Raw genomic sequence first — 112,270 nt, forward strand, 5'->3', positions numbered from 1 at the left:
TGAACACCCGAGACCGCAGGAGCTCGTCACCCGGGGGCTCGTGCCGGTCGAACGCCACCAGGACACTGTCGACGTTCGGCACCGGCCAGAAGACCTGACGGCTGACCAACCCGGCGGTGCTCCACGACCCGTACCAGGCGGCCTTGACGCTCGGCGAACCGTAGACCTTGCTGCCGGGGCCTGCGGCCAGCCGGTACCCGACCTCGGCCTGCACCATGACGAGCGACCGCTCGATCGACGGGAAGGTCGCGAGCAGGTGCAGCAGCACGGGCACGGAGATGTTGTACGGCAGGTTCGCGACGAGGTGCGTCGGCTCGACGTCGAGGTCCGTGGCGGCGACGGTCATGGCGTCCTGCTGCACGACCGTCAGCCTGGCATCCGGCTGCATCGACGACACCGTCGACGGGAGCTTGGCGGCCAGGCGCTTGTCGATCTCGACCGCGGTGACGGGCGCGCCGGTCTCGGTGAGCCCGAGCGTCAACGACCCGAGCCCCGGGCCGATCTCGAGCACCCGTGCCGACGGGGTCACACCGGCGACGGACACGATGCGCCGCACGGTGTTGGCGTCGTGCACGAAGTTCTGCCCGAGCTTCTTCGTCGGGGTGACGTCGAGTTCGGCCGCGAGCTCCCGGATCTCCGCCGGGCCGAGCAGTGCGCCCACGACTACTCGTCCACCGTCACGGGCTCGGCGTCCCACGCGCCGTAGACGAGCTCGGTGTTCGAGGCGATCTGGGCCGCGAGCATCGAGGCGTCCGTGCCGAGCGTCTCCGCCATCGACCGCAGGGTGAGCGGGATGAGGTACGGCGCGTTCGGGCGGCCACGGAACGGGGTGGGCGTCAGGAACGGTGCGTCGGTCTCGATCATGATCAGGTGCCGCGGGGCGACGACCAGGGCTTCACGCAGCAGTGCGGCGTTCTTGAACGTCACGGTGCCGGCGAACGACATGTACCAGCCGCGCTCGGCGCAGAGCCGGGCGAGGTCCGGGCCGCCGGAGAAGCAGTGGAAGACGGTGCGTTCCGGGGCACCCACGCGGTCGAGGACCTCGACCACGGCGTCGTGCGCGTCGCGGTCGTGGATCGTCAGCGCGAGGTCGTGCTCCTTCGCGATGCGGATGTGCTCCTCGAACGAACGGACCTGGGCGTCGCGGCCGTCCTCGCCGGTGCGGAAGAAGTCGAGGCCGGTCTCACCGATCGCCCGGACCCGCGGCAGCGCGGCGAGCCGTTCGATGCGGGCGAGGTGCTCGTCGAGCAGCCCCTGTTCCTGCAGCACGGGCGCTTCGTTCGGGTGCAGCGCGACGGCCGCCAGGACCCGGGGCTCCCGGGCGGCGATCGACGCGGACCACTCCGAGGTGGCGAGGTCGGTGCCGACCTGCACGACACCGCGCACGCCGACGCTCGAGGCACGGTCGAGGTGCTCGCGGTACTCGAGCGGACCGTCACCCCCGTCGCCGACACCGTCGGCGATCTCCATGTGGGTGTGGTTGTCGTACACCGGCACGACGAGCGCCTGCGGCAGCGGCGGGTACGTCAGGTCGCGCTTCGAGCCCCCGGACGCCCCGTCACCACGGGACCGGACGTGCGACTCGGCGTCGGTCACGCGGAGACCTGCTCGATCCGGGGGAACAGCCCGCTCTCGAGCGGCACCACGTGCGACGCACCCTGCCACTCGTACGCGCGGTCGACCCGCTGCTCGGCGACGGACCCGCCGGCGCCGATCGAGGCCCAGAGCTTCTCGGTCGCCTTCGGCATGACCGGGGACAGCAGGACGGTGACGGTGCCGAGGCCACGGAGCGCGGTGGTCAGGACCGTGCCGAGGCGCTCGCGGTTGGCGTCGTCCTTCGCCAGGGCCCAGGGCGCCTGCTCGGTGATGTACCCGTTCAGGGCGTCGACGAGCTCCCACACGCTCGCGATCGCCTCGTGCGGGGCGAAGGCGGCGATGGCGGCGTCGGCACGCTCGGTGACCGACACGGCCAGGGCGTCGATCGCCTGGTCGGACTCCGTCAGTTCGCCGCGAGCGGGGACCTCGCCGTCGCAGTACTTCTGCAGCATGGCGACCAGGCGGGACGCCAGGTTGCCGTAGCCGTTCGCGAGCTCGGCCTGGTAGCGCGCCGAGATGTCTTCCCAGCTGAAGTTGCCGTCCTGCCCGAAGGTGATGGCGCGCAGGAAGTAGTAGCGGAACGCGTCGGACCCGAACGTGTCGGTGATCTCGGACGGCGCGATGCCGGTCAGCTTCGACTTGGACATCTTCTCGCCGCCGACGAGCAGCCAGCCGTGGCCGAAGACGCGCTCCGGCACCGGCAGCCCGGCGGCCATGAGCATCGCGGGCCAGATGACGGCGTGGAAGCGGGCGATGTCCTTGCCGACGATGTGCACGCTCGGCCAGAGGCGCTTGAAGGCCTCGTCGTCGTCGGTGCCGTAGCCGAGCGCCGTGACGTAGTTGAGCAGGGCGTCGAACCACACGTAGAGCACATGGTCGCTGTCCCAGGGGATCTTGATGCCCCAGTCGAAGCTGGAGCGCGAGATCGACAGGTCGCGGAGCCCCTGCTTGACGAACGAGATGATCTCGTTGCGGACGCTCTCGGGCTGGATGAACAGCGGGTTCGACTCGTACAGGTCGAGCAGGCGCTGCTCGAAGTCGGACATCCGGAAGAAGTAGTTGCGCTCGGCCAGCACCTCGACCGGGATCGAGTGGATCGCGCAGACCTGCTGGCCCTCGTACGCACCGGTCCCGGCGACCAGGTCGCTCGGCTGCTTGTACTCCTCGCAGCCCACGCAGTAGAAGCCCTCGAACTCACCGGCGTAGATGAAACCGTCGTCGTACAGCTTCTGCAGGAACGCCGTCACGCCGCGCTCGTGCCGTTCGTCGGTGGTGCGGATGAAGTCGTCGTTCGCGACGTCGACCGTGTCGAGCAGTGGCTTCCAGGCGTCGTTGACCAGCCGGTCGGCCCATTCCTTGGGCGAGACGTCGTTCGCCGAGGCGGTGCGCAGGATCTTCTGCCCGTGCTCGTCGGTGCCGGTGAGCAGCCAGGTGTCGTCACCGCGCTGCCGGTGCCAGCGCGCGAGGAAGTCCGCGGCGACCTCGGTGTAGGCGTGCCCGATGTGGGGCACGTCGTTCACGTAGAAGATCGGCGTGGTGATGCTGAACGAGGACCCGGCGGACATGCGGACCATCCTACGGGCGCACCGAACCCTGATGACGCGTCCGGCGGTGGACTGTGGAGAACCGGGTCCGGGAGGCCCGTGACGGGCCCGCCCCGCGCCTCCAGACCGGCGGACGCGAACGTGACGAGCCCCGCTCAGCGTGCCGCGAGCGCCCCTTCGTAGAGGTCCCGCTTCGACAGCCCGGTCGCGTCCGCGACCGCCGCGGCGGCCTCCTTCATGCGCATGCCGGCGGCCACCCGCTCGAGCACCAGGCGCACGCCGTCGTCGAGCGTGGCTTCTTCGGTGGCCTCCGCGGCGCCGGCGACGACGATGCAGATCTCACCCCGGACGCCCTCGGACGCCCACTCGACGAGTTCGTCCAGCGGCCCACGGCGGACCTCTTCGTACAGCTTCGTGAGCTCACGGCAGACCGCGGCGCGTCGGTCGCCCCCGAACCCGACGGCCATGTCCGCCAGGGTCTCGGCCAGCCGGTGCGGCGACTCGAAGAACACCATGGTCCGCTGCTCCCCCGCCAGGGACTGGAACGCCCGACGGCGCTCCCCGGCCTTGCGGGTCGGGAACCCCTCGAACGTGAAGCGGTCGGTGGGCAGCCCGGAAACGGCGAGCGCCATGAGCACGGCCGACGGCCCGGGCAGGGCGGTGACGGTGACCCCGGCGGCCGCGGCGGCCTCGACGAGGGGGAAGCCGGGGTCGCTGATCGCGGGCATGCCGGCGTCGGTCAGGACCACGACGTCCTCGTCGCGGGCGAGCTCGACGACCTCGGACGCCTTCGCCCGCTCGTTGTGCTCGTGCAGGGCGATGAGCCGCGGACGGTTCTCGATGCCCAGGGCGCGCATCAGGTGGATGGCGGTCCTGGTGTCCTCCGCCGCGACGACCGTGGCGTTGGAGAGGGTCTCGACGAGACGGCGCGAGGCGTCCCCGAGGTTGCCGATGGGCGTTGCTGCGAGGACGATCACGCACCCATTGTCCCCGCACCGCGACCCCGGCACGGCCCCAGGGCGGCCGCGCCGTCGCGAGCAGCCCCGTCGCAGCGGGGACATGTGGTCGATCCGTAGGATGCTCAGCGATGACCAGCGAGCTGACCGACGACCGCACGGCCGTGCCCGACGGGCCGGTCGGCTCGCGCCTGGACGACTGGTGGGGGCGGGTGCTCTCCACGTCGCAGCGCGTCGCCGTGTGGCGGTGGACGGGTCCGCTCGCGGTGACGCTCCTCGCCGCCGTGCTGCGCCTGGTGAACCTCGGCAACCCGCACTCGCTCGTGTTCGACGAGACGTACTACGTCAAGGACGGCTGGTCGATCGTGCACCTCGGGTACGAGGGCACCTGGCCCGCGAACCCGAGCGGGGACGGCGCCCCGACGACCGACGACCGGTTCGTGCGCGGTGAGACGGACATCTTCACGAGCGCCGCGGAGTTCATCGCGCACCCGCCGCTCGGCAAGTACCTCATCGGCCTCGGGATGCTGCTGTTCGGGGCGGACAACTCGTTCGGCTGGCGCTTCACGGTGGCCGTGCTCGGCATCGCGACGGTGTTCCTCACCGCCGTGATCGCCCGGTCGCTGTTCCGTTCGACGATGATCGGCACGCTCGCCGGCTTCCTGCTCGCGATCGACGGGCAGGCGATCGTGATGTCGCGGGTGACGCTCCTCGACGGCATCCTGACCTTCTTCGTCATCCTCGGGTTCGGGGCGCTGCTGCTCGACCGCCGGCGGAGCCAACGACGGCTCGACGAGTGGGTCGCCGCCCGCGCCGCCGCGGGCCGGACCACCCTGTGGGGGCCGGTGTTCTGGTGGCGCCCGTGGTTGTTCGCGATGGGCCTGGCCCTCGGGTTGGCAGCGGCGACGAAGTGGTCGGGGGTGTACTTCCTGGCGTTCTTCGCCGTGTACTCCGTGCTGAGCGACATGATGATGCGCCGCCGCGCCGGGGTCGAGTTCTGGTCGTCGAGCGCGCTGCTGCAGCAGGCACCGGTGTCGTTCCTGCTGACCGTGCCGATCGCCGCGGTGACCTACGTGGCGTCCTGGACCGGCTGGTTCGTGTCGAAGGACGGCTGGGACCGCAACTGGCTGTCCTCGGGCGGCGACCGCTGGACCGGGCTGCTCGCCTGGGTGCCGGACAGCCTGCAGAACTGGTGGCACTACCAGTCGGAGATCTACGCCTTCAACATCGGGCTGCACACCCCGCACTCGTACCAGGCGAACCCGCTGCTCTGGCTCGTGATGCAGCGCCCCACGTCGATGTTCTACGTCGGCACGGACGCCGGACAGGACGGCTGCTGGGCGAACCGCTGCGGCGAGGCGATCACCGGCATCGCGAACCCGTTCATCTGGTACGCCTCGGTCATCGCCACGGTGGCGCTGCTCGTGCTCTGGATCCTGCGCCGGAAGTGGGAGTACGGCTTCGTCCTGCTCGGCGTCGCGGCGGGGTACCTGCCCTGGCTGATGTACGTCGACCGGACGGTGTTCCAGTTCTACACGATCGCCTTCGAGCCCTACATGGTGATGGCGCTGGCCGCCGCGATCGGGTTGGTGATCGGCAGGCGGAGCGACGAACGGTCACGCCGGTCACGGGCGATCCTGTGGGTCGGCGTGTACCTGGGCGTCGTCGTGCTCGCCTCGGTCTACTGGTACCCGATGTGGACGGCGATGCAGGTGCCGTGGGACTTCGTCCGGTCGCACTACTGGATGCCCAGCTGGTTGTAGCCGGTCTGGCAGGTCCGGGCGCGCCCGTCGCGCTGGGCGCTCTGGTGGCGACCACCGCCGGACTGGAGGCCCGTGGCGGCGCCGCCACGGGCCTCCAGACCGCAGTGGTCAGGACTGCGCGTGCAGCGCGCGCTCGATCGATTCGCGGTCCAGCGGGTCGCCGAGCATCGGCGCGGTGTCGTCCGTGCCCGGCAGGACGCCCTGGATCAGGAGTTCCGCGTAGCGGCGCCAGGCGTCCGGGTCGTGCTCGCGGGTGGCGTCGGCGACCGCACCGACCATCGCGGTGAGCATCGGCAGGTCCCGGTAGTCGAAGCCGGGGCGGACGACGCCGGCGGTCTCGGCACGGCCGATGATCGCGGCGACCTGGCGTTCGAGCCGGTCGCGCTCCTGCACGATGGACGGACGGGCCTTGCCGGCACGGACGATGGCGTCGGCGAGGGCACGGTCGCGTGCACGGAACGCGAAGACGCCCATCAGGTACACCCGGAGCGCCTCGCGCGGGTCGGACACGTCCGCGGCGCGCGCTGCGGCGTCGTTCATGGCCTCGAACTTCGTGGCGAGCAGCGCCTCGATCAGGGAGTCCTTGTCGGCGAACCGTCGGTAGACGGTGCCGACCCCGACGCCGGCCTCGTGCGCGATGTCGTTCAACGTGACGGAGAGCCCGCGCTCCGCGAAGCACTTGCGTGCCGTCTGCAGGATCAGCTCGCGGTTGCGCGCTGCGTCGGCGCGCAGCGGTCGCTCGAGGTCGGACGCGGACTCGGTGGTGCTCACGATCCGACGGTAGTTGCACTTTCTGGGAACAAGTGGATGCCCTCCTTCCGTTTCGGTCTACACTGGCCACAAACGGATGCCTCGCATCCGGTTTCGTCACCACCACATCTCGGGAGTGCCCGACGGCGCGCACCTCCACCCCACCCTCCAACCTTCTCGAAGGAGGCTGCCGTGACGGCAGAACACACCGTGCCGACCCCCACCGGGACAGCACCCATGACTCCGGGCACCACCCCCGCCAAGAGCAACCACCGCTGGATCGCCCTGGCGGTCATCGCCCTCGCACAGCTGATGGTCGTGCTCGACGCGACCATCGTGAACATCGCCCTGCCCTCGGCCCAGGCCGACCTGGACTTCGGCACCGACCAGCGGCAGTGGATCGTCACCGCGTACTCGCTGGCCTTCGGTTCGCTGCTGCTGCTCGGCGGTCGTCTCGGCGACCTGTTCGGGCGCAAGAACACCTTCATCATCGGGCTGGTCGGCTTCGCCGTCGCCTCGGTGCTCGGTGGCCTGGCCGACTCGTTCGGCCTGCTCGTCGCGGCCCGCGCGCTGCAGGGTGTCTTCGGCGCACTGCTCGCCCCGTCCGCACTCGGCATGCTGACCACCACGTTCCGCGACCCCAAGGAACGCGGTCGCGCGTTCGGCATCTTCGGGTCCATCGCCGGCTCGGGTGCGGCCATCGGCCTGCTGCTCGGCGGCGTGCTGACCGAGTACGCCTCGTGGCGCTGGTGCCTCTACGTCAACGTCGTCTTCGCCGTGCTCGGCGTGATCGGCGCACTCGTCTTCATGGAGAAGCCGCCGAAGGTCGAGCGTCCGCGCATCGACGTCCTCGGGGTCATCACCATCACGCTCGGGCTGGTCGGCGTTGTCTACGGCTTCTCGAACGCCGAGACGAACGGCTGGGACTCCCCCGTCACGATCGCCATGCTCGCCGGCGGTGTCGTGCTGATCGCCGCGTTCGTGTTCATCGAGACCCGCGTCGCCCACCCGCTGCTGCCCCTGCGCGTCGTGCTCGACCGTGACCGCGGCGGCTCGTTCATCGCGATCGGCCTCGTCGCGATCGGCATGTTCGGCATCTTCCTGTTCCTCACCTACTACCTGGAGCAGACCCTCGGCTTCAGCTCGCTGCAGACCGGTCTCGCGTTCCTGCCGATGCCGCTGTCGATCATGATCTCGGCGACGCAGATCGGTGGCCGCCTGCTGCCGCGCGTCGGGCCGAAGGTGCTCATCTTCGCCGGTGGCCTGGTCGCCGCGACCGGGCTCCTGCTGCTGCTCCGCACCGACCTGGACAGCTCCTACGCGGGCACCGTCCTGCCGGCGCTGATCGTCATCGGTCTCGGCATGGGCACGATCTTCTCGTCCGCGATGAACACCGCGACGACCGGGGTCGCCCGGGCCGACGCCGGTGTCGCCTCGGCGACGGTCAACACCATGCAGCAGATCGGTGGCTCGATCGGCACGGCGCTGCTGTCGACGATCTTCGCGGACGTCGTGTCGAACAGCCTGTCCGGGCTGACCGCCGCGCCGACCAAGCTGCAGCAGGCCCAGGCCACGCTCGACGGGTACCACGTGGCGTTCGGCATCTCGGCCGGCGTGCTCGTGCTCGTCGCCCTGGCCGGCGGACTGCTCATCAACCGGCAGTCGGTGCGGGTCGAGCGGCTCGCACGAGCCGGGTCCGCCACGACCGGGAGCATCCCCGCCGCAGCGCACTGACGCTGGCGGTTCGCTCCGCGTCTTCGGCCCGTTCCGGTTCTGCCGGGGCGGGCCGTCGTGCGTGGGGGGGGGGGGGGGGGGGGGGCGTGGCCGCGGCGGCGTGGGGGGGCGACACCCGTTCCACGACGATCCACCTGTCGAACGACGCGTGCATCGTCGATGGATGCGCACGCACTCGGTGCGCGCGCATGTTCCGACAGACCACTCGTCGAACGACTGGTGCATCGTCGATCACTGCCGACGCATGCACCTACCCCCACCGCCGGTTGCGCCGTGTGTCCACGTCCCTGGCCCACGTCAGGGGTGCGGATTATGGTGTGCGACATGGCCCCCGTCCTGACCTCACCACTCGTGTCGACGCAGTGGCTCGCAGACCACCTCGGTGCTGACGAGCTCGTCGTGCTCGACGCCTCGGTGCACACGGTCGGCGCCGGGTTCGACACCACCTGGCTCCCCGGGCGGGACGCCCACGAGCAGCGCGGCCACGTGCCCGGCGCCCGCTTCGCCGACCTGATCGACGACTTCTCCGCCGCCGACGCCGACGTCCCGTTCACCCGCCCCGGCGCCGAGCGCTTCGAGGTCGCCGCGGCACAGCTCGGCGTGACGAACACCTCGACCGTGGTGGTCTACGACGACAGCGTCGGCGAGTGGTCGGCACGCCTGTGGTGGATCTTCCGTTCGTTCGGCTTCGACTCGGTCGCGGTGCTCGACGGCGGCTTCACGAAGTGGCGCGACGAGGGCCGCCCGGTCCGCGTGGGCGCACTCCGCACGCCCGCGACGCCGTCCGACCCCGATGCCGGTGCGTTCCTGGCCGGGGAAGAACGTGCGCTCTGGGCCGACCACGATCGGGTCACCCGTGCGGTCTCCGGCGAAGAGCCGGCATCCCTGGTGTTCGCCGCGCCCTGGGCGGCCCTCGGTGACGACCACCCGCCGATCGTGGCGGGCAGCACCCCGATCACGGCGGACACCCTGGTGGACCCCGAGACGAACGCGTACCTGCGCGGCGCCGAGCTCGAGCGGGCCTTCGCCGCGGTGATCGGTGCCGACGAGATCGTCACGTACTGCGGGGTGGGCAGCGCCGCGTGCGTCGACGCCCTCGCCCTGACGGTGCTCGGACACGACCGGGTGAAGGTCTACGACGGTTCGCTGGCCGACTGGTGGCGGCACGAGCAGCTCGCCTCCTGACGGAACCGATCGCGGAGCGACGGCCGCGCCCGGCCGACGGCCGAGGACTGACGGCCGCGAGCCGACGGCCACACCGCACTACCGTTGCACCATGAGCACCAGACGCGCGGTCATCCTCGGCGGCACCGGCGGCATCGGCTCGGCCGTCGCACGGGAGCTCCTCGACGCCTCGGGCCGCGGCGGCGACGACTGGCAGGTGGACGTCCTCGCACGCCGAGGCGGCCCCGCAGCGGATGCCCTGACCGCAGCCGGCGCCGCGTTCACGCCCGGTGACCGCCGCGACCGGTCCGTCCTGCGCGAACTCCTGCGCCCCGGAGCCGACCTGCTCGTCGACACCGTCGGCCTGACCCGCGACGACGCTCAGCAGCTCCTGCCGTTCCTCGACGACGTCGGCTCGACCGTCTTCGTGTCGTCCAGGTCGGTGTACGCCGACGAGCAGGGACGGCACGCGAACTCGCTCGACAAGCCGGTGTTCGGCGGCGCGGTCACCGAGATCCAGCCGACCGTCACCGCCGGCGACGGGGACCCGACGAGTCGTGACGGCTACGGCGCCGCGAAGGTGGCCGCCGAGCAGGTTCTGCTCGACCACGGTGCTCCGGTCACGGTGCTCCGCCCGTCCAAGGTGTACGGCGTCGGCATCGGCCGCCCGCGGGAGTGGTTCGTCGTCCGCCGTGTGCTCGACGGCCGGGAGCGCATCCTGCTCGCCGACCACGGCCGCGGCGTCGACCACACGACGGCGGCGAGCGGCATCGGTTCGCTCGTCCGACTCGTCGCGGACGCGCCGGACCGCCGGATCCTCAACGTCGCGGATGCCTCGGCCCCGACCGCGCTCGAGATCGTGCGGACGATCGGCGGACACCTCGACCACCGGTTCGACGAGGTCCTGCTCGACGAGGACGTGCCCGCGTTCGTGGGTGGCACGCCGTGGTCGTCACGACCGCCGTTCGTCCTCGACACCACTGCGGCACGCGCCCTCGGGTGGGAACCGCCGCAGTTCGCGACCGCCGTCGCCCCGGAACTGGCATGGCTGGTCGAGACCGCCCACGCGACGCCCGCCGACGGCGACGTCCCGTGGGCCGACGACCCGTTCTGGGAGCACATGTTCGACTACGGCCCCGAGGACGCCGCACTCGCGCTCCTCTCCCTCAACCTGGGCTGACACGGTGCTCCGGTGTGAGGTCCTGTTCATCGGCGGACGTTCCGGCGTGGGCAAGTCCACGGCAGCCGAGGCACTGCACGACATGCTCGTCGCGGCGGACGTCCGGCACGCGGTGATCGAGGGCGACCTGCTCGACCTCGCGCACCCGGCACCGCACGTCGAACACCCCGAGGCGCGCCTGGCCGAGCGGAACCTGGCCACGATCTGGGCCGGCTACCGGGCGATCGGGCACCACCGGCTCGTCTACACCAACACCGTGTCCGTGCTCGAGCACGAGCGCCTCGCAGCGGCGATGGGCGACGATCCGCTGGTGCACGTCGTCCTGCTCCGCGCATCCGACGACACGACCGCCGACCGGCTCGCACGACGCGCGGGTGGTGCGGTCCCGCAGGCGCAGCTCGCGCACAGCACGCGGACGGCCGGGAGGCTCGACTCGGCCACCGCGGACACGGTCACCCGGGTGGACACGGACGGCCAGAGCCCCGCCCAGGTGGCCGCACGGCTCGCGTCGATCACGGGGTGGCTCGAGCGCTGATCTCCCTGCACGGCCTGTGCAGAGTGGGCGTTCCGTCCACAGTTGTCCCCGGGCGGTGGTCCGCCCAGTCGGGGGCGGGCACGCTGGAGCCATGAACGACAACCGCCTCGGCACCTCGGTCAGCCCGTACCTGCGTCTGCACGCCGACAACCCGGTGGACTGGCGCGAGTGGGGTCCCGAGGCGTTCGCCGAAGCGCGCGAGCGCGGGGTCCCGGTGTTGGTGTCCGTCGGGTACGCCACGTGCCACTGGTGCCACGTCATGGCGCGTGAGAGCTTCGCCGACCCGGAGATCGGCGAGCTGCTCCGGCGGGACTTCGTGTCGGTGAAGGTCGACCGCGAAGAACGGCCGGACGTCGACGCGAGCCTGATGGCCTCGGCGAGTGCGTTCACGCAGCAGCTCGGCTGGCCGCTGACGACGTTCCTGACGCCCGACGGCCACGTCTTCTTCGCGGGGACGTACTTCCCGCCCACTCCCGTCGGGCAGGTCCCGGCGTTCCGGCAGATCCTGGCCGCGGTGCTCGACGCCTGGACCGAGCGTCGGCACGAGGTCGACGCGAACGCGTCGGCCATCGCGACGGCGATCCGGCAGGGTGCCATGGCGGACGCGACCGCTCGCTCGGGCGAGGGCGGTGCCGGAGCCGACCCGGGCCTCCCGTCCGTCGATGCCATCCGGGCCGTCACGGACCAGCTGTCCCAGGCAGAGGACACCACCTACGGCGGTTTCGGCGGCGCGCCGAAGTTCCCGAGCACACCGTTGCTCGAGTTCCTCGCCGGCGCGGCGGCCGACGGCGACGCCGAGGCCGACGGGCTGCTCGACCGGTCGTTGCACGCGATCCGCGCGTCCGAGCTGACCGATGCCGACGGGGGCGTCTTCCGGTACGCAACCAAGCGCGACTGGAGCGTGCCGCACTACGAACGGATGCTCTACGACAACGCGGGGCTGCTCGCGGTCGCGGGTGCCGAGCAGGCCCGCGGCATCGCCGACTTCCTCCGGGACACCCTGCGCCGTGCCGACGGGGCGTTCGTCGCCGCGCAGGACAGCGAGTCGACCATCGACGGCCGTCGGGTCGAGGGCGAGTGGTACCGCCGGCCGGTCGCCGAGCGCGCCCAGCTCGACCCGCCACCGCTGGACGACCAGGTGCTCACGGGCTGGAACGGCCTGGCGATCCGGGGGCTCGCGATCGCCGGCGCACGGCACGGCGACCCGGAACTCGTCGCGCTATCGCGGGGCGCGGCCGACGCGGTCCTCGCCGCCCACGTGCGGGACGGCCACGTGACGGTGCGGTCCAGCACACCGCGCGGGGCGTCCTCTGCTCCGGCCACCGTGGAGGACGTCGGACTGCTCGCCGAAGGGCTGCTCGAACTGGCCCTGGTGACGGGCGAGGTCTCCTACGCGACCGTCGCACGTTCGCTCGTCGACGACGGCCTGGCCGAGCGCTTCGACGTCGACCCGGTGCTGGCCGCGGCGGGGACGGCCACGGGCGAACAGCCGCAGACGGCGATGCGGTCCGGCACCGTGGCGCTGGCGTCGGCTGCCGCGACGCTCGGGGCGCTGACGGGCGACGAGGCACTGCGGGTCGCCGCGGCACGACTCATCGCCGACCGCGCCCGCACCGGGACCGAGCGACCCCTCGGTCACGCGGATGCCCTCGGTGTCGCCCTCGCCCTGCAACGGCCGTCGCGCGAGATCGTCGTCGTCACGAGCGGCACCGACGACCCGATGCGTGCCGTGGCACACCGCGGACGGCGCCCCGGTACGGTCGTCGCCACCACCACGCCTGAGCAGGCACGCGACTGGGCCGAGGCGGGGTTCTCGTTGTTCGAGGGACGCGACGTGCTCGACCCTGCCGCCTACGTCTGCCACGACCGGGTGTGCGAACTGCCGTCCCGGTCGGCGGACGCCCTGGCCCAGCAGATCGCCTGACGCGCCTCCCGCCCGTCGCGCCTGTATCCTGGAATGCTCATGTCTTCTCCGCTGCCCGTCATCACGTACCCGCCCGAACTGCCGGTCTCGCAGCGGCGGGACGACATCGCGGCTGCCATCCGTGACAACCAGGTGGTCATCGTCGCCGGGGCCACCGGCTCGGGCAAGACGACGCAGCTGCCGAAGATCTGCCTCGAGCTCGGTCGTGAGCACATCGGGCACACCCAGCCCCGCCGGATCGCGGCGCGGACCATCGCCGAGCGTGTGGCGGAAGAACTGGGCGGCGGGGAGCTCGGCGGGCTCGTCGGCTACCAGGTCCGGTTCACCGACAAGGTGAGCTCCGAGACCCGCGTGAAGCTGATGACCGACGGCATCCTGCTGAACGAGATCCACTTCGACCGCGACCTGAAGCGGTACGACACGATCATCATCGACGAGGCGCACGAGCGGTCCCTGACGATCGACTTCCTGCTGGGCTACCTGAAGCGGCTGCTCCCCCGTCGCCCCGACCTGAAGCTCATCATCACGAGTGCGACGATCGACCCGGAGTCGTTCTCGAAGCACTTCGACGACGCCCCCATCATCGAGGTGTCCGGCCGCACCTACCCGGTCGAGATCCGGTACCGCCCCCTCGTCGCCGAAGACCAGGACGACGACGCCGACGACGAGTCGGACTCCCGCACCGGTGACAGCGGCAACGCAGCCGACGACCGCGACACCCTGCAGGGCATCACCGACGCCCTCGACGAGCTGGCACAGGAGGACCCGGGCGACGTGCTCGTGTTCCTGTCCGGCGAGAACGAGATCCGCGACGCGCAGGACGCGATCGAGGGCAAGCGCTACCCGGGCACCGAGGTCCTGCCGTTGTACGGCCGCCTGTCCGCCGCCGACCAGCACCGGGTCTTCGAGCGCCGGCACACCCCGGGCATCCGCCGTCGTGTCGTCCTCGCCACGAACGTCGCCGAGACCTCACTGACCGTGCCCGGCATCAAGTACGTGATCGACACGGGGACGGCACGCATCTCGCGGTACTCGCCGCGGGCCAAGGTGCAGCGCCTGCCGATCGAGGCGATCTCCCAGGCCAGCGCCAGTCAGCGCTCCGGTCGAGCGGGCCGCACGAGTGCCGGCATCGCGATCCGGCTCTACTCCGAAGACGACTTCGGCCGGCGCCCCGAGTACACCGACCCCGAGATCCTCCGCACGAACCTCGCCGCGGTGATCCTGCAGATGATCTCGCTCGGCTTCGGGGACATCGAGTCGTTCCCGTTCCTGCAACCGCCGGACAGCCGGGGCGTGAAGGACGGCCTCGACCTGCTCCGCGAGCTCCGCGCCGTCGACAAGGACGGCCGCATCACCAAGTCCGGGCGACAGCTGACCCGGCTGCCGATCGACCCCCGGCTCGGTCGGATGGTGCTCGAGGCCGGGCGGCAGGGCGTCGGGCGCGAGGTCATCGCCATCGTCAGCGCCCTGAGCATCCAGGACCCCCGCGAGCGCCCGCTCGAGAAGCGCGCGCACGCCGACCAGCTGCACGCCCGCTTCGCCGACCCGACGAGCGACTTCCTGACCCTGCTGAACCTCTGGAACCACATCGAGGAGCAGCAGGAGGAACTCTCGTCGAGCGCGTTCCGCCGGCTGTGCAAGGCCGAGTTCCTGAACTACCTGCGCATCCGCGAGTGGCAGGACCTGTACCGGCAGCTCTCCCGTGCCGCGAAGCAGGTCGACGTCCGAGTCGGGCAGGCCCGCTCCGACGACGGCGACGCCGTGCACCGCGCGCTGCTCTCCGGACTCCTCAGCCAGATCGGGCTGCGCGACCGCGAGAAGCGCGACTACCTGGGCTCGCGGAACACCCGGTTCGTGGTGTTCCCGGGCAGCGTGCTCGCGAAGAAGCAACCGGACGCCGTGATGGCCGCCGAGCTCGTCGAGACGAGCCGGTTGTTCGCCCGGACCGTCGGCCGGATCGACCCCGCCTGGGTGGAGCCGCTCGCCGGTGACCTGCTCAAGCGCACCTACGGCGAACCGCACTGGGAGAAGAAGCAGGGGGCGGTCGTCGCCTACGAGCGCGTGACCCTGTTCGGCGTCCCGATCGTGCAGCGCCGCCGCGTGCAGTACTCGCGGATCGACCCGGAACACTCCCGCGAGCTCTTCATCCGGCACGCCCTGGTCGAGGGTGAGTGGGAATCGCAGCAGGCCTTCGACCGCGCCAACCGGAAGCTCCGCAAGGAACTCGAGCAGCTCGAGGAACGCACCCGCCGCCGGGACATCCTGCTCGACGACGAGAACGTCTACGAGTTCTACGACGCCCGCATCCCGGCCGACGTCGCCACGACCCGCGACTTCGAGGGGTGGTGGCGGAACACCCGCCGTGAGCAGCCGGACCTGCTCACGATGCGCCGGTCGGACCTGCTGGACGAATCAGCGGCCGAGGCCGCCGAAGACGACGTCGAGTACCCGACCCAGTGGCGGAGCGGCGACCAGCGGCTCGCCATCCAGTATCGCTTCGAGCCAGGTGCACAGGACGACGGCGTCAGCGTGCAGGTCCCCCTCGCGCTCCTACCCCGGATGCGTGAAGAGGGCTTCGACTGGCAGGTGCGCGGCCTCCGCAAGGAACTCGTCACCGCGCTCATCAAGTCGCTGCCGAAGCAGATCCGCAAGAACGTCGTGCCCGCTGCCGACTGGGCCGAGAAGATCGTCGCCGAGCTGCCCGACGACGCCCCGACCGAGCCGACCGAGTCGTTCCGCGCCACCCTCGCCAAGGCGATCCAGCGCATGACCTACGTCCCGGTCTCCGAGTCCGACTTCGACCTGTCCCGCGTCCCCGCGCACCTGCTGCCGACGTGGGCCGTGGTCGACGAACGTGGTCGCCGGGTCGAGACCGGCAAGGACCTGTCGGCCCTGCAGACCAAACTGAAGGACCGGACCCAGCAGAGCGTCGCCTCCGCCACGGCGAAGGGCGCGGGACGGACAGGAGGCGCGGTTCGCGTCGCGTCCGCCGGTGCCGGTCGTCCGCTGGAACAGTCCGGACTCACCGCCTGGCCCGACCAGGACCTCCCGCAGACCCTCGACACCAAGCAGGCCGGCGGCGTCATCCGCGCGTACCCGTCCCTGGTCGAGGAAGGCACGGGTCCGAAGGCGACCGTCGGCGTGCAGTTGCTCGCCACTCCGTCGGACCGCGTCGTCCGGATGCCTGCCGGGGTCCGCCGTCTGGTGATGCACGCGGTGCCGTCGCCCGTGTCGTACATCCAGTCGCACCTGACCGCGCAGGAGAAGCTCGCGCTCGCCGCCAGCCCCTACCCGTCGACCGCCGCGCTGTTCGACGACGTCCTGGCCGCCGTGGTCGACGCCGGCATCCGTCGGGCCCACCCGGACGGCCTCGTCTTCACGAAGGCCGAGTTCGAGTCGGTCCGCGATGCGGTGTCGGCCACCGTCGTCGACACGATGTTCACCGCCGTGTCCGAGGTCGCGGCGGTCCTGGCAGCGCAGCGCTCCGCCGAACGGGCACTCAAGCAGGCGAACTCGATGTCGCTGCTCGCCGCCCTCAGCGACATGCGGCAGCAGATGGAGCGCCTGGTGTTCCCCGGGTTCGTCGCCGTCGCGGGGCTCGACCGGCTGCGCCGCATCCGTGTCTACCTGCAGGGGATCGAGGCGCGCGTGCAGAAGCTGCTGCAGAACCCCGGACGCGACGCGACCTGGATGCGCGAGGTCACCGTGGCGACCGACCGCTACACCGATGCCGGCGGTGTCTTCCCGCCCGCGGTCGGCGCGCACCCGGAGCTCGTGCACGCTCGGTGGATGCTCGAGGAGTTCCGGCTCAGCCTGTTCGCGCAGGAACTCGGGACCGCCGAGACCGTCTCGTTGCAGCGGATCACGAAGGCCCTGACCGCCGCACGCTGATGGGTCTACCGTGTCGGCCATGATCGGCACGCTCGTCGTCGTCGTCCTGGACTGCCCGGACACCCGCGCCCTCGCTCGCTTCTACGCCGAGCTGCTCGGCGGGGAGATCGTCGGCTTCGACGAGGACTGGGCGGAGCTCGCCCTCCCGTTCACCGACCACCGTCCGATCCTGGCGTTCCAGCAGGTCGACGACTACCGGGCGCCGGACTGGCCGGGGCAGACGGTCCCGCAGCAGAGCCACCTCGACGTGAAGGTCGACGACCTGGACGACGGCGAGGCCGCGGTGCTCGCGATCGGTGCGACGGCCACGGGGTCGGGCACGGAGACGTTCCGCGTCTACCTCGACCCCGCGGGGCACCCGTTCTGCCTCATCCGGCCGTCGGACTGACCGGTTCGGTCGCCAGGCCCTCGACCACGGTGACGTTCGGCAGTGCGGTGAGTGCTGCGCCGGGCAGGAACAGCTTCGCGGCGCGGCGCCCGGCGCCGATGACGACCTCGGGGGCGTCGAGGACGCGCGCGTCGATGTAGAGCGGCCACGACGACGGCAGCCCGATCGGGGTGATGCCGCCGTACTCCATGCCGGTCAGCTCGACCGCTTCGTCCATCGGGGCGAAGCTCGCCTTGCGGACGTCGAGCAGCTGCTTCACGACCCGGTTGACGTCGAGCTTGGTCGATGCCAGGACGACGCAGGCGGCGTAGCGGACCTCGTCGCCGCGCTTCCCCGCGACGACGATGCAGTTGGCGCCGCCGGCCAGCGGGTAGCCGTACGCCTCCGAGAACGCGGCGGTGTCAGCGAGGTCGGCGTCGATCGGGGCCCCCTCGATCTTCATGACGACCTCGGTCGGCAACGCGACGAGGGCTTCGGCGACGGGGATCGCGAGGAATCCGGTGGCGACCAGGGCGGGAACACGTTCGAGCGTCGGCATGGCTCCACCGTAGGGAAGCGATCCCGCACGAGGGTGGAGCCATGACCGAACTCCGGGCGATCGACGTCGACCAGTGGCCCCGCCGGGAGCACTTCGAGCACTACCGGCACCGGGTGCCGTGCGCGTACGAGGTGACCGTCGAGCTCGACGTCACCGCCTTCGTCGAGCGTGTCCGAGCGACCGGCCGTCGGACCTACGCGTCGCAGCTCTGGGCCATCGCGACCGTGGTGAACCGGCACGACGAGTTCCGGATGCAGCTGCTGGACGACGGCTCCCTCGCCGTGTGGGACCGTGTCCACCCGATGTTCACCGTGTTCCACCGGGACACCGAGACGTTCTCCGCCCTCGTCGTGCCGTACGACGACGACTTCGGCACCTTCCACGACGCTGCGCTGTCGACGATGACGGAGTACCGCGACGACACACGGATGTTCCCGCAGGACGACCGGCCCAGCAACGTGTTCGACGTCTCGACCCTGCCGGGAGCATCGTTCACCGGCTTCTCGTTGCAGGTGCGCGACGGCTGGGACCACCTGCTGCCGATCATCACGCTCGGCGGGTACCGGACCGCTGGTGACCGGACGCGGCTACCGCTGGCGCTGCAGGTCAACCACGCGGCTGCCGACGGCTTCCACACGACCCGGCTGCTGCGCGAGCTCGAGGAGCTCTTCGCCGACCCTGGCTGGCTCGGCTGACCTCAGGGCATTGGCCGGAGTAGGACGGCGCGCATGACGAACGCAGTGGTGCACGTCGAACTCATCGGCCCGACCCGGATCGGTTGCGGGCCTTCTACGCCGCGCTCTTCGGCTGGGACTCCCCGGCGGGTGCCCCGGTCGCCGCAGCCGTCTCCGACCAGTCCTCGTACTCGTTCCTCGACCCGGTGCCGGGCGCCGGACCGGTCGCGGGCGGCATCGGCGGTGGCCCGGAGTTCACAGCCCACGCGGTGTTCTACGTCGGGGTCGAGGACGTCGCTGCGGCGCTCGCACGTGCCGAGGACCTCGGCGGCACCGTCGTCCTGCCGGCGCAGCGCAACGAGGGCGGCGGTGTCACGATCGGGCACTTCCACGACCCGGCGGGCAACCTGGTCGGCGTGGCAGGACCCCGCTGATGGGTCCCCTGGACCTCGATCACGCGTGCCGTCGGTGTTCTGAGCACGTACGGCTCATCGCGCACCTCCCGATCTGGGGGTGAAGGCGGCTTCCAGAATGGCGTGAGCCCCCAGTACTGTCCTCCTGAACGTCCCTCATTTCAGGAGAGTAAGCATGTCTGGTCCGTACGCCCCGGGTACGCCGTCTCCATTCCCCATGCAGCCACAATCCCCGCGGTCGCATCCGGCGAAGGGCCTCGCTACGGCGGCACTGGTGTTGGGCATCATCTCCGTCGTTCTGTCGTTCGTTCCAGTCGTTCTGCATCTCGGTTTCGTGCTGGGCGTACTCGCGTTGGTCTTCGGAATCTTGGCGCTAGCTCGCCGAGTCAGAGCCGGAGTGACGGGGACAGTCCTGGGTGGAATCGGGGTGGTACTCTCGCTCGTGTTCGGCACCGTCTACGGTCTCACCGCGTTCAGCTCTGCGCCTTCTGCTGTACAGGCGACGAGCGCCGCCGATGCGACCGACGACGCTGCAGACAGCGCGCAGGTCGAGGTTCCCGATGTGGTGGGCAAGACCATCGAGGACGGAGCCGCTGCATTGACAGATGCGGGCTTTGTCCCGGAAACGAGCGACGCCGACTCATCCGCGGGGATCGCCAGCCAGTCTCCTGCCGCAGGTCAACGAGTAGCGAAAGGCTCGACAGTCCGACTGACGCCGGCGGAAGCGGATGGTTCCAGCGCCAATTCCCCCGCTCCTGTCGGCACGAAGTTCCAAATGACCAGCACGAACCGTCTCGATGACACTGAGACTGACTACACACAGTGGATCGACGGGTACAACGACAACTACACCTCCGCGAACGAGTACGAGCAACCTGACGCGAACATGAAGTACGTGGTGCTCACGGTGCACGTCACGGCGTCAACTGCCGGGGTCGACGCGAGTTCTGCAGCATATGACGTCGCTCTGGCGGCAACCGACGGTGCTGTGTACGACTCGACGTACCTCAGCGACGTAGAGGAGATGCCGAGCGTGACGCTCGGTGCTGGTCAGAGCGCGACCGGCAAGGTCGTGTTCGAGGTCCCCAATACCTTCCACGGCGGAATCGCATCGTTCGGTGACGGGAGCGTCTTCGTGAAGACGAACTGACCACTCTCGCTCCACACGACCCGTGTTCCGGGGCGCCGAACCACGAAGAACGCCTCGGCCCCCGTGACGCCCGAGACGTCCTCGGACCGCATCTCCTACGCTGACCCCATGACGTCGCAGTCGGAGTCCCTCGCCCGCAAACGCATCGGGCTCGTCGGCGCGGGCGGCATCTCGTTCGCACACCTGCCCGGGCTCCTGCGCCTGGGCGACGTCGTGGTGCACGCTCGCGAGGGCGCCCACGAACTCGCCGCCGCGTTCACCGACACCGCCCGGGCCGAGGGCAGCACGATCACCGTCGCCGACAGCCTCGACGAACTCCTCGCCGCGGTCGAGGTCGTCGACGTGGTGGTCCCGACGCACGCTCACGCCGAGGTCGTGCGTGCGGCGATCGCGGCCGGCAAGGACGTCGTCTCCGAGAAGCCCCTGGCCCGGACCGACGCGGACGCGGCGGACCTGGCAGCCCGCGCTGCGGACGCAGGCGTGCAGCTCTACCCGGCCCAGGTGGTGCGCTGGTTCCCCGCGTACGCGCGCCTGCACGAGGCCGCGACCACGGGCCTCCTGGGCGACCTGGCGGTGTTGCGGTTCTCGCGGTCCGGTGCCTTCCCCACCCACGTCCCCTGGTTCGGCGACCGCGCCCTGTCGGGCGGGATCGTGATGGACCAGATGATCCACGACCTCGACATCGCGCGCTGGGTGGCGGGCGAGGTGACCCGGGTGGCGGCGGTGAGCGTCCGCGCGGGTTCCGAGGCGGAGCCGGTCGAGGCGGCGCACGTCCTGCTCACGCACGAGTCGGGTGCGATCAGCCACGTCGCCGGGCTGTGGGGGCCGCAGCACCTGACCTTCACGACCGAGTACTCGGTGACGGGGACGCTCGGCAGCCTGTCGCACTCGTCCCGGGCCGAGGAGGACACCCGGAGTGACCTGGCGGCACCGGCTTCCGTGGACGGTTTCCTGCCGGCGGTGGACCCGGCGGACGATCCGTACGCGCTGGAGCTCGCCGACTTCCTCGCCGCGTTCGACGGTGGTGCACCGCCCCGGGTGGCCGTGGACGACGGCGTCGCCGCGGTGCGGATCGCGAACGCGGCGATCGCCTCGATCGAGTCCGGCCAGCCGGTGGAGGTGTCGCGGTGACGCTCCGGGTCGGGGTGCTCTCCTTCGCCCACACGCACGCCATCAGCTACCTCGGCGCCCTGGCAGCGATGCCCGACGTCGAGGTGCGCGGCACGGACCCGGGCGGGACCTCGACGGGGACGGAACTCGGCGACCTGCGCGGCGCCGAACTGGCCCGCGCGCTCGGCGCCGGGTACGCGGACTCCGTGGACGAGCTGCTCGCCTGGGGCCCGGACGCCGTGATCGTCACGAGCGAGAACGCGCGGCACCGCGAGTTCGTCGAGCTCGCGGCGGCAGCGGGGGCACACGTGCTCTGCGAGAAGCCGCTCGCGACCTCGTGGCAGGACGGCCTCGCCATCCGCGAGGCGGTGGACCGCGCCGGGGTGCTGCTCATGATGGCGTTCCCGGTGCGCTTCGCCTCGGCGTTCGACCGGCTGCGCGCGACGCGGGACTCGGGCGCACTCGGCACGGTGTTCTCGGTGCGGGGCGCGAACAACGGCATGCTCCCGCTCGCCCGGGACTGGTTCACCGACGTCCGACTGAGCGGAGGCGGCGCCCTCGTCGACCACGTCGTGCACGTCGCCGACCTGATCGACGGGCTGACCGGAGCGGCACCGGTGTCCGTCACCGCCGTCACCAACCGGGTGCTGCACGCGGACCGCGCGAACGCCGAGACCGCGGGCCTGGTGACCATCACGTACGACGACGGCACGATCGCGGCGATCGACTGCTCGTGGAGCCGACCGGACACGTCGCCGGTGTGGGGCGGGCTGACGCTCGACGTCGCCGGGACCGGTGGCACGGTGTCGGTGGACTTCTTCGGGGCGGCTGCTCGCGGGCTCGACGCGGTCGGGGGCCGGCCGATCGAACTCCGGTACGGACCCGACCACGACCTGCCGATGCTCCGGACGTTCCTGGCGGCCGTGGGGTCCGGGGAGCAGCCGCAGCCGGACGTCGGGGTCGGACTCCGGACGCTGTCGATCGTGCTGGCGGCGCAGGAGTCGGTGCGGACGGGCAGGACGGTGCCGGTGCAGGTCGCGGACTGAGCGCTGCCCTGCTCCGCACCGCCGCCACCGCCCCGCGCTACGCTCGTCCCGATGCGCGCAACCGTGCGGGACGTGGCCGCCCTCGCCGGGGTGTCCCCGAAGACCGTCTCCAACGTCGTCAACGGCGGCGTGGTCGTGCGCCCGGAGACCCGCGAACGCGTCGAGCGCGCGGTCGCCGAGCTCGACTACGTGCCGAACCTGTCCGCCCGCGGGCTCAGGAACGGCCGCTCCGGAGCCATCGCGTTGACGCTGCCGGAGATGGGCAGCGCCTACTCCGCCGAACTCGCGCAGTCCTTCGTGGAACTCGCCCGCGAACGCGGCTGGGTCGTGCAGCTCGAGCAGACCGGCAGCGACCCGGCCCGCGAACGCGAACTGGTCTCCCGTGCCCGGGCACACCTGGTGGACGGGCTCATCCTCAACCCGGTGTCCCTCAGCGCGAGCGTCCTGGCCTCGACCGAGGGGCTGCCGCCGACCGTCGTCATCGGCGAGGTCGAGCCCGAGCACGTCGACCAGGTGCACGTCGACAGCCGCGCGGCAGCCGAGCAGGTCACCGAACACCTCATCGCCCACGGGCACCGGCGCATCGCGATCGTCGGCGCGTCACCCGAGGGCGCCGCGACGGCGACGAGTGAGCTCCGCGAACGCGGCTACACCGCCGCGCTCGCCGCCGCCGGCATCACGCCCGACCCGTCGCTCCGGGTCCCGCTGCCGTCGTGGACCACGAGTTCCGCGGCGACGACCTTCGCGGCCTGGCTCGACGAGCACCCCCTGCCCGACGCCGTCTTCGCCTTCACCGACTCGATCGCGTTCGGGGTGCTGCACGTCCTGGCCGCCCGCGGGGTCCGGGTTCCCGAGCAGGTCAGCGTCATCGGGTTCGACGACGTCGACGCGGCCGCGTACGCGATCCCGTCGCTCAGCACGGTGTCGTTCGACCGTCGGGCCTTCGCGACGGCGGCGCTCGACCTGCTGACCCGACGGATCGCGGACCGCGCGGCGGCGCCGGAGACCGTCGTCGTGCCGCACCGGATCGTCGAGCGCGCGAGCGTCGGCGACCGCCCGCGCTGACGCTGCTGCCGCGCCGCTGCCGCTGCGGCCGCCGCGCCGTTTCGCGCTGACCGACACCTCACGCGGCCGCGCGCCCACGAAGTGTCGCTCAGCGCGAAAGACCGCCAGCGCCGCCGCCGCCAGCGCCGCCGCCAGATCTGGAGCCGGAGCCCCCGCCCGGGTCCGCCGCCGCCAGCACCGCCGACCGAGTCCGCGCATCGCCGAGGATCCGGAAGTGCCCTCCCACCGGCAGCCGCACGTTCGTCGCCCCCTGGAGCTCACTCCCCTCGGGGATGAGCGTGTCGAACACCCCGTACACCGAGGTGATCCGCGCGTTCGCGTCGAGTTCCCGCGCCAGCCCGGCCAGCACCGGGTCGGCCGCCCGGAACGCCCGCAGGTGCGGCACCGGCGCGAGCCGCGCGTAGACCGAGCCCGCGAAGGGCGTCGAGACCGCGACCATCCGGTCGATGCGCTCGTGCTGGTCGAGCTGCGTCATCGCGTACTTGCCGATGAGCCCGCCCTTGCTGTGTGCGAGCACGAGCACGTTCCGCAGGTCCTGTTCCTCCAGGGTCGCGATCACCTCGCGCGCCGAGTCCGGCACGGGGCGCAGGTTGTGCCGCAGGACGGGCAGCACGTGCACCGGGTGTCCCCGATCGTGGAGCGCGTCCATCAGCGGCCGCATGAAGTGCCAGGTCTCGTAGACACCGGGGACCACGACGACGGGCTGCCCCGCGCCGGACCGGTAGTCGTCCGCGGTGGTCGGGCCGAAGCTGCGCACCTGCCACCTGGCGGCGTACCCCCAGTCGAGTGCGGCCCACCACGCGCGTCGCACCAGCGGGACACGGCCTGGAGGCCCGGATCGCGCCGTCCGCGCCGCCTCCGTCCCCGACGTGGTCGGCCGGGTCATCGCAGCCCCTCCAGGCGCTCGGCGCTGCGGAACGTCTCGAGGAGGCGTGCGAAGGCGTCCGGCTGCCGTTCCTGCACGTGGTGCGGGCCGTCCAGTTCCACGAAGGTGCCGTTCGGCGCAGCGGCCGCGACCCGAGCCGACCAGTCGTGCCGCGCGATCGGGTCCTGGGTGCCGCGGACGACGAGGACGGGCTGCGTCACCTCGGTGATCGTCCGCTCGGTCGGGTAGCGGAGCATCGGCCCGAGCTCACGCGTGTACTGCCGCATGCTCCGCAGGTAGTCGGTGACCAGGACGCCGTTCATCCGGACCCCCTCGACGAACCCGTCGCGGCCCAGGTCGAGCGCCTGCAGCGGGAGCGATCGCCGCTCGGAGTCGATCACCGGACCGACGAGCACGATCGCCGCGACGGTCTCCGGGTGGCGCCGGGCGGACTCGACCACGACCTGGGCACCCATCGACTGCCCGACGAGCACCAGGTCGCCGTCGACCAGGTGGCGGACCGCCCGAACGACCACGTCGCCGAGCTCCTCGATGGGCAGCCGCCGACCGGCCGCGGGCAGCCAGCCGAACCCCGGCAGGTCGACGCTGATCGTGCGGTGCTCGGCGGCGACGGCGCGCTGCGACCGAGCGAAGGACCGGTGCGACATCCCGATGCCGTGGACGAACACGACGGTGGGGTCGGTGTCGTCGCGGACCGGCTCTCGCGCCGCCATGGTGTGCAGGCGCACGGGCAACCCGTCGATCCGGACGGTCTCCACAGCAGCGCGCACGAGCCGAGGCTACGCGGCGGTTCGCAGCACCGGGTCAGCCTCGTCATCGGCTGCGCATAGCCGGGCCGTGTGCACTCCTGGCATGAGCGACACCACTCCCACCAACGGCCACGAACCGGACGGCTCCGACCGGGCGAACCGGGCAACGGCTCCGACCGGCTGGGGCGCCGCCCCGACCCCGACGTCGACCTCCACGCTCGACGCCCCGGCGCCGCAACTACCACAGCAGCAGCAACAGCCGCAGCCGTACCGCGCGGACGCCGGCGCCGGCACCCCGGGCGCCTGGGACTCCACCGCCCCGAACGGCGCCACCCCCTGGTACGGAGCCGCAGCCGGCGCCGCGAGCCCGACCAACCGCCGCAGCACCGGCCCGAAGCCCCCGTGGTTCTGGCCGCTCCTCGCCGCGATCGTCGGACTCGCCGCACTGCTCGTCGGCGGAGGCGTCGGGTTCGCCATCGGCCACGCGATCGGTGCGGACCGGACGCAGTCGACGACGCAGGTGCCCGGCACGAACCGGTTCCCGGGCAACGGCACCGGCCAGGCCCCCGGCAGCACCGACGGCACCGGGAGCTGACCGGCGGGTACGATCCGTCCCATGCGGAAGACCACTGCCGGTCTGTTCACGTCGGTCGACGGCGTCGTGCAGGACCCCTACGAGTTCCAGTACGACAGCTTCGACGACGAGCTCGGCGCGGCCATGGGTGCCTTCATGGCCCGCACCGACACCGTGCTGCTCGGCCGGAACAGCTACCTCGAGTGGTCCGAGTGGTGGCCCGCCCACCCGGAGGACCCCTTCGGGCAGTGGATCAACCCGATCGAGAAGCACGTGGCCTCCACCACGCTCGGCGACGACCTGACCTGGCAGAACAGCACGCTGATACCGGGCGACGTCCCCGCGTTCGTCCGCGACCTGCAGCAGCGCGACGGGGCGGACATCGCCGTGTGCGGCAGTGTCACGCTCGTCCGCAGCCTGCTGTTCGCCGGGGTCCTCGACGAACTGCAGCTCATGATCCACCCGGCGATCGCCGGCCGTGGCCGGCGACTGTTCGAACCGACCGACCCGCCCACGCGCCTGCGTCTGGTCGGCAGCACCGTGACGAGCAAGGGGAACGTGCTGAACACCTACGGGCGGTTCGACGCCTGACGGACGCACCACGGGCCTCCCGGCCTCTGCCCGTCATGCGCCCCGGCAAACCGCGCGTACCCTCGTGGGTGACCATCCGCACCCGAGGAACACCGGAGCAAGCATGACCCAGGACACCCGCCCGCACGTCGTCATCGTCGGCGGTGGATTCGCCGGTGTGGCCGCCATGCGGGAGCTCGCCGACGCGCCGGTCCGGGTGACCCTGGTCGACCGTCACGTCTACAACATGTTCCAGCCCCTGATGTACCAGGTGGCGACGGGCGGCCTGAACGCCGGCGACGTGACGTACTTCCTGCGCTCGCTCCGGGCCCGCCAGTCGAACGCCGAGTTCCGTCACGGCCTGCTCACCGGCATCCGCACCGACGAGCGCATCGCCGAGATGTCCGACGGTGAGCACCTGCACTACGACTACCTGATCCTCGCCAACGGCGTGAACACGAGCTACTTCGGCACCCCCGGTGCGTACGAGTACGCGTACTCGATGTACTCCCGCTCGCAGGCACTCCGCATCCGCGACGAGCTGTTCACCCGGCTCGAAGAAGCGGCGGCCAACCAGGGCCCCGACGAGATCCGCATCGTGATCGTCGGTGGCGGTGCGACCGGTGTCGAGATGGCCGGTGCGCTCGCCGAGCTCCGCGACCAGGCACTCGTCGGCGCGTACCCGGAGATCGAACGCGGCAACATCTCGATCACCCTCGTGCACCGCAGCGGCGAGCTCCTCAAGCCGTTCGCCCCGCGCCTGCGCCGTTACGCCGCCAAGGTGCTGCGCAAGCGCGGTGTCGTGCTGCGGCTGAACACCGGCGTCTCCGAGGTCAAGCGCGACGGCGTGATGACCGCGGACGGCGAGTTCATCCCCGCGTCGCAGGTGATCTGGGCGACCGGCGTGGCCGCGCACAAGGAGGTCTCCGGCTGGGGCCTGCCGCAGACCCACGGTGGCCGCATCCAGGTGAACGACGACCTGAGCGTGAAGGGCGCCGAGCGGATCTTCTCCGCCGGTGACATCGCCGCGCAGGACGACGCCCTCGCCCAGCTCGCCCAGCCGGCGCTGCAGGGCGGACGGCACTCGGCGCGGCAGATCGTGCGCCTGCTCGAGGGCAAGGCCACCGAGCGCTTCAAGTACTTCGACAAGGGCACCATGGCGACGATCGGCACGAACGCCGCGGTCGCCCAGCTGCGCGGCGGGATCACGATGGTCGGCCCGGTCGCCTGGCTGGCCTGGGTGTTCGTGCACATCACGAGCCTGCTCGGTGCCGGCAACCGGATGTCGACCCTGACCCACTTCTTCGTCCGCTACGTGTGGTTCATGCGGAAGCGATCGATCCCGATCGTCGGCGACGTCCGCCCGGTGCGCCCGAACGGCGACCGCGAGCCGGACCCCTGGCAGCTGCAGAAGGCCGAGTAGCCGCCGAGGTCGCTCGCACGCTCGCATGGTGAGCAGGAACGGTCGGGTCCGCACGTCGGACCCGACCGTTCCTGCTCACCATGTGCATGCGGTGGACGCGGGGCGCGACGGCCAGGAGGCGCGGTGCGGGCGGGCCACGGGCCTCCCGGCCGGCGCGTGGTGCGCGGGGCTGGCGCCGACGCGTGGTCCGGACCCACGGACCGGCCCCGCTCGTTGAGACTCCTCTTACCCGCGAGGAGGACCCTGGTCGGCGACACGCAACCGAGCAGCGCGGGGAGGGACCATGGCGACGACCACGCTGACCCACGCGCCGACGCAGGCGCAGCCACAGCACCGCACGGCCACCCCGGCGCACTCCGGAGCAGGCACGCAGCAGGCTCCGCCACCCCCGCTGACGCACCGCGCACCCGCGCTCGACGGACTTCGGACGCTCGCCATCCTGATCGTCGTCCTGTACCACCTGCACGTGCCGCAGTTCGAGGGCGGCTTCATCGGCGTGACGGTGTTCTTCGTGCTGTCCGGCTTCCTCATCACGACGCTGCTGCTCGGCGAACGGCGTCGCACCGGGCGGGTGCGCCTCGGCTCGTTCTGGGTGAAGCGGCTGCTCCGCCTGTACCCGGCACTGCTCGCGTTCGTCGTCGTCGGGCTGCTGCTCTGGAACTGGGTCGGTGACTACAAGGGCGCCTCGCTGTCGTCCGGCGAAGCGGCGTTCATCGCGCTGACCTACACGGGCAACCTGTTCCGCGCCTTCTGGGACACGTCGCAGGGCGTCTTCGCGCACACGTGGAGCCTGTCGATGGAGGAGCAGTTCTACCTGGTGTGGCCGCCGGTCCTGGTCCTGCTCGCCGCGCTCCGGGGCGGCCGCTGGCTCCTGGCGGGGCTCGGGGTCCTGGTCGTCGGGGCGTCGGCGGTGTCGTGGGCGAGCTACCGCAGCCCGAGCGGCGGTGCCACGCCCGACGTCTACTTCTCGCCCGTGCTCGGGGTCGTGCCGCTGGCGATCGGCTGCGGGCTGGCCCTGCTGCTCGACGACGAACGGGTGCGCGTGCGGGCCGCCGGGGTCCTCGGGCACGTGGCGACCTGGCTCGGTCTCCTGCTGCTGGTCTGGGTGCTGCTCTGGATCGACGACGACTGGACGCAGCACGCGTCGACGTTCGGCATCGTGCTGCCGCTGACCGGTGTGATCGCGGCGGTGGCGATCGGCGGGCTGGTCTCGGTCCGCTCCCCCGTGTCCGCCGCCCTGGCCTGGACGCCGGTGTCGTGGTTCGGCCGCCGGGTCTCGTACTCGGCGTACCTCTGGCACCCGCTGGTGATCGCGCTGCTCGGCACCTTCGCGATCGGCGCCTGGGGCACGGTCGGCCTGGTCGGCGCGGTGGTGATCGTGTCGATCGGCGCCGCCTACGCCGTCGAGGTGCCCGTCGAGCGGTTCCGCGCTCGGGTCCGAGCGGGTCGCAGTGCTGCGCCCCGGCCCGCGCTCGCGCTCGCGCCCGCGCCCGCGCCAGCGCCAGCGCCCGCGCAGCACATCGAGTGAGCAGAAGACGTCGAGTACAGCCCGCTGACCCGACGTCTTCTGCTCACTGAACGCCGCGGCGAACGGTCACCGTAGGCTCGGTCCGTGCCCATCGAACGCGTCGACGTCCTCGTCGTCGGCGGCGGCCCCGTCGGGCTGTTCCTGGCGGCACTCCTGGCGGCGCGGGGCGTCGACGTCCGGGTGTGGGAACGCCGCGCGGAACCGCCGACCGGTTCGCGGGCCATCGGCATCCACCCGCCGTCCCTCGACGCGTTCGCCGCGATCGGCCTGGACACGGCGGTGCTCGCCGAGGCGTCGCTGGTGCACGCCGGCGTGGCCCGGAGCCGCGGTCGGACCCTCGGCACCCTGCGCTTCGACCGCGCGTCGCCGACCCACCCGTACGTGGCCACCCTCGACCAGCACCGCACCGAGTCCCTGCTCCGCGACCGGCTCCGGGCCAGCGCACCGAGCGCCCTGCGGACCGGGACCACCCTGACCGCACTGTCCCGGCACCCCGACCACGTCGACGCCACCGGGACCGGACCGGACGGCGACACCGTGACGGTCCGTGCGGCCTTCGTCGTCGGGGCCGACGGTGCCCGGAGCGCCGTCCGCGACCTGCTCGGCATCGGCACCACCGGCCGGGAGTACCCGGACCGCTACGTGATGGGCGACTTCGCCGATCCCGAGACACCGTCGGCCCGGTCGGCCGCGCTGGTCGACGTCGGCCCGGACGGGGTGGTCGAGTCCTTCCCGCTGCCGGGTGCGCGTCGCCGGTACGTCGCCCTGGTGCCGGACGACGACGCGTTCGCCTCGGCCGAGGGCAGCTGGACGGGCACGCCGGACCCCGCGGTCGTCGCACGCCTGGCCGCACTCGTCGCCGAGCGCACCGGCGTCGTCCCCGACCCCGCGACCTGCTCGATGACCAGCGGCTTCCGGGTGCGCCGCCGCACCGCCGACCGCGTGGGCGTCGGCCGAGCCGTGCTCGTCGGGGACGCCGCCCACGAGATCAGTCCGATCGGCGGGCAGGGCATGAACCTGGGGTGGCTCGACGCCGCCGAGCTCGCGCCGCTGCTCGCCGGAGCGGTCCGCACCGGCACGGCCGGTCCGTGGCCGGGCTACGCCGCCCGCCGCCAGGCAGCCGCCCGCCGCGCGGCTCGGCAGGCCGAGGCGAACATGGCACTCGGCCGTCCGCTCGGCCCCGTCACGGCGACCGGCCGGGAGGCGCTGCTCCGGACCGCCCTGTCCCTGCCGACCGCGCACGGCTTGGCCCGGCTCTACGCGATGCGCTGGGCCTGAAGGCTCACGTCCGGCGCACAGACGCACCGGCGCACCGGCGCAGTCGCGGAGTCGCGTTCCGCGTCGTCAGGCGACGAGTCGCGCGCCCGCGAAGCCGAGCTCGACGACGAGCACGAGGGACGACGCGATGACCAGCCGGAACAGGGCGCGTGAAGCCCGTCCTGCGAGCACCAACCGGACGCCGACGACGGCGAGCACGGCCACCACGACGGCACCGAGGACCGCGAGCACGACGCCGAGGCCCCGCACCGGGTCGTCGCCGAGGACCTGTCCGCCGAGCACCAGCGCTGCAGCGACGACGAGCGAGGCGAACGCGACGATCCCCGCGCCGCGGAGCCCGAGGCGATGCGGGAAGCCCCGCACGCCGGTGGCGGCGTCGTCGACCAGGTCGGGCAGCACGTTGGTGCAGTGGATGGCGATCCCGAAGACGGCCCCCGTGGCGATCGCCCACCACTCCGGCCACTGTCCCTCGGGCCCGGCCGCGACGGACACGACGGGCAGCAGCCCGAAGGCGACCACGAACGGCGCCACCGACCACACCGAACGCTTCAGCCCGGCGTCGTAGGCCCACCCGGCGGCGACCAGCACGAGGTGCGCGACCGCGGCGACCGGCCCCAGGAACAGCGAGAGCACCACGGCGATCCCGGCGGTGGCGTACGCGGCGGTACGGACGGTGCCAACGGCGATGAGGCCGCGGGCGACGGGCTTGTCGCTCCGCCCGACGGCCCGGTCGCGGTCCGCGTCGATCCAGTCGTTCGCCAGCCCGATGGACAGCTGCCCGGCGACGACCGTCAGCGCCACCAGCACCACGAGCCACACGGGGTGCCCGACGGCGGCGGCGATCACCGCTGCGAGGACGGTCACGGTGACCGTGGGTCCGGGGTGCGACGACGCGAACAGCAGACGCGCGGTCGACGGGGTGCGGCTGGCGGTCACCCGGTCAGCGTACGGATCGCCCCTGCGCGGTCGTGAGGCGGATCACGGAACCGCCGTCACCTCGACGCTGAACCGGTCGACGAGCTCGCGCTTGAGCACCTTGCCGCTCGGGCCGAGCGGCAACGCCTCGAGGACGTGCACCACCCGCGGGTACTTGTACGCGGCGATCTCGGCGGCGACGAAGTCGACCAGGACCTGCGGCTCGACGGACGCGCCGGCGTGCAGGACCACCGCGGCCTCGACCTCCTGCCCGTGCACCGCGTGCGGCACGCCGAAGACCGCGGCCATCGCGACGTCGGGGTGGGTGGCGAGCACTTCCTCGACCTGCCGCGGGTACACGTTGTAGCCGTTGCGGATGATCATGTCCTTCGTGCGGTCGACGATCGTCAGGTACCCGTCGTCGTCCTTCGTGCCGAGGTCACCGGTGCGGAACCAGCCGTCGACGATGGCCTCGGCGGTGTCCTCGGGCCGGTCGAGGTACCCGTTCATCAGGTTGTGGCCGCGGATCACGAGCTCGCCGATCTCGCCGTGCGGCAGCATGACGATCGCGTCGCGGACCTCGGGGTCGGCGATCTCGACGTCGATGCCCCACACCGCCGTACCGATGGTGCCGGGCCGCGGCGGTTGCCCGACGTGGTTGAAGGTGGCGACCGGCGAGGTCTCGGTCAGTCCGTACCCCTCGTGGATCGGGGCGTCGAAGACCTGCTCGAACCGCTCGAGCACGGCCAGCGGCAACGAGGCACCGCCGGAGATCGCGTACCGGAGCGTCGGACGGGCCTCGGACCGGGTCGCAGCGTCGAGCAGCGCCATGTACATCGTCGGGACGCCCATGAAGATGCCGCAGCCGTGCTCGACCATCGCGGCGAGCGCCGAGTCACCGTCGAACTTCGGCAGCATGACGAGCGTCGCGCCGGTCCGGAAGCCGGTGTTCATCGTGCAGGTCTGCCCGAACGTGTGGAACAGCGGCAGGGCGCCGAGCAGGACGTCCCCGCGGTGCATGTCGAACGTCGTCATCAGGTTGGTGTTGACCTGTTCGAGCAGCGCGAAGTGCGAGCCCTCGGCACCCTTGGGCTGGCCGGTGGTGCCGCTCGTGTACAGGATCGTGGCGGTGTCGAACGGGTGCCGCGGCACGTAGGTGTCGAGCGGTTCGCTCTGCGCGGCCAGGGCCTCGAGCCGGTCGGGGCCGGCCGCGGACCCGTCGTCGGCTGTCGCCGGCGCGAGTACGGTCACGACGTCGACTCCGGCGAGCTCGGCACCGGCGGCGCCCTCGCCGAGCAGCGGGGCAGCACAGACGAGCAGTGTCGCGCCGCTGTCGCGCAGGACGTACTCGATCTCGCGGCGCTTCAGCAGCGCGTGCACGGGCACTGCCACCGCGCCGAGGGCCAGCGTGGCGTAGTAGACGCGGGGGAAGTCCGCGACGTTCGGCACGAGCATCGCCACCTTCGCCCCCTCGGTCACGCCCCGCGCGCGGAGTGCCCCGGCGTAGGCCAGGGTCTGCGCCCACAGCTCGGCGTAGGTCGTGCGGACGTCGCCCACGATGACGGCGACGTCGTCCGGGTAGCGCGCCGCAGACTCGGCGAGGATCGCTGCGACCGACGCGGTCGCGCGGGTGGTGTGGGTGTCGTGCATGCCCGTCTCCGTCTTCGTCGACGACCTCGTCGTCGTCACCGCCGATCCTACGGCCCGACCCGGTGGACCGGTCAGACAGGCTCGGCCCGGCGGACCGGTCAGGCAGGCTCGACCCGGCGGACCGGTCAGGCGGCGGACGCCGCAGGTTCCCGCCGACGGAGGAGCACCCCGGACGCCAGGGCGATCCCGAGCAGGACGACGAGCCCGCCGACGGGCTCGTTCCACCGCACCCGCTCCCCCAGCACGAGCACACCGAGCGCCACCCCGACCACCGGCGTCAGGTACGTGACGGTGGAGGCGCGGCCGGCGCCCCACGCCTGCACGAGCCGGGTGTTCCAGGCGTAGGCGAGCCCCGTGCCGACGCAACCGAGCGCGACCATCGCGGCCACGATCCTCCCGTCCAACTGCACCGGACCGGTCGCGATGACGGGCGCGACCAGCAGGAGCATCCCGGAGGCCAGCGTCAGCTGGACCGTCGCCAGGGTGACCGGGTCGTACGCGCTCGCCACGGCGACGCGGCGCAGGTAGGCGAGCCCGATGCCGTAGGACGCGGTCATGCCGAGCAGCGCGACCTGCCCCGGCACGCTCGCCAGGACCTCCGGGTCGGTCAGGACGTCCCACGGGCCGACCAGCACGAGCACCCCGACGATGCCGAGCACGATCCCGAGCACCTGCCGTCCGCGCAGCCGTTCGGACGGCACGAGCACCGCGAGTGCGGCCAGCGTCATGATCGGGGTCGTCGCGTTGTAGATGCTCGCGAGCCCGGACGGCACCGTCTGCTCAGCCCATGCCATCAGGGACGACGGCACCGCGTTGAGGAACACCGCGACGACCGCCAGGTGCGCCCAGGTCCGCGGTTCCCGGGGCCAGCGCCGGCGGGTCGCCAGGAGCACCACGACCAGCGTGACCCCACCGAGCACGGTCCGCACGGTGGCGACCTGCTGCGGGGCGAGACCGTCGAGGCCGATCTTCGCGAAGAGGAAGCTCGATCCCCAGGTCAGTGCGACGAGGGCGTAGAGGAGGGCGTTCACGTGGCCTAGTGTCGGACCACCGGGCGACATGCGGCAAACGCATGTCGCTCATGCCGCCATGAGGAGGACGCATGACCGTCTCGGTCCAGCAACTGCGCGCGTTCGTCGCCACGCTCGACGCCGGGTCCTTCACCGCAGCGGCCGCAGCGCTGGGCGTCGGGCAGTCCGCGGTGTCCCACGCCGTCGCCGGGCTCGAACGCGAGGTCGGCGGCCCCGTGGTGCGCCGCGGCACGGTCGCCGCCGCCACACCGCTGGGCGACCGCCTGCTGGCCCACGCCCGCAGCGTGCTCGCCTCGGTCGAAGCCCTGGAGGCGGTGGTCCGGCCCGCCACGGCGCGCGGCACCGTGCGCCTCGCCGCCGTCCCCACCGTCTGCCAGGGCCTGCTGCCGCGGCTCCGCGAACTGTGGGCGGTGACCCTGCCCGACGTCGACGTGCAGGTCTACGAGGGGGACGACGACGAGATGCCGGAGTGGCTCGAGGCCGGCACCGTCGACGCCGCCGTGCTCGTCGACCCCTCGCCGGTGCCCGACGGCGGCGTGGTCGTGGCGCGGGACGAGATGGCCGCCGTGATCCGCCGCGACCACCCTCTCGCCGAACTGCCCGCGCTCACCCTCGACGACCTGCACGAGGACGGTCTGGTGGCGGGCGGCGGTGGCTGCGAGTACCAGATCCAGAAGCTCCACGAGCTCGACGGCCGCCCGTTCCGGTACGCCCACCGGGTGCGGGAGATGAGCACGATGTTCGGGATGATCCAGCGGGGCGAGGGCGTTTCGATCGTGCCGACCCTGGGCCGCGGGATGCTGCCGCCCGACCTCGTGATGATCCCGATGGCCCGGCGGCTCGAACGGACCCTGGTGCTGAGCGGGCCGTCGTCCCGTGCGTGGCACCCGTTGGCGCGGGCCCTGGTGGACGCGGTCTGAGACACGGGGCACCTCCGAGCCCCGACCTCCGACCTCCGACCTTCGGCGGATCCGCTCGTCGACCCGGCTCCCTAGGCTCGGGGCATGACCTCGACCGCGCTCCCCGCCGTGCCGCTCGGGCAGCGTGTGTGGTCCCAGACCTGGCGTGTCGCCGTCGCGGCCCTGACCGGGCTGCTCACCGCGGGGCTCGTGTGGCCGACGATGGACACCCGTGGGTGGAGCGACCTGCACGTCGGCGCACTGATCCTCGGCGATGTGGCTGCCGGTCTGGCCGCCCTCGTCCTCCTGCCGTTCCGGCACCGGGCACCGTTGCTGATCACGGTCGTCATCGCTGCACTCAGCTCGGTCTCGACCCTGGCGGTCGGGGCGGCCGCGATCGCCACGGTGTCGCTCGCCACCCGGCGCCGGGCCGTCGAGCTCGCCGTCGCCGGTGCGGTGCTGCTCGGTGCCACGGTGCTCTACGACGTCGTCCTGGCGCCCCCGGCCGACGACATGCCGCTCTGGCAGATCTTGGTCGCGGGCGTCGTCGGCATCGCCCTGCTCGTGGTCATCGGCATCGCGATCGGGCAGCGCCGGGCGCTCCTGCTGTCGCTGCGTGAGCGGGCCGCCCTGCTCGAACGCGACCAGCAGCTGCGCGAGGACCGTGCCCGCGAGCAGGAGCGCGCCCACATCGCCCGCGAGATGCACGACGTCCTGGGCCACCGGCTGTCCCTGGTCGCGCTGCACGCCGGTGCCCTCGAGTACCGCGGCCCGGGGCTCACCCCCGACGAGACCGCCGCGGCGGCCGGGGTCGTGCGGGCCGAGGCGCACTCCGCGCTGACCGACCTGCGCGACGTCCTCGGGGTGTTGCGCGACCCCGCGGCGACCGGCGGCGACGAGGTCACCGGCACCGCGCCTCCGCAGCCGACGCTCGTCGACCTGCCCGCCCTGCTCGACCAGGCGCGTGCCGGCGGCGCGACCGTCCGGGCACGCGTCGACGCCGACGGCGCAGCGGTGCCGACGGCAGTCGGCCGGCACGCCTACCGGATCGTGCAGGAATCGTTGACGAACGCCCGTCGGCACGCCCCCGGACAACCCGTCGACGTGGTGGTCGAGGCCGTCCCCGGTCCCGGGGTCCGGGTGGTGGTGTCGAACACGCTGACCGACGGACCTGCGCACGCGGACGCGTCCGGGCACACGGCCGGGCACGGCCTGCGCGGGCTCGCCGAGCGCGCCCGTCTCGTCGGCGGGAGCTTCCGCGCCGGCAGCGACGACGGACACGTGCACGTGGTCGAGGCGGTGCTGCCGTGGACCCCGTGACCGCTCCCGTCCGCGTCGTCCTGGTCGACGACGACCAGCTCGTGCGCGTCGGGCTCCGCATGCTCCTCAGCGGCGACGACGGCCTGGTGGTCGTGGGCGAGGCGGGCGACGGGCTCGAAGCCGAGGGCGTCATCGCGTCGACCGCGCCCGATGTCGTGCTCATGGACATCCGGATGCCCCGGTGCGACGGACTCGTCGCCACCGAACGCGAACTGCGCCGACGACCCGACCTGGCCGTCCTGGTGCTGACCACCTTCGAGGGCGATGACCTCGTGCTCGGGGCGCTGCAGGCCGGCGCCCGTGGGTTCCTGCTCAAGGACACCCCGCCGCACGAACTCGTGCAGGCCGTGCGGACCGTCGCGGCCGGCCGCTCGATCCTGTCCCCGTCCGTGCTCGACCGGGTGATCGCGTTCGCGGCCGGACCCCGCTCGGGCCAGGCGGCCGGTGGCCCGGGCGGCGCACCGGCAGGGCCACCGGTCGATGCCGCTGCGGACGACACCGAGGCACGCCGGCTGCTCGCCCTGCTGACCGAGCGGGAGCGGGAGGTCGCACTCGCCGTGGCGAACGGGGCATCCAACGCGCAGATCGCCGCCGACCTGTACGTGGGCCTGGCCACCGTGAAGACGCACGTCGGGCACGTGTACGAGAAGTTCGGCGTCGAGAACCGGGTGCAGCTCGCACTCGTCGTGCACGCGGCCCGGCGGGGAGAACCGACCGCGTGACCGCGTGACCGCGTGACCGGGTCGCCGGGTGATCGTCGGCTGAACGGTCGACGGTGCCCCCTCGGCAGGATGGACCGATGGCCGAGACGCACGTGAAGACGTTCACCACCGCGGACGAAGCGGCAGCCGAAGCCGCCGGACTCGCCTGGCTCGCCGAGGCCGAGGACACCGGAGGCACCCGCATCGCCCGCGTGCTCGGGCGCCCGACCCCGACCGTGCTCGACCTCGAGCTGATCTCCGACGGCTCCCCCACCGCCGCCCAGGCCGAGCGGTTCGGCCGGTCCCTCGCACACACCCACGCCGCCGGTGCCGACCACTGGGGTGCGCCGCCCGCCGGCTGGACCCGCGGTGCGGCGCTGCGGATGGGCCGCTCGCGCACGCCGTTCGTCGCGGCCGAGCAGGCACCGGCGACCTGGGGCGAGTTCTTCGCCGAGTACCGCATCCGCGACTTCGTCCGCCGCATCGTCGACGCGGGCGGGTTCGACCACGCCGAGGCCGCCGTGTTCGAACGGGTCGCCTCGCGCGTGCAGGACGGCACGCTCGGGTCGCCGCAGCCCGCGCTCGTCGGGGACGGACCTGCGCGCCTGCACGGTGACCTGTGGGCCGGCAACGTCCTCTGGCCGACGGACTCGTCCGAACCAACCGGCGCCGTGCTCATCGACCCGATCGCGCACGGCGGGCACGCGGAGACCGACCTGGCACTGCTCGGGCTGTTCGGGCTGCCCCGGCTCGAGACGGTGCTCGCCGCCTACGACCGGGAGTCACGGCTGGCCGACGGCTGGCAGGAGCGCGTCGAACTCCACCAGCTCGCGCCGCTGCTGCTGCACGTGTTCCTGTTCGACGGCTCGTACACCGGGGCCGCACTCCGGGCAGCGCGGCGGTACGCCTGACCCCTCGCACCGTGCTGCCTCGCTCACCCCGTGCGAGGTTGCCCGCCCCGGTGCCGGCGCCGCACCGTGCGGCCTCGCTCAACCCGTGCGGGGTTGCCCGCACCGTGCAGCGCTACAACCGCGCACCGAGCAGGCGACGCCGCACGGACCGAACAACAGCGCACCGTGCGCCGCGCCGCCGCCCGCCGGCCAACCGCGCACCGTGCGTCCTTAGCCCGCCCACAGCCGGCGCAGTGCAGCAGTCGGGGAACGCCCCGGATGCTCATCGACATGACCACGTACCCGATACCCGTGACCGACCGACGCGACCCCGCGCGCAGTGCCGCCCGGGATCGGCGCCGCCCGCCCCTCGCCCGGCTGTTCCTCGGCGAGCGCGAGGACGCCCGCTGGCTCCGACCGGCGTTCTGGGCGCTCCTGGCCGTGACCGCCGTGGTGTACCTGTGGGACCTCAGCGTCTCCGGGTACGCCAACAGCTTCTACGCCGCCGCCGTGCAGGCCGGCACGAAGTCGTGGGAGGCGTTCTTCTTCGGCTCCCTCGACTCGTCGAACTTCATCACGGTCGACAAACCACCCGCCTCGCTGTGGGTGATGGTGCTGTCGGCCCGACTGTTCGGCTTCTCGAGCTTCAGCCTGCTGCTCCCCCAGGCGCTGATGGCCGTCGGCTCCGTCGCCCTGGTCTGGGGCACGGTCCGCCGCACCCTGGCCCGACTCGGTGCCACCACCGCGAACGTCGGCGCGCTGCTCGCGGGCTTCGTCGTGGCAGCGACCCCGGCGGCGGCGCTGATGTTCCGCTTCGACAACCCGGACGCCCTGCTCGTCCTGCTGATGACCGCCGGGGCGTACTGCACGGTGCGGGCGCTGCCGAAGGGCAGCTGGAAGTGGATCGCGCTCGCCGGGGTCGCCCTCGGGTTCGCGTTCCTGACGAAGATGCTGCAGGGCCTGCTCGTCCTGCCCTCCTTCGGCCTCGTCTACCTGTTCGCCGCCCGCACCGGCTGGGGCCGGCGCGTGGTCGGCCTGCTCGTCGCCGCCGGCTCCCTCGTGGTGGCCGCCGGCTGGTGGGTCGTCGCCGTGTGGCTCTGGCCCGCCGAGTCCCGTCCGTACATCGGCGGTTCGACGAACAACACCGTGCTCGACCTGGTGTTCGGCTACAACGGCCTCGGCCGGATCTTCGGCGGTTCGGGCAACGGCGGCGGAGGCGGCGGCACGACCGGCGGCACCGCCGGAGGCTCGTTCGGCGGCTCGACCGGCCTGAACCGCCTGTTCTCGTCCGAGATGGGGCTCGAGATCTCGTGGCTCCTGCCCGCGGCGCTCATCGCCCTGGTCGTCGGGCTGGTCGTCGTCGGCCGTCCGCACCTGGCCGATCCCGCACGCGCCGGACTGGTCCTCTGGGGTGGCTGGCTCCTGGTCACCGGACTCGTGTTCTCGTACATGTCGGGCACGATCCACCCGTACTACACGGTCGCCCTCGCCCCGGCCATCGCCGGACTCGTCGGTACCGGCGGCGCCCTGCTCTGGCACGCACGAGCCCGCTTCGTCGGCCGCCTCGGCCTCGCTGCGATGATCGGTGTCACCGCGTTCTGGGGCTGGTGCCTGCTCAACGAGAACCCGACCTGGCTGCCGTGGCTGCGCTGGGTGATGCTCGCCGGCGGGCTGCTGTCCGCGGCACTGATCGTCATCGGCAGCGTGCCGTCGCTGCGCCGACTCGTCACGGTCGGCGTCCTCGCCGGCACCCTGTTCGGCCTGTCCGGCACCACCGCCTACGCCCTCGCCACGACGACCGTCGCGCACTCCGGTTCGATCCCGAGCGTCGGTCCGGCGGGCAGCAGCTCCGGTGGGATGGGCGGCGGCACCGGTGGCTTCCCGGGAGGCACGGGCGGACCGGGTGGGTCGACCTCCGGCTCCGACGACGGCGGCTCCGACAGCACGTCGGACTCCCAGCAGGGTCCCGGCGGGACCCCGCCGGAGGGCGCGTCCGGCGAGGCGCCGGCGATGCCGGACGGCACGTCCGGTACGGCACCGGGCAGTGGGCAGGACGGCACGGACGACGCGACCTCCGAGGGTGGGTCGGGGACGGGCCTCCAGGCCGGGGGTGGTGGCGAGGGCGCGACGACCTCGTCCGCCCTGCAGGAGCTGCTCGAAGCATCCGACGCGAAGTGGGCGGCCGCTGTCAACGGATCGCAGTCGGCCGCGCAGCTCGAACTCGACACCGACACCGCCGTGATGGCGATCGGCGGCTGGTCGAGCGACCCGGCGCCGACGCTCGCGCAGTTCAAGACCTACGTCGCCGACGGCGACATCGGGTACTACGTTTCGTCCGGCTCCGGCGGCGGCATGGGCGGCGGCTCGTCGACCGCGTCGGCGATCCAGGAGTGGGTCGCGGCGAACTACGAGTCGACGACCGTCGGTGGCCAGACCGTCTACGACCTGAGCAGCACGGAGTGACCGGCGACGAGGGCGCGGTGGATAGGCTCCGGGACATGCCCGGCACCCCGCTGCAGCGCACCGACGGCTCCCCCGTCCGCGCCCTCGTCGTCGACGACGAGCACGCCCTGGCCGAGGCCGTCGCCCTGGCGTTCGCGGGCGACGGCTGGGCCGTGCGGTCGGTGCACCGCGGGCGCGACGTGCTGTTCGCGGCCCGGGAGTTCCAGCCCGACGTGATCGTGCTCGACGTGATGCTGCCGGACATCGACGGGTTCGAGGTGCTCGAACGGCTCCGCGACGCCCGCGACGGCGTGCGGGTGCTGTTCCTCACCGCACGCGACGCCCCCGAGGACCGGCTCGCCGGGCTGACCGGCGGCGGCGACGACTACCTGACCAAGCCCTTCGGCATCGAGGAGCTGCTCGTCCGTGCGCGGATCCTGGCGCGCACCTCGGCCCGGGTCGCTGCGGCCGGGGCGAGCGCCGAGGTCGTGGTCGGGGACCTCCGGCTCGACGAGGACGCCCGCTCGGTCAGCCGTGCCGGTGACCCGATCGAGCTCACGCCGACCGAGTACGAGCTGCTGCGGCACCTGGCCCGGAACGCCAACCGGGTGCTGTCCCGCGAGCAGCTGCTGGCGAGCGTCTGGGGCATGGACTTCGGCACGTCGTCGAACCTGGTGGACATGTACGTGTCGTACCTGCGGAAGAAGCTCGACGCCGGACGTGAGCCGATGCTGCAGACCGTCCGTGGGGCGGGGTACGTGCTCCGGCCGGCGACGTGAGCCGGCCCGGGCGCACCGGGCGTGTGCCGTCGTTGCGCTGGCGGATCGTGGCGGCCGTGGCCCTGCTGCTCGTGGCGACGAACGTCGTCGTGGGGGCGGTGACCGTCGTCGCGTTCCGGGGGTACCTGGTCGACCGGCTCGACGCGGAGCTGTCGACGGCGGCGATGCGGACCGTCGGCGGACGGGACGGGGCCGAACCGCCGCCGGGGTCGTCGTCCTCGTCCTCGTCGTCGTCGTCGTCGTCGGACTCGGATGATCTGCCGGATCCCGACAACGCCTTCATCGGTGCGCCGGGGCAGTCGGCGGGCACGGTCATCGCCATCGTCCGCGACGGCGACCTGGTGCTCGGTGGCTACACCGACGGGGACGGTGACCAGCGCCGCCTGACCGCGGCGCAGCAGCGGACGCTCGCCGCGGTGCAGACCGGCGGCGACCCCGTGACGGTCGAACTCGGCGCGCTCGGGGACTACCGGGCGCAGGCGGTCAGCGACGACGGCGACCTGTTCGTCACCGCGCTCCCCCTCGGTGGCCTCGACGCCGCGATCGCCCGGTTGCTGCTCGTCATCGGGGTCGTCACGGTCCTCGGGCTCGCCGTCGCCGCGTGGGCGCTCACGGTGCTCGTCCGTCGATCGCTCCGTCCGCTCGAACGCGTCGCCGCGGTGGCGTCCGGCGTGACCGCACTCGACCTGGAACGCGGAGACCCGGACATCCCCGTCCGCGTCTCCGACTCCGACCTGCGCGCGAACCGCGAGGTCGCGCAGGTCGGCAACGCGCTGAACCGGCTGCTCGGTCACGTCGCCCGGGCGCTCACCGTGCGTCGTGACGCCGAGGCCGGCATGCGGACGTTCGTCGCCGACGCCTCCCACGAGCTGCGGACCCCGATCGCCACCGTCCGGGCGTACGCCGAGCTGTCGGAGCGGACCTCGGACCTGGACGCCGTGCACCGCAACGTCGAACGGATCGGACGTGAGGCCGTCCGGATGGGCAACCTCGTCGACGAGCTGCTGCTGCTCGCACGGCTCGACGCCTCGGCCCTGGCGTCGGGGGCGCCGGCGTCGCAGGTCGTCCGCGAACCGGTCGACCTGACGTCGCTCGTCGTCGACGCCACGATGGACGCCCGCGCGACGGCGCCGGACCACCGATGGACGCTGCAGATCGTGGACGACCAGCCGGTGCTCGTGGCCGGTGACGAGGTGCAGCTCCGACGGGTGGTCACGAACCTGTTGACCAACGCCCGGACGCACACGCCGCCGGGGACTGCCGTCGTGGTGTCGTTGCAGTCGGTCCCCGGGTCGGGGTCTGCGTCTGCGTCTGCGTCTGCGTCTGCGTCGGACGGTGCCGTCGTCCGCTTCGTCGTCGCGAACGACGGGCCGCCGATCCCCGCCGAGTCACTGCCGACCCTGTTCGACCGGTTCACCCGGGGTGAGGCCTCGCGCTCACGGGAGCACGGCACGAGCGGTCTCGGGCTGGCGATCGTGCGGGCCGTTGTCATGGCGCACGGCGGCAGCGTGCGGGTCGCGTCCGAGCCCGGCCGGACCGCGTTCACCGTGGACCTGCCGGCCTCGGGCGCTTCGTGAGCAGAAGACGTCGGGTGCCGCGACCGCACTCGACATCTCCTGCTCACCGAGTGCCGTCCCGGTCGCATACTGGTCGGAGAACGCCGGACGAGGAGGCCCCGTGACGAACGCGTACGACAAGCTCCCGGGCCGCCCCGACCCCGCCGACCTGGTGGTCGAGGTCCCGGCCTTCGAGGACGACCGCCCCCAGCCCGAACCCGCACCGCCCGCCGCGGCGCCGGAGCTCGTGGCCGCGACCGAGTTCGCGCGCTCCTCGCACGCACCGCCCACGATCCGCCGGACACAGATGCGGGCGGGCGCCTGGATCGCGGGCGTCCCGATCGCGGCGCTCGTGGTCGTCGCGATCGTGCAGATCCTGCTGCCCCGCTGACCGAGAGCGTCACTGATATGTAGAGTGGTACACCGTGGGGACGCGGTGGTGACGACAGCGACCCCGCGCGTCAGCGTGTGCTTCGAACGGGACGAGACACTCGTCCGCAAGGACCGACAGTGGATCGTCGAGGCGACGCGGGACTCGGGTGGCGCCCGTCTGGTCCACCGCCACGAGACGGCTGCACACGAGCCGCTCCTGGCACTGCCGGATGCAGTCGGGTGGGCGTGGGCGAAGGGCGGCGACTGGAGACGTCGTTGTCCACCGGAGATCACCGTGATCGACGTCTGAAACGCGCAGAACCCGAGCGCCCAACCGTCCGGATGGGTCTCGGGTCCACTTCTCGAAGCTCAACGCAACGAGCACGATCACGCTACCACCGCGCCATGTCACACGCCAGGACCGGCAGACGATGGCACGGCGATCGGCCGTCGTCCGGATCGTCAGACGATCGACCAACGTCGAGTCCCATCGCGTGCATCCGCGTCGGAGCGCACGCAGGCTGGGTCCTGTCCGAGCAAGACGACCCGAACGGGTCACCACTGCAGAGATGGGAAACACGATCATGAACTCGTTCAAGCGCAAGTCCGTGAAGCTCCTCGCCGGCACCGCCCTCGGTGGCGCCGTCATCGCCGGGGCGTTCGTCGCAGCCCCCGCGCAGGCCGCCGAGCCCGCGCCGCCCAGCACCTCGTCGTCCGTCGGCGGCAGCGTCAACGTCAACCTCGACCCGGTCGCGATCGTCAACGCGATCAAGGACGCGGTCAACGACCAGAGCGACCGCGGCGGTGCCGTCCAGGCGGCGCTCGACGTCGGCTACTGGAACGCCGGCAACCCCGACCGCCTCACCGTCGCGGTGGTCAACAAGAACCAGGACATCACCGTCGAGGGCGACGTCGCGGACGCCCAGTCGATCGACATCAAGGGTGGCAACTACGTCATCTACTGGTTCAAGGGCCCCGGCAAGGTCACCAACAACGGTGACGGCGGCTGGCTGAACTGGGGTGTGTTCGGCAACATCGAGCGCATCGACAACGTCATCCACGTCAACGGCGGCTGACTCCCCCGTTCGTTGGCGACGCCCCCTGGGACCTCGGTCTCAGGGGGCGTCGCCATTCGACCGCGCCGCTTCGATCGCCGAGGGCCGGTTGCGTGCAGCCAGCACGAAGTCCCTCCGAGACCGGATCCAGCCCCGGACGAAGGCGACCGACACCAGCGCCGTCCGGTTCGGCGCGTTCCAGGACTTCATCAGCCGGCCGAGGTGCCAGGCAACGGCCTGTCGGCTGTAGGCGGTCTCCTTGGCGATGGCGTCGTTCGACAGACCACGGGCGGCGAGCGCCAGCATCCGTTCCTCGGTCTCGTCCAGGCCGGGCGCCGATGCCACCAGGTCGATGTCGTCGGTGCCGAGCGCTGTCGTCGCGTCCGCCGACGCCCCTCCGCGGTGCTGCGCCCAGGCCTCCGCCCAGCACGAGCCGAGTTCGTGCGCCACGAGTGATGCCCGGCTCATCGCGAGCATCGTCCGGCCGGCGTGGTCGATCGTCGTCGCGTGCTCGCGGGTGGCCGTGTGCATGACGAGGGCGAAGACACGGATCGCGGGCAGGGCGCCGCGGAGCACGACCGAGACGTCGACCTGCGGGTCGTCGGCGCTGGCGGCTGCGACCTCGCGGAGCCGCACCAGGCACTCCGGGTCGAGCGGCTCCCCACGCTCGACCGCGCGCAGTGCCGCGGGGAGCACGAGCGGGACGATCTGCTCGTACCGACGCCGGAGCCAGTCGTGCCCGTCGGGTCGGATGCCGTGCAACGGTGGCGCGAGCAGCAGCTCCGTGAACTCCGGGCACCGCTCGTCGAGCGCCAGCCCCAGCCGCTCCCCGGGGAGCAGCACGGCCGTCCGTCGTGCGTCGTCGCGCTCGGTCGTCATCGTGCGTCGAACGTATCCGGACAACAGGTGTCGTGTCCGCTGCGTTCACGTGGTGTTCGTTCTTACCCGGGCCACAGCGCCCTGCCTCGGCCCCCGTAGCCCCGCTGCCGAGCATGAGCGCCATGACGGAGACGAACCAGCCCCTCGACATCGACATCGTCGTCCCCTGCTACAACGAGCAGGACACGCTCGCCGCCCACGTGCGACGGCTCCACACCTTCTGCCGGACGTCGTTGCACCACTCGTGGCGCATCACGATCGCGGACAACGCCTCGACCGACGACACCGCCCGGATCGCCGACGACCTCGCCGCGATGCTCCCCGGCGTGCACGCGGTGCACCTGCCCGAGAAGGGCCGGGGCCGCGCGCTCAAGGAGGTCTGGGCGGCATCGCCGGCGGCCGTGCTCGTCTACGTGGACGAGGACCTGTCCACCGACCTCGCCGCGCTCGAACCCCTCGTGGCACCCCTGCTGTCGGGGCACTCGGACCTGGCGATCGGCACCCGGCTGGCCGGTTCGTCGCGCGTGGTGCGCGGCAGCAAGCGAGAGTTCATCTCACGCTCCTACAACCTGCTGCTCCGCACGACGATGGGGGTGTCGTTCTCGGACGCGCAGTGCGGGTTCAAGGCGGTCACGAAGGCCGCCGCCGACCACCTGCTGCCGTTGTGCGAGGACGACGCCTGGTTCTTCGACACCGAGCTGCTCGTGCTGGCCGAGCACGCGGGACTCCGCATCCACGAGGTCCCCGTCGACTGGGTCGACGACGTCAACTCCTCGGTGCACATCGCCTCGACCGCGACCGAGGACCTGAAGGGCATGTGGCGGGTGTCGAGGAACATCGCCACCGGGCGTGTGCCGATCAGCACGGTCTACGCGGCGATCGGTCGGCAGCCGTTCACCCCACCGAGCGTGGGGTTCCTGGGGCAGGTCCTGCGGTTCGGGGCGATCGGGGTGCTCTCGACCCTGGCGTTCGCTGCCCTGTACGCCCTGTTCCGGCCGGCGATCGGTGCCCAGACCGCGGACTTCCTCGCGCTGCTGGTCACGGCGATCGGCAACACCGCACTGAACCGGCGGTTCACGTTCGGGGTGCGGGGCCGCGCGGGAGCCGGTCGGCACCACGTGCAGGGTCTGGTCGTGTTCGGCATCGCCTGGGCCATCACGTCGGGGTCGCTCGTGGTGTTGCACGCGTCGGTGCCGGGAGCCTCGCACGGTGCGGAGATCGCGGTGCTGACGGCAGCCAACCTGGTGGCGACCGGCGTGCGGTTCGTGTTGTTCAAGGCGTGGGTGTTCCGTGGTCGCCGACGCCCGGAGCTCATCCGCCCCGGCACCACCCCGGCGGCCGACGCCAGCACGGCGGTCACCGAACCGATCGCGACCCCCGAGCGCACCGGCGACCGCGCTGCCTGACACTGTGCCGGGTTACCCACCCGGTGCAGGGTTGCACGGCGCCCGCGGCACGCCGCACCGTGCGGCGTCGGCCATCCCGTGCCAGGTTGCACGCTCCGTGCAGCGCTACGAACTCGCACCGAGCGTGCAACCTCGCACCAGCCGAACAGACCCGCACGGTGCGACACCATCACACGCACACCACCCGTGTTGCACGGTCGGTATACCAAGCCGTAGCATCGCCCTACCGCACCACCACCCCACAGGGCCCGACTGCCACCATCGGTCTGCCCGCGGCGAGCGCTCCATCGATGCAGCCCGCGCCGTCCGCTGCCGGCAACGCCCCACTGGACCCGCACGTGAACCCCACCTCTTTCGGTCTCTACGACCCTGCCCGCGAATCGAGCGATTGCGGCGTCGGTTTCATCACCCGTCTCGACGGGACGCCGAGCCACGACGTCATCCGCAAGGGCGACGAAGCGCTGTGCTCCATCCCGCACCGCGGCGGCAAGTCCGCCGAGGGTGTCGGTGACGGCGCAGGCGTCAGCATCGACCTGTCGGTGGAGTTCTTCAGCGCCATCACCGGCGAGCAGCTGCGCGCCGGGCACTTCGGCGTCGCGAACTGCTTCGTGCCGAGCAGCGACGGAGCGGACGGCGCCGACGAGCGCGCCCGCGCCGAGCAGACCGTCACGGACGCCATCACTGCCGAGGGCTTCGAGCTGCTGCTGGTCCGTGACGTCCCGGTGGACCACTCCGTCGCGCGCCCCGAGGCCGAGCAGTACCAGCTGCCGATCGTGCAGTGGGTCTTCCGTGCTCCGTCCGACTGGGACCGCACCGAGGTCGACGCCGCCGCGAACCGCGCCCTGCTCGCCATCGAGGCGGTCTCCTACGCCCAGGCAGCCGCCGAGCGCGCCGAGCACGCCGCCCTGTACCCGCTTTCGCTCAGCGCCCGGACCCAGATCCTGAAGGGCCGGCTGAACTCCGGCGAGGTGATCGGGTACTTCACCGACCTGCGCGACCCCCGGCACTCGGTCCGAACGCTGTACTTCCACACCCGGTTCTCGACGAACACCGAGCCGCACCCGACGATGGCGCAGCCGTTCCGCCTGATGGCGCACAACGGTGAGCTGAACACCGACCGCAAGAACCGGCTGTCGGACGAGGCGCTCGCTCGGGCCCGCACCCGGAGCATCGTGCGTCCGCCCGGGCAGTCGGACTCGAGCCGACTCGACCAGACCCTGCAGAGCCGCGTGTTCGACGACGGGCTCGAGATCATCGAGGCCGTGGTCTCGCTCATGCCGCCGGCGTGGGAGAACGACCGTACCCTGACTCCGGACGTCCGGGACATGCTCGAGTACTTCTCGCTGTACGAGGAGAAGAACGACGGTCCCGCCGCCGTGATCTTCAGCGACGGCGACGTCGTCGGCGCCCGCCTGGACCGCCTGGGCCTGCGCCCGCTGCGCACCGTCGAGACGGCCGAGTACCTGATGGTGTCGTCCGAGGCCGGCCAGGTCGAGTTCGACGCCGACGAGGTCGTGCACCGCGGCCGCATCGAGGCCGGCGGCATGCTCGTCGTCGACCACCGCACCGGCACCCGCATGCGCACGGGCGAGGTGCTGCACATGCTCGCGGCCCGCCGTGACTACGGCACCCTGCTCGACGCCGCCCGGGTGAACCTGGACGACGTGCCCGCTCCGGACTACGAGCGCACGACGTCCACCCTGGGCTACGACGGCGACCTGTCGCTCGCGGGTCGGTACGTGGCGTACTCGCTGAACCAGGAGAGCTTCCGGTTCATGCTCGACCCGATGCTGCAGAACGGGTCGGAGCGCATCTCGGCGATGGGCTACGGCAACGCAATCAACGCCCTGAGCGACACCGAGGGCGGCATGGCGAAGTACTTCTCGCAGCGCTTCGCCCAGGTGACGAACCCGCCGCTCGACTCGATCCGCGAGGCCGACGGGATGTCGATGCGCGTGGCACTCGGCGCGAAGCCGGACGGCACGGGCACCACGGGGCGTCAGCTCGTCGTGCAGTCGCCGATCCTCGGGCACCTCGACATGGTGCGCCTGCGCGAGCAGGACATCGTGCCGCTCGAGCGCTTCGACATGCTCTACGTGCCGGTGCCCGCCGACGAGCAGGCCAACGCCGACGCGATGCGCGGCGCGCTGGACGCCCTGTGCGACGCGATCGAGGCGTTCGCGGCGCGCGGTGGCGGGATCGCGGTCGTGACCGACCGCGAGGTGTCGTCGACCCATGCGCCCCTCCCCGTGATCCTGGCGGTGGCCGCCGTCAACCAGCGGCTCATCGAGACCGGTCTGCGCCTGCGTGTGTCCGTCGTCGCGGAGAGCGGTCAGCTGCCATCGTCACACCACGTCGCGACCGCGCTGGGCTTCGGTGCCGCCGCTGTGTACAGCTTGAGCGCTCGGCTGCGTGCGGAGGAGAAGTACCCCGCCGCACCCGCACCCGCCGGTGAGCTGACCGCGACCGACCTGGCGCTCAAGCAGTTCCGCAAGGCCGCCGAGAAGGCCCTGGCGAAGACCATGGGCCGCGTCGGCCTGTGCACCGCCGAGAGCTACATCGGCGGCGAGTTCTTCGAGCCGAACTACCTCGACACCGGCGACGACGTGCTCGCGCGGATCTTCCCGCACATGCAGGCCCCGGTCGGCGGCGTCGGCTTCGCGCGCATCGCCCAGGCGGCGACGGACTGGCACGAGCGTGCCCGTTCGGTGGCGTCCGAGGGCCAGGTCCCGCTGCTCGGCCTGTTCAAGGAACGCTCCGACGGCGCCGGCCACTCGTTCGGCGTCGCGAGCGTCCGCGGGTTCGGCGCCATGACCGAGGAGCGTCCGGCCTTCGAACGCTCCGGCGACTCGGACGCGCTGCGCCTGCTCACGCTCGGCCAGCTCGACGACTCGTTCGGCATCACCGACGCCGCGTACCGGAACACCGGGTACGACCGGCTGAGCGATGCCGAGATCGACGCGCACCGCATCACGCCGGGTTACGTCACGTTCCTGCAGACGACCCACGACGAGCGGTCCCGCCGCCCCGCCGCGCTCCGCGACGTGCTGGCGCTGCCCGCGGACGTCACCGGCATCGACACGGCCGAGGACTTCGCGCGCGAGCTCGGCCGCTTCTCGACGAGCGGCAACGCCAGCGTCACCGTGCGCGGGCTCTCCGGCTCGCGTCCGTCGGACGACCAGGACCTGCCGGGAGGCACGGAACGGTTCCGCCTGGAGCTCACGTCGACGGGGACCACGGGTGCACTGCGCCACGCGGCCCTGGCGGACGGCCTCGCGCTGCTCCACCCCGGACAGATCGACGTGGACGCCGTCGACGACGCCGGAGTGACGCTCCGCGCCACCGGTGCGGCCGTCGCCCTGCTCGCGCTGCTGCAGAGCGCCCCGGCGAGCGTCGAGCTCGACGAGGTGCAGCCGGCCCACGAGATCACCCGGACCCTGGCGTCCGGTGCGATGAGCCACGGCGCGCTCGTCGCCACCGCCCACGAGGCCGTCGCACACGGCACGAACATGGTCGGCGGCATGTCGAACAGCGGTGAGGGCGGCGAGCACCACTCCCGCTACGGCACCATCCGCGGCTCCCGCATCAAGCAGTTCGCCTCGGGCCGGTTCGGCATCTGGGCCGGCTACCTCGCCGACCCCATGCTCGAGGAGCTCGAGATCAAGATCGGCCAGGGCGCGAAGCCCGGCGAGGGTGGTCAGCTGCCCGCACCCAAGGTCACGGTGGACATCGCCGCGGCCCGCGGTGGCACGCCCGGCGTCGAGCTGATCTCACCGCCGCCGCACCACGACACGTACTCGATCGAGGACCTCGCGCAGCTCATCCACGACTGCAAGGCCGCCCGCGTCCGGGTGATCGTGAAGCTCGTCTCGTCCGAGGGCATCGGCACCATCGCGGTCGGCGTCGCGAAGGCCGGCGCCGACGTGATCAACGTCGCGGGCAACACCGGCGGCACCGGCGCCGCGGCCGTCACCAGCCTGAAGTACGCCGGCCGTTCCGCGGAGATCGGCGTCGCCGAGGTGCACCAGGCCCTGGTCGCGAACGGCCTGCGCCAGAAGGTCACGCTCCGCTGCTCGGGTGCGCACCAGACCGGCAGCGACGTCGTCACGAGCGCCCTGCTCGGCGGCGACAGCTTCGAGTTCGGCACGACCGCGCTCATGATGCTCGGCTGCGTGATGGCGAAGAACTGCAACGTGAAGTGCCCGGCGGGCCTGACCACGAACGCCGAGGCGTTCGAGGGCGACCCCCGGGCGCTCGCGCAGTACCTGCTCAACATCGCCCACGACGTGCGGCAGATCCTGGCCCGGCTCGGCCTGCGCTCCCTGCGCGAGGCCCGCGGCCGGACCGACCTGCTGCAGCTCCTGGACCACCCGGCGAGCGTCGGCCGGCTCGACGCCCGTGCCCTGCTCGCCCAGGTGCCCGAGAAGGTCGTCGCGGACCCGGAGTACCTGGAGAAGGACTTCCACACCGACGACGCCCTGCTCGAGCGCGTCCGCACCGCCCTCGTCGACCACGCGCAGGAGCACGTGCTCGTGCACGGCGTGCTGCTCGGCAACGCCGACAAGTCGGTCGGCGGCCAGCTCGGCATCGACCTCGAGCGCCTGCTCAACCACGAGCTCCGCGCCGAGGACGTGCAGGGCCTGCCCGCCGTGTCGACGGACGACCGCGGTCGCCGCCGGCTGGTGGACGGCGCGGTCACGATCCGCACGCAGGGATCGGCCGGGCAGTCCTACGGCGTCTTCAACAACGACGGCGTCGTGCTCGAGCACACCGGCACCGCGAACGACGGCGTCGGCAAGAGCCAGAGCGGCGGACGGATCATCGTCCGCGCCCCCGGTGGCGGCAGCGCCGCACAGGGCGGCAACGTGCTGGTCGGCAACTTCGCGCTGTTCGGGGCGACCGGTGGGCGCACCTTCGTCGAGGGCGAGGCCGGCGACCGGTTCGCCGTCCGCAACTCCGGCGCGACCGCCGTGGTCGAGGGCCTCGGCGACTTCGGCTGCGAGTACATGACCGGCGGCGCCGTGTTCAACCTCGGCGCGTTCGGCAAGGGCCTCGGCAACGGCATGTCCGGCGGGTTCCTGTACCAGTACGACCCCTCCGGCCAGGTCGCCGAGCGTGCCAGCACGGACTCGCTCCTGGTGTTCCCGGTCACCGACACCGAGCGCGGTGCGTTCCACGAGGCCGCCGCCCGCCTGCTGCTCGAGTGGCACCTCGAGGCGACCGGTTCGGCACTGGCCGAGCGGCTGCTCGCCGAGTGGGACACCGCCCGCGCACACGTGTACGTCGGCATGCCCCGTGCCCTGCTGCTCACGCAGGACGCCGGCGAGATCCTCGAGGCGGCGACCCGGCCCGAGCTCCTCGACGAGCTCGCGACCTCGATCGCCACCGACAAGCTCCGCGCGTTCAAGCTCGGCTACCGCGACCAGCGCACGGTGCTCGACGGCCGTGCCCCGGCGCTCGGCGACCAGGGTGAGGACATGTTCTCGCTGCTGTCGTCCTACACGGTGCTCGGGGTCGCCCAGGACGTCGCCCTCGAGCGCGTCCCGGGTGCGTTCGGCACCGCCGACCCGCGGGTCGCCGAGGCCGTCAAGAACCTCGTGCTCACCGAGGACTTCTCCGTCAAGCAGCGCGTCGTGAAGTACCTGCGCGGCACGTTCGACCGGTTCGCCGACGACCAGCTCGCGACGCTCATCGCGATCAAGCGGCTCGACGACTACAAGCGCGCGCTCACGCAGCGGAACAACCGCAGCATGGACGCGCCGGGCACCACGGGGTGGATCATGCACCAGAACGCCAAGAACGACGGCCGCGTCCGCGAAGCCCGCTTCGACGAGCTGCTCGCCACCGCGGCGCTCGAGGACATCGCCCGCCGTGCACCGCAGGCGCCGACCGAGGCGGTGACCGCGTGAGCCTGCTCCCCCCGACCGGGTCGCTGATCCCCGTCGACGCACCGTTCTCCGCCGCCCAGGAGTCCTGGCTCGCCGGGTTCATCGCGGGCATCGCCGCCGCCGGCAAGAAGGTCGCGGCCAGCGCGCCCACGACGACGATCGACGTGCTCTTCGGCACCCAGACCGGCAACGCCGAGTTCCTGGCCGACGAGCTCGTCGCCGGCGCGAAGGCCCGCGGACTCGGCGGTCGTGCCAGTGCGCTCGACGCCGTCACCCCAGAGCAGCTCGCCGAGATGTCACACGTGCTCGTCGTCACCTCGACCTACGGCGAGGGCGAGATGCCCGACAACGCCGGGCTGTTCTGGGACGCGATCCAGGCGAGCACCGTGCCGCGGCTCGAGGGGCTGCAGTACGCCGTCCTGGGCCTCGGCGACACGAGCTACGACGAGTTCTGCCAGGCCGGAAAGCTCCTCGACACCCGGTTCGAGCAGCTCGGTGCGACCCGGATCCACGACCGCGTCGACTGCGACGTCGACTTCGAGGACCCGGCCGCGCTGTGGACCGCGGCGGTCCTCGACCGCCTCGCCGCCGAGGCCGGCGCGACGGCTGCACCCGGCGCGACCACGGGCGGTGGTGCCGGCGACGGTGCCGCCGGCACCGGCGGGGCGGGCGCGAGCCGTGCCTCCCGGCCGGGGTCGCAGTGGAACAAGCGCAACCCGTACCCGTCACGCCTGGTCGAGAACCGGCTGCTCTCCTCGCCGCGCAGCGCGAAGGAGATCCGGCACTACGAGTTCGACCTCGGTGACTCGGGCATCGAGTACGCGGCCGGCGACGCCCTGGCGGTCGTGCCCGTGAACGACGAGGTCTTCGTGGCGGACCTGCTCGAGCAGGTCGGCGCGAACGGCGGCGAGGCGTTCGACGGCCGGCCCATCACCGAGGTCCTGCGGACCGACCGTGAGATCCGGACGCCCTCGAAGGACCTCATCGCCGACCTGGTGCAGCGCGCGCCGTCGAGCGAACTCGCGGCCGTCGTGGCGCACGGCGACAAGCACGAGCTCGACCGCTGGTTGTGGGGACGCGACGTCCTCGACCTGCTCCGCGACGCCGGCCCGGCCGCTCCGGGACTCGACGAGCTGCTGCCGAACCTGCGGCCGCTGCAGGCGCGGCAGTACTCGATCTCGTCGAGCCCGCTGGCGCACCCGGACCGCATCCACCTGACCATCGCGTCGGTGCGCTACGGCGACCCGCACCGGATGTACGCCGGCGTCGCGTCGACGTTCCTGGCCGACCGGGTCGACCCGGACGGCACCGTCGACGTCTACCTGCAGCCGAACGCGTCGTTCGGGGTACCGGCGGACGAGTCGGCGCCGATGATCATGATCGGACCGGGCACGGGTGTCGCGCCGTTCCGCGGGTTCCTGCACGAGCGCGCCGTGTCCGGGTCGACGGGGCGCAACTGGCTGTTCTTCGGCGACCAGCACCGGGACACCGACTTCGTGTACCGGGACGAGCTCACCGAGCTGCAGGAACAGGGCGTGCTCGACCGCCTCGACCTGGCGTTCTCGCGCGACCAGGCCGAGAAGGTCTACGTGCAGACGCGGATGCTCGAGCGGTCGGCGGAGCTGTTCGCCTGGCTCGAGGACGGCGGCCACGTGTACGTCTGCGGCGACGCCTCACGCATGGCGAAGGACGTCGAGGCCGCGCTGCTCCAGGTCATCCGGACCGGCCGCGCGCGCGGCGAGGACGACGCGCAGGCGTACCTAGCCGACATGCGTCGCGCGAAGCGGTACGTGCGCGACGTCTACTGAGCCGCACACGGACGTGACGGCGGATCCGGATCCAGACGTGATGAGTCCGCCCCGGCCACGGAACCCGAATCCGATGGCCGGGGCGGTCCCGGAGGAGCGCCGGTCGATGGGGGCGGACCGGCGGGCCCTGCAGCGTGACGCACGCATCACCGACGCGTGGCGTCGGTGACCCGAGCAGGGAGTCCCCTGATCCGGGACTCACGTCCCTCGCTCGTCTCGGTCACCGGTGGTTGGTCGGCACCGGACTCGCTGTGCGTCACGGGCTGTTCGGGTTCCCCTCCTGCCGCGGACACTGCCAGCACCGGCGCCCTAGCAGGCTGGTGCGGGGGGACGACAGCGAACCGCGGTACGGAAACCGTACGAGGTGTGGAGTTCGGGCGGAACCCGTTGACCCGGATCAGCCCGCTGTGCTACCGCGCCGGGCTCAGCGCGCGGTGCTCCCGCTCGGTGTCCCCGAGGCGTCGTCCGCGTCGCCGGGTGCCACCGCCCGCGACCACGCCGAGTCGGCCGCCGTGCTGGTGTCCGCCGGCTCCGGCGTCAGCACGAGCCCCGACCCCGAGGTGGCCGAGGCGTAGAGGTCCTCGAGCCAGCTGCGGTTGATCGACGGCACCCGGCTGCCGGTGAACTTGAAGTGCAGGCTCACGTTGGGGTGCAGCCAGATCGTGCTGCGACCGTTGCCGTGGACGACGTCGTCCTTCCACGAGAACGCGAAGCGGTGGTCACGCCGGAGCATGTTGACGATGACGATCTGCAGGTGCGTGAGCGCGCGGTCGTCGATCCGCAGGTCGAGCGGTCGGCCGTCGTAGATGAGCTGCCCCATGGCTCCTTCTACTCCTGCGCTCCGGTGTGCGCGAGACCGGACGCCCAGTCCGTGATGGTGCCGTCGAACCAGACCGCGTCGACGTTGCGCTCCCAGGCGTGCTCGGCCGGCTCGCTGACCGCCAGTGTCACGGTGCCGGGGTGGGCATCAGCGAACTCCTGACTGGCCGAGAACGGCACCGTGGTGTCGCCGGTGGAGTGGATGAGCAGGGTCGGTGGCAGCGGCCGGGGTGCGCGCAACCAGGACAGCGCGCGCACGTCGACCGGCGACCGCAGCCCCACCGTCCGGCAGAGGACCGGCGTCGCCATCGCCCCGAGGGCAGCACGCACCACGAAACCCGGCAGTCCCGCGCGGCGGGCCTGGGACCGGACGGTGACGGCCCAGTCCAGTGCCGGGGCGACGAGCACGATCCCGGCCAGGCGGTCGCGGTGCGCCGAGCGGGCGAGGAGCTCGTGCGTGATCGTCGCGCCCATCGACCACCCCACGATGACGAGCCGTTCGGCGCCGTTCGCGACGGCGTGGTCGAGCGCCACTTCGACGTCCGCCCACTCGCGGGCTCCGAGGTGTGAGGCCCGGCCCTCCCACGGTGCCTCGCCGTCGCCGCGGAACGACGGGACGATCGAGGTCCAGCCGAGTTCGAGCGCCGCGGGGACGGTCCGGAGCGCGGTGACCCGGGTCGTCCGGATCCCGTGCACGTGGACGGCCCAGGTCCGGGCAGCATCGCGGTCGGCGGTGCCGTCCGTGCCTGCTCCGCCGTCGACCGCGCCTCCGGGCCCCGGCCGCACCACCCACGCGGGCGCCGGCCCCACCGGCGTCGGCAGCGACACCTCGGACCAGTCGACCTCCATCGCCGCCGGGTCCGGGTGCACGTGCCCGCTCCACCGCACCCGCGACGACACGGCGCCGGTCGTCCGCACCACGGCCCGGCGCACGAACCCGGCGGCTTCGTCGACCTCGAGCACCGGCCCGACGGTGGTGTGCCCCGGGCCGTCGTGCCACAGCCCGTACTCCCCCGGCCGCACGGTGTCGTCGGTGATCGGCAGGCGGACGGAGTCCGCGTCGGACTCGAGCACGGGCGTCCACCGGTCGCCACCGGGCAGCACGATCCTGCCGACGACCTTCCGCAGGACGACCAGGACCACCAGGCCGACCAGGCACACCGCCACCAGCACCACGAGCGCTCCGAGCACCCACCACACGATCGTCACGCCGTCATCCTCCGAGGCTCCGGGTCAGGGTCCGTTCCGCCGACCGCACCTGCGCGAGTTCGGCGTCGTCGAGGGTCCGGCCCTGCACCTCGGCGTCGCGGATCGCGATGACCAGGTCGTAGGTCCGGGCCTGCGGGTCCCCCGGCCGCTCGACCGCCCGCACCGCGTGCCGACGGGCGATGCGCCGCAGGCGCCGGTGGTGCCCGCGGTGTCGCAGGTCACGGCCCCACCGCCGGAACGTCAGCGAGGCCATCGCCACGACGATGAGCACGATGCCGAGGTAGAACGGCGGGTCGAAGGCCAGGCGCAGGCCGTCCCGCACCCCGGCCGGGAAGAGCCCGAAGTGGTCGGCGGTGAGCGAGGCGACCTCGTCGACGCTCGCCACGACGACCAGGGCGAGCCCGACGCGGAACACCACGAGCGCCACCGGGTTCTGCAGCACGCCGCGGCGCAGGGTCGTCGCGGCGATCAGCCCCACGCCCACCATGTACACCGTCCCGTAGAGCCACATCGGGGTCTGCTCGATCTCGCGCACGATGAAGTGGAAGTCGGTCCCGCCGCGCTCCTCGACCAGCAGGAACGGCACCGTGAACGCCACGACCACGACGAGCAGCGCCACCGGCCTGGCGAGCACCGGGCGCTCCGGCAGGTCGTCGGTGCTCGCGCGCAGCATCAGCCAGAACGCAACGGTCGCGCAGACGTTCTGCACCAGGTTGATGAGGTTCGAACCGCCCAGGGCTCCGTCGAGCACCGGCTGCGGCACGACGCTGCCGAGGGTCAGGAGCCCGAGCGCCCCGACGCCGGTGGCGCCCCAGGCCGCCCGACCACGGGGGTTCCGCAGCACGTACGGCGTGCGGGCGAGGAAGATCAGCGCCGCGAACCAGAAGGCCGCGGCGTGCAGGACGGCCATCAGCCGTAGGCCCGCTCGTCCGCGCCCGTGGCCCCGGCGAGCAGGACCGTCGCGAGCTCGTAGGCGAACCGTTCGGCGAAGTGCTCGTCGTCGTCGGAGATGCTCACGAGCCCGGAGTCGGCGTCCAGCGCGCGACGGCAGACGTGGCCCCCGGCGGCGAACTCGGCGACGGACGACGCGGTCGGTGTGCCGACGTCGCCGTGCACCAGGTGCCCGAGCTCGTGCAGCACGCAGTGCATGCGGTAGAGCGGCGGCGCGTCGGCCGGTACGAGCACCAGGTTCTCGTGCTCGAACTGCGACACGAGCGCGGTGAGCGGACCCCAGCTCGGCCCGTCGACGTCGACGACGCGTGTGGGCTTGCCGACCATCCGACCGACGCCGGTCACCACGTCGGACAGCTGTGGCGCACGGGGCAGGGTGGCGACGAGGGCACGGACGGCACCGGACGCACCCAGCTGCTCCGCCATCGCCCCTCCGATCTCCGCGGCAAGACTACCGGCAGGTCCCCCTTGTGGACGAGACCGGCCGGACGTAACCTACAACCAAATGGTTGTACGAATCGAACTGTCCGACGCCGAGGTCGACCGGGTGTTCCACGCACTGGCCGACGCGACCCGTCGTGACATCGTCCGGCGCACGCTCGTCGGGTCGTCGTCCGTGAGCGAGCTCGCGGACGCCTACGCGATGTCGTTCGCCGCCGTCCAGAAGCACGTCGCCGTCCTCGAAGGAGCCGGACTCGTGAGCAAGGAGGCCCGCGGCCGCACCCGCATCGTGCGCGCCGAGCCGGAGCAGCTCGACCGGGTCCGTGCCCTCCTCGACGCCTACGGCCGCCTCTGGCACACCCGGATGGACCGCCTCGGCGACGTGCTCGACGGCGACGCGTCCGGACACCCAGCACCAGACGACACCCGACGACACCAGGAGCGATGATGCCCACCACGTCCGTCCACACCGATCCCGACACCCTCTCGATGACCCTCGTCGCCGAGTTCCCCGTCCCCGTCGAACGCCTCTGGGCCGCCTTCGCCGACCCGCGCCAGCTCGAGCGGTTCTGGGGACCGCCCGGGTTCCCCGCGACCTTCACGACGTTCGACCTGCGCCCCGGCGGCCGGGCCGACTACCGGATGACGTCTCCGCAGGGCGAGCGGTTCCACGCCGTGTGGCAGGTCACCGAGGTCGACGAGCACCGTCGCATCGTCTTCCGCGACCTGTTCACCGACCCGGAGGGCACGGTCGACGAGTCGCTCCCCACCAGCGAGACCGTGTTGTCGTTCGGGCCGGCGGACGACGGCTCGCGGGTCACCGTGGTGTCCTCGTTCGCCTCCGCCGCCGACCTCGACGCGATGCTCCAGATGGGCATGCTCGAGGGCTACCAGCAGGCGTTCGGCCAGCTCGACCGGGTGCTCGCCGACCTGCGCGAGTGGGCCCTCGGTGCGGGCACCGAGACCGAGGTCCTCGACGACACCCACGTCCGGATCACCCGGGCGTTCGCGGCACCGCGGCACCTGCTCTGGCGCGCGCACACCGAGCCCGACCTGGTGCGCCGGTGGCTGCTCGGCCCCGACGGGTGGGAAATGACGGTGTACGAGAACGACCTGACCCCGGGCGGCGCGTTCCGGCAGGCCTGGGCGCCGACGGGTGACACCGAGGGCGAACCCTTCGGGTTCGAGGGCGAGAACCTCGTCGTCGAACCCGAACGCCGGATGGTGTCGACCGAGCGCATGACCGGGGCGCCCTTCCCGCCGAACACGAACGACCTGCAGTTCGACGAGGACGACGGCGTCACGCTCATGACGCTGCTCGTCACCTACCCGGACCGGGAGCAGCGGGACGCGATCCTCGCGACCGGCATGACGGAGGGCATGGAGGCCAGCTACCAGCGGCTGGAACGCGAGGTCCTGTCCGCAGCGTGACCAGCAGACGGACGGGAGGCCCGTGGCGACGCCGCCACGGGCCTCCCGTCCGTCCCGAGCAAGCGACAGATCCCGGCGCACGATCCGGGTCCGGTCCCCGAGAGCGACAGATCCCCGCGGATGTTCCGCGGGGATCTGTCGCTTTCGCGAGGGGCTGGTGGGCGCAGGCCGGCTACTCCGGCTGCGCTGACGCCTCGTAGTGCCGAGCGCCGCCGCGCACGCCCGCGAAGCGGAACGGCGCGGTCGTGACGCGCGGACGCTCGACGTCCTCGCTGGTGGCGGCACCCGCGGCGTGCAGCGCGCGGTACGCGTCGACCGTCAGCGGGACCCGTGCCTCGAGCAGCGACCGCACGCGACCCGCACGGCGGTGCTCGCGGTAGTCGGGCCGGACGGTGCCGGTGATGAGCTCACCGACACTGCCGGAGCCGTAGCTGAACAGGCCGAGTCGCTCCCCCGCCAGGTCGTCGTCCAGGTCGAGCAGTGCTGCGAGCCCGATCCAGAGCGACGCCGTGTAGGTGTTGCCGGTCTGCCGGTTGTAGGTGAACCCGATCGCCAGGTCGGCCTCGTCGAACGGTGCGCCGACGTGCTGCGTGAGCTTGCGGTGCGCCTTGATCGCCATCTTGGTGAAGGGCTGGTGGTGCACGAACCGGGCGATGTCGTCGTACGCGGGGCCGCCCTGTTCCGCCAGGTCGTCCCAGGCGCCGACGAACGCGTTGACGTACGCGCTCACCGAGAGCCGACCGTCGACCAGTGCGGTGGAGCGGTCGTTCGGGCGCCAGAAGTCGTCGACGTCCGCCGTGTAGACGCCCGCCGCCGGCTCGATCTCGATCAGGTCGGGGTCGGCGGACACCAGGATCGCGGCGGCACCGGCACCCTGCGTCGGCTCGGCAGGGGTGTCGACGTCGTACCGGGCGACGTCGGCGGCGATGACGAGCACCCGCTCGTGCGGGGCGCGCGCGACGATGCCGAGGGCGAGCTGCACCGCGGCCATCCCGCCGTAGCAGGCCTGCTTCAGCTCGACCACGCGGACGGCCTTCGGCAGCCCGAGCAGGCCGTGCACGTACACGCCGGCGGCCTTCGACTGGTCGACGCCGGACTCGGTGGCGAACAGCACCGTGCGGATGCCCTCGACGCCGTGCCGGTCGATGAGCTCCTTCGCGGCGGCGGCGCCCATCGTGACGATGTCCTCGTCGGGCGCTGGCACGCTGAAGGCGTCCTGCCCGATGCCGACGTGGTACTTCGCCGGGTCGACGCCGAGCCGCTCGGCCAGGTCGTCGAGCTCGAGCACGTGGCGCCCGGTCGCGATCGCGATGTCGTGGATGCCGACGCCGGTCATGCGGCACCCCCTGCGGGCTTCGTGCCACGGCGTTCCATGGCGACGTGGGCGGCCATCAGCTCACCCGGGTTGGTCTGTGCGGCGAGGAGCGAGAGCTCCCCGCACAGGACGGTCGCGGCGCACAGGGCGGCGAGGCGGCGGGCGTTCCCGCCCGGCTCGCGGTCCTCGCGGCAGCCGAGGCGCACCAGGGCGTCCTCGACGACGGGCAGGTCCCCGCCCTTGCCGTTGCCGACCGTGCCGACGATCAGGTGCGGCAGCGAGGTCGCGAAGTACAGGTCGCCGTCGCGGTCCTCGGCGCTCGTGATGCCCTGCGAGCCCTCGACGATGTTGGCGGCGTCCTGCCCGGTGGCCAGGTAGAAGCCGAGCAGCATGTTCGCGTAGTGCGCGTTCGCCGAGCGGATGGCCCCGGCGATCGTCGACCCGATCAGGTTCTTCGCGATGTTCAGCTCGACGATGCGCGCGGTGTTCGACCGCAGGCGCTTCTCGACGACCTCGCCGGGGATCACGATCTCGGCGATGGTGTTGCGGCCGCGGCCACGGATGCCGTTCACCGCGGTGGCCTTCTTGTCGGTGCAGAAGTTGCCCGAGACCGAGACGTACCGCAGGCCCGGCTGCCAGTCCAGGATCGCCGGCAGCAGCTTGTCCGCCGCCTGCGTGACCATGTTGTGGCCGGAGGCGTCGCCGGTGGTGAACGCGAAGCGCAGGAACAGCAGGTCCCCGACGATCTCCGGGTGCACCTCGATGAGCTTGGCGAACCGGCTCTGTCCGGACACGATCGCGGCGAGCTCGTCCTGGCGCGCGAGGATCTGCCCCGCGGCGACGTGGGCTGCTGCGGCGCTGTCGGCGCGGACCACGACGGAGCGGGTCATGCGCTCGTCGACGACGGTCGCGACGATGCCGTCCTCGACCATGCGCGAGATGCGGGCGCCGCGGCCGACGGACGGCCAGAGCGGCGACTCGTAGGTGGCGAGGGGGACCTCGTGCTCCCCCTGCACGGCGTTGCCGCTGACGCGGATCGGGCCGACCCACTTGGTGGGGATCGGTGTGAGCAGGTCACTCATCGAGGGCTCCTTCTGGTGCTCGCACCGCGACGCTGAGGTGTCTGATGTCGTGCGCCTCCCAGGCGCGGTGGATGCCGGCGGGGTCGGTGTCCGCCGGGACGAGCGCGATGCCGCAGTCGCCGCCGCCGGCACCGGACGGCTTCGCCGCCCCGCCCGCCGCCTCGACGACGTCGCACAGGGTCGCGAGACGCTCGGTCTCGATCTTCGACCCGACCGAGTCGCCGAGACGCTGCAGCAGCCCACGGGCGCGTCGGAGGGCACCGAGCGTGCGCTCGGCGTCGCCGGTCTGGAGGCCCGTGGTCAGGTCGTCGACGGCGCTGCGGCTCTCGTCGAGGAACGCTTGGTACCCGCCGTTGCGGTGCCGACGCACCACGTCGACGAGCTTCGTGGTGGACGCGGGCGAGCCGGTCCAGCCGACGAGCAGCTGCAGGTTCTCGGGGGCGGGCAACCGCTGGACGTCGAAGCCGTCCCACGCGTCGGCGTCGGTCAGGATCGCGGACACGGCGTGGTCGCCGAGCATCGCGGCGAGGCGCTCGCGGTCGGGGGCGCTGTAGCGCAGCCAGCCGCCGAACGTGCTCGCGGCGAGGTCGCCGCCGGAGGCCCGCGGGTTCACCCGGATGGTGGCGAGCAGGGCGACCTGGAAGCGCTGGCGCTGCGTCAGGCCGATGCCGTAGAAACGGTCGAGGGCACCGACGGTGGCGACGGTGACCGCGGCCGAGGACCCGAGTCCGAACTTCCGGCCGCTGGCGTCGTCGAGCTGGCTCTCGATGCGCAGGTCGTGGAACCGCGGGGCGATGCCGTGCTCGGCGCGGAGCTTCTCGACCAGGTCGATCGTGGCCATCACGTAGTCGTAGGGGTGGTGCTCACGGTCGAGCGCCAGGCCGTCCTCGGCACGGGTCCACGTGAGCGGCAGGTGCCCGTACTCCTCGGAGTGCACGCTGCCCGCGCCGTGGCCCTCGCGCACCTTCGCCGTGATGGCGCGGTCGAGGGCGATCAGGACGGACGGCTGGCCCGGCTCGACGACGGCGTACTCGCCGGCGACGAACAGCTTGCCGTGTGCACGGAACTCGATCACTGCGCGGACTCCTTCTGGTCGGGATTGCTCCCGGTCTCTTCGGAGCGGAGCACCCGCGCGGCAGGTCCGGTGCCGGACTCGATGACGTCCCCCAGCGACGCGAGCGCCCCGGCGACGGCCGCCCGGTCCTGCGGCTTCGTGAGCACGACGACGTTCGGGCCCGCATCGGCCGTGGCGTAGGCCTCGGTGCCGCCGGCACGCAGCTCGGCGACGGCGTCGAACACGGCGACGCTGCGGGCGTTGAGGTAGCGGATCGGCGGGAACGCGCCCTCGATCGTCGCGTGCATGCGGAGCGCGTTGCTCTCGGTGATCTCGCCGATGCGGGTGAAGTCGCCGGCCGCGCAGGCCGTGAGCATGTCGCCGACGGTCTCGGTGGTGGAGGTCACCCAGGCCGGGTAGAAGGGCGACGTCGCGATGGTGCGGCGCATGGCATCGCGGGACCCGATCGGCTTCGGGCCGGCGTCGATCGTGACCACGACCATGGCCATCGGCGGGGCGGGGATCGGCTCGGCGAAGGAGCCCTGGTCGTCGCCGGCGTGCCAGACGGCGACACCGCCGGGGATCGAGCGCGTGGCCGAGCCGGAACCGCGACGGGCCAGACGGGACAGGTCGCGCGGCGACAGGTCGAGGCCGTAGGCCGCGGCCGCCGCGGTCGCCAGGGCGGCGAAGCCGGACGCGCTCGAGGCCAGCCCGGCACCGGTCGGGACGGTGTTCTCGGACACCACCGACGCCCGATCGGACGACCCGGCGAGCTCGCGCACCAGGTCGAGGAACTGCTGCACGCGCACCAGCGCACCGTCGTCGACGACGTGACCGTTCAGCGTGAACGCGTCACGGGCCTCCCGTCCGCCGTCCACCGTGACGGTGGTCGTCGTCGGGAACACGTCGAGCCCCATCGAGACGCTGCCCGTGGCGGGCAGCGCGAGCTGCGCGTCCGCCTTCCCCCAGTACTTGACGAGGGCGATGTTGGGGTGCGCGACGGCGGTGGCTGTCAGCAAGCGCGGGCTCCGATCGTGGTGGTCCAGGTGGCTGCGGCCCCTGCGCCGCGGAGTGCGGCCGCGATGCGGTCCGCGTGGTCGTCGTCCGCGGCGAGCGCGAGGACGCACCCGCCCCGCCCGCCGCCGGTGAGCTTCGCGCCGAGGGCGTCCGCAGCACGTGCGGCGTCGACGAGCCGGTCCAGGTCGTCACTCGACACGTCGAGTGTGCTGAGCAGGTCGTGCGCGGCGTCCATGGTGGCACCCAGAGCCTGGGCATCGCCGTCCTCGAGTGTCCCCCGTGCCCGACGGGCGAGCGCACCGATCCGGTCGATCACGGCGCCGACACCGACCGGGTCCTGGTCGTGGCGGGCGCGGACGGCCGAGACGGCCTCGCGGGTGTGCCCGGGGACGCCGGTGTCCGCGACGACGAAGGTGAACCGGGCGCCGAGCGTGACGGGTTCGATCTGGCCGCCCTCGAACCAGACCGGCGCGGACGCGACGACGCCCCGGGCGTCGAGGCCGGACGGTCGGCCGTGGGCGACGCGCTCGCACTCCTGGATGAGCTCGTGGTGGGTCTCGACGTCGAGGGTCTCGCCCAGGGCATCGGCGACGGCGGCGGTCACGGCGGCGGCGACCGCGGCACTCGAGCCCATGCCGCGGGCGGTCGGGACCTCGCTGTCGACCCGGACGTGGAAGTGGCGGTCGGTGACCCCGAAGTGGCGCAGGGTCGCGGTGACGGCGGTGACGGTCGGCATCACGGCCGCGGGTGCGAGGTCGAGGGGGCCGGTGTGCACGGTGGACTGCAGGCTGTGACCGGGCTGCTCGGCGTCGGCGGCGACCGGGGTGACCGTCGCCACGACCCGTGCATCGAGCACCGGCAGGACGAGAGCGGGTGCGCCGTAGACCACGGCGTGCTCACCGATCAGGATCGTCTTGCCGTGGGACGACGCCGATCCGTTGCCGGGGGTCGTGGTGTTGTCGAGGTCGCTGCTGCTCATCTTGGGTCACGTCAGCCTAACCGTCCGGGTCGTCGGCGTGTTCGTCGTGCGCTGCGGGCGGACCTGGGACGCCGTTCCGCTAGCGCGGCGCACCATCGGGGTCCGCCCACGACGAGGAGCCGCGATGCCGCACGCCTTCCGACCGGACCGGCCGCGCCCGGTCCGACTCGACGTGCTCGCCCGAGCGCTCGGTGTCGACGGTCCCGGTGCCGGCGCGGTCCCGGTGGCCGGCCTGGCGATCGCCACCGACGAGCTCCGGCCGGGGATGCTGTTCGCCGCGCTCCCCGGCCGCGTCGCACACGGCGCGCAGTACGCCGAGGTGGCGCGCGACGCCGGTGCCGCCGCGGTGCTGACGGACCCCGACGGGCAGGCCGCGGCGCGACGGAGCGGGCTGCCGGTCGTCGTGGTGCCGGAGGTCCGTGCACGCCTGGGCGCCGTCGCACGGCTCCTCGCCGGCACGGAGTCGCTGCCGTTCCCGCTGTTCGGGGTGACCGGCACGAACGGCAAGACCTCGACGGTGCACCTGCTCGACGCCCTGATGCGTCGGCTCGGGTGGCGGTCGGCGATCAGCAGCACGGTGGAGCGCCGTGTCGACGACGAGTCGCTGCCGAGTGCGCTGACGACACCGGAGGCCCCGGAACTGCACGCGTTCCTGGCACGCGCCGCCGAACGCGGGGTCGACGGTGCCGCGCTCGAGGTGAGTGCGCAGGGCCTCTCCCGCCACCGCACCGACGGCGTCGTGTTCGACGTGGCGGGGTTCACCAACCTGTCGCACGACCACCTCGACGACTACGCGGACATGGACGAGTACCTGGCGGCCAAGGCCCTGCTGTTCACGCCGGCTCGGTCGCGCGCCGGCGCGGTGTCGCTCGACTCCCCTGCCGGTCGCCGGATCGTCGAGCGGGCGACGGTCCCGGTCACGACGATCTCGACCGAACCCGCGGCCGGGGCCGACTGGACCGTCCTGGTGCGGGAGCAGCGGCCCGACGGAACCCGGTCGACCCTGACCGCACCGGACGGCACGACGTTCGACCTGGACCTCCCGCTGCTCGGCGTGCACATGGCGGCGAACGCGGGGCTGGCGGTGGCGATGCTCGCGACCGCCGGGGTGCCCGTCGCAGCACTGCTCGACGCGACCGAGGGCCGTCTCGACGTCGTCGTCCCCGGGCGGATGGCGGACGCATCGGCGGCGACCGGCCCTCGCGTCTTCGTGGACTTCGCGCACACCCCGGACGCGTTCGCGAAGAGCCTGCAGGCGGTGCGGGCGTTCGCACCGGGCCGGGTCGGGATCGTCCTCGGCGCGGACGGCGACCGGGACCCGAGCAAGCGAGCGGCGATGGGTGCGGTGGCGGCCGAGGCCGCCGACGTCGTCGTCGTGGCCGACCACCACCCGCGGTTCGAGGACCCGGCCCCGATCCGGGCGGCGATCCTCGACGGTGCGCGGGCGAGCGGGCACGAGGCGCTGGTCGTCGAGGAGCCGGACCCGGCGCGGGCGATCCGCCGGGCGATCGCCGAGGTCGGTGACGACGGGGTCGTGTACTGGGCCGGTCCGGGCCTGACCGACTACCGGGACGTCCGCGGGGTGCACGTGCCCTACTCGTCGTTCCGGGATGCCCAGGCCGCACTCGCCGAGGCGGGGCACCTGCCCGGCGCCCGCTGTGAGCTCGCCTGCGAACCGTCGAATTAGGTTGCACACAACTTGGTTGCGTGACAGTGTGGACGCATGCCCGTGACCGACGAGATGGTGTGCTTCTCCCTCTACGCGGCGTCCCGCGCCACCACGCAGGCGTACCGCACGATGCTCGAACCCTGGGGTCTGACGTACCCGCAGTACCTGGTGCTCGTGACCCTGTGGGTCGAGGGCGACCAGACCGTCTCCAGCCTCGGCGAACACCTGCAGCTCGACTCCGGCACCCTCTCGCCACTGCTCCGCCGCATGGAGCAGAGCGACCTGGTCCGCCGCGAGCGCCGCAGCACCGACGAGCGCGTCGTCACGGTGACCGTCGGTGACCGAGGCCGCGAACTGCGGTCCGAGCTGAGCGGCATCCCCGCGCGCATCGCCGCCGGGATGGGCCTGGCCGACGAACGTGCCGCCGCCGAGCTCATCGCGACGCTGCACCGGCTGACCGAGACGATGCACGCGGCGGCCGACCCGGAGCACGACGCCGCTGGCGCCGGCGCCGTTTCGCGCTGAGCGACACTGCACGCCCACGTGCGCCCGTGAACTGTCGCTGAGCGCGAGAGCACGCCGCACACCCCCGAACTTCACGATCCGCCCCACAAGGAAGGAACCCCATGGAAACCCTCTACACCGCCGAGGCCCTGGCCACCGGCGAAGGCCGCAACGGCCACGTCGCCACGAGCGACGGCACGGTCGAGTTCGACCTCGCCATCCCGAAGGAGATGGGTGGCTCCGGCAACGGCGCCAACCCCGAACAGCTCTTCGCCGCCGGCTACGCCGCCTGCTTCCACTCCGCACTGCAGGGCGTCGCCCGCAGCCAGAAGGTGAAGATCACCGACTCGTCCGTCGGCGGTCGCGTGTCGATCGGCCCGAACGGCAACGGTGGCTACCAGCTCGCCGTCATGCTCGAGGTCGTCATCCCCGGCCTGGAGCACGACCAGGCCCAGGCCCTCGCCGACGCGGCCCACCAGGTCTGCCCGTACTCGAACGCGACCCGCGGCAACATCGACGTCACCATCGTCGTCTCGGAGGACTGACCCATGAGCACCACCACCCCCACGACCATGCGCGCCGTCGTCCACGAGACCTTCGCCGAGCCCGCTGACGTCCTCGAGGTGCAGGAGCGCCCCGTCCCGACGCCCGGCGCCGGCGAGGTCCTCGTCCGCACGGTCCTCTCCCCCATCCACAACCACGACCTGTGGACCGTCCGCGGCACCTACGGCTTCAAGCCGGAGCTCCCCGCCGCATCGGGCACCGAGGCACTCGGTGTCGTCGAGGCACTCGGCGAGGGCGTCACGAACCTGCAGGTCGGCCAGCGCGTCGCCGGCGGTGCCTTCGGCGTCTGGGCCGAGTACTACACCGCGAACGCCGCCGGGCTCGTCCCGGTGCCGGACGCGATGACCGACGAGGCCGCCGCCCAGCTCGTCTCGATGCCGTTCAGCGCCATCAGCCTGCTGCACTCGCTCGACCTGCACGAGGGCGACTGGATCATCCAGAACGCCGCCAACGGTGCGGTCGGTCGCATGGTCGCCCAGCTCGGTGCCGCCCGCGGCATCAACGTGATCGGACTCGTCCGTCGCGCCGCCGGTGTCGACGAACTCCGCGAGCAGGGCATCGAGCGCATCGTCGCCACCGACGCCGACGACTGGCAGGACCAGGTCGCCGCGATCACCGGTGGCGCCCCGATCATCGCCGGCGTCGAGTCGGTCGGTGGCAAGGCCGCCGGCGACATCGCCTCCGTGCTGGGCGAGAACGCCACCCTCGTCGTCTTCGGCGCGATGGCGTCGCCGACGCTCGAGATCCCGTCGGGCAAGGTCATCTTCGGCCAGCTCACCGTGAAGGGCTTCTGGGGCTCCGTCGTCAGCAAGACGATGCCGGCCGAGACGAAGGGGCAGCTCTTCGGTGAGCTCATCACCCGCGTGCTCGACGGCTCGCTGACGCTCCCCGTCGCCGAGACCTTCGCCTTCGAGCAGGTCCGCGACGCCGTGCGCGCCAGCGACACCGCCGGCCGCGTCGGCAAGGTGCTCCTGCGCCCGTAGCGCGACCACAGGACGGACGGGAGGCCCGGTGCCAGCTGGCACCGGGCCTCCCGTCCGTTCACTGGTCCGTCACATGGCCTCCTTGATCCCCCGACGCACCAGCCACACGTTCACGGGGTACGCGCAGACGAAGCCGGCCACCATCGCCAGCTGCATCGCCACCCAGAACTCCGGCGAGAAGACGCTCGCGCGTCCGCCGACGAGTGCCGGGAACACGACGAGCTGCCACACCGCCATCAGTCCGTACATGCCGACCTGCCACGCGATGATCGACAGTGTGTCGGCCTTGAGCGCTGCGACGAGCCCGGCCCGGACGCCGAGGCCCCGCATCGGCGCGATGGCGAAGTACTGGAACGCGATGCCGAGGACGAACGCGATGACGAAGTCGACGATCCACCCGGCGACCATCCGGTCCTGGTAGAGCGCGCCCAGGCCGACCGCCACCCCGAGCGCCGGGAACGCCGCGAGCCCGAACTCGCCGATCAGGTCGCCGAGGGCGCACCCGGCCCCGCAGTGGCTCGTGTCGATCGCGGTGCCCGCCCACCGTCCGTGGCCGGGCGCCGTCGCCCGCCCACGACGCAGGTAGAAGACGAGCCACACGACGCTGCCGAAGAGCATCGTGAGCGGCCACACGAAGGCCATGACGCGCATCTGCGGCGGCCGACGCACCACGTCGACCGCCACGAAGACCGCACACCCCACGGCGACCACGAGCAGCGCGGAGCACACCACGCTCAGGGCGGCCGGGAAGTCCTGCAGCACCAGTTCCGTCACGCCTCCATGCAACCAACCGGGCGACGACGGTGGATCCAGTCAGCAGAAGACGTCGGGTGCCCTGGGGCGACCCGACGTCTTCTGCTCACTCGGTGCAGCGTGGTGCGGACTAGCGGCGCGACGCCTTCACGGGGACGGTGAAGATGTTGCCGGTGGTGACGCCCTCTTCGACCTCTTCGAGGGTGCGACCGCGGCTCTCCGGCACGAACTTCCAGATGAAGAGCAGCGCCAGCAGCCCGACGACCCCGAACCCGAAGAAGGTCCCGGTGATGCCGGTCGCGGCGACGATCGTCGGGAAGTACAGCCCGAGGAACGCGTTCGCGATCCAGAGGCAGAACACCGAGATGCCCATGCCGAGCGCACGGATCTGCGTCGGGAAGATCTCGGACAGGACGACCCACACGGCGATGTTGAGGAAGGTCTGCATCGAGCCGACGAACGCGACGACCAGGAACAGGATGACCCACGGGCGGGCCGGGTTGCCCTCGGGCAGCGCCACGGACGCGATGCCGATGAGGAAGTGGCAGATCGTCGTCAGCGTGAACCCGAGGATCAGCGTCGTGCGGCGGTTGATCTTCTCCATGTTGTACAGCGCGATGACGCCACCGACAACGGCGATCACGCCGGGGGCGATGTTCGCGATGAGGGCGGCCGACGCCTGGAACCCGGACTCGATGAGCACGGTCTGGCCGTAGTACATGATCGAGTTGATGCCGGTGAGCTGCTGCGCGACGCCGAGCCCGGCGCCGATGAGCACGATGCGGATGAGCCACTTGTTCCCGCGCAGCGTGTGCCAGCCACTGACACGCTCGACCTTCGCTTCGAGGTCGTTGCTCCGCTTGATGTCGTCGAGCTCGGCGCGGGCCCGGTCGGTGGTCCGGACCTGCTCGAGGACGGACAGGGCCTCGTCGTAGCGGTCCTTCGACGCGAGCCAGCGCGGCGACTCCGGCACCCGGAGCATGCCGACGAACAGCGCGATCGCGGGGAGCGCGCAGACGGCCAGCATGACGCGCCACACCCCGTTGCCCTCACCCCAGATGTTGCCGATGAAGGCGTTGACCACGAAGGCGGCGAGCTGACCGATCACGATCATGAGCTCGTTGCGGCCGGACAGGGACCCGCGGATCTCGTACGGCGCGAGTTCTGCGAGGAACACCGGCACCACCGTGGATGCGCCACCCACCGCGAGGCCGAGGAGCACACGACCGATGACGATGACCTCGAACGTCGGCGCGAACACGCAGATCAGCGTGCCGACGAAGAACGTGACGGCCAGCAGGATGATCGTCTTGCGGCGACCCCAGCCGTCGGCGATGCGGCCGCCGAGCATGGCGCCGATCGCGGCACCGAAGAGCAGCGAGCTGGTGACGACACCCTCGGTGAAGTTCGTGAGGCCGAGCTCCGCCTTCATCGGGTTCAGGGCACCGTTGATGACACCGGTGTCGTACCCGAAGAGCAACCCACCGAACGTGGCGACGAGGGCCAGCACACCGAGTCGTCGGCGGTGCGGCCCGGTCCCCAACGGGGGCAGTGCGACAGTCGGGGCTGTCGGTTTGATGTCGACCATTCGGTGACTCCTTCGTCGGTGATCGCGCGTCAGTGCGTGGACCGATCGTAACCCGAATCCATGTCCTGTCAATTGGACATTCTGTCGTCAGGTCGTTTGGATCGGTCCACAGAAGGCCTGATGAGGACGGGAGCGGTCCAATCTGCGAGTCGGGCTCAGCGCTCGTCGTCGACGGGGCCGTCGCCCAGGACGTCCCCCAACGAAGCCATGTCGGCACCGTGGTCGGTGTAGCGGCGCACGGTCCGTCGGGCGGCGGCACTTGCGGCACCGGACAGGGCGGGGTTGCGTCGGGCGGCGTCGGCGACGCGTCCGGCATGCCCCGCGGTGGAGAGCAGCACGTTCGCGAGCGCGCGGGCGTCGCCGCGCTCGGGGACCCCGGTCACGGTCCAGGCCGTGCGGACCTGGGCGTCGGGGGTGACGCCACGACGGGTGCCCATCCGGTGCCAGTCCGACAGCACGCCCTCGGTGCGCGAGGCCGCGCGGTCCGCCTCGCCTGCGCGTCGGCGTGCGGCGTCGCGGGCGTCGGACTCGCCGTCCGTGCCCTCGACGGTGTCGTACCGGTCGGTGAGCCCGTCGGCCCGTCGTCGGACGCTGTCGGCCCGTTCACGCGCTGCGACGTCGTCACCACCGGCCGCTGCGATGCGGGCGGCGTGCGCGGCGGCAGCCGCGGCGAGGATCTCCGAACGCTCCATGCCCTCGACCGTAGCCGCTCCGACCGACACCATCTCGCCCCCTCGGCGGCTGGACTGCGTCCCGGGACACAGTCCGCCGGCGACGACGACCGTGTGTTCGGCATCGCGTTACCCTCGAGCTGAGGGGGCATCATGAAACGGACCGGCGGAATCGCCATCGTGCTGGCGGCCGGCGTGGTGCTGTCCAGCTGCTCGCTGCTGCGGGGACCGGACGGTGCCCTGCCCGCTCCCGCCTCCCCACCCGCGTCGAGCCCGACCGCGAGCGAGACCCCGACCGCGACCCCGGACGGCGAGTCGGCATCGGACCTGATCGAGGCGTCGGCGAACCCGCGCACACCGACCCCGGTGCCGACGGAGGCCGCCGCACCCGCACCGACGCTGACACCGATCCCCGCCGGGACCGTCCTGGCGCAGGGGGACGTGGCCTCGCCGAAGGGCAGCGTGCACTTCCACTTCCGGGTGGTCGCGGACGGCGACGACACGTTCACCGCGCAGTACTCCGGGATCACCTCGACGCTGCCGGTGCCGATCGGCGTCGCGTTGTTCGACCTGCCCCGTGCGGTGGGCGACGGGCTCACCTACCCCGGTGTCGGTGACCGGACCCTCGGCGGCCCGACCAGCGGGGCGATCGCGACCGACGTTCCGTTGGACGGATCCGGCGTCGACCCGTCACACCTCGGCACCCTCGTGACCTACTCCGCCGCGGCGCCCGGACAGGACGTCCCCGTCGAGATCTCCGCCGGCAAGGTCCTCGCGGTGTCCACCGTGCGGTGGTCCGTCCCCGCGCGGCAGACGAACGTGCACCCGAAGGACGCCGGACGGCGGGCGAACGCGACCGGGACCGTCACCGCGACCACGGCCGCCGGCGCGCCGAGGTCCTACGGCGTCGCCCCGGACGACCTGATCGGGGACGTCGCGGCGCGGTTCGGCATCACCGTCCGCGACCTGGTCTGGCTCAACGAGGGCGTCCAGGTGTTCGGCGAGGACCAGCACCTGTACGAGGGCACGTCCCTCAACCTCGACCCGCTCGCCCGCTGAGCGGGCGGCCCGGCGCCGAGCCCCGCGGCGTCGCAGCGGGCCCTCGCGAAAGCGACACTTCTCCGCGGAAGATCGGCGCGCATCTGTCGCTTTCGCAGGCCTGACGGCGGCCCGTCGGGCGCAACTGTCGCTTTGGCAGTGCCCGACACGACAGACGGGAGGCCCGTGGCGGATCCGCCACGGGCCTCCCGTCCGTCAGGTGGGGGCGTGCGTTACTTCCGCAGCTCCAGGTACTTCGCGATGAGCGCCTTGGTCGACGGGTCCTGCGCGTCGAGCGCGGCCTGGTCGCCCTCCACGGCCGGCGTGACCTGCAGCGCCAGCTGCTTGCCGAGCTCCACACCCCACTGGTCGAACGAGTCGATGCCCCAGATCGTGCCCTCGGTGAACACGATGTGCTCGTACAGGGCGATGAGCTGGCCGAGGACGCTCGGGGTGAGCTCCGGCGCGATGATCGACGTGGTCGGCTTGTTGCCGGGGAACGTGCGCGCCGCGACGATGCCTTCGTCGGTGGTGCCCTCGGCGCGGACCTCGTCAGCGCTCTTGCCGAACGCGAGCGCCTTGGTCTGCGCGAAGAAGTTCGCCAGGAACAGCGTGTGCACGTCGGTGCCGGGCGCGACACCCTTGCCGTCGCCGGTCTCGTCCTTCAGCGGACGGGCCGGGTTGGCGACCGTGATGAAGTCGGCCGGGATCAGGCGGGTGCCCTGGTGGATGAGCTGGTAGAACGCGTGCTGGCCGTTCGTGCCGGGCTCACCCCAGAAGACCTCGCCGGTCTCGGTGGTGACGGGCGAGCCGTCCCAGCGGACGCGCTTGCCGTTCGACTCCATGGTGAGCTGCTGCAGGTACGCGGCGAAGCGGTGCAGGTACTGCGTGTACGGCAGGACCGCGTGGCTCTGCGCGCCGAGGAAGTTCGTGTACCAGACGTTGAGCAGGCCCATCAGGACGGGGACGTTCTGCTCGAGCGGCGTGGTGCGGACGTGCTCGTCGATCGCGTGGAAGCCGGCGAGGAACTGCTCCCAGTTCTCCTTGCCGATCGCGATGACGACGCTCGTGCCGATGGCCGAGTCGACCGAGTAGCGGCCGCCCACCCAGTCCCAGAAGCCGAAGGCGTTCTCGGGGTCGATGCCGAAGGCCTCGACCTTGTCGAGCGCGGTGGAGACGGCGACGAAGTGCTTCGCGACGGCGTTCTTCTTCTCGTCGTCGGCGGCGTCGGTCAGGCCGAGCTTCTCCCACAGCCACTGGCGGGCGAGGCGCGCGTTCGTCAGGGTCTCGAGCGTGCCGAAGGTCTTCGACGCGACGATGAAGAGCGTGGTCTCGGGGTCCAGGTCCGCGGTCTTCTCGTAGATGTCCGCCGGGTCGATGTTCGACACGAAGCGGGCCTCGAGGCCGGGCTGGACGGAGGGCTTGAGCGCCTCGTAGACCATGACCGGGCCGAGGTCGGAGCCACCGATGCCGATGTTGACGACGGTCTCGATGCGCTTGCCGGTGACACCGGTCCAGGCGCCGCTGCGGACCTGCTCGGCGAAGCCGTAGACCTTGTCGAGCGTGGCGTGCACGTCGGCGTCGACGTCCTGGCCGTCGACGGTCAGGGGCGCCGCCGGCACGAGGCCCTCGGTCGCCTTCGGGCGGCGGAGCGCGGTGTGCAGCACGGCGCGGTCCTCGGTGACGTTGATGTGCTCACCGGCGAGCATGGCCTGGAAGCGTTCGGCGACGCCGGTGTCCTTCGCGACCTGCAGCAGCGCGGCGAGGATCTCGTCGGTCACCAGGCCCTTGGAGAGGTCGACGGTCAGGTCGGCCGCCTGGAAGGTGTACTGCTCGGCACGACCGGGGTCGCTGTCGAACCACCCTCGCAGGTCCGGGGTGAAGCCGGCAGCGATGCTGTCGAGCTTCTTCCAGCCTTCGGTCGATGTGGGGTCGACGGGAGCGGATTCGGTCACGGGGTCCTCCTGGATCACCTTCTGGACGTACAGCCCGCGGGTCACGCAGCGCTGCGTCGCGGACCGTCTTCGAGCGTAGTGCGCTCCGGCAGGTGGTGCGCACAGTCGGCCGGGAGGCGCGGCTCGCGTTCGCTGCGCGCGTCACGCCTCCCGGCCGGACGCGTTCACGGCTGCGGTCGGCCTGCCGGGTTCAGGGCTGCGGTCGGCTTGCCGGGTTCACGGGTGTGGTCGGGTTCACGGCTGCGCCGCGAAGCGACGCAGCCGCAGGCTGTTCGTCACGACGAAGACCGACGAGAACGCCATCGCCGCACCCGCGAGCACCGGGTTCAGCAGCCCCGCCATCGCGAGCGGGATCGCCGCGACGTTGTACGCGAACGCCCAGAACAGGTTGCCCTTGATGACGCCGAGCGTCGCGCGCGACAGCCGGATGGCGTCGGCCACCACGGTGAGCCGGCCGCTCACCACCGTGATGTCGCTCGCCGCGATGGCTGCATCGGTGCCGGCCCCCATGGCGATGCCGAGGTCGGCTGCGGCCAGCGCGGCGGCGTCGTTCACGCCGTCGCCGACCATCGCGACGTTCCGCCCCTCGGCCTGCAGCCGGCGGACGGTCTCGAGCTTCGACGCGGGGGTCGCGCGGGCGTGCACCTCGTCGATGCCGACGCTCGCGGCGACCGCACGTGCGGCACCGTCGTTGTCGCCGGTGAGCAGCACCGGGTGCAGGCCGAGCGCCCGGAAGCGGGCGATCGCGTCGGCGGCCTCGGGCTTCACGGTGTCGCCGACGACGACCACGCCGAGGGCCGTGCCGTTCCGGGCGACGACGACCGCGGTGCCCCCGTCGGCCTCGGCGCGGTCGACGGCGTCGGCGAGCACCGGGGGCAGGGTGATCGACCACGAGTCGGCGAGCCAGCGGCTCGTGCCGACCAGCACGACGTCGCCGTCCACGACGGCCTGCACGCCGGCGCCGGCGGTCGCGGTGAACTGCTCGGCCTGGGGCAGGTCGGCGCCCCCGGCACGGGCCGCGGTGGTCACGGCGCGGGCGACGGGGTGTTCGGAGCCGTCCTCGACCGCTGCGGCGAGGCGCAGGACGACGTCCTCGGTCTCGTCGACGGCGGTGACCGACCCCAGGGTCATCGACCCCGTGGTGACGGTGCCGGTCTTGTCGAGCACGACGGTGTCGACACCGCGGGTGCGCTCGAGCACCTGCGGACCGCCGATCAGGATGCCGAGCTGCGAGCCTCGGCCGGTGCCGACCAGCAGCGCGGTGGGCGTGGCGAGCCCGAGCGCGCACGGGCAGGCGATGATCAGGGTGGCGACGGCCGCGGTGAAGGCCGCGGTGACCGAGCCGCCGAACACGAGCCAGCCGACGAAGGCCAGCACGGCGAGCGCGATGACGATCGGCACGAAGACGCCGGAGACGCGGTCGGCCAGGCGCTGCACCTCGGCCTTGCCGGTCTGGGCGTCCTCCACCAGGCGACCCATCCGGGCGAGCTCGGTGTCGGCACCGACGCGCGTGATCGCGACGACGAGCCGCCCGCCGACGTTGATCGTGGCACCGGTGACCCGGTCGCCCGGGCTGACCTCGACCGGCACGGACTCGCCGGTGAGCATGCTGAGGTCGACGGCCGACGAGCCGTCCTGCACCAGGCCGTCGCTCGGGATCCGCTCGCCGGGTCGCACCACGACGACGTCGCCCACGACCAGGGACGAGGCCGGCAGGCGGTGTTCGGCACCGTCGCGCAGGACGGTGGCGTCCTTCGCACCGAGTTCGAGCAGCGCCCGGAGTGCGGCACCGGACTGCGTCTTCGCGCGGGCCTCCATGTACCGGCCGGCGAGGATGAACACGGTCACGGCCGTCGCGACCTCGAGGTAGAGGTCGGTGGCCTCGGGGTCCGTGGCGAACCACGAGAACGTCATGTGCATGCCGGTCGTGCCGGCGTCGCCGAAGAACAGGGCGTACAGCGACCACCCGAAGGCGGCGAGGACACCGACGCTCACCAGGGTGTCCATGGTGGCGGCACCGTGCCGGGCGTTGACCCACGCGGCGCGGTGGAACGGGAGCGCACCCCAGACCGCGACGGGCGCGGCGAGCGTCAGGGCGAGCCACTGCCAGTTCGGGAACTGCAGGGCCGGCACCATCGAGAGCACCACGACGGGCACCGCGAGCACGGCGGACACGACCAGGCGTCGGCGCAGCGGGCCGGTCGGGTCGGCATCGGCCGCGGGTCCGGCGTCAGCGGCGGCGGGCGGTGCCGGCACCGTGGCGCCGTAGCCGGCCGACTCCACCGCGGCGATCAGCGCCTGAGGGTCGGCGGTGCCGTCCGCGGCGACCTGCACCTGCGCCTTCTCGGTGGCGTAGTTGACGGTGGCGGTGACCCCGGGCAGCTTGCCGAGCTTCCGCTCGATGCGGTTCGCGCACGAGGCGCAGGTCATCCCGGTGATGTCGAGTTCGACGGTGCGGTCGGTCACGAGCGCACGACCTCGTACCCCGCTTCGGCGACGGCGGTGCGGAGGGCGTCCGCATCGACGGGTGCCGTCGAGCTGACGGTGACCTCGGACGATCCGCCGGGGACGAGTCGGACGTCGACGCCCGACACCCCGTCGACCTCGGTGAGTTCCTCGGTGACGCTCATCACGCAGTGGTCGCAGGTCATGCCCTCGACGAGCAGCGTTTCGGTGGTCATGGTGTCTCCTTCTCGGTGGTGGGTCGTCAGGGTCAGGAGCGGACGAGCCGGGCGATCGCCTGGCTGGCCTCGCGCACCTTCTCGTCGGCGGCGTCCCCGCCCTCGGCGACGGCCTCGGCGACGCAGTGCGCCAGGTGGTCCTCGAGCAGCGACAGCGCGACGCGTTCGAGCGCCCGGTTCGCCGCCGAGATCTGGGTGAGGACGTCGATGCAGTACGTCTCGTCCTCGACCATCCGCGCGATCCCGCGCACCTGCCCCTCGGCGCGACGGAGTCGCTTGAGCAGGTCGTCCTTGTCGCCGATGTACCCGACGTGTTCGTGCATGTCCGCCTCCACCGTTCTCAATACGGTACCCCCCTAGGGTATTCCTTTCCTTGTCCGGTGCAACTGATGGCATGATCGGCGCATGGACCCCTCGACGACGAACGGATTCCGCCGGCTGCGGTTCTCCGACGGCGAGGGTTCCGACTACTCCGAGATCTTCACGGCCGAGTACGGCGGCTCGGACTTCGCCTCCGAGACCTTCGCCACCGACGACACCCGGTACGAGTACACGGTCGTGGGCGACGACGACCTGTCGCTGCGCACCATGCGGGCCGAGGGCGGCCGACGCGGTGGGGTCATCGGCGTGCGGGACGACCACGTGGTGTTCTGGCTCACCAAGGGCCGGCTCGAGATGCACTTCGCCGACCGCACCCGCGTCGTCGAGCCGGGCAGCCCGTACATCGCGTCGGCGTCCGAGGCCTACCGGTTCGAGTCCGACGGCACCGTCTACAACGGCGTGCACGTGTCCGACCGGTTCCTGCGGAGCGTCGGCCGCGACCTCGGCTACCGCCTGCCCGACGGCCCACTGTTGTTCGACCAGCAGGACGAGGTCGTCGCCCGGCGCGAACCCCTGCGGCACCTGATCCGTGAACTCGGGCCGGCCCTGGTCGACGACCGCGTGCTCGGGCCGATGCGGACCGCCCTGAACCGCCGGCTGGCCGTCGTCATCCTCGACACGTTCCCCATCCGCAACCGGGGTGACGACGTGCCCGTGGCGAACCGGCTCCGCGACGCGATTCGCTTCATCGAGCTGCACGCCGCAGAACGCCCCTCCGTCCCCACCATCGCCGCCGCCTGCGGACTGAGCCAGCGCGGACTGCAGGACGTCTTCGCCCGGACACTCGACACCACCCCGCACCGCTTCCTGCGCGACCACCGCCTGGACCGTGTGCGCGAGGAGCTGCTCCGCGCGGACCGGGGTGGCCCGGTCGCCCCGGCGGACTGTCCGCTCGTGTCCTCCGGCATCGCCGCGATCGCCCGCCGCTGGGGCTTCACCAACCCGGGCCGGTTCGCCGAGACCTACCGCGACCGGTTCGGTGAGGACCCGGCCGTGACGAAGCGCGCGTCGCTGGCTGCGCAGCCGGAGGCCGGCAAGGCGTCGTGGCGTGTCCGTCGTGCGGTGTCGTACATCGAACAGCACCTCGACGACCCGCTCACGCTCGACGACATCGCGGCCGCTGCAGGGGTGCTCCCCCGACGGCTGCAGCAGCTCTTCCGCGAGGAGCGCGGCGATTCCCCCATGGCCTGTGTCCGTGCCATGCGGGCCGCTGCCGAGCGCAACGGCGCGGCCGGAAACGGCTGAACGGCCGGACGGAACACCCCAGGGGTACACACAGATCCCCGGATTTCCGGGGTTCCCTGGATTCCTCCCGAATCCGAGAAGTCGTGTGTGACGAATCTCTTCCACAGCCCGTCTCATCCGTGAACAGCAACCGCTGGGAACGCCCGGCGGGTCAACGGAAGGAACGAACATGGCTGACACCATCACCCCCACCCCGGCCACCACGGCGACCCGTGCCACCTCGCACGCCGGCACCAGCGGCGTCACCGGCAAGACCGTCATCGACGACACCGTCGTGTCGAAGGTCGCCGGCATCGCCGCCCGTGAGGTCAACGGCGTGCACTCCCTCGGCAACGGTGCTGCCCGTGCCATCGGCGCCATCCGCGACGCGATCGGCCAGCGCGACTTCGGTCAGGGCGTCAAGGTCGAGGTCGGCGAGAAGCAGGTCGCCGCGGACATCGTGATCGTCGCCGAGTACCCGGTGTCGCTCCAGCAGGTCGCCGACGGCGTCCGTGCCGGTGTCGCCCGTGCCCTCGAGCAGATCGTCGGCATGGAGGTCGCCGAGGTCAACGTGACCGTCCAGGACGTCTACATCCCGGGCGACGACGACGACAACGAGGACGAGAAGAAGGAAGCCCGAGTCGCATGAGCAACACGCTGATCGGCGCCCTCATCGGCGCAGTCCTCGCCGTCGTGGCACTGCAGTTCGGGTTCTGGGGCTTCGTGCTCGTCATCGTCTTCGGTGCGATCGGGGCCCTCGTGGCCGCACTCGCCACCGGGCGCATCGACCGCGGTGCCCTGACCGACGTGCTGACCGGACGCCGGAGCTCCCGGTGAACGCCGGCCCGGACGTCCCGGGCCGCGTCGAGATCACCGCACGCGCGCTCACCTCGCTGGCGCGGGCCGTCGCAGCCGAAGGGCTCGGCGCCCCCGCCAAGCGGGTGCGCGTCGGACTCGGCGACGCGTCGGGAGCACTGTCGCTCGACATCACCGGGCCGATCGCCGCGAGCGACGACATCGTCTCCGGGTCGATCCGGATCGCGGACCAGGTCAAGGGCCGCGTGAGCGACCTGACCGGGCGTCTCGTCGGCAGTGCCCACATCGAACTCACCGGGATCGTGCGCGAGCACGAGTCCCGGGCCCGCTAGGAGGCCATCATGAGCAACGGTTCCGTCGAACGACGCATCCGTCGTCGGAGCGTGCACCGCTCCCGCTCCACAGCAGTGGCGGTGGCCCTCGTGGTGCTCGCTCTGGTGGCCGCCTGGATCGGCACCGAGGCGGTGCTCAGCGCCATCGGACGCCCGCCGCTGGTCGCCGACCCCCAGACCGTGGTCGACACGGCGCTCCGTCCGGACGCCGCGTTCGTCACCATCGTCGAGGTGATCGCGGGTGTGCTCGTCGTCCTCGGCGTCGTGCTGGTCGTCCTGGCGCTCAAGCCCGGCCGCCAGCACCGATCGGTCGTCGAGCACGAGCGCGGTGCGGTCGTCATCGACGCCCGCATCGTCGCCTCCACCGCGGCGAACGCCGCCGGTATGGCGGCCGGTGTCCCCGAGGGGAACGCCTCCGCCACCGCCCGTGGCCGTTCCACCGAGGTCCGCATCGTCCCCGTCACCGGCGTGCCGGTCGACGAGGCGAGCGTCCGCGCCGCCGTCGTGGAGCGTCTGAGCGGTCTCGACGAGCGCTTCGGCCGACGCGTCCGCGTCCGGGTCGAGGAGAAGGGAACCCTCGCATGACCAAGAGCAACCGGACCCTCAACAGGATCATCCTGTTCGTCCTCGGCCTCGTCGCCGTGGTCGTCGGGATCGCGATGGGCGCGGGTGTGCTGCCCGCCGTCCAGGACGCCGTCAAGCCGTACGTCGACCTCCCCCGCAGCCTCGACGTCCCCGCGTCCGCGCTGTGGATCGTCGCCGGGGCCGCGGCCCTCGTGATCGTCCTGTCGCTCGTGTGGGTGTTCACCCGCGGTGGTGGCGGCACGTCCGTCGCCGTCCGGGAGCACTCGGGCGACGATGCGGTCACCGTCAACGTCGCACTCGTCCGGGACGTCCTCGAGCACGAACTCGCGGGTGTCCGCGACGTGGTCGGGTCCCGTGTCGACACCTACCTCGTCCGCCGGCAGCGCGCCGCCCGGATCCGTGTCGCGGTCCGCCGGGGCGGGGACGCCGTCAGCGTGCTCGACGCCGTCGACCGAGCCGTCGCGGTCCTCGACCGCACCCTCGGCCGTCCGGTCCCGGTGCTCGTGCACCTGACCGGCGGTACCCGCTCCGCGCTCGCGAAGTCGACCCGCGTCCACTGACACCCTTCAGCCGGACGCACCCCGGGCCTCCCGGCCCACCACCACACCACCGGGCGTACGCCCACTCACGAAAGGACCCGTCATGGGACTCGACGACAAGATCAAGAACGCCGCTCAGGACCTCGCCGGCAAGGCGAAGGAAGCCGTCGGCAACCTGACCAACGACGACTCGAAGGTCGCCGAAGGCAAGAAGGACCAGGCCGCTGCGAGCGCGAAGCAGACCGGCGAGGACGTCAAGGACGTCTTCAAGAAGTAGGTCGCACGACCGCATCGGGGCACCCGTCGAACGGGTGCCCCGATGCGTCCCCGCGCAGATCCCGAACGAGGAGGAACCATGCAGCACGACCCCCATGCGAACACGCAGGTCACCGAGGTGGCCCTGCCCGCAGCACTGACGGAGCCGCTGCCCGACGACGCGAGCACCGCGACGATCGTCGCGCGCACCGCGGCGGAGACCGCGCTCGGCGTGCCCGGCGTGCACCACCTCGGCGGGATCACCGCCCGTGCGGCCGACCAGCTGCGGAAGCAGCTCGGCCGCTCGGCGGGCACCGCCGGCGTGCAGGTCGACGAAGAGGACGGTGTGCTCGCCGTTCAGGTCGCCGTCGTCGTCAGCTACCCGCACCCGGTGCTGGACGTCGCCGCCGAGGTCCGCCAGCAGGTGACCGCCGCGACCCGACAGCTGTCCGACCTCCGCACCTCGGTCGACGTGCGCGTCCTCGACGTGCACGGTCCGTTCGACGACGAGCAGTCCCCGCTCGGCCGCGCCGCCGAGCAGGCGACCGATGCGGTCGAGCAGGCGGCCTCGTCGACCGGCGACGCCGTCAAGCGGGCCGCCGAGACCACCGCGGACGCGACCAAGCGCGCCGCGTCGGCCACGGCGGACGCGACGAAGCAGGCAGCGTCGGCCACGGCGGACGCGACGAAGCAGGCTGCCGACGCCACCGCCGACACCACCAAGCGTGCCGTCGACGCCGCCGCAGAGACGGGCGAGCGTCTGCGTGACGCCGCCTCGGAGTCGCTCGCCCGGGCATCCGAGCAGGCCGCCGACGCGGCATCGTCCGCGAAGGACGCCGCCGAGCAGGCCCGCGACGTCGTCGTCGACACAGCCGGCACGACCCGCGACCGGGCCGCCGACGCTGCCGATGCCGCGGCTGACGCGGCCGACGACGCAGCCGTCGCCGCCGATGCAGCAGCGGATGCCGCAGTGGCTCCCCGTCACCGGGACCAGCCGTGACCACCGCCTGGTCCGGAGGGCGCCGGTCCCGCGACCGGCGTCCCCGACCCCGCGGCGTCTGGATCGCCGGCGGCATCGGGGTCTTCCTCGTCCTCGCCGTCGCGGTCGGCGGCTTCCTGCCGCTCGTCGGGTTCCTCGGCGGGGTCACCGCCACCACCGCCGGCCTCGTACCGTTCCCGTTCGTCCGCGTCACCCTGATCGCCCTGCTCGGTGCGGTCGTGGTGCTCGGCCTGCTCCTGCTCGCCCTGACCCGCCGGCACACCGCCACCGCGACGACCGCCGTCGTGCTCGCCGTCCTGGTGAGCGTGGCGGTCACCCTGGTCCCCGTCGTCCTGGTCGCCGTCGGCTCCGCCGACCGCGCGGGCGACGTCTGGCCGATCGTGACCGAGCTCTGGACCCGCTTCACCGGCTGACGTCGTGCACACGGTCCCGGCCGGGAGGCCCGCCCCACCCGACCCGGTCGGCCCACCCGGGTGGTCCCGGAGTCCACTGCCCGTCCGCTAGCCTCGCGACGTGAAGCGTCTCTCCCCCGGCCAGCGCTGGGTCATCGGTCTCGGCGCGTTCGCGCTCGTCTGTCTCGTCGTCGGCGTCATCGGGCTGGTGGTCGGGATCACGAACCGGTACGGGTGCCTCTCCGACACCGAGATCTGGCCGCAGTCCCGCTGCCTCGGCGACGACTCCGGGATCTACTGGGGCAGCGCCCTCGGCGTCATCGGGCTGCTGCACCTCGGCCTGACCGGCCTGGCCGGTGCACTCGTCTGGACGTCGACCCCGACGGTCGCTCCGCGTCCCGTCGGGCGTCCGACGCCGCGCCCCGGCGAGACGCACCGGGTCTTCTCGTACGGCACGCTCCAGCAGCCGCTCGTGCAGGAGTCGCTGTTCGGGGACCACGTCCCCACCACCCCGGACTCCCTGCCCGGCTGGCGGCTCGACTGGGTGACGATCACCGACCCGGACGTCATCCGGACGAGCGGCTCCGACCGGCACCCGATCCTCCGCCGCGGCTCCGCCGGCGACGTCGTCGAGGGTGTGGCCCTGACGCTCGGGTACGAGTGGCAGCTCCGCGCGGTCGACGGCTACGAGGTCGCCGACTACCAGCGCATCCGGGTCACGCTGGCCTCGGGCTCGACGGCCTGGGTCTACGTGGCGGCCGACGAGGCCTGAGCCGCGGCGCGCAGCCGTTCGAGCCCCTGGTTGATCGACACCGACGGAGTCCACCGCAGGTCGCGCCGGGTCCGCCGCTGGTCGAACCAGTGCGCCGTCGAGAGCTGTTCGGCCAGGAACCGGGTCATCGGCGGCTCGTCCTCGCCCGGTCGGACCCGCCAGACGGCCTCGACCACGGAGCCCGCGGCCCGCGCCACCGCGGCCGGCACGTGCCACTGCGGCGGTCGGACACCCGACGCCGTGCAGATGCCGGCGAGCAGGTCGGCGACCGGGCGGGGCTCGCCGTTCGTGACGACGTAGGCGTTGCCGTGGACGCCGTCGTCCTCGACGTGTTCGAGCGCCGCGACCATGGCCGTCGCGGCGTTGTCGACGTAGAGCGTGTCGATGAGCGCGGCACCGGAGTCGAGCAGCGGGAGCCGTCCGGCCCGAGCACGCTCGACGATCCGTCCGACGAGCTGCGTGTCGCCCGGACCCCACACCAGGTGCGGCCGGACCGCCACGACGGCGAAGTCCGGGGCGTCGGCGTCGAGTGCCAGGAGCTCCGCCGCGGCCTTGGTGCGGGCGTAGTCGCCACGGGCACGGGACGGTTCGGCCGGACCGGCATCGGCCCCGACGAGCGACGACCCGGTGTGCGCGACCGACGGCGACGACACGAAGACGAAGCGCCCGACCCCGGCTGCACGGGCGGCCTGCAGCAGTGAGCGCGTGCCCTCGATGTTGATCCGGGCGAAGTCGGCCGGGTCCCCGGCGAGCGACACCTTCGCGGCCAGGTGCACGACGGCCTCGATCCCGTCGACCGCGCGGGCGATCGCGGCGTCGTCGGTCATCGTGCCGGCGACGTCCTGCACGCCCGACACCCCGGAGGGACGGCGCTGGAAGGTCCGGACCTCGTGCCCGGCGTCCTGCACGGCTGCGGCGGTGGCCTGCCCGAGGAATCCGCTGGCCCCGGTGACCAGGACCTTCACGGGCGGACCATCCGTCCGCCGGACAGCACCGAGGCGGCCCAACGGGACAGCCGGGTGCGGTCGACCTTGGAGTTGTGCCGGATGTCGGTCGGCAGCACGGGCACGACGAGCACCGCGGCGAGGGCCACCCCGGCGGCGGCACGGACCGCCGCGGCGAGCTGCGGCGACGCCAGACCCGGCCGGCGCACGGCGGGGTCGGTCTCGACGACGGCCACCACCTGCTGCGTGCCGACCGGACCGATGCCCGCGACGCCGGCGCGTCCGACACCGTCGACGCCCTCGATCCGCTGCTCCGGCCCGACCGGCGTGACGACCCGGTCCGGGGTGGTGAGCACGTGCTGCAGCCGGCCCTCGACCCAGATCCGTCCCGCGGTGTCCAGGTGTCCGACGTCCGCGGTGCGGTGCCCGCGCGGGTCGTCGACGCCGAGGCGCGAGACCCGGTCGGTGCGCCAGAGCCGGTCGTAGTGGTCGCGCACGTGGGGTGCCGCGACGACGATCTCCCCGGTGATCCCGGGCTCGTCCGTCAGCGCTCCGGTCGAGCGACCGGAACCGTCGAGCGGTGCGATGCGGACGCGGACGTTCGCTGCCGGCACCCCGACGCAGATCCCTTCGTCGTCGGACCGGCCGGCGGCACGGACCCCGTCGAGGTCGACGTCGGTCATGAGGAGCCCCTCGGTCATGCCGTAGGGGGTGTGGGCGCTGGCGTTCGGCATCAGCTCGGTCGCCGCGGTGAGCAGCGCAGCCGAGACGGGAGCCCCGGCCGACAGGAACAGCCGCACGCCCTTCAGCGCCTGCCGGTCGGCGTCGGTGAGCTCCGACGCGGTCGCGACGACGTTCGCCAGGGCCGCGGGCGACAGGAACACCACGGTGGCGTCGGCCGCGGCGACCGAGGCCGCGACCGCCTTCGCTGTCAGGGTGCGCGGCGCGGTGACGTCCATGTCGGGCGCGACCGACCGTGCCCCGAGGGCCGGGCCGAGCAGCGCGAACGGCGCGAACCCGGCGACGAGACCGGTGCCGACCCCGACGTCGTACTGGGTGGCCAGGGCGTCCCGGACGGCGCTGAGCTGCCCGTGCGTGTACACGACACCCTTCGCCGGGCCGGTCGACCCCGAGGTGAAGAGCACGGCAGCGGGTGCGTCCGACGACGGGGCCGTCGGCAGCGCGGTGCCGTGCGCGAGACGACGCGCACCACGTCGGGCGACGTCGACGAGCGTGTGCTCCACCCGCAGCGCCTTCCGGGCCGGCGCGGGCAGCGAGAGCGTCGCGATGCGTCGCCCCGGCCAGCCGAGGGCACGTGCGGCCCCGAGGCCGGGCAGCGCGCCGATGATCCAGTCGGGTCGTGCTCCGCGGACCGCTCGGGTCAGACCACCGAGTCCGAGGCCGGCATCCGCGACGACGACGACCGCCCCGATCCGCACGCAGGCGTACAGGACGGCGGTCAGGTCGGCACCGGGGGTCACCAGGAGCGAGACACGGTCGCCGCTGCGGACGCCCAGGTCGTCGAGTCCCGCGGCGATCTCGTCGACCCGTCGGGCGAGCAGTCGCCACGTGATCGTGCGGGGGCCACCGGCGACGGCCAACTCGACCAGCGCGGGTTCGTCACTGTCACGCAGTTCGTCGAGCCGTGCCCAGAGCGGCGGGGTCGCCGGTGCGGGCTGGCCCGGGTCCGCGGCGTCGGCCTGGAGGCCCGTGGGGGCCTGCGCAGGACGGCCACCGTCCGGCAGGCGGTCGCCCAGCCAGTCGAACACCGCGCCCGCCACGTCGGCGTCATCAGGCAGCAGGTGCCCGGCGCCCTCGAACCGGTGGACGTCGGCGTGCGGCACGCGTTCGGTCAGGTCGTCCAGGTAGCGCTCGAGGAACACCGGGTCGCGCGGACCCCAGAGCAGGAGCACCGGCACGTCGAGCGCGGCGACCCCGGCGGCGATGCGGTCGAGTTCGGGTGCACTCCGGTGCCGGGCGTCGACGGGGATGTCCGCGACGAACCCGCCGATGCCGCCGCGTCGGGCGGCACCGCGGTAGGGCGCACGGTAGCCGTCGGCTGTGGCACGGTCGAGCTTCGGGTGCGCGATGGCCAGGGTCGTCTCGAGGAACGCGGGGGTCACGACCGTCGCGCGGCCGAGCATCCCCGGACCGAGGGCGAGCCGCAGCGGTGCCGGGATCGGGGCGTCGTCGGGTTGGTGCACGGCGGTGTTGCACGTCATCGCGGCGGCCAGGACGTCCGGGTGGTCGACCGCCCAACCGAGCGACACGACACCGCCCCAGTCGTGACCGAGGGTGACGACCGGTCCGGTCAGCCCGAGTTCGTCGGTCAGGGCTCCGAGGTCCGCGACGCGCTGCGCCAGTCCCCGCTCGACGCCGGTGCGCTCCGAGAAGCCCATGTCGAGCTGGTCGACGGCGACCACACGCCAGGCCGGGCCGCCGGCCTGCGCGAGCTCGAGCGAGGTGCGGAGCACCGACCGCCACAGGTACGACCAGGTCGGGTTGCCGTGCACGCAGAGGATCGTGCCGACCGGTTCCACGCCGAGCGCGGCCAGGGACCCGGCCGTGTCGAGGAGGTGCCAGGTGCGCGCGGCGCGATCTGTGCCTCTCCCCACCGGCACGGCCGGCCCGCCGCTGGCGCGTCGCTCCGGAACCGGCGGCGTGGGCCCAGTCCGCTCTCCGGACCACGCGGGGACCGTGACCAGACGCGACCAGGCCGGGTCGAGGCCGGGCAGGGAGGGCGGCTGCGTCGCCGGAGCCGTGCTCGCGGCGACGCGGGGCAGCCGGGACCTCACCAGTGGAGTTCCATCATCGCCGTGTTGATGCCGGAACCGACGCCACCCAGGAACACGCGGTCACCGCGACGGATGCCGCCGGAAGCGACCTCGTCGGCCAGGGTGATCGGGATCGACGCGGGGCCGACGTTGCCGAAGCGCTGGTAGGTGGTGGGGACCTTGTCGCGCGGGATGCCGATCGCCTCGACGAAGGCGTTGGTGTGCACGTCGGAGACCTGGTGCAGCACGTAGCGGTCCATTTCGGCCCAGTCGAAGTGGGCGCGGGCCTCGGTCCAGGCGGCGACGACGAGCTCCATGCCGCCCTTGAGCAGCATCTTCGCGTCCGTGAACATGCCGTCGACGCTGCCGACGCACAGGTCGTACCACTGGGTCGCCGCGCGGGTGACGCCGCCGACGATCCGGTGTCCTTCGGGGTGCAGGTCAGCCGGGCCGAGCACGGCCGCCGCGGCACCGGACCCGAGTGTCAGGCTGGCGAACTCGCTCATGAAGTCCTTGCGGTTCCGGCCGCCCTGGTTCAGGCGGTCGATGGTGTTGAGCTGCACCTGGTCGGCGTCCTCGCCGTCGACGACGAGCGCGTACTTGATCTGCCCGGAGTCGATCATGCCCGCGGCGACGCTCATGGCGTTGACGAACCCCAGGCAGGCGTTCGCGATGTCGAAGTTGATGGCGGACGACGGCAGCCCGAGGCCGTGGTGCAGGCGGACGGCCACCGACGGCTCGAGGTGCGGGCGCGTCACCGAGGTGTTGATGAGCAGCCCGATCTCGTCCGGACGGACCCCGGCCTCGGCCATGGCACGGCGGCCGGCGTCGATCGCGGCGTCCTGGAAGGTCTGCCCCTCGCCCCAGTTGCGACGCTCGATCACCCCGGCGACACGCTCGAGCAGCCCCATCGGCAGACGGAGTCGACGGAGGACCCCGCGGAGCTTGGCCTCGATGTCGGCCGAGGTCGTCACACGCTCCGCCGTGGTGGTCGCCACGGAGAGCAGCGAGACGTTCCGGTGCTTCGCCGTGGCGTTGCCGGGCTGCTCCGGTTCACTGCTCGATGCCTGGTCGACCGGCCGTTCCGTCATGATCGTCACCGACACATACTTCCGCATCTGGCCTGTGTGCGCGATCCGGATGCGCTGGACGGCTCCGGATCAGACGTCCTTCGGCAGCTTCCGCACCTTCGCACGCCGCTTCCGACGCTCCGGGATCATCGACCGCATCTCCTCGAGCTTGCCGAAGCAGAGCAGTCGGTCGCCCGGCTCGAGGGCGACGCCACTGCGCGGGTTCGGGATGACGTTCGAGCCGCGGTGCAGCGTGAGGACCGTGATGTCGCGGTCCCAGAGCCCGGACTCCTTGATCGTCTTGCCGACCAGGTCGGCGTTGGTGTGCACGAGGAGCTCGGCGACGCCGTACCCGGTCGAGACGGACAGCCGCTGGCGGACGTCGATCTCGGGGAACGCGACCTGGTTCGCGATGAAGTCGACGATCGCACCGGCGATGTCGAGGCCGGTGGCTCGCTCGACGCCCTCGAGGCCCGGCGAGGAGTTGACCTCCATCACGAGCGGCCCGTCGTTGCCCTCGAGCATGTCGACGCCTGCGACCTTCAGGCCCATGATCTGCGCCGAGCGGACGGCCACGGCCTCGTACTCGGGCGAGAGCGTGACCTTCTCGACGGTGCCGCCGCGGTGCACGTTCGAGCGGAACTCGTCGCCCGAGGCGGTCCGGCGCATCGCCGCCACCACCCGGTCACCGACGACGAGGGCACGGATGTCACGACCGCGGCTCTCGGCGATGAACCGCTGGATCAGGACATTCTGCTTCGTGGAGTGCAGGGTCTCGACGATCGACTCGGCGACTTTCGCCTCGGGTGCCAGGATCACGCCGATGCCCTGCGTGCCCTCGAGGAGCTTGATGACGACGGGCGCGCCGCCGACCCGCTCGATCGCGCCGCGCACGTCGTTGCGGCCGGCCACGAACGTCGTCGCCGGCATGCCGATGTCGTGCCGCGACAGGATCTGGTTCGCCCGGAGCTTGTCGCGCGAGTTCGTGATGCCGTTCGCCGTGTTCGGCGTGTACACGTCCATCTGCTCGAACTGGCGCACCACGGCGGTGCCGTAGTAGGTGATCGAGTTGCCGATGCGCGGCAGCACGGCGTCGTAGTCGCTCAGCAGCTTGCCGCGGTAGAGCAGGTCCGGGTCGTCGCCGGACAGGTCGATCGCGAAGCGCAGGGTGTTGAGCACCTTGACCTCGTGACCGCGGTCGAGTGCCGCTGCGCGGAGGCGCTGGGTCGAGTACGCCTGGGGCGCGCGCGACAGGATGGCGAGTTTCATCGAGGGGTTCTCCGCTGGGTCGGATCGACGGCGACGCTCCATCAAAGCATGCGGACGTGGCCACGGAGCATGCGACAGGATGGGCAGATGGCCCGAGCTCCGAAGTCCTCCGACAGCGGGCTCGTCGTCGCCGGGTGGCGGGAGTGGGCGGGGCTGCCGGACCTCGGCGTGCCGTGGATCAAGGTGAAGCTCGACACCGGCGCCCGGAGCTCCGCGTTGCACGCCTTCGACCTCGAGGAACTGCCCGGCGAGCGGGTCCGGTTCTCGCTGCACCCCTGGCAGGACACCGATGCCGACGCCTCCACCATCGAGTGCGACGTGCACGACCGGCGCATCGTCCGCAGCTCGACCGGGCACACCCAGGAGCGCATCGTCGTCCGCACGCGGATCGCGTTGGCCGGGCAGGTCGTCGAGTCCGAGGTCACCTTGAGCAACCGGGACCAGATGGGGTTCCGGATGCTCGTCGGTCGCGAGGCGCTCCGGCAGGGCTTCCTCGTCGATCCTGCACGGTCCTTCATGGCCGGGCGCGCTCCGAAGGAGATCCGGCGCCGCAACCGCGGTCGCGCCTGAGCGCTCCTGGTCACCTGGCACGGGCCGTTGCGGTGACCGGTCGACGGCCTGGAGGCGCGGTGCGGGGCCGCCACGGGCCTCCCGTCCGCCTGGACGCGCGTCCCGGGCGCTGGTCGGCTCAGCGACCCAGGTGGCGGCCGAGGAAGGCGAGTTGCTGGGGCGCCAGGCGGCGCCAGTACCCGTGCGTGTGGGCGCCGGGTGCGAAGCCTCCGGCCGGAGGCGTGGCGAAGCCGTCGACGTAGGTGTGCACCGCCGGCGCGAACCCGTCACCGTTGCCGCAGTCGACGCGGACGGCGACACCGTCCAGGGCGCGCTGCCGCCCGAGGACGGTGTTCGCGCGGAAGTCGGCCGCGTCGTCGAAGGCGCCGCGAGCGGTGTCGGCGGCCGACTTCCAGAGCGCGGGGCTGATGGCCGAGACCGCCCGGACGCGCGAGGCACCGAGGACCCCTGCGAGCCGGAGGGCCCCGAAGCCACCCATCGAGTAGCCGGTCAGGGCGAGGCGGTCCGTGTCGAAGCCGCGGCGGGCGATCAGGGGCAGGAACTCGTCGACGACCATCGCGGCGGGGTCGTCCCCGTCGGCTCGTGGGTGCCAGTAGCGGTTGCCGCCGTCGATCGAGGCGATCGCGAACGGTGCTCCACCGCCGGCCACGTGCGCCGCGAGGAACCGGTCGTAGCCCAGGCTCCGCCCGGAGAACGAGGTGTGGTCGTCGCCGTACCCGTGCAGGGCGACCGCCACCGGCAAGGGGGTGTCGGACGCCGGGGCCGCGATCATCCAGCCGACGGTGCGGCCCTTCCGCGCCGCGGACACGAAGGTGCCGGAGGTCGTGGGGACGGGTTCGACGTCGGGGACCGTGCCGTCGGTGCCGTCCAGACCGAGGACCCGGTACAGGGTCGAGCGCCCGGGCAGCAGTCCGAGGTTGATCGCCTCGGCCACGGCTCCCGCGGCGACGACGCCCGTGCCACCGATGAGCATGGAACGGCGGGTGATCGTGGCAGCACGCGATCGGGTCATGGGGTGGGCGCCGTTCCGTCGGGGGTGGTGTGTTCCCGGATGAGGGACGCGGCGACGGACCGTGCCGTCGTCGTGTCGAGCGCGGGGTCGCGCAATCGCATCGCAAGGGAACCGGAGACGATGAGGAGCAGCTGGTCGGCGAGGGCCTCGGCACGGGGACCGACCACCGGGGCCGCCCGCGCCAGGAGCCGCCGGCGCAACGTGGTGGTCTCGAGGTCCAGGACCTGTCGGACCTCGGCGGGGGCGTCGGCGTACTCGGCGGCGGTGCCGAGGAAGGCGCACCAGCGGGAGCCCGTGGGCGTCGAGCGGTAGTCGTCGAGGGCGTCGAACACCGCCAGGAGTCGGCCCAGGTCGTCCCGTTCGGCGGCGACCGCACGGTCCCAGGTGGCGATCCAGTCCTCGTGGCGACGGGTGAGGGCCGCAGCGACGAGCGACTCCTTGCTCGCGTAGCCGCGGTACAGCGTGGCCGTCGAGACCCCGGCCCGTTCGAGGACGGCGTCGATCGGGGTGGCGGCGATGCCCTGTGAGAAGAAGAGCTCCTCGGCGGCGTCGAGCAGCCGTTGCTCGGTCCCTGGGCGCATCACCATGAGAGCACCCTAGGCTCTGAAAAGTGAAACGATCGTTTTCGTTACGACATCGTCTGCTCCTGGTGAGCGGACTCGGCCTGATCGCCGCCACCTACGGCCTGGTGCGCCTGGCGTACGGGCTGTTCCTGCCCGACGTGCAGCGGGACCTGGGGCTCCGGGCAGATGCCGCCGGGTGGGTCTCGTCGGGTGCCTCTGCGCTCTACTGCGTCGGTGCGGTGGCCGGGTTCCTGCTCGCCGCACGGATGCCCCGGGTGCTCGTCACGGTCGCGACCCTGGTGGCGGGGATCGGTGCGATCACCATGGCGACGGCCGGCGGCTCGCTGGCGTTCGGCGTCAGCGCCGTGCTCGCGTCGGCAGGTGCCGGACTCGCGTCGCCCGCCCTCGTGCGGATCGTCGCCGAGCAGGTGCCGTCGGCGCTGCTCGGTCGAGCGCAGGCGATCGTGAACGCCGGCACCGGCCCCGGGCTCGTGGGCGCCGGGGCGCTCGCCCTCGTGCTGCTGCCCGACTGGCGGACGGCCTGGGCAGTGTCCGGGGTGTTCGCCCTGGCCGTCGGTGCCCTGCTGCTCGTGGTGTCCCGCGGCGGGACTGCTGCGTCCCGGTCACCGCTGCCCGGCACCCCGTGGTTCGCGGCGCACCGAGGGGTGCTCGTGCTGGCGCTGCTGTTCGGGGCGGGGTCCGCCGTCGTCTGGACCTACGGACGTTCGGCGCTGGTGGAGGCCGGTGCGTCGGTCGTCGTCTCGGTGTCGGCCTGGATCGCGCTCGGGATCGGCGGAGCGGCCGTCGTGGTCACCGCGCGTTGGACGAACGGACTGCGCGCCCGGACGCTCTGGGCGATCACGGCGGGGTCGGTCGCCGTCGCCGTCGTGGTGCTGGGGGCAGCGCCGCAGTCGACGGTCGCGGCGCTGCTGGCGTGTGCCGTGTTCGGCTGGGGCTACACGGCGGCGACCGGGGCACTGATCGCGTGGACGACCGAGATCGATGCCGAGTGCTCGTCGGCGGGCACGTCGATGCTGTTCGTCGCGCTCGTGCTCGGGCAGGCCGTCGGTGCGGCGGCTGCCGGAGCGCTCGTCGGTGCGATCGGGTTCGTCGCGACGTTCGTGGTCGGGGCGGGTGTGACCGCGGCGAGCGCCGTCCCCGCGGTGGTCCGCCGGCCGGGTGGGGTCCGTGCCGTCAGAGCAGCGGCCGGAGCTCGATCTTCCGGTTGCACGCCTGCGACGCCTGGTGCGCCACCCGGGCAGCCGTCTCGGCGTCCGGGAGGTCCATGACCCAGAACCCGGCGACGTACTCGTCGGTGCTCGTCGCGGGCCCGGTCGTTGTCTCGGCCGCGCCCCCGCGGGCGTCGACCACGGTGGCGTCAGCGGGTGCGGAGACCCCAGCGGCGAACACGATCGCGTCGGCCATCCGTTCGTTGAAGGCGTCGACCGCGGTGGCTTCGGCGTCGGTCGCGGAGTACGTGTTGCCGACGGCGGCGGCCTGGCCGTCGTCGATGACGTTGACGAGGAACTGCATGGCGTCTCCCCTGCTCGTTGGCGGGAGGCTACTCCCGCCGTGCACCGACCGACGCGTTCGGCGTGAAGCTGCTGTTCCGCTGGGACGTCCGCAGGAGCGGCCCCGTGACGTTTACCATCTGTGAACATGAACACTTCCACTCGAGAAGCTGCAGTCGGGACTCGGCTCAGGCAAGGGCGCGGCTGGCAGACACCCGTGTTCCTCTGCAGTGCTGCCGTGGTCGCGTGCTTCGTGTTCGCGGTCGAGGGGCTGGGTGCCCCGCGGCTGCCCGTCCTCGCGATCGCCGCTGTCGCCGTCATCACGTTGTGGCTCGTCGTGAGCACCCGGCGGGTCGTCCCCCGCGGAGGCAACCGACTGATGGCCGTCGCCTGGATCGCAACCGGCGTCCTCTACGTCCTCGCCGTCGCTCCGCTCGATGCCGCGGTGCTCCGAGGACTCGACGGGTCGACGTCGCTGATGGCTTGGGGAGCAACCTCGCTCATCGTCGCAGTTCCACTCATCGCGGCGGCAGCGCAGGCTCGGCCGCGGCGCCGATGACCAGCGGCGCCCACCCTCGGCACGAACTCGACGACCGGATCCACTCGCCGGTGCGGTTCTCCCTGCTCGCCCTGCTCAGGACGGTGGACGAAGCGGAGTTCGGTGTCGTCCGGGACGCACTCGAGGTCAGCGACTCAACGCTGTCCCAAGCAGCGGCGATTCTGAGAGAGGCGGGTTTCCTCCGCATCCGCAGACTTCGCGTGGGGAGGAGCACGAGGAGCTGGCTCGCCCTCACCGACGCAGGAAGAGATGCGTTCGAGCGGCACTTCGCCGTCATCCGGGCGATCGCCGAGCCCGCCCGGTGACCGCCGCACCGTGGAGCGAGCGGACGCCGAGCAGTCCAGCGTGGTGACGACGATCGGGAGCGTCGGCCGATGACGACGACATCGCACCGGGATTCCGCTAGCGTTTCGCGAGTGGGGACGACGGCGGAGTGGTCGCGACTGCCGGTGGGGCGGCACGAGTACCGGCAGGACACGGTGCTCGCAGTTGTGCTGGCCGGTGGGCTCGCGGTCACGACGTTCCTGTACGGGTCGGCCGGTACGTACGGTGACGACCAGGCCGCCTGGTGGGTCTCCGCGCTGATGATCGTCGCGAACGCGGCCCCGATCGCGTTCCGCCGACGGTTCCCGATGTCGGTGGCCCTGGTGTCGGCGGTGGCGTTCGCCGCGACGCAGCTGCTCCAGGTGCCCGAGGTCTTCCTCGTCAACTTCACGCTCTTCATCGCGCTGTACACGGTGGGTGCCTGGTGCTCCGACCGGGTGCGGGCCGAAGCCGTGCGCTGGGTCGTCATCGGCGGCATGTTCGCGTGGCTGTTCGTCGCGATCTCGTTCGGGTGGGCGTCGCCGAACGCACTGCCGAATGACACGGACTCCCCAGTGGCGCCCTACGTGGCGATCTCGCTGCTGAACATCGTCATCAACGTGATCTACTTCGGCGCTGCCTGGTACGCCGGCAACCGCGCCTGGGTCTCCGCAGTCGCACGGCACCAGCTCGCCGAACGCACCGCCGAACTCGCCGCCGAGCGGGAGCGGTCCGCGGCACAGGCCGTCACGATCGAACGGGTACGGATCGCCCGCGAGCTGCACGACGTGGTCGCCCACCACGTCTCGCTGATGGGCGTGCAGGCGGGTGCTGCACGGCGCGTGATCGACCGCGACCCCGCGCAGGCCACCGCCTCGCTCGGGGTGGTCGAGGAGAGCGCCCGCACCGCGGTGGAGGAACTCCGGCGGATGCTCGGCACCCTGCGCTCCGACGACGACGCGGACGGCCTCGGGACACCGCACGGCGACGGCCCGAGCACCGAGGGCATCACGCGGATCGCCGAACTGGCCGAGTCCGCCCGGGTGGCGGGCCACCCCGCCGAATACGTCGTCGTGGGTGACGAGCGACCGGTGCCGCCGACGGTGGCCGCGGTGGCGTACCGGATCGTGCAGGAAGCGGTGACGAACATCCTCAAGCACGCCGGCCCGACCGCCCGCGCCGACGTCCGGCTGCGGTACCTGGACGACGGCGTCGAGGTGGAGGTCACGGACGACGGGCTCGGTGCCCGTGCTGCCCGGAGCACCTCCGGCAGCGGGCTCGGACACGTCGGGATGCGGGAACGCGTCGCCGCCGTGGACGGACGGATCGAGATCGGGCCACGAGCCCGGGGAGGCTACCTGGTGCGGGCATGGCTGCCGACGACCTGACCATCGTGCTGGCCGACGACCAGGAACTCGTCCGCGCCGGGTTCCGCGTGATCCTGGAGTCCGAGCCCGGGTTCCGGGTCGTGGGCGAAGCCGCGGACGGCGCCGGGGCGGTCGAGGCCGTGCAGCAGCTCCGTCCGGACGTGGTCTGCCTCGACGTGCAGATGCCGGGCGTCGACGGGCTCGAGGCCGCGCGACGGATCGCGGCGCTGCCGGACCCGCCGGCGGTGCTCATCCTCACCACGTTCGACAGCGACGACGCGCTGTTCCAGGCGCTCGAGGCGGGAGCGAGCGGGTTCCTGTTGAAGAACGCCTCCCCCGAGCGGCTGATCGACGCGGTCCGGACCGTCGCCGCCGGGGACGCTCTGCTCGCGCCGGACGTCACGCGGCGGGTGATCAGCCGGGCGACGGCGTCGGCTGCGGTGCAGCCCTCGGCGACCAGCACCGCGACGAGTGCGACGGGCGACGACGCACTCGCCGCCGCCGGGCTGACCGAGCGGGAGACCGAGGTGCTGCGGCTCCTCGCCCGGGGCCTGAGCAACGCGGAGATCGCCGCCGAGCTCTACGTCGGGGACGCCACCGTGAAGACCCACGTGTCGAACGTGCTCCAGAAACTCGCACTGCGCGACCGCATCCAGGCCGTCGTCTGGGCGTTCGAGCACGGCGTCGCCGGCTGACCGAGCCGAGCCGAACCCGCACGAACCGAACAAGCCCGCACGGTGCCGAGTTCGCAGACATGGCCGCACCGTGCGCCTTCGTTCAACCCGTGCAGCGTTGACCGCACCGTGCGCCGCCACAACGACGCACCGAGCAACCGAACCCGCACGAGCCGAACAAGCCCGCACCGTGCCCACCACCGCACCCCACGCCCGCACCGTGCGCCTTCGTTCAACCCGTGCAGCGTTGACGGCACCGTGCGCCGCCAGAACGACGCACCGAGCAACCAAACCCGCACGAGCCGAACAAGCCCGTACCGTGCCGACCCGCACCAAGTGCGCACCGTGCCGACCCGGCGCACGCACCCCGCGCATCCACCCGCGCCCTCCTCCCCCACGCGGTGGAGCCGACCACCCAACCAAGTCCCGCCTGGCGGCGGAGGCGGGGCGTGCCTCCCGGCCAATAGCGTCGGACGCAGCGACGACCAGCGTCGCGACGAAGGGGAACGACATGCTCACCATCGAAGGGGTGACCAAGCACTTCGGCGATCGCCGGGTGCTCGACGACGTGGGGTTCACGGTCGGCAGCGGCCGCCTCACCGGGTTCGTCGGCGGCAACGGTGCCGGCAAGACCACCACCATGCGCATCATGCTCGGCGTCCTGCAGGCCGACGCGGGCACGGTCTCGATCGACGGCACCGCGGTCCGCCCCGCCGACCGCCGCCGCTTCGGCTACATGCCCGAGGAACGCGGCCTGTACCCGAAGATGCCGGTGGCCGAGCAGATCACCTACCTGGCCCGGCTGCACGGCGTCGACAAGCGCGCCGCGACGACCCGCACCGGCGAGCTGCTCGAACGCCTCGAACTCACCACGCACGCCGGCGACCCCGTCGAGAAGCTCTCGCTCGGCAACCAGCAGCGCGTGCAGATCGCAGCGGCGCTGGCACACGACCCCGAGGTGCTCGTGCTCGACGAGCCGTTCTCGGGCCTCGACCCGATGGCCGTCGACACGGTGCTCGGCGTCCTGCGCGAGACCGCGGCCCGGGGCGTCCCGGTGCTGTTCTCGAGCCACCAGCTCGACGTGGTCGAGCGGCTGTGCGACGACGTCGTCGTCATCGCCGGTGGCACGATCCGCGCCGCCGGTCCGCAGGAGGAACTCCGCAAGCAGGCCGGGCCCGCCGCGTGGGAGCTGCTGATCGACGGGGACGTCGCCTGGCTCCGCGACGAGCCGGGTGTGGCCGTGCGGGAGTTCGACGGCGGGTACGCGGTCTTCGAGGCCGACGCCGCCACCGCCCAGCGCGTCCTGCAGCGTGCCGTCCAGCACGGCACCGTCGGGTCGTTCTCGCCGCGGGTGCCGCGGCTCAGCGAGGTCTTCCGGGAGGTCGTCCGATGAACAACTCCTTCGTGCAGGCCGTGCGGCTCGTCTCCGCACGTGAGATCCAGGCACGCATCCGCAGCAAGGCCTTCGTGGTCTCGGCGCTCATCCTGATCGGCATGGTCGTCGCGTCGATCGTCGTCGGCGGGATCGTGAGCAAGGCCACCGCCGACGACACCACCCCGGTCGCGGTCGTCGACGGCGTCTCGCTGCCGACCACCAGTGGGCTGGACGTCACGGAGTCGGCGTCGGTCGACGACGCCGAACGGCTCGTGACCAAGGGCGACGTCGACGCGGCGATCGTGCCGTCGGACGACCCGCTCGGCTACAAGGTCGTCGGACTCGACGAAGCCCCGTCCGAGGTCGTCTCGGCGTTGAGCGTCACCCCGCGCATCGAGCTGCTCGACCCGGACGCGTTGCCGGGTGGCCTGGTGTACCTCATCGCCATCGCGTTCGGCGTCGTCTACTTCGCGTCAGCGGTGACGTTCGGCCAGTCGATCGCGCAGAGCGTCGTCGAGGAGAAGTCGACACGGGTGGTCGAGATCCTGATGTCCGCGATCCCGGCAAGGGCGCTGCTCGCCGGCAAGGTCCTCGGCAACAGCATCATGGCCTTCGCCCAGATCGTCGCGGTGGCCGTCGCCGCCATCGTCACGTTGGCGGTGACCGGCCAGGACAACATGTTCGCGATGCTCGGCCCGAGCATCCTGTGGTTCATCGGCTTCTTCGCGATCGGGTTCGTGCTCCTCGCGTCGCTGTTCGCCGCGGCGGCCGTGCTGGTGTCACGCCAGGAGGACGTCGGCAGCGTCACCACCCCGGTGATGATGCTCGTGATGATCCCGTACTTCCTGATCATCGTCGCGTACGACAACCCGACGATCCTCGGCATCATGTCGTACGTGCCGTTCAGCGCCCCGATCGGCATGCCCATGCGGATCTTCCTGGGGACGGCCGAGTGGTGGGAGCCGATCCTGTCGCTCGTCATCGTCGCCGCTTCGGTCGTCGCGGTCGTGGTCATCGGTGCCCGCGTCTACGAGAACGCCCTGCTCCGCACCGGCAGTCGCGTGAAGCTGTCGGAGGCGCTGCGCGGCTGACGCCGGCAGGTACGGCAGGTACGGCCAGGAGGCCCGCCCAGCGTGAGCAGATCAGCTCACGTCGGGCGGGCCTTCCGTCGTCAGTCCGTGCGCACCGAGAAGACGTCGCCCGGCTGGCAGCCGAGCACCTCGCACAGGCGGGTGAGGGTGGAGAACCGGATCGCGCGAGCCCGGTTGTTCTTGAGCACCGAGAGGTTGACGACGGTCACGCCGACGCGGTCGGCGAGCTCGGTCAGGGTCATCCCCCGCTCGGCCAGCAGGTCGTCGAGGTGGCAGACGACCGCGTGGCCGTCCTCCTGTTCCGGGGGCATCAGACCAGCCCGGCCTGGTCCCGCACCATCCGCTGCGAGGCAGTGAGCGCGAACCGGAAGCAGACGACGACGAGCAGGCCGAGGTACACGGGCAGGAACTGGTGGTCGACCACCGGCGTGGGCAGGTACCCGTCCCATCCGAGCCCGGACACGACCCAGTTCCACCCCATCCGGCGGACGAACGACGGCAGGAACCCGGCGGCCAGCACCGCGCCGGCGAGCCAGTCGAGGATCCGGGTGGTCGAGCGGTCGAAGAGCCCGCCGCGTGAGATCTTCCAGGCCACCGCCGCGACCAGGGCGATGAGGGCGCTGACGAGCAGGACCTCCAGCGCGTCGCCGACGCGGATGTACCCGATCGCACCACCCGGCACGTCGGCGATCGGCGCCCGGAGCACGAGCTGGTCGGACGTCACCGTCGCACCGCCCGGAGGCTGCGGGACGGCACTGGTCTCGCGGATCCGGACCGGCACCGCCACCGTGCCCGAGGCGATCGAGTGGACGAGCAGGTCGACGTACCGCCACACGACGATCGCGATGCCGATCGCACACGAGACGACGTAGGCCAGGTAGGAGTTCCGCCCGCGGGGCGGTTCGTAGACGGGCGTGGTCATGGCTGCTTCCCCTGTCGATCATCGATACCATCGAATTTCGATGTAACGATAAACGATAGGTGCCGTCCCGGCAACCCCTACAGGAGCCCGAAGGCCGCCTGCGTGCCCAGGCTCGTCCCCGCCACCAGGACCCACAGCGCGATGCCGAGCAGCATCGGCCGGAACCCGGCACGGCGGAGCGCGGCGAAGTCCGTCGAGCAGCCGATCGCGGCGAGCGCCGCCGTGATGAGGAACGAGGCGGCCGTCGCGAACCCCGGCGCCACGGACGCGGGCAGGACCCCGACCGTCCGGAGCAGCACCACCACGAGGAACCCGATCAGGAACCACGGCACCAACCGGAACACACGGAACCCGCGACCCGGCCCCGAGGCGGGGGTGAGCTGCTCGCGGGAGGCGCGGCGGGCCTCCAGTCCGGCCAGCCCGATGACGATCGGGATGATCATCAGGGTGCGCACCAGCTTCACGACGACCGCGGTGTCGGTCGCCTGGCGGCCGTAGACGGTCGCCGTGGCGACGACGGACGACGTGTCGTTCACGGCGGTGCCCGCGAAGACGCCGAAGGCGTGCTGGCTGAGGCCCAGGGCGTGCCCGAGCAGCGGGAAGGCGAAGACGGCCGCGATGTTGCAGAGGAAGATCGTCGACATCGCGTAAGCGACGTCCGCACTGACCGCACCGATGACGGGTGTCACGGCGGCGATCGCCGAGGCGCCGCAGATGCCGGTCCCGACGCCGATCAGGGTGCGGAGTGCACCCGAGACCCGGAGCAGCCGACCGATCCCCCACGCGGCCACCAGGCAGACGACGAGCGTCGCGAGCATCACCGGCAGGGTCTCACCGCCGATGCGCAGGACCTCGCCGATGGACAGCTGCGCGCCGAGCAGGACCACGGCGAACTGCAGGACCCGGCTGGACGAGAACTTCACGCCGGGAGCCAGCGCGGCGAGTGTGCCACCGGTGCGACGCCGGACGAGCCACCCGACGACGGCACCGATCAGGACGGCGGGGACGGGACCGCCGACCACCGGGACGACCCGGCCGACGAGGGTGGCGACGATGCCGATCGCCACGGCGAGGGCGACACCGGGTGCGGCGGCACGGACGGACTGCATGGGAACAGCATGTCGCGCTCGCGGACGATCGGTGGCCGCGACGGGCAGGATGGCACGGTGGAGTACTCGGGGGAACGGTGGGTGCAGCGGCTGCGCGACGGGGAGATGCCGAAGCGGTGGCCGTTCTTGCTCGGCTTGGCGATCGTGACCGTGGCCGGTGGCACCGGGGTCGTGTTCTCGATCACGCACCTCGACGCCCTCCTGCACTCGGAGGCACGCCGTCCGTTCGCCGTGCCGCTGTTCTCCGTGATCCTGCTCGTGCTCGGCCCCGTCGCAGCCGTCCTCTCGCGGATGCGCGGCCGGAGTGACCGACGGATCCTCGCGAGCATCCGTCGGCACGGTACGACGCCGCGCTTCCACCTGCCGGTCGTGCGGAGGGGCGAGTACACCCTCGACGACTTCCCCGAGCCGAGACCCGAGATGTGGACGGTCGACGCCGCTGGGCTGCACGCGTGGTCGCCGGAGCGGGAGACTCCGGTGTTCGACCTGGCGTGGAGTGCAGTCCACTCGCTCGAACTCGCCTCGGCAGAGGTCCGCGGGCAGCGGGTGGACACCGGCATCTGGATCATCACCGAGGACGTCGGGCGCTTCACCGTGCAGCCGCGGCCAGCGATCGGACGGCCCTTCGGTGCCAGCGCGACGAAGATCCACATCGTGATGCAGGTGCTCCGGTCGCTGCGCCGGGAACTCGGGTCCCAGCCGGACGCCGGGCGTCCTGGTCGGACACGGACCGAGCGATGACCCCGGCGGACGAGCCGTGGGTGCAGCGGCTGCGCGACGGGGAGATGCCGAAGCGGGGGCCGGTGCTGCTCGCGGCGGTCGTCACCACGGCGGTGGGGGTCGCCGCGCTCGTCGCCGAGTTCGCGTTCCCGGACTTCCTGCGGGGCATCGACAGTGCCCGGACGCAGGGGTCGTTCGTGCTGTGGCCGATCGTGGTCGCGGGGTTCGGGGTGCTGCTGGCCGTGTCGACGCTGTCCGCCGGGCGAGGCGACCGCCGGACGCTCGCGCGAATCGGAGCGGGGCGGGCACCCCGGTTCCACCTGCCCGTGCTGACGTCCGGCCTGCGCACCTCCGACGACTTCCCGAAGCCCCGCCCCGAGGTCTGGACCGTCGACGAGTTCGGTCTGCACGCGTGGGCACCGTCACGGGACGCGCCGGTGTTCGACCTGCCGTGGGCGCGCATCCGACGGTTCTCCGTCGCGACGAGGGAGTCCCGCGGCCAGCATGCCGACTACGGTGTCTGGATCACCACGACCGACGGTGACGACGTGGTCGTGCAGCCGCGGTCTGCCCTCGGACGTGGGTTCGAAGCCAGACCGGACAAGCTCGACACCCTCGTACGGGTCCTCCGCACGCTGCAGCGGGAGCTCGGCGTGGCTTCCGCTCCGGCCGACCGTCACTGAGCGGGCGGGGTGTCCCCCGTCATCTCGACGCGGCCGGTCTCGTCGTTCCAGGTGAAGGTGGCCGTGGTGCGGCCGGAGGGCGCTGCGTTCGGCTCGCCGGCCTTGGCGAACCGGTAGGTCACCGTGACGGCCGAGTTGCTCTGTCGTTCGACGGTCGGCTCGAAGGCGTACTGCTGGGCAGTGGCCGTGCCGAGGTACCGGCCCTCGTGGAACAGCAGGATCGCGTACGGGGATCCTGCCGTGCCGAACTCGGGCGCGACCACGGACCAGGACAGTGGCGCGCAGGCGTCGTAGCCGGAGTAGTCGGCGTTCGCGGCGTCCCATTTCGCATCCTCGAGGCCGGCGGGCAGCGGCAGGGCCGCGATGCCCTCGGCCGCAGCCGCGGCACCGCTCGACGGGCCACACGTCGGGGTGGGGGTGGGCGTCGGTGTCGGTGTCGGCGTCGGCGTCGGCAAGCTCGCGGGGGCGGAGGGCGAGGCAGTGACGGTCTCGGTCACGGTCGGAGTCGCCGCACCGCCGTCCGCTCCGTCCGCGCTGGAACACCCCGTCAGCAGCGCGGCCAGGGTCGCAGTGGTCAGGATCAGGGCGGCTCTCGTCAGGCGCATGCCTCCACGCTGCCTGCCCGGCCGGGCGGTCGCCCGCATCGTTACCGGGCCGTGTCCCTCGCGACGCTCCGAAAGTACGCCTGTTCAAGCGCCGCGAGCCCGGCTCCCGCCCGCGTCCTGCGACACTGCTCCCATGCGGGGGAAGCAGCAGGACACGATCGAGGTCGCCGATGAACGGATCGACGGCCCACACGGACCGGTCCCCGTCCGGCGGTACCGACCGTTGAACCAGAGCGCCAGCGTGGGACCCCCGACCCTGGTCTGGGTGCACGGCGGCGGGTTCTTCCGGGGCGACCTCGACCTACCGGAGTCCGACGCCGTCGCACGGGAGCTCGCCGAGCGCGGGCTGCCGGTCGTGACCGTCGACTATCGCCTCGGACCGCTGCCCGGACTGCCGTGGCTCGGCCGGGGTGGACCACGTGGGCGACGACGGGCACCCCACGCGCGGGACGAGATCGTCGCCGTCCTCCACCACCTGCACCACGAGGCACCGTCCGGGCTGCTGCTCGGCGGGGCGAGCGCCGGTGCGTGCTTGGCGGCATCCGCGGTCGCGACCGCCCCGCCGCTGGTCAGCCTCGTGCTGACCTACGGGTTCTTCCACGCCCGGCTCCCCCGTGACCGGGCGCTGCAGCGACTCGTCCGAGGGCACCGGCGGCTCACGCACGCGCCGCTGCTGCTCGACCGGAGCAACCGGGCCTACGCGGGCGGCCGCCCCACTGCTGTCTACCCGGAGTCCGACGACCTCGGCGGGTTCCCCCGCACCCTGCTGATCGACGCCGAGCGGGACGTGATGCGCGCCTCGAGCGAGCGCTTCGCGGACGAGCTCGAGGCCGCGGGCATCGAGGTCGAACGACACGTCCTGCCGGGCAGCCGTCACGCGTTCCTCAACCGCCCCGGCACGCGGGACTTCGACGACACGATCGAACGCATCATGGACTGGGCCGACCGGACCCCCATCCGCTGAACGCTCATCCATCTGCGAACGGCGGACATCCGGGGACGGCACGCCCGCGGCGGACGTACTCTGGAAACGGAAGCAACGGCGGTTCCGAATCCCCTTCGCCACGCTTCCTGCCGTGGCGTCTCACCACCGTGACGAAGAGTTCCATCGTGACCGAACACCTCATCGAGTACGTCGCCCGCGACCGCACGGGCATCACCGCCGTCGTGACACCGACCGGTGTCATCGACGTGGACACCGTGATCCAGCACATCCGCGCCGGCCACGCGGGCTACTACGTGGCTGCCGACTCGTGGAAGCGCACGCCGGTCCGGAGCATGTCCTTCATCGGCGGGACCTACCTGTTCGCCAACTGGGACGGGTCGAAGCGGAACATGCTGCACGACCTGGCGTTCCGTTCGCCGACCCGCTCGATCGAGACGCCCCACGAGCCGGAGTCGCGGTTCTCGCGGTTCCTCGACGCGCTGTTCGGCAGGCGCTCACCGCAGCTCTCACCCCCGGCAACCCGCCCGTGACACCATGGCAGGGCCACGATAGGAGCCAGCAGAAGGGGGAGGACATGCTCGCACGAGAGGTGGCGGACAAGCGGTTCCGGCCGACGAAGTTCCGCGAGGGGTACGACCAGAGCGAGGTCGACGCGTTCCTCGACCGGATCCAGACCACCCTGGCCGGGTACGAGCAGCGACGCCCGGTCGACCCGCTCACACCGGAGCAGGTCGCAGGGGTCCGGTTCCAGCCGACGAAGTTCCGCGAGGGGTACGACCAGGGGCAGGTCGACGACTTCCTCGACGAGGTCGTCGTCGCACTGCGACAGCACGGCACCCGCTGAAGCGGCCACGTGCGGTGCAGGTGACCGCCTGGAGGCGCGGCGTGCGTCGCGGACGCGGGTCGCGCCTCCAGGCGGTCGCGTCGGTCAGCGGACCGACTTGATGGGCAGGATCACGAGGGCGCCGAGGATGACGGCGACGCCGGCACCCCAGAGCATGAGCGTGTAGTTCTGGCCGCCACCGATGCCGAGCAGGAACAGACCGACGGCGGGGGCGAGTGACTGCGGCAGGGCGTTCGCGATGTTGATGACGCCGAGGTCCTTGCCGGGGCGCTCCGGGTCGGGCAGCACGTCGACGACCAGGGCGGTGTCGATGGCGGCGTAGATGCCGAAGGCGAAACCGAGGACGATCTCGGCGAAGTAGAACCCGCCGACACTGTCGACGTGGGCCAGGATCACCAGGCCGACGGCGGTCATGGCCGTCGAACCCCAGACGAAGACCTTGCGACGCTGGATCCGGTCGGACACCCAGCCGGAGACGGCCGCACTGACGAGCAGGGCGATCGTGTACAGGAGCACGCCGAACGCGACGACCCCGACCGCCTCGGCCTGCGGGAGCCCGATGCGGTCCTGCATGTAGAGGAGTCGGTACGTCGTGAACATGAACGTGCCGAAGGTGATGAGGAACCGACCCCACCAGGCGAGCCCGAAGTCCCGGTGCTTGATCGGGTTCGTCCAGAACGAGCTGACCAGGTTGATCCAGCTGAAGGGCTTGACCGGCGTCGTCGGCAGGTCGTCGCGGGCGACGAACGAGTACACGAGGACCGCGATGATCGCCAGGACGCCCGGTGCGATGAACAGGACCGGCAGGTTCCCGACCAGGTACACGGCCAGGTAGAGCCCGGCCAGGATCGCGATGTTCTGCGCCAGGGCGATGACGCTCGACGCCTTGCCGCGCTGGAACTCCGGCACGTTGTCGGCGAAGCTCGCCGTCAGCGTGGACAGGACGGCGTTGGCGGAGACCTGCGCCAGCACCCAGGCCAGGGTGAGCTGCAGCACGTCGGGCGAGAACGCGAGCCAGGCGAGGGAACCGACGAAGACGACGACACCGCCGACCATCCAGGGGCGGCGACGGCCCCACCGTGTGCGGGTGCGGTCGGAGAGCGCGCCGAACAGGGGGTTGGCGAACAGGGCGCCGAGCGCTCCGAACGGCAGGACCGAGCCGACGACGGTCTCGGGGCTCGTCGGGTTCAGCTCCGTCGCCTTGATCGACATGCTCACGAAGACGGGCGTGAGCAGGGCGACGAACAGGCCGAACTGGGCGAAGCTGAGGCCCCAGAGGTACCCGCGCCCCACCCGGACGGTGCTGACGGACTGCGTGATGCCCTCGACCGAGAACGCCCGGGACGCAGCGGCGTCCGTCGCGGTGGCTCCGGCGGCTGCGGTGACCGCTGGGGACGCGGTCCCGGCGATGCCCCGCGTGGGTTCTTCCTTCGACGTCGGTGTCGACATGACTCCTCCTTGAGTCACAGGGGGCTTCGGCGCCCACTGAATCCCTAGTGCTGCTAGGTGATCGGGACTGTAGCACCGGAAACCTCGTGCCGGAAGGTTTTGCGCTGTTTGTTTCGCCGGGGCGGACGAGTGCGTGCGGATGCGTGCGAATGCGTGCAGACGCAGAACGACACCGCCGCTGTCGGAGGACAACGACGGTGTCGTTCTGCATCGACCCGCAGGCCGGAAAGGAGCCGCTAGTGCTCGCCGTCCTCTTCCGGGTTGAAGTGCGAGTCGTCGCCCGTGTGCCCCGCGGCCAGGCCGTCGGGGTTGTTCGGGATGGTGTTGTCGTCGCCGAGGCCGCCCGGCTTCTCGGTGCCCTCGGAGTCGTTCTTCGAGGCGTCGTGCGTGTTGTCACTGTCGGTCATGAGCTGCTCCAGTGCAGAGATCGATCCGGCAGCACTGCCGCCGGTGGTACTGAGGACTCGGACAGTACGTGGCGCACCTCGGAAACCGCCGTCCGGCCGGGGGAAGCGGATGACAGGGACCGGGGTGATCGGTAGATTGTTCAACAACCCGCTACGACAGGGAGCACCCGTGACGACGATCGACCTGAACAGCGACCTGGGCGAGGGCTTCGGCGCCTGGGCCATGGGCGATGACGCCGCGATGCTCGACGTCGTCTCGAGCGCCAACGTCGCCTGCGGGTTCCACGCCGGCGACCCGACGATCATGCTCGCCACCGCCCGCGCCGCCGCCGAGCGTGGTGTGGCGATCGGCGCGCACGTGGCCTACCGCGACCTGATCGGCTTCGGCCGCCGACCCGTGCACGTCACCCCCGACGAGCTGTACGCCGACGTCGTCCACCAGCTCGGCGCGATGGCCGCCACCGCGCACGTCGCCGGCACGGCCGTCACCTACGTCAAGCCGCACGGCGCCCTGTACAACACCGCCTGCGCCGACCCGGTGCAGGCCGAGGCCGTCGTCCGTGCCGTGGCCGACGTCGACCCGTCGCTCGCCGTGCTCGCGCTGCCCGGGTCGGAGCTGCTGCTGGCGGCCGAGCGGCACGGGCTCCGCGCGGTGAGCGAGTCCTTCGCCGACCGCGCCTACGAACCCGACGGCTCGCTGGTGTCGCGGAAGCAGCCGGGGTCGGTGCTGCACGACCCGGACGAGGTCGCGGCCCGGGTGCTCCGCATGGTCACCGACGGTGTCGCGACCGCTGTCGACGGGTCCGAGATCGCCGTGCGTGCCGTCTCGGTCTGCGTGCACGGTGACTCCCCCGACGCGGTCGCGATGGCCCGGGCCATCCGAGCGCTGCTGACCGAGCACGGCGTGACGATCGCGCCCTTCGCACCGTGACTGGTCCGGAGGTCCGCTCCGCGGGCGGCACCGCACTCCTGGCCACGTTCGGGTCCCTCGCCGACGTCGTCGCCTTCCGCGCCGGACTCGCACAGGCCACCCTGCCGGGGCTGACCGAGGTCGTCTCCGGCGCCCGGACACTGCTGCTCCGGTTCGACCCGACCGCGACGGACGCCGGGCGGCTCCGCACGGAACTCACGCAGGTCGTCCCGGTCAGTGCCACGCTCGATGCGCAGGACACCGAGCCGCTCGTCATCCCCGTCACCTACGACGGTGAGGACCTCGACACCGTCACCGAACTGACCGGCATGCGGCGCGACGAGCTCGTGGCGTGGCACACCGGGCAGCTCTGGACGAGCGCGTTCTGCGGCTTCGCCCCCGGCTTCAGCTACCTCACCGGCAGCGATCGGCCGCTCGACCTGCCCCGGCGCAGCACCGCCCGGACGGCCGTCCCGAGCGGGGCCGTCGCGGTGGCCGGCGAGTTCAGCGCCGTCTACCCGAGGACCTCCCCCGGCGGCTGGCAGCTCATCGGCCGCACCGAGGTGCCGATGTGGTCCCTCGAGCGCACGCCTCCGGCACTCGCGCCCGCCGGCACGCTCGTCCGTTTCGTCGTGGCGGGTGCGGCATGACCGCGCTGACCGTCGTGCAGGTCGGCTACGGTGCGACCACGCAGGACCTCGGGCGCCCGGGCTTCAGCGACATGGGCCTCGGCGCGGCCGGAGCCGCCGACCGTGGCTCCGCGGCACTCGCCAACAGACTGGTCGGCAACCGTCCCGACGCGGCCGTCCTGGAGGCCCTGCTCGGCTCCGTCACGCTCCGCGCCGACGCGTACGTGGTCGCGGCCACCACCGGCGCGGCCTGCCCCGTCGAGGTCGAGCGGGCGGACGGATCGGTCCGCGGTGCCGCCTCGCACGAGGTGCTGCTGCTGGCCCCGGGCGACACGCTCCGGATCGGCACTGCGACCGTGGGCCTCCGCACCTACGTCGCGGTCCTCGGGGGCTTCGCGGTCGACCCGGTGCTCGGCAGCCGCTCGTGGGACTCCCTCGCGCGCCTCGGACCGCCGCCACTGTCGGCCGGTGACGTCCTGCCCGTCGGTGACGCGCGGGTGTCGTGGCCGATCGTCGACGCGGTGCCGCAGCCCGAGCCGCGGTGGCCGGACGAGCCGGTCGTGCTCGACGTGGTGCCCGGACCGCGCGACGACTGGTTCACCCCGGAGTGGCGCACGACCCTGACCGGCCAGGACTTCTCCGTCAGTGCGGACAGCGACCGTGTGGGGGTCCGCACCACGGCCGAGACGCCGCTCGCCCGCTCCGTGGCACGCGAACTGCCGAGCGAGGGCGTCGAGACCGGGTCACTGCAGGTGCCGCCCGAGGGCTTCCCCGTGCTGTTCCTCGCCGACCACCCGGTGACCGGCGGCTACCCGGTCGTCGCCGTCCTGACACCGTCGTCGATCGACCTCGCTGCGCAGCTCCGTCCGGGCGATCCGCTCCGGTTCCGCATCGTCGGCTGACCGACCCGGAACAAGCGCAGGGGGCCAGGGGTTGGCTTGGACACCGCTGACGAAAGGTTCCCCATGTCGATGACCGTCCTGCTCGAGGTCCAGTTCCAGAGCGATGCCCCCGAAGACGCACTCCAGGGTGCGATCCGCGAGACGCTCGAACAGACCGCGTCGTTCCACGGCCTGGAGTCGCTCGAGGTCCTGGTCGACGACGAGGACCCGGCGCGCATGGTCGTCGTCGAGTCGTGGACGACCCCCGAGGACCACGACACCTACGTGGCCTGGCGCGCGACACCCGAGGGCGCTCCGGCGATGGCACCGTTCCTCGCCGCGACTCCGGTCACCCGCACCTTCGCGCGGACCCTCCCGCTCGACTGAGCGGGCGCCGACACCGAAGCTGACGCCGACGCCGACGCCGGTGCCGCGGTACGACGACGGCGCGATCGCTCAGATCGCGTCGTCGTCGGTGTCGAGCGGCACCGGTCGGTCGTCGTCGGGGAGCAGTTCGTCGTCCGCGTCGTCGACCACCGGCAGGTCGTCGGGGTCGAGCACGGTCGGCTCCGGTTCGTAGTCGGTCTCCTGCGCCTCGCGGAAGTCGTCGAGGTTCTCGTCGTCCTTCGGATCGCTCATGGCCCCGAAGCTACCTCCGGATCCTCGACGTGTCCGCAGACGATCAGCGCTCCCGACGAACGATCAGCGGGCGGCGTGCTCCCGGGCCTCCATGGCGTCCCAGGCGAAGCTCGCAAGCCAGTGGGTGGAGTAGTACTCCTCGCCGACGCTCGCCGCGAGCCCCGAGGCCAGCAGCCGGTCGGCTGCGTCGTCGAGCAGGTCGGCGATGCCCGTGCCGGAGTCGTCCGGACCGCCGGCGCGGAGTGCGTCCGCGATGCGCCGGGCCGACCCCGCCCGCGACAGGTCGAGGCCGAACAGGTGCACCTGCTGCGGGTCGTTCTCGTCACGGACCACCGTCGACCGCAGGATCGCGTCGCCCGGCTGCACCGCGGCGAAGAAGCCACGGGCCCACGTCCCGAACTCCGGGGCGGGCAGCACCGCCCGCATCAGGTCGGCTTCGGCGAGGCCCGGGGACAGGAAGTCGTGCCCGCTCCGCTCCCAGGCGAACGGCCACCCGGCGTCCGCGCCGAACCAGTCCTTCGCAGCGCCCTCGACCGCTGCCGCCAGGGCCGGACGGTCGAGCGACCGGGCGGCCTCGAGCACGAGCAGCAGTCCGAACGCGGAGTTCGAGTGCACGCCGTGCCGGACCGGGTGCGCGGCGCCGTCGATCCACCGGACGACCAGGTCTTCGAGGACGTCGACGACGGGCGCGAAGCCCGGCGCCAGTGCCCGGACAGCGGGTGCCTCGGATGCCGACACCTCGGCGGCGAGCCGCGCGAGCCACGCCCAGCCGTAGGGGCGCTCGTAGTGCGGCGTCTCGCGCAGGTAAGCGGCCTCGGTCGCCAGGTGATCCGTCGTGAGGTGCGCCTGCAGGATCGCGGTGAGCCGGGCCTCCAGGTCGGTGGGCAGGCCGTGCGCGACCAGGCGCGCCGCGAGCCAGTGCATGTGCACCGACGAGTGCCAGTCGTACGACGTGGCGAAGGCGGGGTGGAGCTCGACGGGCAGAGCCCGGTCGTCCGGCCCGGACGTCGCGTGGTGCGCGGCGTACGGGTACTCGCGGGTCGTGTTGTCCGCGGCGACGGCCGCGAAGCGGTCGGCCCACGCGGCCCGGGTCAGGTCGATCGGGGCGGCATCAGAATGCGACAAGGTACATGACTCCCATGTTGACGACGAGCAGGATGGCGGCGGTGGGGATCTGCGCCTTGATCGGGCCGTACTTGTCCCGCATCTCGAGCAGCGCAGCTGGCACCAGGTTGAAGTTCGCGGCCATCGGTGTGACGAGCGTGCCGCAGAAGCCGGCGAGCATGCCGATCGCGAAGATCGCGGCGGGGTTGCCGTCGAAGCCCTGCACCAGCACCGGCCAGCCGATCGCGGCCGTCATGATCGGGAAGGCGGCGAAGGCGTTGCCCATGATGATCGTGAACAGGGCCATGCCGAGGCAGTAGATGACCACGGCGGCGAGCAGCGAGCCGTCGGGCAGGACCGACTTGATGATCGTGCCGACGGCGTCACCGACCCCGGCCTGGGTGAAGACGATGCCGAGCGTCGAGAGCATCTGCGGCAGCAGCGCCGCCCAGCCGATCGCCTGCAGCAGGCGACCGCCCTCGCGGATCGGGGTGGCGATCTTCGGCGGGCGCAGGACGAACACGGCCACGACCACGGCGAGCACCGAACCGATGCCCAGGCCGGTCAGGGTCGCACTGCCCTCGGCGAGGAGCGGTTCTCCGCCGAACGAGACGAGCGGGCCGAGCGTCGCGACCAGCACGGCGACCACCGGCACCACGAGGGCCGGGATGAAGAGCCGGTTGCCGTACTTCGTCGCGAACGCGGCGCGCTCGTCCGGGCTGGTGGTGGCGAGCACACTCGTGCTGCCGCTGCCGGCGTCCGTGATCTTCTGCGTCACGCCGGTGGGCTCGGCGGGGCCGGTCTCGGCGCCCGTGCCCGCGCCGGGGATGCTCGCGACCCGGGTGCGGCTCGTCGTCCCGGTGAAGCCGAGTCCGGCGAGCGCGACCATCACGAGGACGGCGATCCCGAGTGTCCAGGCCGGCACGGTGCCGGCGGCGACGAAGGTGCCGTAGAAGAACGACAGCCCGAGGATGCCCCAGAACGCCGCGTTGCCCAGGCGCTTCGCGTGCGCGGTGTCGGTGACGATCAGGACGGCGACGGCGATGAAGAACGCGCCGATGAGCCAGTAGAGCCATTCGCTGGTGATCACGCTGCTGCCCCCAGGGTCGGGGCGTCGGCACGGGCGTCCGCCGCCATCTTGTCGAGTCGACGGTCGAACAGCAGCAGGCGTCCACCGTGCACGATAAGCGCCGCGATGCCCGTCGGGATCGCCCACAGGGCCAGGTCGATCGGTTCGAGCGACAGCCCGTAGGTCGAGTCGACGAACGTCGTGATGAGCAGGATCGAGCCGACGGCGACGAAGACGTCCTCGCCGAAGAACACGCCGACGGTGTCGGACGAGGCCGAGTAGCCCTTGATCTTCTCGCGCATGCGGTCGTCGATGCGCCCGTACTTCTTGGTCGCCGCACCCTCGGCCATCGGGTACACCAGCGGGCGCACGGTCTGCGCCGGGCCACCGATGCTGGTCAGGCCGACCGCCGCGGTGACCTGCCGGATCACCAGGTACCCGGCGAGCAGACGACCCGTCGTCAGCTTGTCGAGCTTCGCGATCAGGCGCTTCGCCTGGTCCTGCAGGCCGTAGCGCTCGATCAGGCCGATGACGGGCAGGACGAGCGCGAAGGTCGTGACGGATCGGCTCGAGGCGAACCCGTTACCGAACGCGTCGAGGATGCCGACGGGACCGATCCCGCCGATGGCCGCGGTCACGATGCCCGCGACCGTGACGACGAGGAGCGCATTGATGCGCAATGCGAAGCCGACGATGACGACGGCGACGCCGATGAGGACGAACATGCGGGACAGTCTGGACCGCATTGTTCAACAATCGCAAGAGCCGGTTCCGCTCTGTAACACGCCCTTCACAAACGCCACCCGTGCCAGGATCGGTGCCATGACCCGAACCGTCGGCGGCGCTGACTCCACGGCCACGCGGTTGCGCACCATGATCGCGTCGGGTGGGTTCTCCCCCGGGGCGCAGCTGTCCGAGGAACGGTTGAGCGACCAGCTCGGGGTGTCACGGAACACCCTGCGCGAGGCCTTCCGACTGCTCGCCCGCGACCGTCTGGTCGAGCACGTGTTCAACCGCGGGGTCTTCGTCCGCCGGCTCTCCGCCGCCGACGTCACCGATCTCTACGCGGCTCGGCGGGTGCTCGAAGAGGCAGCCGTCCGCGCCTGCGCCCCCGACGCACCGGCACTCGCCGAGGCCGCCGCAGCGGTCGCCGACGCCCGGGCAGCAGCGTCCGCGGGAGACTGGGGTGCGGTCGGCACCGCCGACATCCGCTTCCACGCCGAGCTCGTGCGCGCGGTGCCGAGCGAGCGG

General features: G+C 72.1%; 110 protein-coding genes and 3 pseudogenes (2 of these 113 only partly in view). 68 read left to right on the forward strand and 45 right to left on the reverse strand.

Annotated features, from left to right (window positions below; translation table 11 throughout):
- From rsmA to rsmI, 4 genes are all read right to left on the reverse strand, one after another.
- Positions 1 to 661, reverse strand: partial view of a 16S rRNA (adenine(1518)-N(6)/adenine(1519)-N(6))-dimethyltransferase RsmA gene (rsmA, locus tag DEJ19_RS14485; RefSeq protein ID WP_111087865.1) — the 5' portion only. It extends 191 nt beyond the left edge of the window; 661 of the gene's 852 nt are visible here — the first part of the coding sequence; its start codon is at positions 659 to 661; its stop codon lies beyond the left edge, outside the window.
- Between the two features lie 2 nt (positions 662 to 663).
- Positions 664 to 1,596, reverse strand: coding sequence for a TatD family hydrolase (locus DEJ19_RS14490; RefSeq protein WP_111234343.1), 933 nt, complete (start codon positions 1,594 to 1,596; stop codon positions 664 to 666).
- The gene (metG, locus tag DEJ19_RS14495; protein WP_111234346.1) at positions 1,593 to 3,161 is read right to left on the reverse strand and encodes a methionine--tRNA ligase; all 1,569 of its coding nucleotides are present in this window, start codon (positions 3,159 to 3,161) and stop codon (positions 1,593 to 1,595) included. Before metG ends, DEJ19_RS14490 begins: the two co-directional genes overlap by 4 nt.
- 134 nt (positions 3,162 to 3,295) lie before the next feature.
- Positions 3,296 to 4,117, reverse strand: a complete 822-nt coding sequence (gene rsmI / locus DEJ19_RS14500; RefSeq protein WP_111094536.1) for a 16S rRNA (cytidine(1402)-2'-O)-methyltransferase — start codon at positions 4,115 to 4,117, stop codon at positions 3,296 to 3,298.
- Between the two features lie 110 nt (positions 4,118 to 4,227).
- On the opposite strand from rsmI, the gene DEJ19_RS14505 reads away from it, so the two are divergent.
- Positions 4,228 to 5,859 (forward strand): dolichyl-phosphate-mannose--protein mannosyltransferase, encoded by a 1,632-nt coding sequence (locus DEJ19_RS14505; RefSeq protein WP_111234344.1) that lies wholly within the window; start codon positions 4,228 to 4,230, stop codon positions 5,857 to 5,859.
- Between the two features lie 108 nt (positions 5,860 to 5,967).
- Here DEJ19_RS14505 and DEJ19_RS14510 read toward each other — a convergent pair whose 3' ends face one another.
- Positions 5,968 to 6,630, reverse strand: a complete 663-nt coding sequence (locus DEJ19_RS14510) for a TetR/AcrR family transcriptional regulator (protein ID WP_111024668.1) — start codon at positions 6,628 to 6,630, stop codon at positions 5,968 to 5,970.
- A 171-nt stretch (positions 6,631 to 6,801) separates the two neighbouring features.
- Here DEJ19_RS14510 and DEJ19_RS14515 point away from each other — a divergent pair, with 171 nt between their 5' ends.
- The 7 genes from DEJ19_RS14515 (at position 6,802) to DEJ19_RS14545 (ending at position 17,425) form a co-directional block, all read left to right on the forward strand.
- Positions 6,802 to 8,343, forward strand: coding sequence for an MFS transporter (locus tag DEJ19_RS14515; RefSeq protein ID WP_111234345.1), 1,542 nt, complete (start codon positions 6,802 to 6,804; stop codon positions 8,341 to 8,343).
- A gap of 324 nt (positions 8,344 to 8,667) precedes the next feature.
- Positions 8,668 to 9,528 (forward strand): sulfurtransferase, encoded by an 861-nt coding sequence (locus tag DEJ19_RS14520; protein ID WP_181441500.1) that lies wholly within the window; start codon positions 8,668 to 8,670, stop codon positions 9,526 to 9,528.
- A 91-nt stretch (positions 9,529 to 9,619) separates the two neighbouring features.
- The gene (locus DEJ19_RS14525) at positions 9,620 to 10,687 is read left to right on the forward strand and encodes an NAD-dependent epimerase/dehydratase family protein (RefSeq protein ID WP_111232924.1); all 1,068 of its coding nucleotides are present in this window, start codon (positions 9,620 to 9,622) and stop codon (positions 10,685 to 10,687) included.
- A gap of 4 nt (positions 10,688 to 10,691) precedes the next feature.
- Positions 10,692 to 11,222, forward strand: a complete 531-nt coding sequence (locus DEJ19_RS14530) for an AAA family ATPase (protein WP_111232923.1) — start codon at positions 10,692 to 10,694, stop codon at positions 11,220 to 11,222.
- A gap of 91 nt (positions 11,223 to 11,313) precedes the next feature.
- Positions 11,314 to 13,146, forward strand: coding sequence for a thioredoxin domain-containing protein (locus DEJ19_RS14535; protein WP_111232922.1), 1,833 nt, complete (start codon positions 11,314 to 11,316; stop codon positions 13,144 to 13,146).
- Positions 13,147 to 13,185: 39 nt separating this feature from the next.
- The gene (gene hrpA / locus DEJ19_RS14540) at positions 13,186 to 17,037 is read left to right on the forward strand and encodes an ATP-dependent RNA helicase HrpA (protein WP_111232945.1); all 3,852 of its coding nucleotides are present in this window, start codon (positions 13,186 to 13,188) and stop codon (positions 17,035 to 17,037) included.
- A gap of 19 nt (positions 17,038 to 17,056) precedes the next feature.
- Positions 17,057 to 17,425 (forward strand): VOC family protein, encoded by a 369-nt coding sequence (locus tag DEJ19_RS14545; protein ID WP_181441499.1) that lies wholly within the window; start codon positions 17,057 to 17,059, stop codon positions 17,423 to 17,425.
- Here the strand turns inward: DEJ19_RS14545 and DEJ19_RS14550 are convergent.
- Positions 17,406 to 17,963, reverse strand: coding sequence for a YbaK/EbsC family protein (locus DEJ19_RS14550; RefSeq protein WP_071246993.1), 558 nt, complete (start codon positions 17,961 to 17,963; stop codon positions 17,406 to 17,408). The genes DEJ19_RS14545 and DEJ19_RS14550 overlap by 20 nt on opposite strands.
- A gap of 41 nt (positions 17,964 to 18,004) precedes the next feature.
- Between DEJ19_RS14550 and DEJ19_RS14555 the strand changes: the two genes are divergently transcribed.
- From DEJ19_RS14555 to DEJ19_RS14580, 6 genes and pseudogenes are all read left to right on the forward strand, one after another.
- Complete coding sequence (locus tag DEJ19_RS14555) at positions 18,005 to 18,658, forward strand: CatA-like O-acetyltransferase (RefSeq protein ID WP_111232920.1); 654 nt, start codon at positions 18,005 to 18,007, stop codon at positions 18,656 to 18,658.
- Between the two features lie 80 nt (positions 18,659 to 18,738).
- Positions 18,739 to 19,071: pseudogene (locus DEJ19_RS14560) on the forward strand (VOC family protein); the annotation flags it as partial.
- Positions 19,072 to 19,324: 253 nt separating this feature from the next.
- The gene (locus tag DEJ19_RS14565) at positions 19,325 to 20,200 is read left to right on the forward strand and encodes a PASTA domain-containing protein (protein ID WP_181441498.1); all 876 of its coding nucleotides are present in this window, start codon (positions 19,325 to 19,327) and stop codon (positions 20,198 to 20,200) included.
- 108 nt (positions 20,201 to 20,308) lie between these two features.
- Positions 20,309 to 21,331: a Gfo/Idh/MocA family protein gene (locus DEJ19_RS14570; protein WP_111232944.1), complete on the forward strand. Its 1,023-nt coding sequence runs from the start codon at positions 20,309 to 20,311 to the stop codon at positions 21,329 to 21,331.
- Positions 21,328 to 22,356: a Gfo/Idh/MocA family protein gene (locus DEJ19_RS14575; protein WP_110864090.1), complete on the forward strand. Its 1,029-nt coding sequence runs from the start codon at positions 21,328 to 21,330 to the stop codon at positions 22,354 to 22,356. The genes DEJ19_RS14570 and DEJ19_RS14575 overlap by 4 nt, the downstream gene beginning before the upstream one ends.
- Positions 22,357 to 22,407: 51 nt before the next feature.
- Positions 22,408 to 23,421, forward strand: coding sequence for a LacI family DNA-binding transcriptional regulator (locus tag DEJ19_RS14580; RefSeq protein WP_111232918.1), 1,014 nt, complete (start codon positions 22,408 to 22,410; stop codon positions 23,419 to 23,421).
- An 88-nt stretch (positions 23,422 to 23,509) separates the two neighbouring features.
- Here DEJ19_RS14580 and DEJ19_RS14585 read toward each other — a convergent pair whose 3' ends face one another.
- Entirely contained in the window at positions 23,510 to 24,307 is a 798-nt protein-coding gene (locus DEJ19_RS14585) for an esterase/lipase family protein (protein WP_349775273.1), read from the reverse strand.
- A complete protein-coding gene (locus DEJ19_RS14590) occupies positions 24,304 to 25,077 on the reverse strand; it encodes an alpha/beta fold hydrolase (RefSeq protein ID WP_146248302.1) in 774 nt (257 codons plus the stop codon). Before DEJ19_RS14590 ends, DEJ19_RS14585 begins: the two co-directional genes overlap by 4 nt.
- An 82-nt stretch (positions 25,078 to 25,159) precedes the next feature.
- Between DEJ19_RS14590 and DEJ19_RS14595 the strand changes: the two genes are divergently transcribed.
- The 5 genes from DEJ19_RS14595 to DEJ19_RS14615 all read left to right on the forward strand — a co-directional run bounded on the left by DEJ19_RS14595 (position 25,160) and on the right by DEJ19_RS14615 (position 30,429).
- Positions 25,160 to 25,651: a hypothetical protein gene (locus DEJ19_RS14595; RefSeq protein ID WP_111232917.1), complete on the forward strand. Its 492-nt coding sequence runs from the start codon at positions 25,160 to 25,162 to the stop codon at positions 25,649 to 25,651.
- Between the two features lie 21 nt (positions 25,652 to 25,672).
- Positions 25,673 to 26,221 (forward strand): dihydrofolate reductase family protein, encoded by a 549-nt coding sequence (locus DEJ19_RS14600; RefSeq protein ID WP_111232916.1) that lies wholly within the window; start codon positions 25,673 to 25,675, stop codon positions 26,219 to 26,221.
- 103 nt (positions 26,222 to 26,324) lie between these two features.
- On the forward strand, positions 26,325 to 27,623 hold the full coding sequence (locus DEJ19_RS14605; protein WP_071406544.1) for an NAD(P)/FAD-dependent oxidoreductase: 1,299 nt from the start codon (positions 26,325 to 26,327) through the stop codon (positions 27,621 to 27,623).
- Between the two features lie 283 nt (positions 27,624 to 27,906).
- Positions 27,907 to 29,151: an acyltransferase family protein gene (locus DEJ19_RS14610; RefSeq protein WP_111232915.1), complete on the forward strand. Its 1,245-nt coding sequence runs from the start codon at positions 27,907 to 27,909 to the stop codon at positions 29,149 to 29,151.
- Between the two features lie 84 nt (positions 29,152 to 29,235).
- On the forward strand, positions 29,236 to 30,429 hold the full coding sequence (locus tag DEJ19_RS14615; RefSeq protein ID WP_258377372.1) for an FAD-dependent oxidoreductase: 1,194 nt from the start codon (positions 29,236 to 29,238) through the stop codon (positions 30,427 to 30,429).
- 66 nt (positions 30,430 to 30,495) lie between these two features.
- On the opposite strand, the gene DEJ19_RS14620 is transcribed toward DEJ19_RS14615, so the two are convergent.
- The 3 genes from DEJ19_RS14620 to DEJ19_RS14630 all read right to left on the reverse strand — a co-directional run bounded on the left by DEJ19_RS14620 (position 30,496) and on the right by DEJ19_RS14630 (position 34,025).
- Positions 30,496 to 31,365 (reverse strand): UbiA family prenyltransferase, encoded by an 870-nt coding sequence (locus DEJ19_RS14620; protein ID WP_111094519.1) that lies wholly within the window; start codon positions 31,363 to 31,365, stop codon positions 30,496 to 30,498.
- A 42-nt stretch (positions 31,366 to 31,407) separates the two neighbouring features.
- Entirely contained in the window at positions 31,408 to 32,994 is a 1,587-nt protein-coding gene (locus tag DEJ19_RS14625; RefSeq protein ID WP_111232942.1) for a long-chain-fatty-acid--CoA ligase, read from the reverse strand.
- Positions 32,995 to 33,119: 125 nt separating this feature from the next.
- Positions 33,120 to 34,025, reverse strand: coding sequence for a DMT family transporter (locus tag DEJ19_RS14630; protein WP_111058037.1), 906 nt, complete (start codon positions 34,023 to 34,025; stop codon positions 33,120 to 33,122).
- A 71-nt stretch (positions 34,026 to 34,096) separates the two neighbouring features.
- Here DEJ19_RS14630 and DEJ19_RS14635 point away from each other — a divergent pair, with 71 nt between their 5' ends.
- From DEJ19_RS14635 to DEJ19_RS14680, 10 genes are all read left to right on the forward strand, one after another.
- Positions 34,097 to 34,945 (forward strand): LysR family transcriptional regulator, encoded by an 849-nt coding sequence (locus DEJ19_RS14635; protein ID WP_071406548.1) that lies wholly within the window; start codon positions 34,097 to 34,099, stop codon positions 34,943 to 34,945.
- A gap of 84 nt (positions 34,946 to 35,029) precedes the next feature.
- On the forward strand, positions 35,030 to 36,244 hold the full coding sequence (locus DEJ19_RS14640; RefSeq protein ID WP_111232914.1) for a sensor histidine kinase: 1,215 nt from the start codon (positions 35,030 to 35,032) through the stop codon (positions 36,242 to 36,244).
- Positions 36,232 to 36,966, forward strand: a complete 735-nt coding sequence (locus DEJ19_RS14645; protein WP_111232913.1) for a response regulator transcription factor — start codon at positions 36,232 to 36,234, stop codon at positions 36,964 to 36,966. The genes DEJ19_RS14640 and DEJ19_RS14645 overlap by 13 nt, the downstream gene beginning before the upstream one ends.
- Before the next feature lie 77 nt (positions 36,967 to 37,043).
- A complete protein-coding gene (locus DEJ19_RS14650; protein WP_111232912.1) occupies positions 37,044 to 37,856 on the forward strand; it encodes a fructosamine kinase family protein in 813 nt (270 codons plus the stop codon).
- 270 nt (positions 37,857 to 38,126) lie between these two features.
- The gene (locus DEJ19_RS14655; RefSeq protein WP_258377371.1) at positions 38,127 to 40,298 is read left to right on the forward strand and encodes an ArnT family glycosyltransferase; all 2,172 of its coding nucleotides are present in this window, start codon (positions 38,127 to 38,129) and stop codon (positions 40,296 to 40,298) included.
- A gap of 35 nt (positions 40,299 to 40,333) precedes the next feature.
- On the forward strand, positions 40,334 to 41,056 hold the full coding sequence (locus DEJ19_RS14660) for a response regulator transcription factor (RefSeq protein WP_111030747.1): 723 nt from the start codon (positions 40,334 to 40,336) through the stop codon (positions 41,054 to 41,056).
- 56 nt (positions 41,057 to 41,112) lie between these two features.
- Positions 41,113 to 42,633, forward strand: a complete 1,521-nt coding sequence (locus DEJ19_RS14665) for a sensor histidine kinase (RefSeq protein ID WP_111232911.1) — start codon at positions 41,113 to 41,115, stop codon at positions 42,631 to 42,633.
- 100 nt (positions 42,634 to 42,733) lie between these two features.
- A complete protein-coding gene (locus DEJ19_RS14670) occupies positions 42,734 to 43,003 on the forward strand; it encodes a hypothetical protein (protein WP_071406090.1) in 270 nt (89 codons plus the stop codon).
- A 48-nt stretch (positions 43,004 to 43,051) separates the two neighbouring features.
- Positions 43,052 to 43,294 carry a hypothetical protein gene (locus tag DEJ19_RS14675; RefSeq protein WP_146250635.1) on the forward strand — a complete coding sequence of 81 codons (243 nt, stop codon included), beginning with the start codon at positions 43,052 to 43,054 and terminating at the stop codon, positions 43,292 to 43,294.
- A gap of 259 nt (positions 43,295 to 43,553) precedes the next feature.
- Positions 43,554 to 44,060 carry a hypothetical protein gene (locus tag DEJ19_RS14680; protein ID WP_245165815.1) on the forward strand — a complete coding sequence of 169 codons (507 nt, stop codon included), beginning with the start codon at positions 43,554 to 43,556 and terminating at the stop codon, positions 44,058 to 44,060.
- Between the two features lie 39 nt (positions 44,061 to 44,099).
- Here the strand turns inward: DEJ19_RS14680 and DEJ19_RS14685 are convergent, their stop codons facing one another.
- On the reverse strand, positions 44,100 to 44,918 hold the full coding sequence (locus tag DEJ19_RS14685) for a helix-turn-helix transcriptional regulator (RefSeq protein WP_111232909.1): 819 nt from the start codon (positions 44,916 to 44,918) through the stop codon (positions 44,100 to 44,102).
- A gap of 113 nt (positions 44,919 to 45,031) precedes the next feature.
- On the opposite strand from DEJ19_RS14685, the gene DEJ19_RS14690 reads away from it, so the two are divergent.
- From DEJ19_RS14690 to DEJ19_RS14700, 3 genes are all read left to right on the forward strand, one after another.
- On the forward strand, positions 45,032 to 46,324 hold the full coding sequence (locus DEJ19_RS14690) for a bifunctional glycosyltransferase family 2/GtrA family protein (protein ID WP_111232908.1): 1,293 nt from the start codon (positions 45,032 to 45,034) through the stop codon (positions 46,322 to 46,324).
- Positions 46,325 to 46,662: 338 nt separating this feature from the next.
- The gene (locus DEJ19_RS14695; RefSeq protein WP_111232940.1) at positions 46,663 to 52,233 is read left to right on the forward strand and encodes a glutamate synthase-related protein; all 5,571 of its coding nucleotides are present in this window, start codon (positions 46,663 to 46,665) and stop codon (positions 52,231 to 52,233) included.
- The gene (locus DEJ19_RS14700) at positions 52,230 to 54,020 is read left to right on the forward strand and encodes a sulfite reductase subunit alpha (protein WP_111232907.1); all 1,791 of its coding nucleotides are present in this window, start codon (positions 52,230 to 52,232) and stop codon (positions 54,018 to 54,020) included. The genes DEJ19_RS14695 and DEJ19_RS14700 overlap by 4 nt, the downstream gene beginning before the upstream one ends.
- Positions 54,021 to 54,444: 424 nt before the next feature.
- On the opposite strand, the gene DEJ19_RS14705 is transcribed toward DEJ19_RS14700, so the two are convergent.
- The 4 genes from DEJ19_RS14705 to DEJ19_RS14720 are packed head-to-tail and all read right to left on the reverse strand — an operon-like array spanning position 54,445 to position 57,425.
- Positions 54,445 to 54,840: a DUF7882 family protein gene (locus DEJ19_RS14705; protein ID WP_071247046.1), complete on the reverse strand. Its 396-nt coding sequence runs from the start codon at positions 54,838 to 54,840 to the stop codon at positions 54,445 to 54,447.
- 8 nt (positions 54,841 to 54,848) lie between these two features.
- Positions 54,849 to 56,048, reverse strand: a complete 1,200-nt coding sequence (locus tag DEJ19_RS14710; protein WP_111232906.1) for an alpha/beta hydrolase family protein — start codon at positions 56,046 to 56,048, stop codon at positions 54,849 to 54,851.
- 4 nt (positions 56,049 to 56,052) lie between these two features.
- A complete protein-coding gene (locus tag DEJ19_RS14715; RefSeq protein ID WP_110864111.1) occupies positions 56,053 to 56,958 on the reverse strand; it encodes a hypothetical protein in 906 nt (301 codons plus the stop codon).
- Positions 56,958 to 57,425, reverse strand: a complete 468-nt coding sequence (locus DEJ19_RS14720; protein WP_071406096.1) for a hypothetical protein — start codon at positions 57,423 to 57,425, stop codon at positions 56,958 to 56,960. The genes DEJ19_RS14715 and DEJ19_RS14720 overlap by 1 nt, the downstream gene beginning before the upstream one ends.
- 79 nt (positions 57,426 to 57,504) lie before the next feature.
- Here DEJ19_RS14720 and DEJ19_RS14725 point away from each other — a divergent pair, with 79 nt between their 5' ends.
- Together DEJ19_RS14725 and DEJ19_RS14730 are read left to right on the forward strand one after the other, a co-directional pair.
- The gene (locus DEJ19_RS14725) at positions 57,505 to 57,888 is read left to right on the forward strand and encodes an ArsR/SmtB family transcription factor (RefSeq protein WP_111232905.1); all 384 of its coding nucleotides are present in this window, start codon (positions 57,505 to 57,507) and stop codon (positions 57,886 to 57,888) included.
- Complete coding sequence (locus DEJ19_RS14730; RefSeq protein ID WP_111232904.1) at positions 57,888 to 58,871, forward strand: SRPBCC family protein; 984 nt, start codon at positions 57,888 to 57,890, stop codon at positions 58,869 to 58,871. The genes DEJ19_RS14725 and DEJ19_RS14730 overlap by 1 nt, the downstream gene beginning before the upstream one ends.
- Before the next feature lie 172 nt (positions 58,872 to 59,043).
- Here DEJ19_RS14730 and DEJ19_RS14735 read toward each other — a convergent pair whose 3' ends face one another.
- The 5 genes from DEJ19_RS14735 to mvk are packed head-to-tail and all read right to left on the reverse strand — an operon-like array spanning position 59,044 to position 64,318.
- On the reverse strand, positions 59,044 to 60,207 hold the full coding sequence (locus DEJ19_RS14735) for a hydroxymethylglutaryl-CoA synthase (protein ID WP_111232903.1): 1,164 nt from the start codon (positions 60,205 to 60,207) through the stop codon (positions 59,044 to 59,046).
- On the reverse strand, positions 60,204 to 61,268 hold the full coding sequence (locus DEJ19_RS14740) for a hydroxymethylglutaryl-coenzyme A reductase family protein (RefSeq protein WP_111232902.1): 1,065 nt from the start codon (positions 61,266 to 61,268) through the stop codon (positions 60,204 to 60,206). Before DEJ19_RS14740 ends, DEJ19_RS14735 begins: the two co-directional genes overlap by 4 nt.
- Positions 61,261 to 62,343: a phosphomevalonate kinase gene (locus DEJ19_RS14745; protein WP_071406100.1), complete on the reverse strand. Its 1,083-nt coding sequence runs from the start codon at positions 62,341 to 62,343 to the stop codon at positions 61,261 to 61,263. Before DEJ19_RS14745 ends, DEJ19_RS14740 begins: the two co-directional genes overlap by 8 nt.
- On the reverse strand, positions 62,340 to 63,341 hold the full coding sequence (gene mvaD / locus DEJ19_RS14750) for a diphosphomevalonate decarboxylase (RefSeq protein WP_111232901.1): 1,002 nt from the start codon (positions 63,339 to 63,341) through the stop codon (positions 62,340 to 62,342). The genes DEJ19_RS14745 and mvaD overlap by 4 nt, the downstream gene beginning before the upstream one ends.
- Complete coding sequence (mvk, locus tag DEJ19_RS14755; protein WP_111094502.1) at positions 63,335 to 64,318, reverse strand: mevalonate kinase; 984 nt, start codon at positions 64,316 to 64,318, stop codon at positions 63,335 to 63,337. Before mvk ends, mvaD begins: the two co-directional genes overlap by 7 nt.
- A gap of 124 nt (positions 64,319 to 64,442) precedes the next feature.
- Between mvk and DEJ19_RS14760 the strand changes: the two genes are divergently transcribed.
- From DEJ19_RS14760 to DEJ19_RS14775, 4 genes are all read left to right on the forward strand, one after another.
- On the forward strand, positions 64,443 to 66,005 hold the full coding sequence (locus tag DEJ19_RS14760) for a Mur ligase family protein (RefSeq protein WP_111232900.1): 1,563 nt from the start codon (positions 64,443 to 64,445) through the stop codon (positions 66,003 to 66,005).
- A 36-nt stretch (positions 66,006 to 66,041) separates the two neighbouring features.
- On the forward strand, positions 66,042 to 66,512 hold the full coding sequence (locus DEJ19_RS14765; protein ID WP_181441496.1) for a MarR family winged helix-turn-helix transcriptional regulator: 471 nt from the start codon (positions 66,042 to 66,044) through the stop codon (positions 66,510 to 66,512).
- A 101-nt stretch (positions 66,513 to 66,613) separates the two neighbouring features.
- Positions 66,614 to 67,036: an organic hydroperoxide resistance protein gene (locus DEJ19_RS14770; protein ID WP_071406102.1), complete on the forward strand. Its 423-nt coding sequence runs from the start codon at positions 66,614 to 66,616 to the stop codon at positions 67,034 to 67,036.
- 27 nt (positions 67,037 to 67,063) lie between these two features.
- Positions 67,064 to 68,038, forward strand: a complete 975-nt coding sequence (locus DEJ19_RS14775; RefSeq protein ID WP_071406109.1) for a zinc-binding dehydrogenase — start codon at positions 67,064 to 67,066, stop codon at positions 68,036 to 68,038.
- A gap of 69 nt (positions 68,039 to 68,107) precedes the next feature.
- Here DEJ19_RS14775 and DEJ19_RS14780 read toward each other — a convergent pair whose 3' ends face one another.
- The 3 genes from DEJ19_RS14780 to DEJ19_RS14790 form a co-directional block, all read right to left on the reverse strand.
- Positions 68,108 to 68,812, reverse strand: a complete 705-nt coding sequence (locus DEJ19_RS14780) for a DUF4396 domain-containing protein (RefSeq protein ID WP_258377368.1) — start codon at positions 68,810 to 68,812, stop codon at positions 68,108 to 68,110.
- A gap of 109 nt (positions 68,813 to 68,921) precedes the next feature.
- Positions 68,922 to 70,379 carry a sugar porter family MFS transporter gene (locus tag DEJ19_RS14785; protein WP_071405967.1) on the reverse strand — a complete coding sequence of 486 codons (1,458 nt, stop codon included), beginning with the start codon at positions 70,377 to 70,379 and terminating at the stop codon, positions 68,922 to 68,924.
- Positions 70,380 to 70,534: 155 nt separating this feature from the next.
- On the reverse strand, positions 70,535 to 71,071 hold the full coding sequence (locus DEJ19_RS14790) for a hypothetical protein (RefSeq protein ID WP_111090969.1): 537 nt from the start codon (positions 71,069 to 71,071) through the stop codon (positions 70,535 to 70,537).
- 132 nt (positions 71,072 to 71,203) lie between these two features.
- Between DEJ19_RS14790 and DEJ19_RS14795 the strand changes: the two genes are divergently transcribed.
- On the forward strand, positions 71,204 to 72,109 hold the full coding sequence (locus DEJ19_RS14795) for a LysM domain-containing protein (RefSeq protein ID WP_258377366.1): 906 nt from the start codon (positions 71,204 to 71,206) through the stop codon (positions 72,107 to 72,109).
- A gap of 212 nt (positions 72,110 to 72,321) precedes the next feature.
- On the opposite strand, the gene pgi is transcribed toward DEJ19_RS14795, so the two are convergent.
- From pgi to DEJ19_RS14815, 4 genes are all read right to left on the reverse strand, one after another.
- Positions 72,322 to 74,043, reverse strand: a complete 1,722-nt coding sequence (gene pgi / locus DEJ19_RS14800; protein WP_110864230.1) for a glucose-6-phosphate isomerase — start codon at positions 74,041 to 74,043, stop codon at positions 72,322 to 72,324.
- A gap of 234 nt (positions 74,044 to 74,277) precedes the next feature.
- Positions 74,278 to 76,509, reverse strand: coding sequence for a heavy metal translocating P-type ATPase (locus DEJ19_RS14805; protein WP_111232898.1), 2,232 nt, complete (start codon positions 76,507 to 76,509; stop codon positions 74,278 to 74,280).
- Entirely contained in the window at positions 76,506 to 76,724 is a 219-nt protein-coding gene (locus DEJ19_RS14810; protein WP_171907845.1) for a heavy-metal-associated domain-containing protein, read from the reverse strand. The genes DEJ19_RS14805 and DEJ19_RS14810 overlap by 4 nt, the downstream gene beginning before the upstream one ends.
- A gap of 32 nt (positions 76,725 to 76,756) precedes the next feature.
- On the reverse strand, positions 76,757 to 77,047 hold the full coding sequence (locus tag DEJ19_RS14815; RefSeq protein WP_027466001.1) for a metal-sensitive transcriptional regulator: 291 nt from the start codon (positions 77,045 to 77,047) through the stop codon (positions 76,757 to 76,759).
- Between the two features lie 82 nt (positions 77,048 to 77,129).
- Between DEJ19_RS14815 and DEJ19_RS14820 the strand changes: the two genes are divergently transcribed.
- The 10 genes from DEJ19_RS14820 to DEJ19_RS14865 all read left to right on the forward strand — a co-directional run bounded on the left by DEJ19_RS14820 (position 77,130) and on the right by DEJ19_RS14865 (position 83,020).
- Positions 77,130 to 78,350 carry an AraC family transcriptional regulator gene (locus DEJ19_RS14820; protein ID WP_111100376.1) on the forward strand — a complete coding sequence of 407 codons (1,221 nt, stop codon included), beginning with the start codon at positions 77,130 to 77,132 and terminating at the stop codon, positions 78,348 to 78,350.
- Positions 78,351 to 78,519: 169 nt separating this feature from the next.
- Complete coding sequence (locus DEJ19_RS14825) at positions 78,520 to 78,978, forward strand: Asp23/Gls24 family envelope stress response protein (protein ID WP_111024451.1); 459 nt, start codon at positions 78,520 to 78,522, stop codon at positions 78,976 to 78,978.
- Positions 78,975 to 79,166 (forward strand): DUF2273 domain-containing protein, encoded by a 192-nt coding sequence (locus DEJ19_RS14830; RefSeq protein WP_017885412.1) that lies wholly within the window; start codon positions 78,975 to 78,977, stop codon positions 79,164 to 79,166. The genes DEJ19_RS14825 and DEJ19_RS14830 overlap by 4 nt, the downstream gene beginning before the upstream one ends.
- Positions 79,163 to 79,477 carry a hypothetical protein gene (locus DEJ19_RS14835; protein WP_111232897.1) on the forward strand — a complete coding sequence of 105 codons (315 nt, stop codon included), beginning with the start codon at positions 79,163 to 79,165 and terminating at the stop codon, positions 79,475 to 79,477. The genes DEJ19_RS14830 and DEJ19_RS14835 overlap by 4 nt, the downstream gene beginning before the upstream one ends.
- 9 nt (positions 79,478 to 79,486) lie before the next feature.
- A complete protein-coding gene (locus DEJ19_RS14840) occupies positions 79,487 to 80,062 on the forward strand; it encodes a DUF6286 domain-containing protein (protein WP_027465998.1) in 576 nt (191 codons plus the stop codon).
- The gene (locus DEJ19_RS14845; RefSeq protein WP_110864128.1) at positions 80,059 to 80,622 is read left to right on the forward strand and encodes a hypothetical protein; all 564 of its coding nucleotides are present in this window, start codon (positions 80,059 to 80,061) and stop codon (positions 80,620 to 80,622) included. Before DEJ19_RS14840 ends, DEJ19_RS14845 begins: the two co-directional genes overlap by 4 nt.
- Before the next feature lie 82 nt (positions 80,623 to 80,704).
- Positions 80,705 to 80,878, forward strand: coding sequence for a CsbD family protein (locus DEJ19_RS14850; RefSeq protein WP_071246087.1), 174 nt, complete (start codon positions 80,705 to 80,707; stop codon positions 80,876 to 80,878).
- A gap of 78 nt (positions 80,879 to 80,956) precedes the next feature.
- Positions 80,957 to 81,856 carry an Asp23/Gls24 family envelope stress response protein gene (locus DEJ19_RS14855; protein ID WP_181441495.1) on the forward strand — a complete coding sequence of 300 codons (900 nt, stop codon included), beginning with the start codon at positions 80,957 to 80,959 and terminating at the stop codon, positions 81,854 to 81,856.
- Complete coding sequence (locus DEJ19_RS14860; RefSeq protein ID WP_111232895.1) at positions 81,853 to 82,269, forward strand: MFS transporter permease; 417 nt, start codon at positions 81,853 to 81,855, stop codon at positions 82,267 to 82,269. Before DEJ19_RS14855 ends, DEJ19_RS14860 begins: the two co-directional genes overlap by 4 nt.
- 100 nt (positions 82,270 to 82,369) lie before the next feature.
- Positions 82,370 to 83,020: a gamma-glutamylcyclotransferase family protein gene (locus DEJ19_RS14865; protein WP_258377363.1), complete on the forward strand. Its 651-nt coding sequence runs from the start codon at positions 82,370 to 82,372 to the stop codon at positions 83,018 to 83,020.
- Here the strand turns inward: DEJ19_RS14865 and DEJ19_RS14870 are convergent.
- From DEJ19_RS14870 to DEJ19_RS14885, 4 genes are all read right to left on the reverse strand, one after another.
- Complete coding sequence (locus tag DEJ19_RS14870; RefSeq protein WP_111232894.1) at positions 82,996 to 83,985, reverse strand: NAD-dependent epimerase/dehydratase family protein; 990 nt, start codon at positions 83,983 to 83,985, stop codon at positions 82,996 to 82,998. The genes DEJ19_RS14865 and DEJ19_RS14870 overlap by 25 nt on opposite strands.
- Complete coding sequence (locus tag DEJ19_RS14875; RefSeq protein ID WP_111232934.1) at positions 83,982 to 86,747, reverse strand: alpha/beta fold hydrolase; 2,766 nt, start codon at positions 86,745 to 86,747, stop codon at positions 83,982 to 83,984. The genes DEJ19_RS14870 and DEJ19_RS14875 overlap by 4 nt, the downstream gene beginning before the upstream one ends.
- Positions 86,748 to 86,755: 8 nt before the next feature.
- Positions 86,756 to 87,829 (reverse strand): 3-oxoacyl-ACP synthase III, encoded by a 1,074-nt coding sequence (locus DEJ19_RS14880; protein WP_111232933.1) that lies wholly within the window; start codon positions 87,827 to 87,829, stop codon positions 86,756 to 86,758.
- A gap of 69 nt (positions 87,830 to 87,898) precedes the next feature.
- The gene (locus DEJ19_RS14885) at positions 87,899 to 89,077 is read right to left on the reverse strand and encodes a RimK family alpha-L-glutamate ligase (protein WP_110861118.1); all 1,179 of its coding nucleotides are present in this window, start codon (positions 89,075 to 89,077) and stop codon (positions 87,899 to 87,901) included.
- Positions 89,078 to 89,164: 87 nt separating this feature from the next.
- On the opposite strand from DEJ19_RS14885, the gene DEJ19_RS14890 reads away from it, so the two are divergent.
- Positions 89,165 to 89,647, forward strand: coding sequence for an ATP-dependent zinc protease family protein (locus DEJ19_RS14890; RefSeq protein ID WP_027465989.1), 483 nt, complete (start codon positions 89,165 to 89,167; stop codon positions 89,645 to 89,647).
- Positions 89,648 to 89,765: 118 nt separating this feature from the next.
- Here DEJ19_RS14890 and DEJ19_RS14895 read toward each other — a convergent pair whose 3' ends face one another.
- Positions 89,766 to 90,659, reverse strand: a complete 894-nt coding sequence (locus DEJ19_RS14895) for an alpha/beta hydrolase (RefSeq protein ID WP_181441494.1) — start codon at positions 90,657 to 90,659, stop codon at positions 89,766 to 89,768.
- A complete protein-coding gene (locus tag DEJ19_RS14900) occupies positions 90,656 to 91,246 on the reverse strand; it encodes a TetR/AcrR family transcriptional regulator (protein ID WP_111232893.1) in 591 nt (196 codons plus the stop codon). The genes DEJ19_RS14895 and DEJ19_RS14900 overlap by 4 nt, the downstream gene beginning before the upstream one ends.
- 62 nt (positions 91,247 to 91,308) lie before the next feature.
- On the opposite strand from DEJ19_RS14900, the gene DEJ19_RS14905 reads away from it, so the two are divergent.
- Positions 91,309 to 92,511, forward strand: coding sequence for an MFS transporter (locus DEJ19_RS14905; protein WP_220035303.1), 1,203 nt, complete (start codon positions 91,309 to 91,311; stop codon positions 92,509 to 92,511).
- On the opposite strand, the gene DEJ19_RS14910 is transcribed toward DEJ19_RS14905, so the two are convergent.
- Complete coding sequence (locus tag DEJ19_RS14910) at positions 92,417 to 92,755, reverse strand: YciI family protein (protein ID WP_111232891.1); 339 nt, start codon at positions 92,753 to 92,755, stop codon at positions 92,417 to 92,419. The genes DEJ19_RS14905 and DEJ19_RS14910 overlap by 95 nt on opposite strands.
- A gap of 216 nt (positions 92,756 to 92,971) precedes the next feature.
- Here DEJ19_RS14910 and DEJ19_RS14915 point away from each other — a divergent pair, with 216 nt between their 5' ends.
- The 6 genes from DEJ19_RS14915 (at position 92,972) to DEJ19_RS14940 (ending at position 98,102) form a co-directional block, all read left to right on the forward strand.
- On the forward strand, positions 92,972 to 93,292 hold the full coding sequence (locus DEJ19_RS14915; RefSeq protein ID WP_111232890.1) for a hypothetical protein: 321 nt from the start codon (positions 92,972 to 92,974) through the stop codon (positions 93,290 to 93,292).
- Positions 93,289 to 93,597, forward strand: a complete 309-nt coding sequence (locus DEJ19_RS14920; protein WP_111232889.1) for a transcriptional regulator — start codon at positions 93,289 to 93,291, stop codon at positions 93,595 to 93,597. Before DEJ19_RS14915 ends, DEJ19_RS14920 begins: the two co-directional genes overlap by 4 nt.
- A 111-nt stretch (positions 93,598 to 93,708) precedes the next feature.
- Positions 93,709 to 94,983, forward strand: coding sequence for a sensor histidine kinase (locus tag DEJ19_RS14925; protein ID WP_181441493.1), 1,275 nt, complete (start codon positions 93,709 to 93,711; stop codon positions 94,981 to 94,983).
- Entirely contained in the window at positions 94,965 to 95,657 is a 693-nt protein-coding gene (locus DEJ19_RS14930) for a response regulator (protein ID WP_111232887.1), read from the forward strand. The genes DEJ19_RS14925 and DEJ19_RS14930 overlap by 19 nt, the downstream gene beginning before the upstream one ends.
- A gap of 490 nt (positions 95,658 to 96,147) precedes the next feature.
- Positions 96,148 to 97,029, forward strand: coding sequence for an ABC transporter ATP-binding protein (locus DEJ19_RS14935; RefSeq protein WP_111232886.1), 882 nt, complete (start codon positions 96,148 to 96,150; stop codon positions 97,027 to 97,029).
- Positions 97,026 to 98,102: an ABC transporter permease gene (locus tag DEJ19_RS14940; RefSeq protein ID WP_111224220.1), complete on the forward strand. Its 1,077-nt coding sequence runs from the start codon at positions 97,026 to 97,028 to the stop codon at positions 98,100 to 98,102. The genes DEJ19_RS14935 and DEJ19_RS14940 overlap by 4 nt, the downstream gene beginning before the upstream one ends.
- 80 nt (positions 98,103 to 98,182) lie before the next feature.
- Here the strand turns inward: DEJ19_RS14940 and DEJ19_RS14945 are convergent, their stop codons facing one another.
- From DEJ19_RS14945 to DEJ19_RS14955, 3 genes are all read right to left on the reverse strand, one after another.
- On the reverse strand, positions 98,183 to 98,413 hold the full coding sequence (locus tag DEJ19_RS14945; protein WP_071245067.1) for a helix-turn-helix domain-containing protein: 231 nt from the start codon (positions 98,411 to 98,413) through the stop codon (positions 98,183 to 98,185).
- Positions 98,413 to 99,024, reverse strand: coding sequence for a hypothetical protein (locus tag DEJ19_RS14950; protein WP_111032735.1), 612 nt, complete (start codon positions 99,022 to 99,024; stop codon positions 98,413 to 98,415). The genes DEJ19_RS14945 and DEJ19_RS14950 overlap by 1 nt, the downstream gene beginning before the upstream one ends.
- Before the next feature lie 77 nt (positions 99,025 to 99,101).
- Entirely contained in the window at positions 99,102 to 100,133 is a 1,032-nt protein-coding gene (locus tag DEJ19_RS14955) for a YeiH family protein (protein WP_111232885.1), read from the reverse strand.
- Positions 100,134 to 100,142: 9 nt separating this feature from the next.
- On the opposite strand from DEJ19_RS14955, the gene DEJ19_RS14960 reads away from it, so the two are divergent.
- Together DEJ19_RS14960 and DEJ19_RS14965 are read left to right on the forward strand one after the other, a co-directional pair.
- Positions 100,143 to 100,874, forward strand: a complete 732-nt coding sequence (locus DEJ19_RS14960; RefSeq protein WP_071405932.1) for a hypothetical protein — start codon at positions 100,143 to 100,145, stop codon at positions 100,872 to 100,874.
- Positions 100,871 to 101,536 (forward strand): hypothetical protein, encoded by a 666-nt coding sequence (locus tag DEJ19_RS14965; RefSeq protein ID WP_111232884.1) that lies wholly within the window; start codon positions 100,871 to 100,873, stop codon positions 101,534 to 101,536. Before DEJ19_RS14960 ends, DEJ19_RS14965 begins: the two co-directional genes overlap by 4 nt.
- Here the strand turns inward: DEJ19_RS14965 and DEJ19_RS14970 are convergent.
- A complete protein-coding gene (locus DEJ19_RS14970) occupies positions 101,530 to 102,141 on the reverse strand; it encodes an LppP/LprE family lipoprotein (RefSeq protein ID WP_181441492.1) in 612 nt (203 codons plus the stop codon). The genes DEJ19_RS14965 and DEJ19_RS14970 overlap by 7 nt on opposite strands.
- Positions 102,142 to 102,274: 133 nt before the next feature.
- Here DEJ19_RS14970 and DEJ19_RS14975 point away from each other — a divergent pair, with 133 nt between their 5' ends.
- The 4 genes and pseudogenes from DEJ19_RS14975 to DEJ19_RS14990 all read left to right on the forward strand — a co-directional run.
- Positions 102,275 to 103,105: an alpha/beta hydrolase gene (locus DEJ19_RS14975; RefSeq protein WP_181441491.1), complete on the forward strand. Its 831-nt coding sequence runs from the start codon at positions 102,275 to 102,277 to the stop codon at positions 103,103 to 103,105.
- A gap of 146 nt (positions 103,106 to 103,251) precedes the next feature.
- Positions 103,252 to 103,617: a hypothetical protein gene (locus DEJ19_RS14980; protein ID WP_146250634.1), complete on the forward strand. Its 366-nt coding sequence runs from the start codon at positions 103,252 to 103,254 to the stop codon at positions 103,615 to 103,617.
- Positions 103,618 to 103,661: 44 nt separating this feature from the next.
- Positions 103,662 to 103,754 (forward strand): annotated as a pseudogene (locus DEJ19_RS14985) (DivIVA domain-containing protein); the annotation flags it as partial.
- 12 nt (positions 103,755 to 103,766) lie between these two features.
- Positions 103,767 to 103,916 (forward strand): annotated as a pseudogene (locus tag DEJ19_RS14990) (DivIVA domain-containing protein); the annotation flags it as partial.
- A 99-nt stretch (positions 103,917 to 104,015) separates the two neighbouring features.
- On the opposite strand, the gene DEJ19_RS14995 reads toward DEJ19_RS14990, so the two are convergent.
- Positions 104,016 to 105,380 carry an MFS transporter gene (locus DEJ19_RS14995; protein ID WP_111232879.1) on the reverse strand — a complete coding sequence of 455 codons (1,365 nt, stop codon included), beginning with the start codon at positions 105,378 to 105,380 and terminating at the stop codon, positions 104,016 to 104,018.
- Between the two features lie 236 nt (positions 105,381 to 105,616).
- Positions 105,617 to 105,787: a hypothetical protein gene (locus DEJ19_RS15000; protein WP_181441490.1), complete on the reverse strand. Its 171-nt coding sequence runs from the start codon at positions 105,785 to 105,787 to the stop codon at positions 105,617 to 105,619.
- Positions 105,788 to 105,956: 169 nt separating this feature from the next.
- Here DEJ19_RS15000 and DEJ19_RS15005 point away from each other — a divergent pair, with 169 nt between their 5' ends.
- The 4 genes from DEJ19_RS15005 to DEJ19_RS15020 all read left to right on the forward strand — a co-directional run bounded on the left by DEJ19_RS15005 (position 105,957) and on the right by DEJ19_RS15020 (position 108,594).
- Positions 105,957 to 106,718, forward strand: a complete 762-nt coding sequence (locus tag DEJ19_RS15005; RefSeq protein WP_111232878.1) for a LamB/YcsF family protein — start codon at positions 105,957 to 105,959, stop codon at positions 106,716 to 106,718.
- Positions 106,715 to 107,347: a 5-oxoprolinase subunit B family protein gene (locus DEJ19_RS15010; RefSeq protein ID WP_111232877.1), complete on the forward strand. Its 633-nt coding sequence runs from the start codon at positions 106,715 to 106,717 to the stop codon at positions 107,345 to 107,347. The genes DEJ19_RS15005 and DEJ19_RS15010 overlap by 4 nt, the downstream gene beginning before the upstream one ends.
- Entirely contained in the window at positions 107,344 to 108,228 is an 885-nt protein-coding gene (locus DEJ19_RS15015) for a 5-oxoprolinase subunit C family protein (RefSeq protein ID WP_111232876.1), read from the forward strand. Before DEJ19_RS15010 ends, DEJ19_RS15015 begins: the two co-directional genes overlap by 4 nt.
- 63 nt (positions 108,229 to 108,291) lie before the next feature.
- A complete protein-coding gene (locus tag DEJ19_RS15020) occupies positions 108,292 to 108,594 on the forward strand; it encodes a putative quinol monooxygenase (protein ID WP_071405925.1) in 303 nt (100 codons plus the stop codon).
- 69 nt (positions 108,595 to 108,663) lie between these two features.
- Here the strand turns inward: DEJ19_RS15020 and DEJ19_RS15025 are convergent, their stop codons facing one another.
- The 4 genes from DEJ19_RS15025 to DEJ19_RS15040 all read right to left on the reverse strand — a co-directional run bounded on the left by DEJ19_RS15025 (position 108,664) and on the right by DEJ19_RS15040 (position 111,744).
- A complete protein-coding gene (locus DEJ19_RS15025) occupies positions 108,664 to 108,846 on the reverse strand; it encodes a hypothetical protein (RefSeq protein WP_111232875.1) in 183 nt (60 codons plus the stop codon).
- A gap of 63 nt (positions 108,847 to 108,909) precedes the next feature.
- Positions 108,910 to 109,971 (reverse strand): DUF2891 family protein, encoded by a 1,062-nt coding sequence (locus tag DEJ19_RS15030; protein WP_258377362.1) that lies wholly within the window; start codon positions 109,969 to 109,971, stop codon positions 108,910 to 108,912.
- Positions 109,958 to 111,040, reverse strand: coding sequence for a DUF979 domain-containing protein (locus tag DEJ19_RS15035; RefSeq protein ID WP_111030606.1), 1,083 nt, complete (start codon positions 111,038 to 111,040; stop codon positions 109,958 to 109,960). The genes DEJ19_RS15030 and DEJ19_RS15035 overlap by 14 nt, the downstream gene beginning before the upstream one ends.
- Positions 111,037 to 111,744 carry a DUF969 domain-containing protein gene (locus tag DEJ19_RS15040; RefSeq protein ID WP_027465970.1) on the reverse strand — a complete coding sequence of 236 codons (708 nt, stop codon included), beginning with the start codon at positions 111,742 to 111,744 and terminating at the stop codon, positions 111,037 to 111,039. The genes DEJ19_RS15035 and DEJ19_RS15040 overlap by 4 nt, the downstream gene beginning before the upstream one ends.
- A gap of 97 nt (positions 111,745 to 111,841) precedes the next feature.
- On the opposite strand from DEJ19_RS15040, the gene DEJ19_RS15045 reads away from it, so the two are divergent.
- Positions 111,842 to 112,270 carry the 5' portion of a GntR family transcriptional regulator gene (locus DEJ19_RS15045; RefSeq protein ID WP_181441489.1) on the forward strand. It continues 216 nt past the right edge of the window, so the window shows 429 of its 645 coding nt (coding positions 1-429); its start codon is at positions 111,842 to 111,844; its stop codon lies beyond the right edge, outside the window.

Origin of the sequence: Curtobacterium sp. MCSS17_016, assembly GCF_003234255.2 — a bacterium.
Lineage (GTDB): Bacteria > Actinomycetota > Actinomycetes > Actinomycetales > Microbacteriaceae > Curtobacterium > Curtobacterium flaccumfaciens.

Coding starts and splice junctions, on each gene's coding strand:
- metG (WP_111234346.1), bottom strand. CDS start 3,161: ATGTCCGCCGGGTCCTCGTTCAGCATCACCACGCCGATCTTCTACGTG.
- DEJ19_RS14505 (WP_111234344.1), top strand. CDS start 4,228: ATGACCAGCGAGCTGACCGACGACCGCACGGCCGTGCCCGACGGGCCG.
- DEJ19_RS14520 (WP_181441500.1), top strand. CDS start 8,668: ATGGCCCCCGTCCTGACCTCACCACTCGTGTCGACGCAGTGGCTCGCA.
- DEJ19_RS14525 (WP_111232924.1), top strand. CDS start 9,620: ATGAGCACCAGACGCGCGGTCATCCTCGGCGGCACCGGCGGCATCGGC.
- DEJ19_RS14535 (WP_111232922.1), top strand. CDS start 11,314: ATGAACGACAACCGCCTCGGCACCTCGGTCAGCCCGTACCTGCGTCTG.
- hrpA (WP_111232945.1), top strand. CDS start 13,186: ATGTCTTCTCCGCTGCCCGTCATCACGTACCCGCCCGAACTGCCGGTC.
- DEJ19_RS14545 (WP_181441499.1), top strand. CDS start 17,057: ATGATCGGCACGCTCGTCGTCGTCGTCCTGGACTGCCCGGACACCCGC.
- DEJ19_RS14550 (WP_071246993.1), bottom strand. CDS start 17,963: ATGCCGACGCTCGAACGTGTTCCCGCCCTGGTCGCCACCGGATTCCTC.
- DEJ19_RS14555 (WP_111232920.1), top strand. CDS start 18,005: ATGACCGAACTCCGGGCGATCGACGTCGACCAGTGGCCCCGCCGGGAG.
- DEJ19_RS14570 (WP_111232944.1), top strand. CDS start 20,309: ATGACGTCGCAGTCGGAGTCCCTCGCCCGCAAACGCATCGGGCTCGTC.
- DEJ19_RS14580 (WP_111232918.1), top strand. CDS start 22,408: ATGCGCGCAACCGTGCGGGACGTGGCCGCCCTCGCCGGGGTGTCCCCG.
- DEJ19_RS14585 (WP_349775273.1), bottom strand. CDS start 24,307: ATGACCCGGCCGACCACGTCGGGGACGGAGGCGGCGCGGACGGCGCGA.
- DEJ19_RS14595 (WP_111232917.1), top strand. CDS start 25,160: ATGAGCGACACCACTCCCACCAACGGCCACGAACCGGACGGCTCCGAC.
- DEJ19_RS14600 (WP_111232916.1), top strand. CDS start 25,673: ATGCGGAAGACCACTGCCGGTCTGTTCACGTCGGTCGACGGCGTCGTG.
- DEJ19_RS14605 (WP_071406544.1), top strand. CDS start 26,325: ATGACCCAGGACACCCGCCCGCACGTCGTCATCGTCGGCGGTGGATTC.
- DEJ19_RS14610 (WP_111232915.1), top strand. CDS start 27,907: ATGGCGACGACCACGCTGACCCACGCGCCGACGCAGGCGCAGCCACAG.
- DEJ19_RS14625 (WP_111232942.1), bottom strand. CDS start 32,994: ATGCACGACACCCACACCACCCGCGCGACCGCGTCGGTCGCAGCGATC.
- DEJ19_RS14635 (WP_071406548.1), top strand. CDS start 34,097: ATGACCGTCTCGGTCCAGCAACTGCGCGCGTTCGTCGCCACGCTCGAC.
- DEJ19_RS14640 (WP_111232914.1), top strand. CDS start 35,030: ATGACCTCGACCGCGCTCCCCGCCGTGCCGCTCGGGCAGCGTGTGTGG.
- DEJ19_RS14650 (WP_111232912.1), top strand. CDS start 37,044: ATGGCCGAGACGCACGTGAAGACGTTCACCACCGCGGACGAAGCGGCA.
- DEJ19_RS14655 (WP_258377371.1), top strand. CDS start 38,127: ATGACCACGTACCCGATACCCGTGACCGACCGACGCGACCCCGCGCGC.
- DEJ19_RS14660 (WP_111030747.1), top strand. CDS start 40,334: ATGCCCGGCACCCCGCTGCAGCGCACCGACGGCTCCCCCGTCCGCGCC.
- DEJ19_RS14680 (WP_245165815.1), top strand. CDS start 43,554: ATGGGAAACACGATCATGAACTCGTTCAAGCGCAAGTCCGTGAAGCTC.
- DEJ19_RS14685 (WP_111232909.1), bottom strand. CDS start 44,918: ATGACGACCGAGCGCGACGACGCACGACGGACGGCCGTGCTGCTCCCC.
- DEJ19_RS14690 (WP_111232908.1), top strand. CDS start 45,032: ATGAGCGCCATGACGGAGACGAACCAGCCCCTCGACATCGACATCGTC.
- DEJ19_RS14705 (WP_071247046.1), bottom strand. CDS start 54,840: ATGGGGCAGCTCATCTACGACGGCCGACCGCTCGACCTGCGGATCGAC.
- DEJ19_RS14715 (WP_110864111.1), bottom strand. CDS start 56,958: ATGGCCGTCCTGCACGCCGCGGCCTTCTGGTTCGCGGCGCTGATCTTC.
- DEJ19_RS14720 (WP_071406096.1), bottom strand. CDS start 57,425: ATGGCGGAGCAGCTGGGTGCGTCCGGTGCCGTCCGTGCCCTCGTCGCC.
- DEJ19_RS14725 (WP_111232905.1), top strand. CDS start 57,505: ATGGTTGTACGAATCGAACTGTCCGACGCCGAGGTCGACCGGGTGTTC.
- DEJ19_RS14730 (WP_111232904.1), top strand. CDS start 57,888: ATGCCCACCACGTCCGTCCACACCGATCCCGACACCCTCTCGATGACC.
- DEJ19_RS14735 (WP_111232903.1), bottom strand. CDS start 60,207: ATGACCGGCGTCGGCATCCACGACATCGCGATCGCGACCGGGCGCCAC.
- DEJ19_RS14740 (WP_111232902.1), bottom strand. CDS start 61,268: ATGAGTGACCTGCTCACACCGATCCCCACCAAGTGGGTCGGCCCGATC.
- mvk (WP_111094502.1), bottom strand. CDS start 64,318: ATGAGCAGCAGCGACCTCGACAACACCACGACCCCCGGCAACGGATCG.
- DEJ19_RS14760 (WP_111232900.1), top strand. CDS start 64,443: ATGCCGCACGCCTTCCGACCGGACCGGCCGCGCCCGGTCCGACTCGAC.
- DEJ19_RS14765 (WP_181441496.1), top strand. CDS start 66,042: ATGCCCGTGACCGACGAGATGGTGTGCTTCTCCCTCTACGCGGCGTCC.
- DEJ19_RS14770 (WP_071406102.1), top strand. CDS start 66,614: ATGGAAACCCTCTACACCGCCGAGGCCCTGGCCACCGGCGAAGGCCGC.
- DEJ19_RS14775 (WP_071406109.1), top strand. CDS start 67,064: ATGCGCGCCGTCGTCCACGAGACCTTCGCCGAGCCCGCTGACGTCCTC.
- DEJ19_RS14785 (WP_071405967.1), bottom strand. CDS start 70,379: ATGGTCGACATCAAACCGACAGCCCCGACTGTCGCACTGCCCCCGTTG.
- DEJ19_RS14790 (WP_111090969.1), bottom strand. CDS start 71,071: ATGGAGCGTTCGGAGATCCTCGCCGCGGCTGCCGCCGCGCACGCCGCC.
- DEJ19_RS14795 (WP_258377366.1), top strand. CDS start 71,204: ATGAAACGGACCGGCGGAATCGCCATCGTGCTGGCGGCCGGCGTGGTG.
- DEJ19_RS14810 (WP_171907845.1), bottom strand. CDS start 76,724: ATGACCACCGAAACGCTGCTCGTCGAGGGCATGACCTGCGACCACTGC.
- DEJ19_RS14815 (WP_027466001.1), bottom strand. CDS start 77,047: ATGCACGAACACGTCGGGTACATCGGCGACAAGGACGACCTGCTCAAG.
- DEJ19_RS14820 (WP_111100376.1), top strand. CDS start 77,130: ATGGACCCCTCGACGACGAACGGATTCCGCCGGCTGCGGTTCTCCGAC.
- DEJ19_RS14825 (WP_111024451.1), top strand. CDS start 78,520: ATGGCTGACACCATCACCCCCACCCCGGCCACCACGGCGACCCGTGCC.
- DEJ19_RS14830 (WP_017885412.1), top strand. CDS start 78,975: ATGAGCAACACGCTGATCGGCGCCCTCATCGGCGCAGTCCTCGCCGTC.
- DEJ19_RS14840 (WP_027465998.1), top strand. CDS start 79,487: ATGAGCAACGGTTCCGTCGAACGACGCATCCGTCGTCGGAGCGTGCAC.
- DEJ19_RS14845 (WP_110864128.1), top strand. CDS start 80,059: ATGACCAAGAGCAACCGGACCCTCAACAGGATCATCCTGTTCGTCCTC.
- DEJ19_RS14850 (WP_071246087.1), top strand. CDS start 80,705: ATGGGACTCGACGACAAGATCAAGAACGCCGCTCAGGACCTCGCCGGC.
- DEJ19_RS14855 (WP_181441495.1), top strand. CDS start 80,957: ATGCAGCACGACCCCCATGCGAACACGCAGGTCACCGAGGTGGCCCTG.
- DEJ19_RS14880 (WP_111232933.1), bottom strand. CDS start 87,829: ATGACGGAACGGCCGGTCGACCAGGCATCGAGCAGTGAACCGGAGCAG.
- DEJ19_RS14885 (WP_110861118.1), bottom strand. CDS start 89,077: ATGAAACTCGCCATCCTGTCGCGCGCGCCCCAGGCGTACTCGACCCAG.
- DEJ19_RS14890 (WP_027465989.1), top strand. CDS start 89,165: ATGGCCCGAGCTCCGAAGTCCTCCGACAGCGGGCTCGTCGTCGCCGGG.
- DEJ19_RS14895 (WP_181441494.1), bottom strand. CDS start 90,659: ATGACCCGATCGCGTGCTGCCACGATCACCCGCCGTTCCATGCTCATC.
- DEJ19_RS14900 (WP_111232893.1), bottom strand. CDS start 91,246: ATGGTGATGCGCCCAGGGACCGAGCAACGGCTGCTCGACGCCGCCGAG.
- DEJ19_RS14910 (WP_111232891.1), bottom strand. CDS start 92,755: ATGCAGTTCCTCGTCAACGTCATCGACGACGGCCAGGCCGCCGCCGTC.
- DEJ19_RS14920 (WP_111232889.1), top strand. CDS start 93,289: ATGACCAGCGGCGCCCACCCTCGGCACGAACTCGACGACCGGATCCAC.
- DEJ19_RS14930 (WP_111232887.1), top strand. CDS start 94,965: ATGGCTGCCGACGACCTGACCATCGTGCTGGCCGACGACCAGGAACTC.
- DEJ19_RS14935 (WP_111232886.1), top strand. CDS start 96,148: ATGCTCACCATCGAAGGGGTGACCAAGCACTTCGGCGATCGCCGGGTG.
- DEJ19_RS14940 (WP_111224220.1), top strand. CDS start 97,026: ATGAACAACTCCTTCGTGCAGGCCGTGCGGCTCGTCTCCGCACGTGAG.
- DEJ19_RS14945 (WP_071245067.1), bottom strand. CDS start 98,413: ATGCCCCCGGAACAGGAGGACGGCCACGCGGTCGTCTGCCACCTCGAC.
- DEJ19_RS14950 (WP_111032735.1), bottom strand. CDS start 99,024: ATGACCACGCCCGTCTACGAACCGCCCCGCGGGCGGAACTCCTACCTG.
- DEJ19_RS14955 (WP_111232885.1), bottom strand. CDS start 100,133: ATGCAGTCCGTCCGTGCCGCCGCACCCGGTGTCGCCCTCGCCGTGGCG.
- DEJ19_RS14960 (WP_071405932.1), top strand. CDS start 100,143: ATGTCGCGCTCGCGGACGATCGGTGGCCGCGACGGGCAGGATGGCACG.
- DEJ19_RS14965 (WP_111232884.1), top strand. CDS start 100,871: ATGACCCCGGCGGACGAGCCGTGGGTGCAGCGGCTGCGCGACGGGGAG.
- DEJ19_RS14970 (WP_181441492.1), bottom strand. CDS start 102,141: ATGCGCCTGACGAGAGCCGCCCTGATCCTGACCACTGCGACCCTGGCC.
- DEJ19_RS14975 (WP_181441491.1), top strand. CDS start 102,275: ATGCGGGGGAAGCAGCAGGACACGATCGAGGTCGCCGATGAACGGATC.
- DEJ19_RS14995 (WP_111232879.1), bottom strand. CDS start 105,380: ATGTCGACACCGACGTCGAAGGAAGAACCCACGCGGGGCATCGCCGGG.
- DEJ19_RS15000 (WP_181441490.1), bottom strand. CDS start 105,787: ATGACCGACAGTGACAACACGCACGACGCCTCGAAGAACGACTCCGAG.
- DEJ19_RS15015 (WP_111232876.1), top strand. CDS start 107,344: ATGACCGCGCTGACCGTCGTGCAGGTCGGCTACGGTGCGACCACGCAG.
- DEJ19_RS15020 (WP_071405925.1), top strand. CDS start 108,292: ATGTCGATGACCGTCCTGCTCGAGGTCCAGTTCCAGAGCGATGCCCCC.
- DEJ19_RS15025 (WP_111232875.1), bottom strand. CDS start 108,846: ATGAGCGATCCGAAGGACGACGAGAACCTCGACGACTTCCGCGAGGCG.
- DEJ19_RS15040 (WP_027465970.1), bottom strand. CDS start 111,744: ATGTTCGTCCTCATCGGCGTCGCCGTCGTCATCGTCGGCTTCGCATTG.